Source organism: Vitreimonas sp. (assembly GCF_035627415.1).
In the GTDB taxonomy this organism is placed as follows: domain Bacteria; phylum Pseudomonadota; class Alphaproteobacteria; order Caulobacterales; family Aquidulcibacteraceae; genus Vitreimonas.
This window is the reverse complement of record NZ_DASPLU010000033.1, coordinates 1-109502: the sequence shown is the minus strand read 5'-3', so window position 1 is coordinate 109502 and position 109502 is coordinate 1. Positions and strand designations below refer to the sequence as shown.

At 67.0% G+C, this 109502-nt stretch carries 118 protein-coding genes, 1 other RNA gene and 1 pseudogene (1 of these 120 running past the window's edge); 67 read left to right on the top strand and 53 right to left on the bottom strand.

The features are described from left to right. Positions 1–1210: the 3' portion of a pyridoxal phosphate-dependent decarboxylase family protein gene (locus VEA80_RS18320; RefSeq protein ID WP_325062231.1), read on the top strand. The gene continues 242 nt to the left of window position 1, outside the view; only the last 1210 of its 1452 coding nucleotides appear in the window; its start codon lies beyond the left edge, outside the window; it ends in the stop codon at positions 1208–1210. Here the strand turns inward: VEA80_RS18320 and VEA80_RS18315 are convergent. The 4 genes from VEA80_RS18315 to VEA80_RS18300 form a co-directional block, all read right to left on the bottom strand. Continuing rightward, on the bottom strand, positions 1182–1571 hold the full coding sequence (locus VEA80_RS18315; RefSeq protein WP_325062230.1) for a GreA/GreB family elongation factor: 390 nt from the start codon (positions 1569–1571) through the stop codon (positions 1182–1184). The two genes, VEA80_RS18320 and VEA80_RS18315, sit on opposite strands and share 29 nt — an antisense overlap. 224 nt (positions 1572–1795) lie before the next feature. Next, positions 1796–2737, bottom strand: a complete 942-nt coding sequence (locus VEA80_RS18310) for a class I SAM-dependent methyltransferase (protein ID WP_325062229.1) — start codon at positions 2735–2737, stop codon at positions 1796–1798. A gap of 72 nt (positions 2738–2809) precedes the next feature. Further along, positions 2810–4414, bottom strand: a complete 1605-nt coding sequence (locus tag VEA80_RS18305) for a lysine--tRNA ligase (protein ID WP_414731522.1) — start codon at positions 4412–4414, stop codon at positions 2810–2812. A 43-nt stretch (positions 4415–4457) separates the two neighbouring features. Next, positions 4458–4724 carry a hypothetical protein gene (locus VEA80_RS18300; protein ID WP_325062227.1) on the bottom strand — a complete coding sequence of 89 codons (267 nt, stop codon included), beginning with the start codon at positions 4722–4724 and terminating at the stop codon, positions 4458–4460. A 98-nt stretch (positions 4725–4822) separates the two neighbouring features. Between VEA80_RS18300 and VEA80_RS18295 the strand changes: the two genes are divergently transcribed. Beyond that, positions 4823–5329, top strand: a complete 507-nt coding sequence (locus tag VEA80_RS18295; protein WP_325062226.1) for a SixA phosphatase family protein — start codon at positions 4823–4825, stop codon at positions 5327–5329. A gap of 184 nt (positions 5330–5513) precedes the next feature. Here VEA80_RS18295 and VEA80_RS18290 read toward each other — a convergent pair whose 3' ends face one another. After that, the gene (locus VEA80_RS18290; protein WP_325062225.1) at positions 5514–6140 is read right to left on the bottom strand and encodes a helix-turn-helix transcriptional regulator; all 627 of its coding nucleotides are present in this window, start codon (positions 6138–6140) and stop codon (positions 5514–5516) included. Between the two features lie 139 nt (positions 6141–6279). On the opposite strand from VEA80_RS18290, the gene VEA80_RS18285 reads away from it, so the two are divergent. Next, positions 6280–7344, top strand: a complete 1065-nt coding sequence (locus VEA80_RS18285) for a quinone-dependent dihydroorotate dehydrogenase (RefSeq protein WP_325062224.1) — start codon at positions 6280–6282, stop codon at positions 7342–7344. Here the strand turns inward: VEA80_RS18285 and VEA80_RS18280 are convergent. Further along, positions 7341–8009: an MlaC/ttg2D family ABC transporter substrate-binding protein gene (locus tag VEA80_RS18280; RefSeq protein ID WP_325062223.1), complete on the bottom strand. Its 669-nt coding sequence runs from the start codon at positions 8007–8009 to the stop codon at positions 7341–7343. The genes VEA80_RS18285 and VEA80_RS18280 overlap by 4 nt on opposite strands. Next, the gene (locus tag VEA80_RS18275) at positions 8006–8833 is read right to left on the bottom strand and encodes an MlaA family lipoprotein (protein WP_325062222.1); all 828 of its coding nucleotides are present in this window, start codon (positions 8831–8833) and stop codon (positions 8006–8008) included. Before VEA80_RS18275 ends, VEA80_RS18280 begins: the two co-directional genes overlap by 4 nt. A gap of 259 nt (positions 8834–9092) precedes the next feature. On the opposite strand from VEA80_RS18275, the gene VEA80_RS18270 reads away from it, so the two are divergent. The 10 genes from VEA80_RS18270 (at position 9093) to VEA80_RS18225 (ending at position 21808) form a co-directional block, all read left to right on the top strand. Continuing rightward, complete coding sequence (locus VEA80_RS18270; protein ID WP_325062221.1) at positions 9093–10070, top strand: metalloregulator ArsR/SmtB family transcription factor; 978 nt, start codon at positions 9093–9095, stop codon at positions 10068–10070. Then, positions 10067–10978, top strand: coding sequence for a methylenetetrahydrofolate reductase [NAD(P)H] (gene metF / locus VEA80_RS18265; protein ID WP_325062220.1), 912 nt, complete (start codon positions 10067–10069; stop codon positions 10976–10978). The genes VEA80_RS18270 and metF overlap by 4 nt, the downstream gene beginning before the upstream one ends. Then, a complete protein-coding gene (locus tag VEA80_RS18260; RefSeq protein WP_325062219.1) occupies positions 10975–12036 on the top strand; it encodes a homocysteine S-methyltransferase family protein in 1062 nt (353 codons plus the stop codon). Before metF ends, VEA80_RS18260 begins: the two co-directional genes overlap by 4 nt. A gap of 9 nt (positions 12037–12045) precedes the next feature. Then, complete coding sequence (locus VEA80_RS18255; RefSeq protein WP_325062218.1) at positions 12046–12438, top strand: DUF4259 domain-containing protein; 393 nt, start codon at positions 12046–12048, stop codon at positions 12436–12438. Beyond that, a complete protein-coding gene (metH, locus tag VEA80_RS18250) occupies positions 12435–15083 on the top strand; it encodes a methionine synthase (RefSeq protein ID WP_325062217.1) in 2649 nt (882 codons plus the stop codon). The genes VEA80_RS18255 and metH overlap by 4 nt, the downstream gene beginning before the upstream one ends. Positions 15084–15252: 169 nt before the next feature. Then, positions 15253–16092, top strand: a complete 840-nt coding sequence (locus VEA80_RS18245) for a class I SAM-dependent methyltransferase (RefSeq protein ID WP_325062216.1) — start codon at positions 15253–15255, stop codon at positions 16090–16092. A 310-nt stretch (positions 16093–16402) separates the two neighbouring features. After that, complete coding sequence (locus VEA80_RS18240) at positions 16403–16840, top strand: REP-associated tyrosine transposase (protein WP_325062215.1); 438 nt, start codon at positions 16403–16405, stop codon at positions 16838–16840. An 866-nt stretch (positions 16841–17706) separates the two neighbouring features. Further along, positions 17707–20535, top strand: coding sequence for a pitrilysin family protein (locus VEA80_RS18235; RefSeq protein ID WP_325062214.1), 2829 nt, complete (start codon positions 17707–17709; stop codon positions 20533–20535). Between the two features lie 64 nt (positions 20536–20599). Beyond that, complete coding sequence (locus VEA80_RS18230; protein WP_325062213.1) at positions 20600–20956, top strand: hypothetical protein; 357 nt, start codon at positions 20600–20602, stop codon at positions 20954–20956. Between the two features lie 87 nt (positions 20957–21043). After that, positions 21044–21808, top strand: coding sequence for a DUF4908 domain-containing protein (locus tag VEA80_RS18225; protein WP_325062212.1), 765 nt, complete (start codon positions 21044–21046; stop codon positions 21806–21808). A gap of 27 nt (positions 21809–21835) precedes the next feature. Here the strand turns inward: VEA80_RS18225 and gloB are convergent, their stop codons facing one another. Beyond that, positions 21836–22600, bottom strand: a complete 765-nt coding sequence (gene gloB, locus VEA80_RS18220; RefSeq protein WP_325062211.1) for a hydroxyacylglutathione hydrolase — start codon at positions 22598–22600, stop codon at positions 21836–21838. 90 nt (positions 22601–22690) lie between these two features. Here gloB and VEA80_RS18215 point away from each other — a divergent pair, with 90 nt between their 5' ends. From VEA80_RS18215 to VEA80_RS18205, 3 genes are all read left to right on the top strand, one after another. Further along, complete coding sequence (locus VEA80_RS18215) at positions 22691–23440, top strand: class I SAM-dependent methyltransferase (RefSeq protein WP_325062210.1); 750 nt, start codon at positions 22691–22693, stop codon at positions 23438–23440. Between the two features lie 31 nt (positions 23441–23471). Next, the gene (locus VEA80_RS18210) at positions 23472–23816 is read left to right on the top strand and encodes a P-II family nitrogen regulator (RefSeq protein WP_325062209.1); all 345 of its coding nucleotides are present in this window, start codon (positions 23472–23474) and stop codon (positions 23814–23816) included. Positions 23817–23918: 102 nt separating this feature from the next. Continuing rightward, complete coding sequence (locus tag VEA80_RS18205; RefSeq protein WP_325062208.1) at positions 23919–25766, top strand: DUF885 domain-containing protein; 1848 nt, start codon at positions 23919–23921, stop codon at positions 25764–25766. A gap of 40 nt (positions 25767–25806) precedes the next feature. Here VEA80_RS18205 and VEA80_RS18200 read toward each other — a convergent pair whose 3' ends face one another. Together VEA80_RS18200 and VEA80_RS18195 are read right to left on the bottom strand one after the other, a co-directional pair. Beyond that, positions 25807–26577, bottom strand: a complete 771-nt coding sequence (locus VEA80_RS18200) for a DUF1365 domain-containing protein (protein WP_325062207.1) — start codon at positions 26575–26577, stop codon at positions 25807–25809. Next, the gene (locus tag VEA80_RS18195) at positions 26574–27920 is read right to left on the bottom strand and encodes an NAD(P)/FAD-dependent oxidoreductase (RefSeq protein WP_325062206.1); all 1347 of its coding nucleotides are present in this window, start codon (positions 27918–27920) and stop codon (positions 26574–26576) included. The genes VEA80_RS18200 and VEA80_RS18195 overlap by 4 nt, the downstream gene beginning before the upstream one ends. A 182-nt stretch (positions 27921–28102) precedes the next feature. Here VEA80_RS18195 and VEA80_RS18190 point away from each other — a divergent pair, with 182 nt between their 5' ends. From VEA80_RS18190 to VEA80_RS18180, 3 genes are all read left to right on the top strand, one after another. Beyond that, the gene (locus VEA80_RS18190; RefSeq protein WP_325062205.1) at positions 28103–28660 is read left to right on the top strand and encodes a sigma-70 family RNA polymerase sigma factor; all 558 of its coding nucleotides are present in this window, start codon (positions 28103–28105) and stop codon (positions 28658–28660) included. Beyond that, on the top strand, positions 28657–29274 hold the full coding sequence (locus tag VEA80_RS18185) for a ChrR family anti-sigma-E factor (RefSeq protein ID WP_325062204.1): 618 nt from the start codon (positions 28657–28659) through the stop codon (positions 29272–29274). Before VEA80_RS18190 ends, VEA80_RS18185 begins: the two co-directional genes overlap by 4 nt. A 77-nt stretch (positions 29275–29351) precedes the next feature. After that, positions 29352–30617: a DUF1624 domain-containing protein gene (locus VEA80_RS18180; RefSeq protein WP_325062203.1), complete on the top strand. Its 1266-nt coding sequence runs from the start codon at positions 29352–29354 to the stop codon at positions 30615–30617. On the opposite strand, the gene VEA80_RS18175 is transcribed toward VEA80_RS18180, so the two are convergent. From VEA80_RS18175 to metX, 3 genes are read right to left on the bottom strand one after another with little or no spacing between them, the layout of a single operon-like run. Then, positions 30614–31711, bottom strand: coding sequence for a DUF2235 domain-containing protein (locus tag VEA80_RS18175; RefSeq protein WP_325062202.1), 1098 nt, complete (start codon positions 31709–31711; stop codon positions 30614–30616). The two genes, VEA80_RS18180 and VEA80_RS18175, sit on opposite strands and share 4 nt — an antisense overlap. Then, the gene (locus tag VEA80_RS18170) at positions 31708–32325 is read right to left on the bottom strand and encodes a methionine biosynthesis protein MetW (RefSeq protein WP_325062201.1); all 618 of its coding nucleotides are present in this window, start codon (positions 32323–32325) and stop codon (positions 31708–31710) included. The genes VEA80_RS18175 and VEA80_RS18170 overlap by 4 nt, the downstream gene beginning before the upstream one ends. Further along, positions 32325–33494 carry a homoserine O-acetyltransferase MetX gene (metX, locus tag VEA80_RS18165; protein ID WP_325062200.1) on the bottom strand — a complete coding sequence of 390 codons (1170 nt, stop codon included), beginning with the start codon at positions 33492–33494 and terminating at the stop codon, positions 32325–32327. Before metX ends, VEA80_RS18170 begins: the two co-directional genes overlap by 1 nt. A gap of 122 nt (positions 33495–33616) precedes the next feature. Here metX and VEA80_RS18160 point away from each other — a divergent pair, with 122 nt between their 5' ends. From VEA80_RS18160 to VEA80_RS18145, 4 genes are read left to right on the top strand one after another with little or no spacing between them, the layout of a single operon-like run. Next, complete coding sequence (locus VEA80_RS18160; protein ID WP_325062199.1) at positions 33617–34435, top strand: chorismate mutase; 819 nt, start codon at positions 33617–33619, stop codon at positions 34433–34435. Then, positions 34435–35352 carry a prephenate/arogenate dehydrogenase family protein gene (locus VEA80_RS18155; RefSeq protein WP_325062198.1) on the top strand — a complete coding sequence of 306 codons (918 nt, stop codon included), beginning with the start codon at positions 34435–34437 and terminating at the stop codon, positions 35350–35352. The genes VEA80_RS18160 and VEA80_RS18155 overlap by 1 nt, the downstream gene beginning before the upstream one ends. Before the next feature lie 3 nt (positions 35353–35355). Further along, entirely contained in the window at positions 35356–35784 is a 429-nt protein-coding gene (locus tag VEA80_RS18150; protein WP_325062197.1) for a PIN domain-containing protein, read from the top strand. Then, positions 35777–36025 carry a hypothetical protein gene (locus VEA80_RS18145; protein ID WP_325062196.1) on the top strand — a complete coding sequence of 83 codons (249 nt, stop codon included), beginning with the start codon at positions 35777–35779 and terminating at the stop codon, positions 36023–36025. The genes VEA80_RS18150 and VEA80_RS18145 overlap by 8 nt, the downstream gene beginning before the upstream one ends. On the opposite strand, the gene VEA80_RS18140 is transcribed toward VEA80_RS18145, so the two are convergent. Genes VEA80_RS18140 through VEA80_RS18120 form a run of 5 tightly spaced genes read right to left on the bottom strand, consistent with a single transcriptional unit; the run spans position 36022 to position 39950 of the window. Next, on the bottom strand, positions 36022–37026 hold the full coding sequence (locus VEA80_RS18140; RefSeq protein WP_325062195.1) for a DUF2125 domain-containing protein: 1005 nt from the start codon (positions 37024–37026) through the stop codon (positions 36022–36024). The genes VEA80_RS18145 and VEA80_RS18140 overlap by 4 nt on opposite strands. Continuing rightward, complete coding sequence (locus tag VEA80_RS18135; protein ID WP_325062194.1) at positions 37023–37751, bottom strand: lysophospholipid acyltransferase family protein; 729 nt, start codon at positions 37749–37751, stop codon at positions 37023–37025. Before VEA80_RS18135 ends, VEA80_RS18140 begins: the two co-directional genes overlap by 4 nt. Beyond that, the gene (locus VEA80_RS18130) at positions 37748–38362 is read right to left on the bottom strand and encodes a YdcF family protein (protein ID WP_325062193.1); all 615 of its coding nucleotides are present in this window, start codon (positions 38360–38362) and stop codon (positions 37748–37750) included. Before VEA80_RS18130 ends, VEA80_RS18135 begins: the two co-directional genes overlap by 4 nt. After that, positions 38362–39222, bottom strand: coding sequence for a hypothetical protein (locus VEA80_RS18125; RefSeq protein WP_325062192.1), 861 nt, complete (start codon positions 39220–39222; stop codon positions 38362–38364). The genes VEA80_RS18130 and VEA80_RS18125 overlap by 1 nt, the downstream gene beginning before the upstream one ends. Then, positions 39219–39950, bottom strand: coding sequence for an ATP-binding cassette domain-containing protein (locus tag VEA80_RS18120; RefSeq protein ID WP_325062191.1), 732 nt, complete (start codon positions 39948–39950; stop codon positions 39219–39221). The genes VEA80_RS18125 and VEA80_RS18120 overlap by 4 nt, the downstream gene beginning before the upstream one ends. A 68-nt stretch (positions 39951–40018) precedes the next feature. Here VEA80_RS18120 and VEA80_RS18115 point away from each other — a divergent pair, with 68 nt between their 5' ends. Next, complete coding sequence (locus tag VEA80_RS18115) at positions 40019–40900, top strand: MJ0042-type zinc finger domain-containing protein (RefSeq protein WP_325062190.1); 882 nt, start codon at positions 40019–40021, stop codon at positions 40898–40900. A gap of 7 nt (positions 40901–40907) precedes the next feature. Beyond that, complete coding sequence (locus VEA80_RS18110) at positions 40908–41411, top strand: phosphoribosyltransferase (RefSeq protein WP_325062189.1); 504 nt, start codon at positions 40908–40910, stop codon at positions 41409–41411. Between the two features lie 3 nt (positions 41412–41414). Here the strand turns inward: VEA80_RS18110 and VEA80_RS18105 are convergent, their stop codons facing one another. The 7 genes from VEA80_RS18105 to argH all read right to left on the bottom strand — a co-directional run bounded on the left by VEA80_RS18105 (position 41415) and on the right by argH (position 49202). Beyond that, a complete protein-coding gene (locus VEA80_RS18105) occupies positions 41415–42446 on the bottom strand; it encodes a sensor histidine kinase (RefSeq protein WP_325062188.1) in 1032 nt (343 codons plus the stop codon). A gap of 78 nt (positions 42447–42524) precedes the next feature. Further along, positions 42525–43046, bottom strand: coding sequence for a hypothetical protein (locus VEA80_RS18100; RefSeq protein ID WP_325062187.1), 522 nt, complete (start codon positions 43044–43046; stop codon positions 42525–42527). Positions 43047–43095: 49 nt separating this feature from the next. Then, complete coding sequence (locus VEA80_RS18095; RefSeq protein ID WP_325062186.1) at positions 43096–45687, bottom strand: DUF4175 domain-containing protein; 2592 nt, start codon at positions 45685–45687, stop codon at positions 43096–43098. Positions 45688–45771: 84 nt separating this feature from the next. Continuing rightward, positions 45772–46371, bottom strand: coding sequence for a hypothetical protein (locus VEA80_RS18090; RefSeq protein WP_325062185.1), 600 nt, complete (start codon positions 46369–46371; stop codon positions 45772–45774). Between the two features lie 10 nt (positions 46372–46381). After that, positions 46382–47641, bottom strand: coding sequence for a diaminopimelate decarboxylase (lysA, locus tag VEA80_RS18085; protein ID WP_325062184.1), 1260 nt, complete (start codon positions 47639–47641; stop codon positions 46382–46384). Next, entirely contained in the window at positions 47638–47832 is a 195-nt protein-coding gene (lptM, locus tag VEA80_RS18080; protein ID WP_325062183.1) for an LPS translocon maturation chaperone LptM, read from the bottom strand. The genes lysA and lptM overlap by 4 nt, the downstream gene beginning before the upstream one ends. Continuing rightward, positions 47829–49202, bottom strand: coding sequence for an argininosuccinate lyase (gene argH, locus VEA80_RS18075; protein ID WP_349257282.1), 1374 nt, complete (start codon positions 49200–49202; stop codon positions 47829–47831). The genes lptM and argH overlap by 4 nt, the downstream gene beginning before the upstream one ends. Positions 49203–49305: 103 nt before the next feature. Between argH and VEA80_RS18070 the strand changes: the two genes are divergently transcribed. Both VEA80_RS18070 and VEA80_RS18065 read left to right on the top strand, forming a co-directional pair. Continuing rightward, positions 49306–49866 carry a TlpA disulfide reductase family protein gene (locus tag VEA80_RS18070; protein ID WP_325062181.1) on the top strand — a complete coding sequence of 187 codons (561 nt, stop codon included), beginning with the start codon at positions 49306–49308 and terminating at the stop codon, positions 49864–49866. Next, positions 49863–50375 carry a GNAT family N-acetyltransferase gene (locus VEA80_RS18065; protein ID WP_325062180.1) on the top strand — a complete coding sequence of 171 codons (513 nt, stop codon included), beginning with the start codon at positions 49863–49865 and terminating at the stop codon, positions 50373–50375. The genes VEA80_RS18070 and VEA80_RS18065 overlap by 4 nt, the downstream gene beginning before the upstream one ends. Here the strand turns inward: VEA80_RS18065 and VEA80_RS18060 are convergent. The 3 genes from VEA80_RS18060 to VEA80_RS18050 form a co-directional block, all read right to left on the bottom strand. Beyond that, entirely contained in the window at positions 50372–51184 is an 813-nt protein-coding gene (locus VEA80_RS18060) for a hypothetical protein (RefSeq protein WP_325062179.1), read from the bottom strand. The two genes, VEA80_RS18065 and VEA80_RS18060, sit on opposite strands and share 4 nt — an antisense overlap. Positions 51185–51257: 73 nt before the next feature. Beyond that, positions 51258–51461 (bottom strand): hypothetical protein, encoded by a 204-nt coding sequence (locus tag VEA80_RS18055; protein WP_325062178.1) that lies wholly within the window; start codon positions 51459–51461, stop codon positions 51258–51260. 54 nt (positions 51462–51515) lie between these two features. After that, entirely contained in the window at positions 51516–51770 is a 255-nt protein-coding gene (locus tag VEA80_RS18050; RefSeq protein WP_325062177.1) for a hypothetical protein, read from the bottom strand. A 68-nt stretch (positions 51771–51838) separates the two neighbouring features. Here VEA80_RS18050 and VEA80_RS18045 point away from each other — a divergent pair, with 68 nt between their 5' ends. After that, complete coding sequence (locus VEA80_RS18045; RefSeq protein WP_325062176.1) at positions 51839–52510, top strand: Fe2+-dependent dioxygenase; 672 nt, start codon at positions 51839–51841, stop codon at positions 52508–52510. Between the two features lie 2 nt (positions 52511–52512). Here VEA80_RS18045 and VEA80_RS18040 read toward each other — a convergent pair whose 3' ends face one another. From VEA80_RS18040 to VEA80_RS18030, 3 genes are all read right to left on the bottom strand, one after another. Beyond that, complete coding sequence (locus tag VEA80_RS18040) at positions 52513–53085, bottom strand: YqaA family protein (protein ID WP_325062175.1); 573 nt, start codon at positions 53083–53085, stop codon at positions 52513–52515. A gap of 35 nt (positions 53086–53120) precedes the next feature. Then, positions 53121–53552 carry a hypothetical protein gene (locus VEA80_RS18035; RefSeq protein WP_325062174.1) on the bottom strand — a complete coding sequence of 144 codons (432 nt, stop codon included), beginning with the start codon at positions 53550–53552 and terminating at the stop codon, positions 53121–53123. 70 nt (positions 53553–53622) lie between these two features. Next, the gene (locus VEA80_RS18030; protein WP_325062173.1) at positions 53623–55434 is read right to left on the bottom strand and encodes an aminopeptidase P family protein; all 1812 of its coding nucleotides are present in this window, start codon (positions 55432–55434) and stop codon (positions 53623–53625) included. A gap of 117 nt (positions 55435–55551) precedes the next feature. Here VEA80_RS18030 and VEA80_RS18025 point away from each other — a divergent pair, with 117 nt between their 5' ends. Further along, a complete protein-coding gene (locus VEA80_RS18025) occupies positions 55552–56001 on the top strand; it encodes a hypothetical protein (RefSeq protein ID WP_325062172.1) in 450 nt (149 codons plus the stop codon). 97 nt (positions 56002–56098) lie between these two features. Here VEA80_RS18025 and VEA80_RS18020 read toward each other — a convergent pair whose 3' ends face one another. From VEA80_RS18020 to VEA80_RS18010, 3 genes are all read right to left on the bottom strand, one after another. Beyond that, entirely contained in the window at positions 56099–56947 is an 849-nt protein-coding gene (locus tag VEA80_RS18020) for a 50S ribosomal protein L11 methyltransferase (protein ID WP_325062171.1), read from the bottom strand. Positions 56948–56975: 28 nt separating this feature from the next. Then, a complete protein-coding gene (locus VEA80_RS18015; RefSeq protein WP_325062170.1) occupies positions 56976–57704 on the bottom strand; it encodes a hypothetical protein in 729 nt (242 codons plus the stop codon). 139 nt (positions 57705–57843) lie between these two features. Next, positions 57844–59142 carry an MFS transporter gene (locus tag VEA80_RS18010; RefSeq protein WP_325062169.1) on the bottom strand — a complete coding sequence of 433 codons (1299 nt, stop codon included), beginning with the start codon at positions 59140–59142 and terminating at the stop codon, positions 57844–57846. A gap of 223 nt (positions 59143–59365) precedes the next feature. Here VEA80_RS18010 and VEA80_RS18005 point away from each other — a divergent pair, with 223 nt between their 5' ends. Both VEA80_RS18005 and VEA80_RS20585 read left to right on the top strand, forming a co-directional pair. Further along, complete coding sequence (locus VEA80_RS18005; protein ID WP_325062168.1) at positions 59366–59584, top strand: hypothetical protein; 219 nt, start codon at positions 59366–59368, stop codon at positions 59582–59584. Continuing rightward, the gene (locus tag VEA80_RS20585; RefSeq protein ID WP_414731521.1) at positions 59581–59853 is read left to right on the top strand and encodes a type II toxin-antitoxin system RelE/ParE family toxin; all 273 of its coding nucleotides are present in this window, start codon (positions 59581–59583) and stop codon (positions 59851–59853) included. The genes VEA80_RS18005 and VEA80_RS20585 overlap by 4 nt, the downstream gene beginning before the upstream one ends. Here the strand turns inward: VEA80_RS20585 and VEA80_RS18000 are convergent. Continuing rightward, on the bottom strand, positions 59850–62234 hold the full coding sequence (locus VEA80_RS18000; RefSeq protein WP_325062167.1) for an ATP-dependent helicase: 2385 nt from the start codon (positions 62232–62234) through the stop codon (positions 59850–59852). The two genes, VEA80_RS20585 and VEA80_RS18000, sit on opposite strands and share 4 nt — an antisense overlap. Before the next feature lie 101 nt (positions 62235–62335). Here VEA80_RS18000 and VEA80_RS17995 point away from each other — a divergent pair, with 101 nt between their 5' ends. From VEA80_RS17995 to VEA80_RS17965, 7 genes are all read left to right on the top strand, one after another. Next, a complete protein-coding gene (locus tag VEA80_RS17995; RefSeq protein ID WP_325062166.1) occupies positions 62336–62638 on the top strand; it encodes a metalloregulator ArsR/SmtB family transcription factor in 303 nt (100 codons plus the stop codon). Then, positions 62635–63105, top strand: coding sequence for a hypothetical protein (locus VEA80_RS17990; RefSeq protein ID WP_325062165.1), 471 nt, complete (start codon positions 62635–62637; stop codon positions 63103–63105). Before VEA80_RS17995 ends, VEA80_RS17990 begins: the two co-directional genes overlap by 4 nt. Positions 63106–63119: 14 nt before the next feature. Continuing rightward, positions 63120–63773 carry a glutathione S-transferase family protein gene (locus VEA80_RS17985; protein ID WP_325062164.1) on the top strand — a complete coding sequence of 218 codons (654 nt, stop codon included), beginning with the start codon at positions 63120–63122 and terminating at the stop codon, positions 63771–63773. A gap of 42 nt (positions 63774–63815) precedes the next feature. Further along, on the top strand, positions 63816–64244 hold the full coding sequence (locus VEA80_RS17980) for a hypothetical protein (protein WP_325062163.1): 429 nt from the start codon (positions 63816–63818) through the stop codon (positions 64242–64244). Between the two features lie 62 nt (positions 64245–64306). Next, positions 64307–64486 carry a hypothetical protein gene (locus VEA80_RS17975; protein WP_325062162.1) on the top strand — a complete coding sequence of 60 codons (180 nt, stop codon included), beginning with the start codon at positions 64307–64309 and terminating at the stop codon, positions 64484–64486. Positions 64487–64573: 87 nt separating this feature from the next. Then, positions 64574–65503, top strand: a complete 930-nt coding sequence (locus VEA80_RS17970; RefSeq protein ID WP_325062161.1) for a TIR domain-containing protein — start codon at positions 64574–64576, stop codon at positions 65501–65503. 52 nt (positions 65504–65555) lie between these two features. Beyond that, positions 65556–66575, top strand: coding sequence for a toll/interleukin-1 receptor domain-containing protein (locus tag VEA80_RS17965; RefSeq protein WP_325062160.1), 1020 nt, complete (start codon positions 65556–65558; stop codon positions 66573–66575). 4 nt (positions 66576–66579) lie between these two features. On the opposite strand, the gene VEA80_RS17960 is transcribed toward VEA80_RS17965, so the two are convergent. From VEA80_RS17960 to fumC, 3 genes are all read right to left on the bottom strand, one after another. Next, positions 66580–66774 (bottom strand): ribbon-helix-helix domain-containing protein, encoded by a 195-nt coding sequence (locus tag VEA80_RS17960; RefSeq protein WP_325062159.1) that lies wholly within the window; start codon positions 66772–66774, stop codon positions 66580–66582. Between the two features lie 22 nt (positions 66775–66796). Beyond that, positions 66797–66988 carry a DUF4169 family protein gene (locus VEA80_RS17955; protein ID WP_325062158.1) on the bottom strand — a complete coding sequence of 64 codons (192 nt, stop codon included), beginning with the start codon at positions 66986–66988 and terminating at the stop codon, positions 66797–66799. Between the two features lie 164 nt (positions 66989–67152). Then, entirely contained in the window at positions 67153–68538 is a 1386-nt protein-coding gene (fumC, locus tag VEA80_RS17950) for a class II fumarate hydratase (protein ID WP_325062157.1), read from the bottom strand. A 51-nt stretch (positions 68539–68589) separates the two neighbouring features. On the opposite strand from fumC, the gene VEA80_RS17945 reads away from it, so the two are divergent. Together VEA80_RS17945 and VEA80_RS17940 are read left to right on the top strand one after the other, a co-directional pair. Beyond that, positions 68590–69588, top strand: coding sequence for a hypothetical protein (locus VEA80_RS17945; protein ID WP_325062156.1), 999 nt, complete (start codon positions 68590–68592; stop codon positions 69586–69588). Further along, on the top strand, positions 69585–69935 hold the full coding sequence (locus VEA80_RS17940; RefSeq protein WP_325062155.1) for a RusA family crossover junction endodeoxyribonuclease: 351 nt from the start codon (positions 69585–69587) through the stop codon (positions 69933–69935). Before VEA80_RS17945 ends, VEA80_RS17940 begins: the two co-directional genes overlap by 4 nt. A gap of 7 nt (positions 69936–69942) precedes the next feature. Here VEA80_RS17940 and VEA80_RS17935 read toward each other — a convergent pair whose 3' ends face one another. Together VEA80_RS17935 and ssrA are read right to left on the bottom strand one after the other, a co-directional pair. Beyond that, positions 69943–70434 (bottom strand): SspB family protein, encoded by a 492-nt coding sequence (locus tag VEA80_RS17935; RefSeq protein WP_325062154.1) that lies wholly within the window; start codon positions 70432–70434, stop codon positions 69943–69945. Between the two features lie 311 nt (positions 70435–70745). Then, positions 70746–71154, bottom strand: a transfer-messenger RNA (tmRNA) gene (ssrA, locus tag VEA80_RS17930). A gap of 53 nt (positions 71155–71207) precedes the next feature. On the opposite strand from ssrA, the gene VEA80_RS17925 reads away from it, so the two are divergent. From VEA80_RS17925 to VEA80_RS17910, 4 genes are all read left to right on the top strand, one after another. After that, entirely contained in the window at positions 71208–71915 is a 708-nt protein-coding gene (locus VEA80_RS17925) for an aquaporin (RefSeq protein ID WP_325062153.1), read from the top strand. Further along, positions 71870–72601: a DUF2459 domain-containing protein gene (locus VEA80_RS17920; RefSeq protein WP_325062152.1), complete on the top strand. Its 732-nt coding sequence runs from the start codon at positions 71870–71872 to the stop codon at positions 72599–72601. The genes VEA80_RS17925 and VEA80_RS17920 overlap by 46 nt, the downstream gene beginning before the upstream one ends. Before the next feature lie 113 nt (positions 72602–72714). Next, positions 72715–73557: a thymidylate synthase gene (locus VEA80_RS17915; protein WP_325062233.1), complete on the top strand. Its 843-nt coding sequence runs from the start codon at positions 72715–72717 to the stop codon at positions 73555–73557. 153 nt (positions 73558–73710) lie between these two features. Beyond that, positions 73711–74382, top strand: coding sequence for a hypothetical protein (locus VEA80_RS17910; RefSeq protein ID WP_325062151.1), 672 nt, complete (start codon positions 73711–73713; stop codon positions 74380–74382). Positions 74383–74697: 315 nt separating this feature from the next. Here the strand turns inward: VEA80_RS17910 and VEA80_RS17905 are convergent, their stop codons facing one another. Continuing rightward, positions 74698–75273: a hypothetical protein gene (locus tag VEA80_RS17905; RefSeq protein ID WP_325062150.1), complete on the bottom strand. Its 576-nt coding sequence runs from the start codon at positions 75271–75273 to the stop codon at positions 74698–74700. Positions 75274–75325: 52 nt separating this feature from the next. On the opposite strand from VEA80_RS17905, the gene VEA80_RS17900 reads away from it, so the two are divergent. From VEA80_RS17900 to VEA80_RS17880, 5 genes are all read left to right on the top strand, one after another. Beyond that, positions 75326–75835 carry a dihydrofolate reductase gene (locus tag VEA80_RS17900; RefSeq protein WP_325062149.1) on the top strand — a complete coding sequence of 170 codons (510 nt, stop codon included), beginning with the start codon at positions 75326–75328 and terminating at the stop codon, positions 75833–75835. A gap of 911 nt (positions 75836–76746) precedes the next feature. Further along, the gene (locus VEA80_RS17895) at positions 76747–77658 is read left to right on the top strand and encodes an SMP-30/gluconolactonase/LRE family protein (protein WP_325062148.1); all 912 of its coding nucleotides are present in this window, start codon (positions 76747–76749) and stop codon (positions 77656–77658) included. A gap of 132 nt (positions 77659–77790) precedes the next feature. After that, positions 77791–78423, top strand: coding sequence for a glutathione S-transferase (locus VEA80_RS17890; RefSeq protein ID WP_325062147.1), 633 nt, complete (start codon positions 77791–77793; stop codon positions 78421–78423). 95 nt (positions 78424–78518) lie between these two features. Continuing rightward, positions 78519–79931: a pyruvate kinase gene (pyk, locus tag VEA80_RS17885; RefSeq protein WP_325062146.1), complete on the top strand. Its 1413-nt coding sequence runs from the start codon at positions 78519–78521 to the stop codon at positions 79929–79931. A gap of 67 nt (positions 79932–79998) precedes the next feature. Beyond that, positions 79999–80481 (top strand): hypothetical protein, encoded by a 483-nt coding sequence (locus VEA80_RS17880; RefSeq protein WP_325062145.1) that lies wholly within the window; start codon positions 79999–80001, stop codon positions 80479–80481. 5 nt (positions 80482–80486) lie between these two features. Here VEA80_RS17880 and VEA80_RS17875 read toward each other — a convergent pair whose 3' ends face one another. Beyond that, the gene (locus tag VEA80_RS17875; RefSeq protein WP_325062144.1) at positions 80487–81563 is read right to left on the bottom strand and encodes an Mrp/NBP35 family ATP-binding protein; all 1077 of its coding nucleotides are present in this window, start codon (positions 81561–81563) and stop codon (positions 80487–80489) included. A 107-nt stretch (positions 81564–81670) separates the two neighbouring features. On the opposite strand from VEA80_RS17875, the gene hflK reads away from it, so the two are divergent. The 3 genes from hflK to VEA80_RS17860 all read left to right on the top strand — a co-directional run bounded on the left by hflK (position 81671) and on the right by VEA80_RS17860 (position 85115). Further along, positions 81671–82780, top strand: a complete 1110-nt coding sequence (gene hflK / locus VEA80_RS17870; protein ID WP_325062143.1) for an FtsH protease activity modulator HflK — start codon at positions 81671–81673, stop codon at positions 82778–82780. Next, positions 82780–83628 carry a protease modulator HflC gene (locus tag VEA80_RS17865; protein ID WP_325062142.1) on the top strand — a complete coding sequence of 283 codons (849 nt, stop codon included), beginning with the start codon at positions 82780–82782 and terminating at the stop codon, positions 83626–83628. Before hflK ends, VEA80_RS17865 begins: the two co-directional genes overlap by 1 nt. A 71-nt stretch (positions 83629–83699) precedes the next feature. Further along, positions 83700–85115 carry a trypsin-like peptidase domain-containing protein gene (locus VEA80_RS17860; protein WP_325062141.1) on the top strand — a complete coding sequence of 472 codons (1416 nt, stop codon included), beginning with the start codon at positions 83700–83702 and terminating at the stop codon, positions 85113–85115. Here the strand turns inward: VEA80_RS17860 and VEA80_RS17855 are convergent. From VEA80_RS17855 to serB, 3 genes are read right to left on the bottom strand one after another with little or no spacing between them, the layout of a single operon-like run. Next, on the bottom strand, positions 85112–85756 hold the full coding sequence (locus VEA80_RS17855) for an HAD family phosphatase (RefSeq protein ID WP_325062140.1): 645 nt from the start codon (positions 85754–85756) through the stop codon (positions 85112–85114). The genes VEA80_RS17860 and VEA80_RS17855 overlap by 4 nt on opposite strands. Then, the gene (locus VEA80_RS17850) at positions 85757–86524 is read right to left on the bottom strand and encodes a hypothetical protein (RefSeq protein ID WP_325062139.1); all 768 of its coding nucleotides are present in this window, start codon (positions 86522–86524) and stop codon (positions 85757–85759) included. After that, the gene (gene serB / locus VEA80_RS17845; protein ID WP_325062138.1) at positions 86521–87411 is read right to left on the bottom strand and encodes a phosphoserine phosphatase SerB; all 891 of its coding nucleotides are present in this window, start codon (positions 87409–87411) and stop codon (positions 86521–86523) included. Before serB ends, VEA80_RS17850 begins: the two co-directional genes overlap by 4 nt. Positions 87412–87561: 150 nt before the next feature. Between serB and miaA the strand changes: the two genes are divergently transcribed. Next, a complete protein-coding gene (gene miaA / locus VEA80_RS17840) occupies positions 87562–88473 on the top strand; it encodes a tRNA (adenosine(37)-N6)-dimethylallyltransferase MiaA (protein ID WP_325062137.1) in 912 nt (303 codons plus the stop codon). On the opposite strand, the gene VEA80_RS17835 is transcribed toward miaA, so the two are convergent. Both VEA80_RS17835 and VEA80_RS17830 read right to left on the bottom strand, forming a co-directional pair. After that, positions 88470–89375, bottom strand: coding sequence for a hypothetical protein (locus tag VEA80_RS17835; protein WP_325062136.1), 906 nt, complete (start codon positions 89373–89375; stop codon positions 88470–88472). The genes miaA and VEA80_RS17835 overlap by 4 nt on opposite strands. After that, positions 89372–90298, bottom strand: a complete 927-nt coding sequence (locus tag VEA80_RS17830; RefSeq protein WP_325062135.1) for a tetratricopeptide repeat protein — start codon at positions 90296–90298, stop codon at positions 89372–89374. The genes VEA80_RS17835 and VEA80_RS17830 overlap by 4 nt, the downstream gene beginning before the upstream one ends. Before the next feature lie 111 nt (positions 90299–90409). Here VEA80_RS17830 and VEA80_RS17825 point away from each other — a divergent pair, with 111 nt between their 5' ends. Continuing rightward, entirely contained in the window at positions 90410–90910 is a 501-nt protein-coding gene (locus tag VEA80_RS17825; protein WP_325062134.1) for a DUF6438 domain-containing protein, read from the top strand. Between the two features lie 71 nt (positions 90911–90981). After that, positions 90982–91920, top strand: coding sequence for a YybH family protein (locus tag VEA80_RS17820; RefSeq protein ID WP_325062133.1), 939 nt, complete (start codon positions 90982–90984; stop codon positions 91918–91920). Here VEA80_RS17820 and VEA80_RS17815 read toward each other — a convergent pair. Both VEA80_RS17815 and VEA80_RS17810 read right to left on the bottom strand, forming a co-directional pair. Further along, positions 91917–92453, bottom strand: coding sequence for a DUF924 family protein (locus VEA80_RS17815; RefSeq protein WP_325062132.1), 537 nt, complete (start codon positions 92451–92453; stop codon positions 91917–91919). The two genes, VEA80_RS17820 and VEA80_RS17815, sit on opposite strands and share 4 nt — an antisense overlap. Before the next feature lie 56 nt (positions 92454–92509). Further along, entirely contained in the window at positions 92510–92881 is a 372-nt protein-coding gene (locus VEA80_RS17810; protein WP_325062131.1) for a hypothetical protein, read from the bottom strand. An 87-nt stretch (positions 92882–92968) separates the two neighbouring features. Here VEA80_RS17810 and ilvC point away from each other — a divergent pair, with 87 nt between their 5' ends. Further along, positions 92969–93955, top strand: a complete 987-nt coding sequence (gene ilvC / locus VEA80_RS17805) for a ketol-acid reductoisomerase (protein ID WP_325062130.1) — start codon at positions 92969–92971, stop codon at positions 93953–93955. Here ilvC and VEA80_RS17800 read toward each other — a convergent pair. Beyond that, on the bottom strand, positions 93952–94503 hold the full coding sequence (locus VEA80_RS17800; protein WP_325062129.1) for a Uma2 family endonuclease: 552 nt from the start codon (positions 94501–94503) through the stop codon (positions 93952–93954). The two genes, ilvC and VEA80_RS17800, sit on opposite strands and share 4 nt — an antisense overlap. Before the next feature lie 53 nt (positions 94504–94556). Here VEA80_RS17800 and purT point away from each other — a divergent pair, with 53 nt between their 5' ends. The 3 genes from purT to VEA80_RS17785 all read left to right on the top strand — a co-directional run bounded on the left by purT (position 94557) and on the right by VEA80_RS17785 (position 97341). Beyond that, entirely contained in the window at positions 94557–95744 is a 1188-nt protein-coding gene (purT, locus tag VEA80_RS17795) for a formate-dependent phosphoribosylglycinamide formyltransferase (protein ID WP_325062128.1), read from the top strand. 79 nt (positions 95745–95823) lie between these two features. Further along, positions 95824–96282: a M23 family metallopeptidase gene (locus VEA80_RS17790; RefSeq protein ID WP_325062127.1), complete on the top strand. Its 459-nt coding sequence runs from the start codon at positions 95824–95826 to the stop codon at positions 96280–96282. A gap of 93 nt (positions 96283–96375) precedes the next feature. Continuing rightward, positions 96376–97341 (top strand): oxidoreductase, encoded by a 966-nt coding sequence (locus tag VEA80_RS17785; RefSeq protein ID WP_325062126.1) that lies wholly within the window; start codon positions 96376–96378, stop codon positions 97339–97341. Here VEA80_RS17785 and VEA80_RS17780 read toward each other — a convergent pair whose 3' ends face one another. Beyond that, the gene (locus tag VEA80_RS17780; protein ID WP_325062125.1) at positions 97342–98280 is read right to left on the bottom strand and encodes an isopenicillin N synthase family dioxygenase; all 939 of its coding nucleotides are present in this window, start codon (positions 98278–98280) and stop codon (positions 97342–97344) included. Between the two features lie 102 nt (positions 98281–98382). On the opposite strand from VEA80_RS17780, the gene VEA80_RS17775 reads away from it, so the two are divergent. From VEA80_RS17775 to VEA80_RS17765, 3 genes are read left to right on the top strand one after another with little or no spacing between them, the layout of a single operon-like run. After that, positions 98383–98820, top strand: a complete 438-nt coding sequence (locus tag VEA80_RS17775) for a GIY-YIG nuclease family protein (protein WP_325062124.1) — start codon at positions 98383–98385, stop codon at positions 98818–98820. A gap of 41 nt (positions 98821–98861) precedes the next feature. Further along, positions 98862–99608: a TVP38/TMEM64 family protein gene (locus VEA80_RS17770; protein WP_325062123.1), complete on the top strand. Its 747-nt coding sequence runs from the start codon at positions 98862–98864 to the stop codon at positions 99606–99608. A gap of 54 nt (positions 99609–99662) precedes the next feature. Next, the gene (locus tag VEA80_RS17765; protein ID WP_325062122.1) at positions 99663–100973 is read left to right on the top strand and encodes a sorbosone dehydrogenase family protein; all 1311 of its coding nucleotides are present in this window, start codon (positions 99663–99665) and stop codon (positions 100971–100973) included. A gap of 10 nt (positions 100974–100983) precedes the next feature. On the opposite strand, the gene VEA80_RS17760 is transcribed toward VEA80_RS17765, so the two are convergent. Beyond that, positions 100984–102531 carry a serine protease gene (locus tag VEA80_RS17760; protein ID WP_325062121.1) on the bottom strand — a complete coding sequence of 516 codons (1548 nt, stop codon included), beginning with the start codon at positions 102529–102531 and terminating at the stop codon, positions 100984–100986. Between the two features lie 371 nt (positions 102532–102902). Between VEA80_RS17760 and VEA80_RS17755 the strand changes: the two genes are divergently transcribed. The 5 genes from VEA80_RS17755 (at position 102903) to rodA (ending at position 108864) form a co-directional block, all read left to right on the top strand. Beyond that, on the top strand, positions 102903–103949 hold the full coding sequence (locus VEA80_RS17755) for a rod shape-determining protein (RefSeq protein WP_325062120.1): 1047 nt from the start codon (positions 102903–102905) through the stop codon (positions 103947–103949). 94 nt (positions 103950–104043) lie between these two features. Next, positions 104044–105234: a rod shape-determining protein MreC gene (gene mreC, locus VEA80_RS17750; RefSeq protein ID WP_325062119.1), complete on the top strand. Its 1191-nt coding sequence runs from the start codon at positions 104044–104046 to the stop codon at positions 105232–105234. After that, positions 105231–105749, top strand: a complete 519-nt coding sequence (locus tag VEA80_RS17745; RefSeq protein ID WP_325062118.1) for a hypothetical protein — start codon at positions 105231–105233, stop codon at positions 105747–105749. Before mreC ends, VEA80_RS17745 begins: the two co-directional genes overlap by 4 nt. Next, the gene (gene mrdA / locus VEA80_RS17740) at positions 105746–107725 is read left to right on the top strand and encodes a penicillin-binding protein 2 (RefSeq protein WP_325062117.1); all 1980 of its coding nucleotides are present in this window, start codon (positions 105746–105748) and stop codon (positions 107723–107725) included. The genes VEA80_RS17745 and mrdA overlap by 4 nt, the downstream gene beginning before the upstream one ends. Then, positions 107722–108864, top strand: coding sequence for a rod shape-determining protein RodA (gene rodA, locus VEA80_RS17735; RefSeq protein ID WP_325062116.1), 1143 nt, complete (start codon positions 107722–107724; stop codon positions 108862–108864). The genes mrdA and rodA overlap by 4 nt, the downstream gene beginning before the upstream one ends. Positions 108865–109039: 175 nt before the next feature. On the opposite strand, the pseudogene VEA80_RS17730 reads toward rodA, so the two are convergent. Continuing rightward, positions 109040–109502: pseudogene (locus tag VEA80_RS17730) on the bottom strand (prolyl aminopeptidase); the annotation flags it as partial.

Genomic DNA, 109502 nt, shown 5'->3' with positions numbered 1-109502 from the left:
GGGGCAGAGCCACCCGACGGGCGTCGCCGCCGATTGGCTCGTCAGCGCCTGGGGCCAGAACGTCGGCAACGCGCACGCAACGCCAACGGCCTCCGCATGCGAGGAGGTGGTGGCGCGCTGGCTGCTCGACCTGCTCGATTTGCCGCCGGAGTCTTCCGTCGGCTTCGTAAGCGGCGCGACCATGGCGAACTTCACCTGCCTCGCGGCCGCGCGCGGGGAAGCGCTGCGCCGCGTGGGCTGGGACGTGGAGGCGGATGGCCTCGTCGGTGCGCCGCCGATCCATGTCGTCGTCGGTGAGGAAGCGCACTCCACGATTTTCTCGGCCCTGCGCTATCTGGGCCTGGGCGCGAAGCGCATCGTCAGCGTGCCGGTCGACCAACAGGGACGCATGCGCGCCGGGGCGTTGGCGCAAGCGATCGCGCCGCTGAACGGGCCGATGATTGTCATCGCGCAAGCGGGACACATCAATTCGGGTGGGTTCGATCCGTTCTCGCATGTCGCCGAAGCGGCGCATGCGAAAGGCGCCTGGGTTCACGTCGACGGCGCCTTCGGCTTGTGGGCGCGCGCGTGCAAGGATCGCGCGCACCTGGGACAGGGCCTCGAGCTCTGCGACTCCTGGGGCGTGGACGGACACAAATGGCTGCAGACCCCGTACGACAGCGCCTACGCCATCGTTCGCGACGCCAGCGCGCACCGGCGCGCGATGGGCATCTCCGCAAGCTATCTGCCGGAAGGCGAGGAGCGTCATCCGGCTGACTTCACGCCGGAACTCTCCCGGCGCGCCCGCGGCTTCGCCACCTGGGCGACGATCAAGGCGTTCGGCCGCGAAGGCATCGACGACCTCGTCCAGCGCGATTGTGCGCTGGCGCGGCGGATGGCCGAACGGCTCGGCGTCGCGCCCGACGTCGAAATTTTGAACGACGTCGTGCTGAATCAGGTCGCGCTGCGCCTGGGATCGGATTTGGAGGGCGAGGCGTCGGACGCGCTGACCGTGCGCACCATCGCCCGCATCCAGCGCGAGGGCGTCTGCTTCGTCGGCGGCGCGCATTGGCGCGGCCGCCAGATCATCCGCATCTCCGTTTGCGGCATGAACACGACGGAGGCCGATGCGGATGCGAGCGCGGACGCGATCCTCGACGCCTGGCGTGCGGAGCGCGCCGCCGGCGCCGAGCGCATCGACATCAGTGGGGCGCTGCCCCGTTCACCTTGAGCACGGTGAGCCGATGCACCGCGCGCTGATCGCCGGGCCACCACATCGTCTGGCCCTCGGCGAGGCCGATCAACGCCGCGCCGACCGGAGTCAGTACGGAGATGCGTCCGTTCGCGAAATCGGCGCAGTTCGGATAGACGAGATGGTAGTCCTCGTAGCGGCGCCCATCGTATTCGAAGTCGACAGCGCCGTTCATGCCCAGCACGTTCGGCGGCACGTCGCTCACGACCTTGGCGCGCTCCATTTCTTGCAGCAGCAGCGCCGCGCCCGGCGACCGGCCAATCGCCTTGAGCGCAAGCTCGATCAGCTCTTCATGGTCGTCCTGGTTGATGAGAATGTCGGGTTTGCTCTGCGTAGACATTGGCGTAGCCTCATGGGCGCCGGGCAAAACGCCCGCACACCGACTTCCTTTCGAGTTTTCAGATTGTGAGCGTCCCCTAGCTCGGACGCGTGCGAGCTAGGGGCTAAGCGCAGCCGGCCGTGCGGTCCGCACGGAGAAAGATCGACAGAAGGGGCGCGCTCGTACGCATGCCTTTAACGTCGGGCTTGTTCGCGGAAAGTCAAGCGGTGAGCTGGGCGTGATGCTTAATCCTTATGCATCACGATCGCCGGAATCATGCCGTGCTTGCCGCACAAACGCGGCGCCATCGCTTGGCACGCATAGAGCCCGCTGAGGAAGAGCCGCCCGCGCCAATCGTTGCTGACCGACCGGCGCAGCGCGCCGTTATCGATGACGCGAAAGACATCGTACTGATAACGGAAGGGCCAATCCTGACTTTCGAACCAGGCGCGCGATTGCGGCGCATGCAGCAAATGCGGATCGTCCGTCTCGCGGGCGCGCTCCCGCGGCTGGCTTCCGCAAATGCGTTTCGCCAAGAGCTCTGTCCGCCAGCCGAGGGGCGCATTCGGCCACCAGTAGACAATGACAGCCACACCGCCGGGCCTCAGCACGCGCCAAAGTTCGAGAAAGGCCGATCGCTGATGCTCCGGAGGAATCTGATAGATCACGTGATTGCACGTAATCGCGTCCATTGAATTGTCGGCGACCGGAATATTGGTGATGTCGCCTTGCAGATAGATGCCGCGGTCGCCCAGCTTGCGTCTCGCGGCGCGGAGGGCATGAAAAGAGAGATCGACGCAGACACGTTTGTCGAATGCGTCGCCGTATTCGATCAGCTCGTTGTGGGGAAGCGCGCCGCTGCCTGCATCTAGCAGATATCGGCCGCCACGACGAAAATACGCGCCGAGCCGGCGAATGCACCTGCGCGTGAAGGCGAGGGAGACCGGTCGCGTGTCCACGAACTTGCGCGTATCGGCGTAAAGGCCGATCCCGTCCTGCTCCCAGCCGTCGCCTTCGTAGAAATCGACGATGCTGGTTTCGTCGGCGCCTGGAGCCCGGGGCAGGAGCCGAGCGATGCCGTCTTCGATCCTGTACGACCGGCCGTCCTCGGCTGTCAGTTGGTCCGGGCCGGTCTGGACAAGCGTCGCGCCGGTCTCGGGACACCTGGCGATGCGCGGAAAATCCACGGACTCCCTCCTGCCGCGAACGCGGCTGGAAGCTCCAAAGTTCCCGATCGGGTGAGGTTTTCGTAATGCCGCCTACGCAGCCTTCAACAACTCTCCGGCCAAGCCCTTGCGCAGCAGCGCGCTGGTTTCGCGCACGCCGAAGATCGCGGCGAACTGGCCGAAGCGGGGGCCGCTTTCGACGCCGAACAGCACTTCGTAGAGCGCCTTGAACCAGTCGCGCAGCGGCTCGAAACCGTGCTCCTTGCCGACGGCGTAGACCTCGTTCTGAATCGCTTCGCCGTCCGTGATGTCCGCCGGCAGCGCATCGAAGCGGCGGATCAAGTCTTCGAACGCGGCGCGCTCTTTCTCGGTGGCGGCGCGGAACACCTTGGTCGGCTTTACGAAGTCGTTGAAGTAGCGCAGCGCGTAGCCGGTGAGCTTGTCGAGGAACGGATGCGTCTCCGGCGATGCGCCCGGCGCGTACTTGCGGATGAAGGCCCAGAGCTGCTCCTTCGTCTCCGCATTGGACGCCGAAGCGAGATTCATCAGCAGCGCGAACGAGATCGGCGTCACATTCGACGGCGGGTTGCCGGAATGAATATGCCAGACCGCGTTCTCCAGCCGCTCCGCTTCGTTTTGCTTCTGATAGGCGTCGATGAACGAGATGTATTCGTCCACCGCCTTCGGGATCACGTCGAAGTAGAGCTTCTTGGCCGTCTTCGGCTTGCCGTAAATGTAATAGGCAAGGCTCTCGGGCGGCGCGTAGGTGAGCCATTCGTCGATGGTGAGGCCGTTGCCCTTCGACTTCGAGATTTTCTGCCCGTGCTCGTCGAGGAAGAGCTCGTAATTGAAGCCTTCCGGCGGGTTGCCGCCAAGCGCGCGGCAGATCTTCGAGCTCTGCTGCACGCTGTCGATCAAATCTTTGCCGGCCATTTCGTAATCGACGCCGAGTGCGGTCCAGCGCAGCGCCCAATCCGGCTTCCACTGGATCTTCACGTGGCCGCCGGTGACCGGCACTTCGGTCTTCGCGCCGTCCTCGTCCTCGAACGTGATCGTGCCGCGCTCGAAATTGCGCGCGAGCGTCGGCACTTGCAGCACGCGGCCCGTCTTCGGGCTGATCGGCAAGAACGGCGAATAGGTTGCGCGACGCTCTTCGCCCAGCGTCGGCAGCATGATCGCCATCACCTGATCGTAGCGGTCGAGCATGGTCAGCAGCGTCTGGTCGAACGCGCCCGACTTGTATTGCTCGGTCGACGACATGAACTCGTACTCGAAGCCGAAGCCGTCGAGGAATTCGCGCAGCTTGGCGTTGTTGTGGTGCGCAAAGCTCTCGCAGCAGCCGAACGGATCCGGCACTTTGGTCAGCGGCAGATGCAGGTGCTCTGCCAGCATCTCCTGGTTCGGCAGATTGCTCGGCACCTTGCGGAAGCCGTCCATGTCGTCGCTGAACGCGATCAGCCGCGTCTTGATCTGGTCGCCGGTGAGGCAGCGGAAGGCGTGGCGCACCATGGTCGTGCGCGCCACTTCCTGGAACGTGCCGATGTGCGGCAGCCCGCTCGGCCCATAGCCGGTCTCGAAGATCACCGTGTCCTTCGGCGCTTTTTTCAGCCGCTCGACCACCATGCGCGCTTGTTCGAACGGCCAAGCCTTGGCGGCGGTGCAAAGCGTTTGAAGATCTGACATCGGCGAATCCAACATGGGCGTTCTGCTTAGACCGCCCAAGCGCGCGATGCCAAATCGCCTAGGCCGCCGGCGGCGTCGGCGCGTTCCGTTTGCCGAACAGGCGGTCGCGGAGGCGGCCGAGGGCGGCGCGGCGCTTGGCGAGGAAACCCCAGCCGAACACGCCCGCGGCGACCCAGAAGAAGCCCTCGAGGCTGAGCGCGGCGGCGGTGACGATCGCCGCCCAAACCGGCAGGCTCGGCCGATTGAAGTACGCCACCGCCAACGTGCCCCAGGCGGCGGCGACGATCGCGGCCGCGACCGCCAGGATGATCCAACGCACCTTCATCGCGAACTCCTCATGTTCCCGGCGCTATGTGGCCGCCGCCCAGGCGATCGGATGCGCGGGCGTTGCGCTTTTCGGCGGGCGGGGCAGAGTCCGACTCGATGCGCATTCTGATCCTGATGCGGCACGCCAAGGCCGTCCGTCCGCACGAAGCCGACAGCGACAAGGCGCGCGGTCTCACCGGTCGCGGCCGCCGCGACAGCGCAGCCGCCGGCGCGGCGATGGAGGACGCAGGGCTGAAGCCGGCGCTCGCGCTCGTCTCCACCGCGCAGCGCACGCGCGAAACCGCCGAGCACGGCCTGCAGAACTTCGCGCTGGAGACGCGGTACGAAGAGGCGCTCTACCACGCTGCGCCGGAAGGCATCTGGGACGCCTTCAGCGCCAGCGATGCGGAGAGCGTCGTCATCGTCGGCCACAATCCCGGCATTGGCGAGTTGGTGACGATGCTGGTGCACCAGGCGCATGACGGCTCCAAGCTCGCGCGCGAGTTCAGCGGTCACTTCCCGACCGCCGCCTTCGCCGCTTTCGAAGTCAAAGGCGATCTGATGCGCGCCGCCGGCCCAAGACTGATCGCGGCGTGGAAGCCGGTGCGGGATCGCGATGATTAAGAACGTGATTGCAGAGGGTCCTCGCTAGCGTCCTAGCGATATCTGCCCTCGCACCTGATCCGCTGTCAGTCCCCTCGATGGCTCAGCTTCGAGTTTGTCTGCCCTATCGCGGATAACGTCCCGAAGCCATGCAACGAGCGAAGAGCTGCGCTCGTGCTCGGGCGTGAGGGGTTGCTGGTTCTGACTACTGGCTCGCCCACACGATCCGCGCGATCCAGTCGACCTCCGTCGTCGCCAGTTCGCGCGGCTTGTGCGCGCTGTTGAGCGAAATGAGTTCGATCGTCTGATCGTTGCGGCGGCCAAGCATCTTAGCCATCACTTCGCCGGCGCGCGTGCGCACCACGACACGATCGCCGCGCCGCACCGCCGCGCCGGGCTGGACGATGACGATGTCGCCGGCGCGGTAGGTCGGCTCCATGGAATCGCCGGCGATCTCGAGCGCATAGACCGGCGCCTCGCCGAGATCGGGGAAGCGCACGGTTTCGTCGGCCCCGACCGGAAAGCCATTCTCGTCGAAGAAGCCGTCCGCGCCGGCGCGCGCCATGCCGACGACCGGGATGGCCCGGCCGGCGCCGCCCGGCTTGCCTGCGAGCAGCGCCGCGAACTCGTCCCAGTTCGTCTCCGCCGCGGCGAGCGCGCGGGCGACACTTTCGGTCGAAGGCCAGCGCGGCTTGCCGTCCGCGGCTTGGCGCTTGGACTTGTTGAAGGTGGTCGCGTCCAGCCCGGCGGCGCGCGCCAAGCCGGAAGGGGACATACCCTTGCGCTCCGCCAGCGCGTCGATCGCCCGCCAGATTTGGCTGTGCTGCATCATGGTATGCTAACGTCGCTGGCGCGGACTTTCAACCCATATCTAGGATGAAAGTCCTCGTGCATCACAGGTTGTAGTGCGCCGGTGCGAGCCCGCGCGATCTGGCGCGACTTTTGGTTCAGAATCGGCGAAGCGCCTCTCCGTGAGCACAATCCACGATCTTGCGACGCGGGCGCTGCGCCTGATCGATCCGGAGACGGCGCATCACTTCGCCCTTCTGGGCCTTCGCGCCGGGCTCGGTCCGCGGGCGCGCGCCGACAAGTATCCGCGCCTCAGGACTACGCTCGCCGGCCTCGACTTGCCCAATCCGATCGGCATGGCCGCGGGCTTCGACAAGAATTGCGAGGCGCCGGATGCGCTGTTCGCGGCCGGTTTCGGCTTCGTCGAATGCGGCACCGTGACCCCGCGCGCCCAGGCCGGCAACCCGAAGCCGCGCATCTTTCGCCTCTCCGAAGACCGCTCCGTGATCAACCGGCTCGGCTTCAACAACAAAGGCCTCGATGGCTTCGTCGACTGCCTGTCGGCACGCGCGGGCAAGTCCGGCGTGCTCGGCGCCAATGTCGGCGCGAACAAGGACAGCGAAGACCGCGCCGCCGATTATGTGCTCGGCATGGGCCGCGTGTGGAAGTGCGCGTCCTATGTGACGGCGAACATCTCGTCACCCAACACGCCGGGTCTGCGCGGCCTGCAGGAGCGCGGCGCGCTGGAAGACCTGCTCGGCCGCTTGCGCGAAGGGCGCGCGCAGCTCGAGGCCGCACATGGGCGCCGGCCGCTGTTTTTGAAAGTCGCGCCGGATCTCGACGAGACCGCCGTGCGTGACATCGCCGAACTCGCGCTGACCTACAGCCTCGATGCGCTGATCGTCTCCAACACCACGCTGCAGCGGCCGGATCATCTCACGTCAGACAATCGCGAAGAAGCGGGCGGGCTTTCCGGCCAAGCTTTGTTCCAGATTTCCACGCACACGCTGCGTCTCTTCGCGCAGGCGCTGGGCGGACGATTGCCGCTGATCGGCGTAGGCGGCGTGGCGAGCGGGCTCAACGCGTTCGCCAAGATTAAATCCGGAGCGAGCGCCGTGCAGCTTTATTCGGCCCTCGTGTATGAAGGCCCCGGACTCGTCGCCCGCATCTTGGATGATCTCGACGGATTGCTCGCAGCCGAAGGCTTCGACTCTGTCGCCGAAGCCGTCGGGGCCGAGTTGCGTTAGCTGTTGCGCGCCAGAATGCGCTGACGCATCGAGGCCGTGAGCTGGCGAAGGTTCGCCATCAGCGCGCGGATGTCGCCGTTGTTGCGGCCGAGCACGGCGAGAAATTCGTTCTGCTGCTGCTGGGCCAACCAGATCTGGTTGCCTTCCAGGATCAGCGAAACGTCGACCACTTTCCAGCCATTACCCGAGCGCAGCATGCGCCATTGCACCGGCAACGCGCGGCCGCCGCCGCGCGGCGTGATCTCGCTCGAAACGATGACGTCGCGGCCCGCCACGCGCTCGACGGAGTCGGTCACGCGGATTGCCGAGCCGCTGTAGCTCTCGAGCCGGTCTTCGTAGACGGCGATCGAATACTCGCGGAATGTCGCGTTCCATTCGTTGCGCAGGGCCGGATCGGCGCGCAATTGCGCGCCGTAGCGGCCGAGCACGAAGTTGGCGATGCGCGGCATGTCGGCGAACTGCGTCATGAGACGGTCGAACGTCTGCCGGCGCTGCGCCGACGAGACGCTGCGGTCGCCAAGCGTGCGCAACGCAGCGCTGGCGTTTTCCTGCACGTAGCGCTCGGCGTCTGCATTGCGCGCCGCGTGTGCGGGCGAAGCAATCGCAAGGACGCCGGCCCCCAGCATTCCAGCGATGAATGCGGCGCGGGTGGGACGAGCGGTCACGATGCTTCTCCTGTCACATAATCCAACGTGAAATACGTTGGACCGATCTCTTCTTCGATCGGGAGGTACCTTACGGCGGCGCCGCCCCCCGGCGGTGTGTCCTCGGTCTCAGGGATGTCGTCGAATTCAGGCAAGTCTTGGACATCCGCGCGACCGTTTTCGATCGCGCTTTGACGAAGCAATCCGTATGACGTGCGTATCGAGGCGTACGGATCGACTGAATTCGCGCGAATGTCGTCCACGGTTTCGAGCAATTGTTCGCGCGCCGAGAGCGCGCCGAGCACGCCGGTCGTGATGCGAACCGTATCGGCGTCTTCGCCTTCGGCCCAGTTCAAAGGGTTCAGAGCGAAATCGACGATACGGCCGCTCGCGTCTCGCACGGTGCTCGGTCCGACCAGCGGAATGAACACGTAAGGTCCGGATGGAACGCCCCAAACCGCAAGCGTCTGGCCGAAATCCTCGTCGTGACGCTCAAGACCCATGCTGGTTGCCGGATCGAACACGCCGACAATTCCCACGGTCGTGTTGACGCCGAAGCGCGCGGCGGTCGTGCCGGCGCGGCCGAATTCGCCCTGCAGCACGTCGTTGGCGAAAATGATCGGGCTGCGCAGATTGCGCAGGAAATTACGCACGCCGCCGCGCACCGGGCCGGGCGTGATCGCGCGATAGCCGCGTGCGACGGGCTCGACCACAGCTTGATCGACGCTCTCGTGCACCGCGAACAGATCGCGGTTCATGCCTTCCCACGGATCGCTGACCGCCTCTTGCGCAAAAGCAAGCGACGGCGCAGCCAAACAGGCCACGAGCGCTGTAATTGAAACCATACCCCGCATCGAACGAACCTCGGTCCGCGGCAGATAATAAGGCGTTACGGTTAATCAACTTTGTGGATCGCCGTCATCGAACGCAGCCGCGTTACCGCCCTTGCTGACGCGGCGGCGAAGTTATGTAAGAGGCTGTTTTCACAGTCGTTATTCCTCACGAGGCGCCGGCGCCACACCCGAAAATTACTTTTTGTGCAGCGCCGAACGAGCCGCAGCGGCAGGGCTTCCCCACGGGCGGAATCTCGTGCCATATAAAGATATGTTTATATCTCCAATCCAGCCGGCGCCGGAGCTGCGCGACGCCGAATCCGTCGTCGTCGCGCTGCGTGCGGCGGGGGAGACGACGCGTCTGCGCGTCCTGGCTCTGCTCACCGAAGGCGAGCTCGCCGTAGGCGAGTTGGCGCAGGCGCTCGGGCAGAGCCAGCCGCGCGTCAGCCGCCATCTCAAGCTGCTCACCGAAGCTGGCCTGGTGGAGCGCGCGCCGGAAGGAGCGTGGGTGTTCTACCGGCTCGCGCCGGCCCACTCGACTGAGCGCCATTTCGCCGAAGCCATGCTCGGCATGCTCGATCCGAGCGATCAGGTGCTGCAGCGCGACGCTGAGCGCCTGAACGAGATCCGTGCGGCGCGCGACGAAGCGGCGGCGGCGTATTTCGAGCGCAACGCCGCCGATTGGGACCGCGTGCGCGCACTGCATCTGCCCGAAGCGGATATCGATAGCGCCATCCTCGCTGCCGCGGGCAAGGGGCCCTTCGAGCTGATGGTCGATGTCGGCGTCGGCCAGGGCCGGATGATCCAACTATTCGCTGATCGCGTCCGCCGCGCCGAAGGGTTCGACACCTCGCGCCAGATGCTGGCGATCGCGCGCGCTTCGCTCGACGATTTGAAAGCGAAGGCTGCGGTGCGCTTCGGCGACGCTTACGCGCCGCCGATCGACTCCGGGACGGCCGATCTCGTCACCATCCACCAGGTGTTGCACTTCCTCTCCGATCCGGCCCGCGCGATCGCCGAGGCGGCGCGGCTGCTGAAATCGGGCGGACGGCTCGTGATCGTCGATTTCGCGCCGCACAGCCTGGAATTCCTGCGCGAAGAACACGCGCATCGCCGGCTCGGTTTCGCCGATGCGGAAATCGCCGATTGGTGCAGCGCCGCCGGCGTTGCGCGCTTGAAGACGACGACACTCGCGCCGAAGAAAAGCGGCGCGCTTACAGTGAAGATATGGGCGGGAGACAAGGCATGAGCGTAGCTCACGCACACAATCTGATTGCGGAAGCGGCCGAGCGCCTGAACGCGCCGCGCGTCTCGTTCGAGTTCTTCCCGCCAAAGACGGAAGCGCTCGAAGCCGCGCTGTGGGACTCGATCCGCAAGCTCGAACCGCTGAACCCGAGCTTCGTCTCGGTCACCTACGGCGCCGGCGGCTCGACCCGCGACCGCACCCACCGCACCGTCTCGCGCATCGTCAACGAGACGTCGCTGAAGCCTGCCGCGCACCTGACCTGCGTCGCCGCCAGCCGCGCCGACATCGATCAGGTGCTGCGCGAGTACTGGAGCGCCGGCGTTCGCCACATCGTCGCGCTGCGCGGCGATCCGCCCGGCGGCATCGGCACAGCCTACGTCCCGCATCCGGACGGCTACGCCAGCGCCGTCGATCTGGTCGCGGGCGCCAAGCGGATGGGCGATTTCGAAATTTCCGTCGCCGTGCACCCAGAAAAGCACCCGGCTAGCGCGACGTGGGCGCACGATGTTGAAAACTTCAAGCGCAAGCTCGAAGCTGGGGCGACGCGCGGCGTCTCGCAATTCTTCTTCGACGCCGACGTGTTCCTGCGCTTCCGCGATCGCCTCGCGAGCGCCGGCGTGACCGCGCCGATCGTGCCCGGCATCATGCCGGTGACGAATGTGAAGGGCTTGAAGAAGATGGCGGACGGCTGCGGCGCCACCTTACCCGGCTGGCTGGTGCGTCTGTTCGATGGTCTCGATGACGATCCCGACACGCGTCGCCTTGTCGCCGCCGCGACGACGGCGCAGCTTTGCGCGCACCTCGCCTCGGAGGGTGTGCAAGACTTCCACTTCTACACGCTGAACCGCGCCGACCTGACGCTGGCGATCTGCCGCATCATCGGCGTCCGCGCCAAGGAGCAGGCGGCATGACCCGGGCAGAACGTCTCAGCAAACTGAACGCCGAACTCGCCAAACGTATCCTGATCCTCGACGGATCGATGGGCGCCTATCTGCAGGGCTTCGGCCTCACCACAAACGACTTCCACGGCACCCGCTTCGTCGAGCACCCCATGTCGCTCAAAGGCGACACCGATCTGCTGACGCTGACCCAGCCGCACATCATCACCAAGGTGCACGAGGCCTACATCGAAGCCGGCGCCGACATCATCAGCACCAACACCTTCACGGCGACCAAGATCAGCCAGGGCGAATACGCGCTGGAGGACGTCGTCTACGAGATCAATGTCGACGCCGCGCGGCTCGCACGCGAGGCTTGTGACTGCGCCGAAGCCGCCGACGGCAAGCCGCGCGCCGTCGCCGGCTCGATCGGGCCGACGACGAAGCTTTTGTCGATGTCGCCCGACGTCGGCGATCCGGGCCGCCGCGACGCCGATTTCGACTCCATGGCCGAGGGCTACGAGGAGCAGATCCTCGGCCTTATCGAAGGCGGCGCCGACATCCTGCTGATCGAAACCATCACCGATACGCTGAACGCAAAGTCGGCGCTGTGGGGCGCGTGGGAGGCGTTCGACAAGACCGGCGTCGAGCTGCCGCTCTGGATCAGCGGCACCATCACCGACCGCTCCGGCCGCACGCTGTCCGGCCAAACGGTCGAGGCGTTCTACAATTCAGTGCGCCACGCCAATCCGTGGGCGGTTGGTTTGAACTGCGCGCTAGGACCGGCAGACATGCGCGCCTTCCTCGCCGATCTCGCCCGCGTCGCCGAATGCCTGGTGGCGGCGTATCCGAACGCCGGCTTGCCGAACGCGATGGGCGCCTACGACGAGACGCCGCATTCGATGGAAGCGCACTACGCCGAATGGGCGCGCGCGGGCCTCCTCAACATCGCCGGCGGCTGCTGCGGCACCACGCCCGACCACATCACGCACATGCTGCACGCCGTCGAAGGCGTCGCCCCGCGCAAAATCCCGGCGCGCGACACGCGGCTGAAACTGGCCGGCCTCGAACCGTTCACGGCGGCGGCATAGGAGGCGGTCATGGGAGCGTGGGGAAGTGGGCCATTCGACAATGACGACGCCGGCGATCTGCTCGGCAGTCTTGTTGATGCGGGAAATTGGACCATTGCGGAGCAATCATTCGATGCGGTGCTTTCGGTCGGTGAAGGCTATTTGGAGGCGCCAGAGTCGTCGGCCGCAATCGCCGCCGCGGCGATCGTTGCGCACAAGTTCGGAAATTTGGCCGTTGACATTGACCCTGAGGACGCGCCCGCAATTGCGGCGCTCCGTGCGCCCTCCGCTGAGTTGATTGAGAAGGCGCGTAGCGCTCTGGCGCGCATCAAGAAGCAATCGGAATTGGCCGACCTCTGGGACGACGCAGGCGCTAAGGACGAGTGGCTCGCCACGCTGACACCAATCGAGAATGCACTGTGACCAATCCCTTCGCAAACTTCGTCATCGTCGGCGAGCGCACCAACGTCACCGGCAGCGCGAAATTCCGTAAGCTGATCGAGGCCGACGACTATGCCGGCGCGCTCGTCGTCGCGCGCCAGCAAGTGGAGTCCGGCGCCAACGTGCTCGACGTCAATGTCGACGCCGCCATGATCGACGGCCCCGCTGCGATGCGCCGCTTCCTTAACCTCATCGCCTCCGAGCCGGACATCGCCAAGATTCCGCTGATGATCGACTCGTCCAAATGGGAGGTGATCGAAGCTGGCCTCAAATGCGCGCAAGGCAAGTCGATCGTGAACTCGATCAGCCTGAAGGAAGGCGAAGCGCAATTCCTCGAGCACGCCCGCAAAGTCCGCCGCTACGGCGCCGCCACCGTCGTCATGGCGTTCGACGAGCAGGGCCAGGCCGACACCGCCAAGCGCAAGATCGACATCTGCGCCCGCGCGTACAAACTGCTCACCGGCGCCGGCTTCCCGCCCGAAGACATCATCTTCGATCCCAACATCTTCGCCGTCGCCACCGGCATCGAGGAGCACGCCGATTACGCCAAGGCCTTCTTCGAAGCCACCGCCTACATCCGTTCAGAACTCCCGCACGCGCACGTCTCCGGCGGCGTCTCCAACGTCTCGTTTTCGTTCCGCGGCAACGAGCCGGTGCGCGAAGCCATGCACGCGGTCTTCCTCTATCACGCCATCCGCGCCGGCATGGACATGGGCATCGTCAACGCCGGCTCGCTGACGCTCTACGACGACGTCGAGCCCGAACTGCGTGAGCGCGTGGAAGACGTGCTGCTCAACCGCCGCGCTGACGCCACCGAGCGCCTGCTCGAAATCGCCGAGCAAGCGAAGGCCGGCGGCAAGAAGAAAAGCGAAGAGCGCGACCTCTCCTGGCGTCAGAAGCCGGTGAAAGAGCGCCTCGCCCACGCGCTCGTCCACGGCATCAACGAGTTCATCGTCGAAGACACCGAAGCAGCGCGGCTCGAAGCGGAGCGCCCGCTCCATGTCATCGAAGGCCCGCTGATGGACGGCATGTCCATCGTCGGCGACCTGTTCGGCGCCGGCAAGATGTTCCTGCCGCAAGTGGTGAAGTCCGCCCGCGTCATGAAGCAGGCGGTCGCGCACCTCATTCCGTACATGGAAGAGGAAAAGCAGCGCACCGGCATGGCTGGCAAATCCAACGGCAAGATCGTGATGGCGACTGTGAAGGGCGACGTGCACGATATCGGCAAGAACATCGTCGGCGTCGTGCTGCAGTGTAACGGCTACGAAATCGACGATCTCGGCGTCATGGTCCCGTGCGACAAGATTCTCGCCCGCGCCAAGGAGATCGGCGCCGACGCCATCGGCCTCTCCGGCCTCATCACGCCCAGCCTCGACGAAATGGTGTTCGTCGCCAGCGAGATGCAGCGGACCGGCCTGACCCTCCCGCTCTTGATCGGCGGCGCCACCACCTCGCGCACCCATACGGCGGTGAAGATCGCGCCCGTCTATCAAGGCGCCACCATCTACGTCCCCGACGCCTCGAAAGCCGTGCCAGTCGTGCAGAAGTTGCTCGGCGACGATCGCGACAAGCTGATCGCGGAAACCAAGAGCGACCAGGGCGCCGCCCGCGAGAGTTATTTCTCCGGCCAGGACAAGCGCCCGCGCCTGCCGCTCGCCAAAGCCCGCCAGCGCGCGCCGAAGCTCGACTACGCGCCGGTGAAGCCCTCGTTCCTCGGCGTCAAATCGTTCGAACATTATCCGCTCGAACAGCTCGTGCCGTACATCGACTGGACCCCGTTCTTCGCCTCGTGGGAGCTGATGGGGCGCTTTCCCGCCATCCTCGAAGACGAGATCGTCGGCGAAGCGGCGCGCAGCCTCTACAATGATGCGCGCCCGATGCTCGATCAGCTCGTCGCCGAGAAATGGGTGACCGCCTCCGGCGTGGTCGGCTTCTGGCCGGCCAATCGCGACGGCGACGACGTCGTCTTGTGGACCGACGAGAGCCGCACGCAGGAGCTGACGCGTCTGCACACGTTGCGCCAGCAGATGGACAAGGGCGAAGCGAAGGGAAATTTCGCGCTCGCCGATTTCGTCGCCCCCAACGGCACGCCGGATTATGTCGGCGCCTTCGCCGTCACCGCCGGCATCGGCGAAGAGGATGTCGCCATCCGCTTCAAGCGCGCCAACGACGATTATTCCGCCATCATCGCCCAAGCGCTCTGCGATCGCCTCGCCGAAGCTTTCGCCGAAGCCATGCACGCGAAAGTCCGGCGCGAACTTTGGGGCTACGCCAAGGACGAGGGCCTGAGCTACGACGACCTGATCGCCGAGAAATATCGCGGCATCCGCCCGGCGCCCGGCTATCCCGCCCAGCCCGATCACACCGAAAAGCGCACATTGTTCGATCTCTTGGACGCCACCCAACGCACCGGCATCGATCTCACCGAAGGCTACGCCATGACGCCGCCGTCCTCGGTCAGCGGCCTCTATTTCGCGCATCCGCAGGCGGAGTATTTCGGCGTCGGCAAAATCGGCGCCGACCAAGTCGAAGACTACGCCCGCCGCAAAGGCTGGGACGTGGCGACCGCCGAGCGCTGGCTGTCGCCAATCCTGAGCTACGACCCTATGCTGAAGAAGGCGGGCTAGGGAGACATCCTCTCTCGTCATTCCGGGGCGTCGCGCAGCGACGAACCCGGAACCCAGCGGCCAATGCCGTGCCGGTTGCTCCTGGATTCCGGATTGCGCTTCGCGCATCCGGAATGACGAAGAAGAGCAGGCGTGCGAGAACTGCGCGGCCGCAAACGAGGACGCACCCATGCCCGAAACCCCCACACAAAAAGAATACTGGAGCGGCAAAGTCGGCGGCGAGTGGGCGACGCACGCGGACCGCATCGACATCATGATGCAGTCCATGACTGGCCACGCGCTCGATCTCGCCGCGTTCGAACCGGGCGAGCACGTGCTCGACATCGGCTGCGGCGCCGGCGCGACCAGCTTGGAGATCGCGCGTCGCGTCGTCCCGGGCGGCTCGGTCACTGGCGTTGATCTCTCGCCGCAATTGCTCGACGTCGCGCGCGCCCGCGCCGCCGAAGCGGCGCTGCCCGCAAGCTTCATCGAAGCGGACGCCGGCGCGGCGCATTTCGACCAAACCTTCGACGCCGCTTTCTCGCGCTTCGGCGTGATGTTCTTCGAACAGCCAACCAAAGCCTTCGCGCACATCCGCGCCGCACTGCGCCCTGACGGCCGCCTCGTTTTCCTATGCTGGCGCCCGTTCGCCGAAAATCAGTGGAGCACCACCGCTATCGAAGCGATCAAACCGATGCTCAAAGAGCTGCTCGCGCCGCCCAATCCCGACGCGCCCGGCCCATTCGCGCTCGCCGATCGCGACAAGATCGTGCGCGTGCTCGGCGAAGCCGGCTGGCGCGATCTCGAGATCACGCGCTGGGACGGCGATATTCCCGTCGGCGGCGGCGGCTCGTTGCGCGAAACGGCCGACTTCCTCATCCGCATCGGCCCCACCGCGCGCGCCATCGCCGATCAAGACCTCGACAGCGCCGAAGCGCGCATACGTTTGATGGATGCGCTCGCGCCGTTCGAAACCAAAAGCGGCGTGATGCTGGGCGTAGCGTGCTGGGTGGTGCGGGCGCGGGCTTGATCGGGGGCGGCCGAGCACGCCGAACCGGCGGCCGCCGGCCCGGACCGCCGGCGCCCCCGCCGGCATCGCCACTAGGGCAGGCTGCCACACGTGGAGATTTGCACGAGGTCCGATGCCGGCGAGGGCGCCGGCGGTCCGGGCTTGTTCTGTCGCGCTCTTGCCGAAGCCAGCAACTGCGGTCCAAGCTGCCGTAATGTCCCACACAGGCTGGCGATCACGCGGGTATCTGCCGCACTGCGATGAACGCGGCCTCATTCAGCACATCGTCTTCGGCCTATTTGACGCGCTTCCGCGCGAAGCGCCGCAAAGCATGAGCAGGCCCGATGAGCGCGCAGCGTGGGCCGACGAAGCGCTCGACGCGGGACACGGCTGCCGGCTGCTGGCGAAGATGGCCAACGCCGAGATCGTGCAGAAGTCGCTCCTGCATGACGATGGCGAACACTACGCTCTTGCCGCCTGGTGCGTGATGCCTACGCACGTCCACGTTCTAATCGAGCAGCGCTTCGAGACGCCGTTGGCGGACATCGTTCAGACCTGGAAGTCTGCTACCGCTCACGTGATCAACAAGCGCGAGAACCGAAAAGGGCGCTTGTGGCGGCGCGAATATTTCGAGCGCTTCATGCGTTCAGAGGAGCAGCTCTCAAATACAGTGACCTACATCGAGAACAATCCCGTCGCCGCACGCTTGTGCGAGAGGCCTGAAGATTGGCGCTTCTCGTCCGCTAGTTGGCGGAGGATGGAGCGGTGAACACCGCGCAACACCAACAGGCAAACGCCGAACCGGCGCCGCTCGCTCGGACCGCCGGCGCCCTCGCCGGCAACACCGGCAGAGCCAACCGCTGCGCGTAGAGATTTGCACGACCGTCCGATGCCGGCGGGGGCGCCGGCGGTCCGGTCTAGCCCTGTGACGCCGCGCTCTGCGCCCAAATAACGGGGATAGTCGCGCGCTCTATCCATGCGCTTTTCTGCGCAACACGTTGAAAATCAACGCCTCGAAGAAAATCAATCCGACCGCGCCAAAGCGGGCGTATAATGCCCTCGCACTGACACGGGAGGATTTCGAGAGCTCCGAACCTTGAAATGTCAGAGCGGCGTTCGGTGTGAAGTTTGCTCGCTGGGGATGCAAACCGCGAGGTCCAGGATGTTTGGAGCATCCTGCACACGGAACCGGTAATGCCGGGTGGACCTAAGCTCCGGCCGGGACCAGCCAATCGCTTCGCAAGAGGCGAGGACTGCACTGGACCGGATCAGCATGGCCAAAGGCCCATCGAAAGTCCTGTAACCGGCATCCGGGAAAGAACGAACGCTAACGGGGCGCGTTCGACGCGCAGCGTTGTCTGGCGACAGCCAACGCACACTAGAGACTACCTCAGCGCGTCCGACGCGCCCCGCCTCTCGATCTCGGCTATCGGGTTTCGGGTATCGGTTATCGGGAGACGGCGTTTGTGATGACACAACGCCGCCAAACACGCGCGCCTGCCGCTCCCGATCCCCGAGACCCGATAACCGAGAACCGAACAGAGCCATTCGTCCCCGAACAACGCCGTCCCCGTCGCAATTTTCTGGCGCTGTGGGGCTCGGCTGCTAGAACGTCCCGAATCCGTTGGGGGTCTCATGAAACGCTTTTTCACCATGGTCGCGGCGTCGCTGGCGCTGGTCGCGTGCGCCACCTCGTCCGCGCCGCAGAGCGAACAAACCGCCGCGCTCGAAGTCGCGCCGCTGCGCTACACGATGCGGACGCTGCCGAACGGCTTGCGCGTCTATGCGATGCCGGACGCCAATACCGCAAACGTCTCGGTGCAGGTCTGGTACGATGTCGGCTCGGTCGACGACCCCGAAGGCCGCTCGGGCTTCGCGCACCTGTTCGAACACATCATGTTCAAATCGACCCGCAACATGCCGGAGCAATTCTTCGACCGCCTGACCGAAGATGTCGGCGGCTTCAACAACGCCTCCACCTATGACGACTTCACCAACTATTACGAAGTCGTGCCCGCCAACCACCTCGAGCGCGTGCTGTGGGCCGAAGCCGACCGCATGGGTTCGCTCGTCGTCAACGAAGAGAGTTTCGAGTCCGAACGCGACGTCGTGAAGGAAGAGCTGCGCCAGCGCGTGCTCGCCTCGCCGTACGGGCGCCTGTTCTATCTCTATCTCAACCAGACCAATTACACGGTTCACCCGTACGGCCGTCCCGGCATCGGTTCGATCGAAGACCTCGACGCGGCGACGGTCGAAGACGTCCGCGCCTTCCACGCCACTTATTATCGCCCGGACAACGCCGTGCTCGTCGTCGCCGGCAATTTCGATCAGGCTGAGCTCGACCGCTGGGTCGATCAATATTTCGGCGACATCGCCCGCCCGAACCGGCCGATCCCGCGCGATTACCCGACCGAGCCGGAACGCACCGCGGCACGCGAATACACCGTCTATGCGCCGAACGTGCCGCTGCCGGCGGTGATGATTTCTTACCCGCAGCCGGCCGCGACCGATCCGGATCTGCCGGTGCTGATGGTGCTCGACGCCATCATGTCGCGCGGCAACTCCTCGCGCCTTTATCAATCGCTGGTCTATGAACAGCAGATCGCCGCGCAGGTGTTCACCAACCTCGAAGCGACGCAGGATCCGGGCGCCTACGGCGTGTTCGCGATTCTTTCGGAAGGCCAAACCGCCGAAGCCGGCGTGACCGCGCTCGCGGCGCAGATCGCGCGCTTCCGTGACGAAGCCGTGACCCAGGCCGAGCTCGATGAAGCCAAGAACGAGATCGTCACCTCGACCATTGAGAGCCGCGAAACCGCCTACGGCCGCGCGTTCGAGCTCGCCGACGCGGTGATCCGCTACGGCGACGCCGACTACGCCGATCGCCTGCTCGCCGGCGTGCAGGCGACGACCGCGGCGGACATCCAACGCGTCGCGCGCCGCATTCTCAACGATCAGCGCCGCGTCGTCGTCCGCTATCTCCCCGAGCAGGAGGGCGCGACCGGCGACACGATCGAGACGTCGCCGACCATCCAGGCGCGCCGCCTCACCATCGCGCAATCGGAGATCCCGACGCATACGCTCGCCGCCGAAGGCCAGCGCGAAGCGCCGCCTGCGCCGGGCACGCCGGTCGACGCGCGCATTCCGCCCGCGTCGCAGCGCACGCTCGCCAACGGCCTCCGCGTCATCGTCGCGCCGAACCGGGCTCTGCCGCTGGTCAGCGCCGATCTTCGCGTCGCTTCCGGCGGCAGCGCCGATCCGGCCGAGCGCGCTGGCCTCGCCAGCATGACGGCTGATTTGTTGACGCGCGGCACCGCCACGCGCAGCGCAACCGAGATCGCCAGCCAGATCGAGTCGCTCGGGGCCGAGATCAGCTCGGGCGCCGGCGTCGATTCATCGGCTGTCGCGCTGATGACGCGCTCCGACCGCGCTGAAGAAGCCTTCACCGTCTTCGCCGACGTGACGCGCAATCCCGCTTTCGCGCAGGAGGAGCTGGAGCGCGCGCAACAGGAAGCGCTCGACGGTCTGCAGGTGGCGCTAAGCCAGCCCGGCTCGATCGGCCAGATGGCGATGACGCGAGCGATCTTCGGCGAAACGCCGTATGGCGCGGTGGTCTCGCCGCGCAGCATCGGCGCTATAACGCGCGAGGAGATGGGCGGCTTCCACCGCACCTTCTGGCGGCCCGACAACGCCGTGCTCGTCATCACCGGCGATGTCTCGGCGGAGGAGGGCTTCGCGCTCGCCGAACGCCACTTCGGCGATTGGGCCCGCCCGGCCGAAGCGCTGCCGGCGCGTCCCGATGCGTCGGCGTGGGCCGAAGCGCCGCGCACCATCGTCGTCGACCTGCCGCAGACCGGCCAGGCGGCGGTGCTGATGGGCCTCCGCGGCGTCTCGCGCACGGACGCGGATTACTTCCCGCTCTTGGTCGCGAACAACGTACTCGGCGGCGGCTACTCGGCGCGGCTCAACACCGAGATCCGCATCCGCCGCAGCCTCTCGTACGGCGCAGGCTCCAGCATGCAGGCGCGCATGGCGCCGGGCCCGATCGTCGCCTCGGCGCAGACGCGCAACGATGCGGCGGTGCAGGTCTACGAACTGATGCGCGCCGAGATCGACCGCATCGGCGATGCGCCGGCGGCCGAAGCCGAACTCACGGCGCGCAAGGCGGTGCTGATCGGCTCGTTCGGCCGCAGCGTCGAAACCACGGCCGGTCTCGCCGGCCAGATCTCGACGCTGGCGCTCTACGGCCTGCCGCCCGAGCGGCTGGGCACGTACGTCGCCGACATCACCGGCGTGACGCCCGCCCAGGCCCAGGCCGCGGCGCAGCGTTACTTCGATCCGGCCCGCGCCGATCTGGTCGTCGTCGGCGATGCGCAGCACTTCTACACCGGCCTCCGCCGTGTGCGCCGCAGCGCCGAGCGCATTCCGGTGTCGGAATTGAATCTCGACGACGAAGACCTCCGCTGAGCTGCGCGGCGGCGTCACGCCAGGTTGCGTGACGCCGCCCGCGACTCAGTTAATGTGCGGAGCCTTGTTCGGGAAAAGCTTCCTCCGAATCGCCGCCGCGGCGCTCGCGCTCTGCACCCTGTCGTTCGCGGCCGGGATCGCCGGAGACCTGGCCGAACCGCCGCGTACGGGCGTTCGGGTCGTCGTCCGCATCCCGCCCGAACTGCCGGAAGACACCGTCCGCGCCGGCCCGATCGCCAGCGTCATGACGCCAACCGCCGCGGCCGCCGTCGTCGCCCGCCCGCCGCGCCAGCTCCGGCCGGCCGCGCCTGTGATCCATGCCGAAGAGGTGATCACCCCGCTGGTGAAGCCGCGCACGATTTCGGCGCGCGCGGACGAGAAGCAGGACCCCGACCGCGCCCCGAAGGCGGCCGCCCTGTAGTTAAGTGCGGCTTCGCCGCCACAGGTGCGCAGAGGGTCTGCAACACGCCAAAAAAGCGCCTAGGTCGCAGCGCTCTCCTCCTCGCCCATGAGCCAATCCACCGGACCGAGTCTGAAGGGGCGAGGCGCTGCGGCCTTCGCCGCTGCGCTCGCCCTGGCCGCGCCCGGACTGGCCTTCGCCCAGCAGCAGCCGCGCCAGTCAGCGCCCCCGGTGCAAGGGCTCTACACCCACGCTTCCAACGCCACGCGCTATTCCACCCCCGACGGCGCCGTCCGCTTCGTGCTCGACCGCACCGGCGGCCGCGCCGCCCTGGTCCGGTTCGAGGGCGACCCCGAAGTCCACGTCCTCCGCCCCGCCATGGCCGCGGGCGGAGGGGAGATCTACCGCACCGAAGACGGCGACGTGATGCTCCGCATCACTCCCCACGGCGGCATCATCGTCTACACCCGCACCCTCCGCACCGGCGCCCCCGCCTCGGAGGAGGCCCGCGTCGCCCCCCTTACCCCCGAAGCCATCGCCTTCGCCGAAATGCAGGAGCGTTTCCGCCGTCTGCAGGCGGTCGCCCGCCGCAGTGTCGGCGCGCCGGTGACGTTCACCGTGCCGGCCCGCATGTCCGCCCCCGCCGCCGGGGTCGTGGTCGACGCCGCCGAACGCGCCGCCGAAGGCTTGGCCGCCGCGCCGATGACCACGGTGCGCCGCGTGATCATCACCTTCGGGCCGCAGCCGCGCGTCGTCATGCGCGGCGATCAGCTTCTCATCCAGGTGGCCCCCCAACTCGGCTATGCCGGCCGCCCGTCGTCGAACACGATCCGCAACGTCGTAACCGGCGAGATCCAAGGGCCCCAGCAATAATCCGCCGCCGCAGAGGCGGCGTTTTCGTCAGCCCTTGAACGCATCCTTGCGCCTGCGGACCTCCGCGAACGCCTCCCAGTCCGCGGCGCCTTCGAGCCCAAGCGACGGCTTCAGCGCCGGCGCGCGCAGGAACGGGTTGGTCGCTTTCTCGATGCGCAGCGTCATCGGCACGGTGGGCTTGCCCGCCGCCCGCAGCTGATCGATCTCCGCGGCGCGCGCGGCGAGCGCTGCGTTGCCGCTGTCGACGGTCACGGCGAAACGCGCGTTCGATTGTGTGTACTCGTGCGCGCAATAGAGCGTCGCCTCATCCGGCAGCGCGGCGATCTTTTGCAGGCTCGTCCACATCTGCTGCGGCGTGCCTTCGAAAAGACGCCCGCACCCAAGCGCGAACAGCGCATCGCCGACGAAGGCGACGTCCTCACTGTCGAACACGTAAGCTATATGACCCAGCGTGTGGCCGCCGACATCGAGCACGCGCGCTTCAGCCGCGCCGAGCTTGATCACATCGTTTTCGGCAACGACGCGGTCGGGCGCCGCGCCGATGCGTTCGACTTCCGCCGGCCCCGTCACCAGCGCGCCCGTCGCCGCCTTGATCGCGGCGTTGCCGCCGGCGTGATCCGGATGCCAGTGGGTGTTCCAGACATCGGTTATGCGCCAGCCTTTGACCGCGGCTTGGCGCAGGATTTCGTCAGCGTCGGGCGTGTCGATGGTCGCGGTCGCGCCGCTCGCCGGATCGTGGACGAGGAAGCCGTAATTGTCGCTAAGGCAGGGGAATTGGTGGATCTGAAGCATCGGCATTAGGGATTGGGGATTAGGGATTGGTCTCTAATATGGCGCTTTCACCCAGCGACCCAATCCCCAATCCCGAAACCCAATCCCAAAATGCGCGTCGACGTTCTTGCCCTGCAGCGCTTCTACGCTTCGCCGCTCGGCGAAGCCGCTCGCCGCGCCGCCTCGCGCCGGCTCACTGCGTTGTGGCCCGGCGTCGAGGGCTTGGACGTGCTGGGGCTTGGCTATCCCTCGCCGTATCTCGGCCGCTTCCGCGACGCGCGCCGGACCGTGGCGATGATGCCGGCCGCGCAAGGCGCCGAGCCCTGGAGCGCCGACAATGGCCGCATCCACACCACTCTAGCGGACGAGACGCGCCTCCCGTTCATGGATGCGGTGTTCGATCGCGTTCTGCTCGTGCACGCCTTGGAGGAGTGCGACGCCACACACGCGATGTTGCGCGAAGTCTGGCGCGTCATGGCGCCGGAAGGGCGGTTGGTCGTGATCGCCGCCAATCGCTGGAGTTTGTGGGCGCAATCGGGAGCGACGCCGTTCGGCCATGGGCGGCCATACTCGCGCACGCAGCTTGCGGCGCTGCTCGCCGATTCCATGTTCGAGCCGGTTGTCTCTGCCCGTGCGCTCTACACGCCGCCGCTGAGGTGGGGTTGGCTCGTGCGCGCCGCCGACGCCTTCGAAAGCGTCGGGGAGCTGTTGTGGCCGCCGCAGGGCGGCGTGGTGCTGATGGAGGCGGTCAAGCGCCTCTACGCCAACACGGCCCGCTCCGAGGGGCGTGTCCTTTTGGCCAAAGCGCCACGCCGAACGCCGCAGGAAGCGCCTGGCAACTTGCCCAAGCGTGACGCCTGACGCTTATATTGCAGGTGCGAAGGGGGCCTCGATGAAGCTGATCACCGCCATCATCAAGCCGAGCCGGCTCGATCCTGTGCTGGAGGCGCTGAAGGACGCCGGCGTCGGCGGGCTGACCGTCTCGGAAGTGCGCGGCTTCGGCCGCCAGAAGGGAAAAACCGAGGTTTATCGCGGCGCGGAATACGAAGTGAAACTGCTGCCGAAGGTCAAGGTCGAGATCGTCGCCCCGGAAGCGATCGTGGAACGGGCGGTCGAGGCCATCGCCGCGGCGGCGAAGACCGGCAAGATTGGCGACGGCAAGATCTGGGTCGCCGATCTCGACTCGATTCAGCGCATTCGCACGGGCGAAACCGGCCAAGCGGCTGTGGACGGCTGAGGAACGACAAAAGGCCATTCGTCGCAAGGGCTCGTGCGCTGCGGCCAAGTTCCGCTAAACTGCGGCCGGAACTTCTCCCCAAAATCGCAAGGGACAGACCACATGCAACTCTCAAGGCGTGCGCTGCTCGGCGCGACCGCGGCCAGCTTCGCGCTCGCCGCGTGCGGCCGTCAGGCCCAAAGCGGCGATCTCAACGGCATCCTCGACCGGCTCTCGACCGACATTCTCCGTGAGATTCCGGAATTCGCGACCAGTCTAGCGGTCTCCGAGGAGCAGGCAGGCGGGCGCTACATCAATCGCCTGAGCGATTATTCGAAGGAAGGCTCGATCCGTCTGCGCACGATCGGCGAGCGCGCGCTCGCGGAGCTGGAGGCGCTCAACGAGGATCGCCTCGAAGGTCAAGACAGCGTCACCTACGCGGTCGTGCACACGGCGCTGAAGGACAGCGTCGATTCCGCCCGTTTTGAGCACGGCGGTGGCGCTCAGGCGCCGTACGTCGTCACGCAGCTCACCGGCGCCTACACCAGCATTCCGGACTTCCTCGCCAGCCAACATCCGGTGACCAACCGCGAGCAAGCCGACGCCTATCTCGAGCGTCTCGCAGCTTACGCCCGCGTCCTTGACCAAGAGACGACGCGCATCGGCGAAGACGCCGCCGCTGGCGTCATCCAGCCGAACTTCACCATTGCCGGCGCGAACGGCCGCGGCGGCGCCGTCGGCCAGCTGCGCGCCTTCGCCGCGACGGCGCCGGCACAAACGGTGCTCGTCACCTCGCTGCAGGGCCGTCTCAACGAGGTCGCGGACATCCCGGCGGCGGACAAGACCGCACTGACGCAACGCGCGGAGCAGATCGTGCGCGACGAAGTGTTGCCCGCCTATCAGCGCCAGGTCGATGCGCTGAACGCGGTGCTGCCGCGCGCAACATCCGACGCCGGCGTGTGGCGCTTGCCGAACGGCGCGGAAATGTACGCGACCGCGCTGCGCGCCTACACGACGACGGACATGGCGCCGCAAGAGCTGCACCAGATGGGCGTCGATCTGATCGCGCAGTTCACCAGTGAAATGGATCAGATCCTCCGCGCGCAGGGGATGACGAACGGTACGGTGAACGAGCGCATCAACGCGCTTGGCCGCCGCCCCGATCAGATTTTCCCGAGCACGACCGAGGGGCGCGCCGCATTGCTCGCGATGCTGAACCAGCAGATGGCGGCAATCACCGCGCGCATGCCGGAAGTGTGCGGCGTGCAGGCGCGCGCCGCGCTCGAGATCAAGGCTGTGCCGGAATATATCCAAGCCGGCGCGCCGGGCGGCTATTACCAGGTCGCCGCGCTCGATGGTTCGCGTCCTGGCGCGTACTACATCAACCTGCGCGACCCGGCGACCGAATGGCCAAAGTTCACGCTGCCGACGCTGACTTATCACGAAGGCACGCCGGGCCATCACTGGCAGCTTTCGATCCAGCAGGAAGCGGGCGAGATGCCGTTCATCCGCCGCGCGCTGTTGGGCTTCAGCGGCTTCAGCGAAGGCTGGGGCCTCTATGCCGAGCAGCTCGCGGACGAAATGGGCATGTACCAGAACGATCCGTTCGGCCGCATCGGCTATCTGCAATCGATGACGTTCCGCGCCTCGCGTCTCGTCGTCGACACCGGAATCCATCACATGCGCTGGACCCGCGAGCAGGCGGTCCAGTCGATGATGCAAGCCACCGGCGATCAGGAAACGAACGTCACCACGGAAGTCGAGCGCTATTGCGTCTGGCCGGGGCAAGCCTGCAGCTACATGGCTGGCCGGCAAGCGCTCAACCGCATGCGCGACGGCGCCCGCCAGACGCTCGGCGATCGCTTCGACCTGCGCGCGTTCCATGATCGCGTGCTCACCAACGGCTCGACGCCGCTCACGGTGACCGAGGGCTTGGTGAACGACTGGGTCGCTGAAGTGCAGCGCGCCTAAAGCGCATTCGCAAGTCGTAGACAAGCGGCGGCGTGAGCGATCACGCCGCCGTCTTCGTTTGCGCCTCACGGTCGGGGCGAATATGAGCGCCTTGCCCGCGGCGGCCGAGGAAGCGCACGCCCTTCGCCAGCATCAGCAGCGCTTCCCAGTGAATTCCGGCGATGACCTTGAATGTCATCAGAGGATTGCCTGCCCAGGCGCGCAGCAGGTTCGCGTCGGTGAGGTCGCGCCGTGCGCCGGCGAAGGAGGCGGTCAGCGCGATTTCGCCGCCGCGCCTCACGCGCATGGCGACAACCGCCTGCTCGCCGGGCGGGGTTACGCTGAACTCGTAGCGCAGACCGCCTTCGAGGAAAGGCGAAACGAAGAAATCCTTGTCGCAGGCCTGAACGACACAGCCGCTCTCGGCGATGCGCGCCGGCAGCACGTAGAAGTGGCGCTCGCCGAACGTGTTCGAGACTTCGTGCGCCAACGCCGCGAGGACGCCGTCGCGCCGCCAGCAGAAATAGACGCTGAGCGGGTTGAACACGTAATTGAAGAGCCGCGGCATGGTCAGCAGCACGATCCGGCCGCCGTCCCAAGCGATGCCCGCGTCGCGCAGCTTCGCTTCGATTTGCGGCTTCGGCGGCGCGTCGATGCCGGCGCCATGATCTCGATCGCGCAACGAGAACAGCGCGACGCGATTGTGCTTCAGAAGCCCCAAGCGCAGCGATCCCAGCGTGTCCAAATCGAGCGCCAGCATGAACACGCTGTAGCGCAGCCGGTGCTTGCCCGGCCGGTTGTGCGCCACATGGCCGGTGTAGATCGCGTTCACGCCGCCTCCGTCTCGGCATTAGGTCTTAGATGGATGCGGTCCGATTCAGCCGCGACATTCCACGGCCGTTTCACACCGCCGAGTTGCTCGGCCACGGCGAGCCCCGCCTGTAGGCCGTCCTCGTGGAAGCCCGCGCCGAAATGCGCGCCGCAGAACCAGGTGTTGCGTACGCCTTGCAACGACCAAAGCCGCGCCTGGGCGCGGATCGCCGCCGCATCGAACAGGGGATGATCGTATTCGGTCTCGTAAAGGATCGTCTCATCGCGCGGCATCGTGCGTGGATTGAGAGTCAGGAACAGCTGCTCGCGGCTCTCGATGCCCTGCAGCTTGTTCATCCAGTAGCTGACGATGCAACCGCCGTCGGGATTGTCGCCGACATAGTTCCAGCTTGCCCACAATGAGGCGCGCTTCGGCATCAACGCCGCATCCGTATGCAGCACTGCGCGGTTCTTGGCGTAGCGAAATGCGCCGAGCAGCGTGCGCTCCTCGGCGCTCGCGTCCTCCAGCTGCGCCAACGCTTCGTCGCCGTGCGCCGCGATCACCACATGATCGAAGCGCTGCGCTTCACCGGAGGCATCCCGCACCCAAGCGCCGCCGCCGTCGCGACACACCGAAGTCGCGCCACAGTTCAGCCTCACGCGGTCGGCGTAGGCGGCCGTGAGCTTTTCGACATAGGCTCGGCTGCCGCCCTCGACCGTCCGCCACTTCGGCCGGCCCTGCAGCTTCAGCAAGCCATGGTTCTCGAAGAAGCGCACGAACGCGCACGCCGGGTAGTGCCTGATCTCGCCCATCGTGGCCGACCAGATGGCCGCCGCCTGGGGCAACAGATGGTCGCGTTGAAACGCTTCGCCGTATCCGCGCCGTTCGAGATAATCGCCGAGCGAGATCATGTCGTCGCGCGCCGCAAGCAGCTCGAGCGGCGCGCGGCGATAGAAGCGCAGCAGGTCGTACGTCATCGACCAGAAGCGCGGGCTCACCAGATTGCGCCCGCCGCAGAGGAACGCGGCCGCGCCGACAGAAGAATACTCCGTGCGACCCCCGTTCAGCGACACGCCGAACGACATGTCCGAACTCTTCGTGCCGACGTTCAAGTGATCGAACAGCGCCACCAGGTTGGGGTAGGTGATGTCGTTGAAGACGATGAATCCGGTGTCGACCGGCGTCTCGCCCAGGCTCGTCTTCACCATGACCGTGTTCGAATGTCCGCCGAGTCGGCCGTTCTTTTCGTAAACGGTGACGTCGTGGCGCTGGCTCAGCAGCCAGGCTGCCGACATTCCCGCTATGCCGGAGCCGATCACGGCGATACTTTGCCGGCGCGTCGAGGGTGTCGAAGTGAACGCCATGATGTCCGCCCGTTCCAGCGGGGTTCTCTCCGGCTGGTTCACGACTGCGATACGCGCCGCGGCGCGCCGCGGATCAGGTGATCCAACCGCCTGGATCGGCCGTACGAAGTCCGATGTGCGTCCTCGCTCTGACGAATCCGGTGATTTCGGCGCGTGCGCGGCGTTGTGCGAGGAAGCGCGCCATGCATGACGTGGTCGCCGACAGCGACGAGATCTTGCTTGCCCGCATCGCCGCCAGCGACCGTGCGGCGTTCGCCCTGTTCTTCGAGCGCTACGCCGCGCGTGTAAAAGCGTATCTGATCCGTCTCGGCGCGCGCGGCGCCATGGCGGAGGATCTGGCGCAGGACGCCATGGTGGCCGTGTGGCGGCGCGCCGCGTCCTTCGATCCGGCCAAAGCGAAAGCCTCGACCTGGATGTTCGTCATCGCCCGCAACGCCTGGATTGATCGGCTGCGGCGGGAGCGGGTGGAGTTGGCCTATGCGAGCGGTCTCGATGTGAGCGAAGAGAGCGATGCCGAACGGCCGGACGCGGCCCTAGCGCGGGTGCAGTCGGAACAGCAGGTGCAGGCCGCGCTGCGGCTGCTGTCCGACGAACAGCGTGAAGTCGTCCAGCTCTCGTTCTTCGAGGATCGGCCGCATTCCGAAATCGCCGAGCGGCTGTCGCTGCCGCTCGGCACGGTGAAATCAAGGCTGCGGCTCGCGCTCGCCAAGTTGCGCAGCCATTGGGAGCAGGTTTCGTGAATCCGCGGCATCATCCTTCGGCCGACGTTCTGGCTGCGTATGCGGCCGGCGCGCTCGCGCCAGGCTTCGGGCTGGTGGTCGGGGCGCATCTCGAGCGCTGCGCTCAATGCCGCAAGCAAGTCGACGCCTATGAAGCGGCGTCAGGCGAAGCGCTCGCTACGCTCCCGGCCGTGGACCTCTCCAGCGATGCGTTGACGGCGGTGATGGCGCGCCTTCAGGAGCCCGCGCCGCCGCCGCCGCAACAAGACGCGCGGCCATTTATCGAACGGCTGCCGCTGAAGCCGCGCCGCTGGGTGGCGCCGGGCGTATGGGTGGCGGCGGTGGATACCCCTCACGCGCCGCAGGATCGCGTCTATCTGCTGTCGGTCGCGCCCGGCATGCCGACGGCGCGGCACGAGCACGCCGGCGCGGAGTTCTGCACGGTGCTGACAGGCGCCTATCAGGATGAGCTGGGCGTCTTCAGCGCCGGCGATTTCGCGTCTGCCGAACGCGATCTGAACCACCAGCCGCGCGTCATCGGCAGCGAGCCGTGCGTTTGCCTCTTCGCCACCGAGGGACGGCTCAAGGCGCACGGCCTGATTGGCCGGCTGGCGTTCGCCTTCGCCGACGTGTGAGCCGTCGCAAAGCGCCTCGCGCGCCGGCGTGACCTGCGGCATAGTCCGGCCGCTTCGTTCGCGGCGGAGTAACGCCCATGACAGATACACTCGCAGCGCCGGCGATGCCGGCGGCTCCAGCCCAACGTTCGAGCATCGCAGCCGGCGTCCGCATCAGCGAAATCGACATGCTGCGCGGTCTCGTCATCGTGCTGATGGCGCTCGACCATGTGCGTGACTACTTCTTCATCGGCGGCGGGCTCGCCAGCAATCCGCTCGATCCCGCCACGACGACGCCGTGGCTCTACACCACGCGATGGATCACGCATCTTTGCGCGCCGACGTTCGTCTTTCTCTCCGGCGTTTCGGCCTATCTGCAGTTCGCCAAAGGCAAGGCGACGCCGAACCTCTCGGCCTTTCTCTTCACCCGCGGGCTCTGGCTCATCTTTCTCGAAGCCACGGTGCTGAGCTTCGGCTGGTCGTTCGCCATTCCGTATCCGTTCTTCCTGCAGGTGATCTGGGCCATCGGCTGGTCGATGATCGCACTCGCCGCGCTGGTGTGGCTGCCGCGGGTGGCCGTGCTGGCGATCGGCGTCGCTATCATTGGCGGGCACAATCTGCTCGATCCGATCAACGCGCGCGAACTTGGCTCGCTCTCACTGTTGTGGACGTTCCTACACGATGGCGGCCCGATCTTCGCCGACGGGCGGCCCATCGGTCTGTTCGCCTATCCGATCCTGCCTTGGATCGGAGTCATCGCGCTGGGCTATGGCATGGGCGCGCTGTTCCTCGAGCCGTCGGCCAAGCGGGACCGCACCGTCTTTCTTATTGGCGTCGCCATGCTCGTCGTGTTCGTTCTGTTGCGCTGGACCATGATCTATGGCGACCCGACGTTCGCCACCGGCCCGGAGGCGGTCGCCCGCGACTGGCGTGAACAGGCGACGCTGGGTGCGGCGATCATGGTGTTTCTCGATGTGCAGAAATACCCGCCGTCGCTGCAGTTCACGCTGGTTACGCTGGGCGTTATCTTCACGATCTGGCCGCTGCTGTCGCGTCTGCGCGGGCCGGTTGGCGGCGTGCTCAACACGTTCGGGGCGGTTCCGTTCTTCTTCTATCTGCTGCACGTCTACCTCGTGCACGTGCTTGCGATCGCCGCGAACGCCGCCGCCGGCAAGCCGACCGACGCTTATTTCGGCTACATGCTGAACGTTTTCACGGCCCCGCAGAAGTTCGAGGCCGTTGGGTTCTCGTTGCCGTGGGTTTACTGCGCCTGGATCGTCGTGCTGGCGCTGCTTTACCCGCTCTGTCGCTATTGGCAGGGCCTCAAGGCGCGGCGGCGCGATTGGTGGCTCTCGTATCTCTAAGCCGCTTCGCGCAAGGACTCGGCGATCTCGCGCGCGAACTGGAGCATCGGCTTCGGCCGGTAGTGGCGGTCCGCCATCCAGCGCAGGCGCGCGACTTCGTGCAAGTCGCCATAGTTCGAAAGCCCGGCGCGCCAGCGCCGACCGGCAAGATCGAGCATGGAGCGGCGCCTGTCGAGAAGGGCAGCATTCAGCGGATCGATCTCGGCCATCGCCGCCGAGATGATCGAGCCCGGCTCGCGCATCAGTGCGAGACCCACCTGTTCTGCGCCTTCCAGCACCCAGAGAAGGGCGCAGTTCGAGAGCCCGCGCGAATCGTCGTTGCCTCCGACCGCGCCATGATCGCCCGGAAACCATGACTGCATCACGCGCGGGCGTGCGCCGGGCGTGTTGAAGGCGTCGACATTGCTCCACAGCGTCGGCGCGAACGCCGCGCGCTGTTCGTCGATCGCCACCGCATGCCGCGCCGAGTGCACCGCGCGCGACAGCGTCGTGTCGTGGAAAAGGTAGCCCTGGTTGAGCCCGACCGAGATCGGCAGCACGCGCGGAATGCCGAGCGAACCCACCGTGTCCCAAACGCCGACATAGCGCAGGCGGAGATCGACCGGCGGCGTATCTATGGTCGCGCCGTCATTGCCGAGCCGAGGCCACGCGATCGCATGGGCGGCGCGGAAGCGGGCGGCGAGGAAGGTATCGGCGCTGACTTCGCGGTGCCGGTAAAGCTCCAGCGCGGCGCGCGCCTTGTCGACGTGCGCGCGCCGCAGCACGCCGCACTTGCGCAGTAGGCCGGCGAGGCTCCGCACCGTATAGGCGCCGCGCGAGAAGCCGAACAGGTAGATCTCGTCGCCGGGTTCGTAGTTCAGGTTGAGGAAGAGGTAGGCGTCGAGCAGATGATCGTCGAGATCGGCGCCGGTCATGCCCTGCCAGATGCTGACGCCGTACATCGAGGCGCCGACACCCGCCGAGTAATAGACGATCTGCGGAACGCCTCTCGCATCGCGCGGCGCCACAGCGCGCGCTGTCAGTGCGACATTGGTCAGGCTCGCATTGTAGAGCCGCTGCCAAGTGCCGTCGCAGCAGATGACGATGCGCTTCATGAGCTCAGCACGAACACCGCTTGTTCTGAGAACCAGTTCGCGCGCCAAAGCGTCTTGGCGAACGGCGCGCCGGCGTGGCCGCGCGAGAGCGGCACCGCGCGCTCTACTGTGAGGCGCAAGCTCCGCGCCATCTCGGCGAAGTCGCGCACCGTGCATGGGGCGTCGTCCGCCCAGGCCGCGAGGCGGCCGCTGAACATGTGCTTCGTGCGCGCGCGCCAGTGGCCCGCATTGTTGATCGAGACGATCACGCGCTCGCCCACGCGCGCCGCCGTTTTCAGCGCCGCTTGCGGGCGCTGCAGCTTCATCAGTGCGTGCGAGAAGATCACGTAGTCGAACGCGGCGGTCGGAAATGCGTCGAGATCGCGCTCTGCGTCGCCTTGCACGACCGAGAGCCCGCGCGAAACGCAGCCGTGCACCTTGCTCGGATCGAGCTCCAGCCCGCGCGCGCGGGCCGAGCATTCGCGCGTCAGCAGCCGCATCAGGGCGCCGTTGCCGCAACCCACGTCGAGCACGCGTGCGCCGTCGCTCACGAGCTGCGCGATGACGTCATGGTCGGCGCGCGGCTCGCTGTCGAGTTCGAGCGGCGCAGGGCGGACGAGTTCGAGTTGCGTCATCAGCCTGCGCCTCCTTGCAGCGCCAGCGCCCGAGCCGCCGCCGCCGCATCGATGAAGCCGGTCAGCGCCGCCTCGAAGGCCGGCTCGTCGCCGAGAAAGGCGTCGTGTCCATGTTCGCTCTTGATCTCGACAAACGAGGCTTCCGCGCCGGCGGCGATCAGGGCGCGCGCCACTTCGCGGCTCTCCTCTATCGGATACCGCCAGTCGCTCGAGAACGCGAACACGCCATGGCGCGTCTCCGCGCCCCTGAACGCATTGGACAGCTCGCCGCCGAAGTCGCGGCCCAGGTCGAAGCCGTCCATGGCGCGTGAGAGGTAGAGATAGGAATTCGCGTCGAAGCGATCGATGTAGCCGGCGCTGTTCGTACGGGCGCCGGCGGCGTCGCTGTCGACGGAAGCGAAGCCGAAGCGCTCCTTGGTGCGGGCGTTGTCGAAGCGCGCGCGCACGTCCCGCGCCGAGAGTCCCGCGATCGCCGCCGCCGTGCGCGCCACGGCGATGCCGCGCGTCGGCCGCACGCCGTGGGTGAGATAGGCGCCGTTGCGCCACTCGGGGTCGGCCATGATCGCCTGGCGGCCAAGCTCCGCGAGGGCGATGTTTTGCGCCGACTGCTTCGCCGCCGCGGCCACGGTGGCGCAGGCGAACACGCGCTTCGGGTAGGCGCTGGCCCAATTTAGAGCCTGCATGCCGCCCATGCCGGCGCCGATGACCAAAAAGAGGTTCTGGATGCCGAGCGCTTCGATCAGCATGGCCTGGGCGCGGACCGTATCGCCGATCGTGATCGGCGGCAGGCGTAAACCATAGGGCTGCCCGTCCGGCGCGATCGTGCCGGGGCCGGTGGAGCCCATCGAGCCGCCTAGTGTGTTCGCGCAAATGACGAAGTACCTGTTGGTGTCGATCGGCCGCCCGGGACCCACGATCCGCGGCCACCAGGCCGGCCGGCCGGTCACGGGATTGGGGCTCGCTACGAACTGGTCGCCGCCCAGCGCGTGGCACACCAGCACCGCGTTGGTGCGCTCGTGGTTGAGGGCGCCGTAGGTCTCGAACGCTACCGTTAGCGGCGCGAGCGTCTCGCCGCTCTGCAACTGCAGCGGGGAGGACGCGTCGAACGAGAGGGACCGAACGCCTCCCGCCGCCTGCAGTTTCGCCGCCGCTCCGCCAGCATGAATCATGTGCGCATGCATAAACTGCTTCGCTGCTTAAGCATCCCCCGAAGCGGCGCGGCGCTGTTGATGACGCGCATCTGGCGCGGACGTTGGCGGTACCGGCGAAAGGCGTCTATGGTCGCCGGCCTATGGACGACGCCCGTTCCCCGCCCGACGATTCGAACGATCCGATTGGATCGGTTCGGCGCCAAATCGACGAGATCGATTCCAAGCTGCTTGCGCTGGTCGCCGAGCGGCTCCAGCTGGCGGACCAAGTCACCGAGCTGAAGACGCCGCAAGCCGGACTGCCGATCCGGCCGGGCCGGGAGGTCGCGTTGCTGCGCCGCCTCGTCAAGGACGCGCAAGCGCCGCTCGAGCGGGAACTGGTGGTCGAACTCTGGCGCGCGTTGATCGCCGCGTCGTTGCGCCGCCAGCGCGTGATCGACGTGGTCGTGGGCGGCGGCCGCGATCCGACGCGGCTGTTCGATATCGCCCGACGTCATTTCGGCGCCCGAACGCGGATCAAGGACGTCGGCGAACCGCAGACGGCTTTGGCCAAGGTGGTCGAGAATCCGGAGACCACCGTCGCCGTCACCTGGTGGCCGGCGGCGCCCAATGTCGGCGCCTGGTGGCCGGCGCTGAGCGAGCGGCGCTATCACGCGCTCAACATCATTGCCGGTCTGCCGCTGCTGCAGACGACGGAGGAGCCGGAGGCCGCCGTGTTCGCCGCCAGCCCGCACGAGCAAGCGGGCAACGATGTGACCATGCTGTTCGTGTTCGACCGGCATCATCGGCTGCAGCGCGCGCTGAAGGACGCCGGCCTCGCCGGCGCCGAGGTTTCGCGGGCCGAGCCGCGGGCGCTGGTGCGGATCGATGGATTCGTCGCTGCGGACGATTCGCGCCTTGCCGTGATGGCGCGCACGCTCGCCGACGATGTGCGCGTGTTGGGCTCCTACGCGCGCATCTGATGCCCATGGTGTTCGACCGCATCGCCATTATCGGCGTCGGCTTGATCGGCGCATCGATCGCGCGCGCCGCGCGGCAACATGGCGCCGCGAATACGATCGCGCTTTATGACGCTAACGCCGAGGTCCGCGAGCGCGCGCGCGCGCTTGCGTTGGGCGAAGTGTTCGATGATCCGGAGAAGGCGGTCGCGAAGGCCGAACTCGTTGTGCTCGCGACGCCGGTCGGCGCGATGGGCGCCGCCGCCGCGGCGTGTGCGCGCGGGCTGAAGATCGGCGCGATCGTCACCGACGTGGGCTCGGTGAAGCAGGCTGTGATCAGCGCCGTCGCCGCTGTGTTGCCGACATACGTCTATTTTGTCCCCGGTCACCCGTTGGCTGGCACCGAGCATTCCGGCCCGGACGCCGGTTTCGCGACGCTCTTCCACAATCGCTGGCAGATTCTGACGCCGCTGCCGGACCAGGGTCCGTCCTATCCCGCTGCGGTGGATCAGCTGGAAGAATTCTGGCGCGCGCTCGGCGCCAATGTCGAGCGCATGGATGCGGAGCGCCACGATGTGGTGCTCGCCGTCACCAGCCACCTGCCGCACCTGATCGCGTTCAATATCGTCGCGATGGCGGAAGATCTGGAGAGCGTCACCGAGAGCGAAGTGGTGAAGTATTCCGCCTCGGGTTTCCGCGACTTCACCCGCATCGCCGCATCAGATCCGACGATGTGGCGCGACGTGTTCCTGAACAACCGCGAAGCCGTGCTCGAAGTGCTGGGTCGCTTCTCGGAGGACTTGGCGGCGCTGCAGCGGGCGATCCGCTGGGGCGAAGGCGACACGCTATACGATCTGTTCGACCGCGCCCGCCGCATGCGCCGCGAGGTCATCGAAGCCGGGCAGGACACGCCTGCGCCGAACTGGGGGCGGGAGAACTAGGCCATGCGCATTCTTCTGGACACCGACGTCGTCGTACGGGCGTTCAGAAGCCCGGAAAGCGCTTCGGCGGCCCTGATCAAGGCAGCCAGGACAGGGCGCGTGACGCTGATTGCGAGTTTAGCGACCGCTTTGGAATATGAGGCCGTGCTGGGGCGCGCCGAGATCGTCGCCGGAACCGCGTTCGCACCTGAGGAGGGGGCGCGTTTCGCGCGCGCAGTCGCATCACTTTGCGAACCCGTCATTATTCACCGAACGTGGCGGCCGAGGCTTCGCGATCCGAATGATGAGCACATGTTGGAGGCGGCTCTTAACGGTCGGGCTGAAGCTATCGTGACTTTCAACCGACGCGATCTCGCTCCCGCCGCTGAGTTCGGTTTGAGGCTCGTTCTGCCACGTGATATCCTCGCCGAACTGGAGACCAATGATGGCTGAAGATGGCGCCATCCATTTGCCGCGCGAGCTCAACGAGGCTTTGACTGCCGAAGCCGAACGAGCGGGCGTGAGCGTCGACACCTTGGCGGAGGAGGCGATCCTGCGCCACTTGGAAGCGCGAAAAACACTCGCGCATTTCGCTGCGCTTAAGGCAGAGGCGGATCTGGACTTTCTTGATCGCGTGCTCTCGCGTCAGGGGGGCGAGGCGCCGTCCGAAGACGATCGTCTGCCTCGGCGCTAGTACACCGCCGGCAACGTACGCACCCCGACTCCTTCCAGCCGCAGCACGCCGCCAGCCGCATCCACATCGAGCGTGATATCGTCGCCACTGAGCGCGAACGCGGTCGCGAGTAGGCCGATCGCCCGGCGCGCATCGTCATCGACGTTCGGGCCGTTGGCTATGGCGGTGAACACCGGCGCCGGCTCCTCGATCGGCAGCGCGAGCGAGCCTTGCAGGCGGCGCTGATCGTCGAGGCCGCCCCAGCCTTGTCCCGTCGTTTGCAGCGGGCCCCAATGCAGCGCGAGCGCTTCGAAGCGCAGACGCCCGTTCGCTTCGCGCCATGGCGCGAGCGGATCGCCGGGCGAGGGCGCCATCAAGGCGGTCGCTTGCTCGACGACGATGGCGGCGCGCAGCATAGGCACGTACTGTCCGAACGCTTCGAAGCTCCGCACCGGGCGCGGCAGCGTCAACCGCTGCGCATCGAACGAGACCTGGTACTCGCCCTCGGCGCGCGCGTCCGGCCGCACCGTGACGACCAGCTTGCCGATCCCCAGCACGCCGTCTTCGTTCGGATCGTCGAGCGCCAGATTGTCCGCCTCGATGCCGGCCGCGGCCACGCGTCGGCCATTCATGCGCAGCGTCGCGATCAGCGCCTCGGCGGTGATGTTGGTCACCGCGCCGCCGGCGCGCGCGAAGACGATCGGCGCTTCCGCTTCGAGCGTCGCGTGTTGCGGATTCAAGATGTTGAGATGGAGGTCGACGCGCTCTGTCGACGCTTCCCAGCCCCCGCGCGCTGGACCATAGACGGCGTTGCGCAACTCGAACCGCAGCATCACCGGAAAGCCGCGTCGCACGATGCGCTCGACCTCTACGTTCGCGCCGCGCGCCTGCTGATCGGCGATCGCGGCGCGGATGCGCTGCTCAGCCGCGTTCGCGACGATGTTCCAGTAAGCGAGCCAGCCGATCGCGAGCACGATGAACACCGCCCAAGGGGCGGCCAGCCAAACATACTTGCGTGTCATGCCGCGACGCTGCGCCGTTTCTCTGGCGGCAACAAGGCCTCGCTCTCGGACTCGATGACGCGTTCGAGCTCGCGCATGAACTCGTCGCGCGGCAGACCTGCCGGTATCGGCGGCAGCACCTTGAACGTGACGTGGCCCGGGCTGCGCATGAGACCCTTCGGCTTCCAGATGAGACCGGTGTTGAGCGCCACCGGCGTCACCGGCACGCCGAGATCCTTGTACATCGCCGCGATGCCCGGCTTGTAGTCCGGCGCGGCGCCCAAGGGCTGGCGGGTGCCTTCCGGGAAGATCAGCACTTGCCGGCCCTTGGCGACGGCCTCGCGCGCGCCGCGCACGACGCTCTTCAGCGCTTTGGCGTGGCCGCCGCGATCGACGGCGATCTGGTTCTTCTTCAGATACGCGCCCATCACCGGCGTTGCGCCGAGCTCGGCCTTGTAGACGTAGGTCGGCTTTTTCAGAAATAGCGACGGCACGATCGTGTCGAGCATCGACTGGTGCTTCATCGCCACCAACGCGCCGCCCTCTGGCACATTCTCCAAGCCTTCGAAGCTCACGCGCGCGCCGATGATCCAGCGCAGGCCCCAGAGCGTTGCGTGCGACCACCAGCGCAGCGCCGTGTAGACGTGCCTGTCGTCCATCAGCACGAATGGCCAGAGCACGAGGCCGACAAACGCCATAGAGGCGTAGAGCCAGACGGCGAAAATGAACGAACGCAGCAGCTTCATGCGCCGTCTTTAGCAGTCTCGCCGCCGCGGCCAAGATCGATCACCGCCTCGCGGCTGCGGATCACGAGATACTTCACGTATTCCGAAGCGAGCCTGCCGGCTGCGCCGAGATCGCTGCGCCACAGCGCCGGATCGGTCCAGCGCGTGCGCACCGGATAGGGGTGAATCTCCGCCTCGGGCATCGCCAGCGACAGTTCGGCGTGCGAGCGCGGCATGTGATAATCGTCGGTGACGAGGATGATTTTCGTGTAGCGGTGCTCGCGCGCCCAGGCCGCGGTTTCGGACGCGTTGCCGAGCGTGTCTTCCGCCGAGCGGCCGATATCGATGCAGCATTCGGCGAGATCGGGATCGACTTCGAGCGCCACCCGCAACAGCTCCTCATCGGTGACGACGCGGTTGACGCCAGAGATCAACAGCCGCTCGCCCCTGCGCTCTTCGAGCAGCCGCACGCCGGTGGACAGCCGCGTGAGCGAACCGCCGGTGAGCGCGACGATCGCATCCGCCTGCGGCGGCGGCGCGGGGGGCTGACGCACGCGCTCGGCGAAATTCCAAAGCCCGGCGACGAACAGCAGGACGAGGCCGATGCCGACCCATGTCAGCACCACCCGCATCAGCCGAGCCTCGCCGCCTTCGCGTGGAAGTAAGCTGCGGCGCTGCGCGCCCCCGCGCCGGCGGCGACGGCCGCGCCCAGCGGCGCGGCGACGATAGGCGCAAGATCGATCGGCAGAATCATCGCCGGCAAAGTCTCGGCGCTCGCGCCGGGAATGACCAGCAGCATCACCGCCAGCGCGCTCAATCCCGCGAGCACGCCGCCGATCAGACCTGCATACAAGCCCATCACCGCCGCCTCGTCGGCGATCCGGCCGGCGGCCTGGCTGCGCGTCGCGCCGAGATCGCACATCACGGTCACGAGTTCACGCCGACGCGCCGCCAAGCCCCGCGCCGACAGCGAAACGATGACGCCCATGATCAGACCGAACGCGACCGCGCCCCACAGCGCGGCCGTGCGCACGTGCGCGGCGACGCCGCCGCCGGCGGTCTCCGCGGGCGCGGCGATCACTTCGGCCGTGACCCCGCTCTGAGCGAGCGCCGCTGTAATGTCTCCGGCCGCATCCACGGCCGCCGGGACTGGCGTCATTTCGATCTCGATCAGCCGAAGGGCCGGGATGTCCGCCGGGCTGACCTCCGCGCCGCCCCATTCGGTCAGCAGCTCCGCAGCACGGACGGCCGTCATCCGTGCGGCGCTGACGACGTGCGGCGCCTGCGCAAGCGCGCTCTCGGCCGCCATCAGCCCGGCCGATCCCTCCGGCGCGAGCACGCGGACGATCGCGTAGGCGTTGCGCTGGTTCTCGTACTCGACGGCGAGGCGATCGACGGCCCGCGCCGCCAATCCGGCTGCCGCCGCGGCGAAGGCGGCGAACATCAGGGTCAAGAAGAGGGCGCGTTCGACGCCGGAGAGCGCGTTTTTCATTCCTGCGCCTCAGCTTCCAGCGGCGCTGCGGCCTTGGCCACGCGGCCGCGGTCAATCCGCCATACGTCCATCGGCGCGCACTCCGCCAGGCTCTCGTCTTGGCTCGCGATCACCACGCCGGCGCCCACGCGGCGCATTTCCGCCAGCAGTTTCACCACCCGTCGGCCATCGGCCGGCGACATGCCGGCGGTCGGATCGTCGGCGAGGATCAGGTGCGGCTTCGCCGCCAGCGCCCGTGCGATCGCCGCGCGCCGCCGCTCGGCGCCGGAGAGCTTCTCCATCGCCAAGTCCGCCGCTTCGCCGATGCCGACGAAATCCACAAGTTCGCGTACGTCCTCGGCGTAGTCCCGCGGCTTCTTGCCGAGCATGCGCAGCGGCATGGCGATGTTGTCGAACGCGCTCCAATGTTCGATGAACGTTGGAGTTTCAGCGACATAGCCGATCTTGCGCTTCACCTCGGCGAGCTGGCGGCCGTTTGCGCGGGCCACGTCCACGCCCATGATTAAAGCTCGTCCAGAACGCGACGGCAGCGCTAGGCGCAGCAAATGCGTTAACGTAGTCTTACCGGCAGCGGCGGGACCGGTGACGAGCGCGACTTCTCCAGCGCGCGCCTCGAAATCTACACCCAGAAGCACGGTAGCGGCGCCATAGCCGGCGTCCACGTTCGCGAGGCGGACCAAGACTCCGCGCTCGAACAGCTCGAGATCAGTGGGGTTTAACCGGGCCATAACTAGACAAGCTAAATAGAATCAAGGCACGACCGAAAGTTACTGGGGCAGCTGAACGTTTCATTACCATGATCCTAACATGCACGTCTTGCTCAACTCGCTATTACGCTGACGACGCGGCCATCGGCCCGGCGGGCCGTACCGTGCGTTGCGCCGCCTGCGGGTTCTCATGGTTCGCCGAACCGCAGCTCGAGCTGCGGACCGCAGCCGAAGCGCCGGAAGCCGTGCGGGCCGAGGCGCCGCCGGCGCAAGAGCCGCTGACCCGTGAGCGGGTCGAGCGCCTGCGCCGCGCCGCCGAGCAGCCCGGCCCGGCGCCGTCCGCCGCCGCCAAATTCCGCGCCCAGCAGGCCGAGCGGATGCGCAAGGAACGCGCCCGCGCCGCCGCCGTGGTCTGGACCGCGACCGCCGCTTCGCTGGCCGCGTCGGCGACGGGCATGGTCGCATTCCGGCAGGATGTCGCCGAGATCTGGCCGCGTTCGGCCAGCGCCTTCGCTGCGCTCGGGCTCGACGTGAACGTCTACGGGCTCGAATTCTACGACCTCGCAGTCGAGCGCGCCTTCGATGGTCCGACGCCGATCCTGCTGGTCAGCGGCGAAGTCCGCAACATCGGCCGCGACGACAAGCTCGTGCCGCCGGTGCGCGTCTCGCTGCGCGACACCAACTCGCAAGAAATCTTCGAGCTTGTGAACGCGATCACAGATCAGCCGATCGCCGCGGGCGCTTCGCTGCCGTTCCAGATTCGTGTCGAGAACCCGCCAGCCGACGCCGTCGATCTCGAAGCGACGTTCGCCAACTTCAACGAAGCGGCGTTCGCCGGCGGTCCGGCCGTCGTCTCGCCGAGCGCGCCTGCCGAAGAGCCGCTGCTGCTCGATCAGCCGGCCGAAGAAGCGCCGCACGAGACGGTGAGCGAGATCGGCCCGATCGAAGGCCTGCGCACCACCAACGGCTGAGACGCGCTTGCGCGTCCTGCTCGACGAAACCGAGATCGCCAAGCGCGTGGAGCAGCTAGCGGACACGCTCGCGCTGGTCGACGACGGCTGGACCGTCGTCGCGCTGCTGCAGGGCGCGATCCCCTTCACCGCCGACCTCATGCGCGCGTTCGAGCGGCGCGGGCGCCATCCGATCTACGATTCACTCTGGCTCGAAAGCTATCGCGATGCGCGCGAAAGCTCCGGCAAAGTGGTGGTGCGCGCCGACATCTCCCGCCCGATCGAAGGCCGGCCCGCGCTCATTGTCGACGACGTGTTCGACAGCGGCCGCACGATCGCTTACGCGCGGGCGCACCTGTTGGCGAAAGGCGCGACGCAGACGCTCGCCTGCGCGTTCGTGCGCAAGCCGCAGGCGCTGGGTGAACCGATCGACGCGATCGGCTGGGACGCGCCCGGCGATTTCCTCGTCGGCTACGGCATGGACGACAAAGGCCGCTATCGCGGCCTGCCGTATATCGCGGCGGTGGATTAGCGCCTACGCCGCGTCTTTCAGCTCCACGATCACGCGCGTGCCGTTTTCGCTGCTCTCGGTCGAGAGCGCGCCGTGCGCCTGACGCACAAACGCGTCCACCAGGCGTTGACCTAGTCCGCCTTGCGTCGGCTTGGCGGCGCCCGCGGCTTCAAGCCCAACGCCATCGTCCTCCACACGCAGCACCCAGCCGTCGGCGCTCCGGCGCAGGCTCACGTCCACGGTTCCGGTGTCGCGGCCGACGAACGCGTGCTTGGCCGCGTTGGTGACGAGCTCGTTGATCAAGAGCCCAATCGAAACCGCACGGTCACGGTCCATGCGCCCTTCGTCGGCGGAGCAGGAGAGCGTGATGGCGCCACGGAGCGTCAGCGCCTGGGCCAACGCATCGCACAAGCCTTCGATGTACTCGCGCATCGCGACCGAGCCCACGTTGCGCGGATCGTGATAGAGGTGCTGGTGCGCGCGGCCGAAGCTGTCGACGCGCGCCAGCACTTCGCTGAGCGCCGCCTTCACGGTCTCGTCGGCCGAGCGGCGCCGCTGCATATCAATGAGCCCCGTCACCATCGCGAAATTATTCTTGATGCGGTGGTCGACCTCGCGGAGCAGCAGCGCCTGCTCTTCGAGCTGCGCCTTACGCATGCGGTTGTTGTTCTGCGTCGCCTGGCGGAAAATCTCGGCAAGACCAATCACGAGCAGGCCCGTGAAGAAGATCACCGCCATGCGCGGCGCGTCGGCGGTATTGGCGAGCCGAAAGCTCATTTGCTCGGGAATGACGAAGTACCAGGCGGCAAGCTCCGATATTACGAGCACCAGCAGGCCCGATTGCCAGCCCGCGAACAATGTCGCCGCCAGCACGGCGGGATAAATCACGGCGAAGGGCGCCGAGCCCGGCGCTGCGGCGTTGATGCCGAGCCGCAGCAGCACCTCTACGCCGAGGCAGAAGATCGCGAATGCGATCTGACTGAGCCATGCCGGCAGCGGCGCCAAGCGTTCGCGAACGTCAAATTCGCCCAAATGTGATGCGACGCGATGCGGCATTCGCTCAATGCCAACAACGGGGCGCGCATGCCGTCAAGCTGAAACCCTGCGCGCCCCAACCGGGTTAACAGCTGATCCTCAGCGTTGCAGGAACGAAAGCAGCATTGCGCCATCCGCGCCGTCGGCCAAACGCAGTTCGAGCGCACGCTCGCCGGCAATGAAGTCGGCGTCCACTTCGCCGATACGGCCGCATGTGTAGGTGAGGCGTGTCTGCGGCGCTTCCGCGAGCGTTCCGGTCCAGCGGTCCATCAAGCTCGTCGGCGTGGTGCCGGCCCAGTTCAGCGTGACCGCGCCGGTTGCTGCATCTTCGGTGACTTCGAGCGCGATCGCCCGCGTGCCTGGCCAACCGGTGGCGCCGCCGATGCGCTGTGCGCTGGCGAGATCATAGAGTCCGGGCGTGATGCGGCCGCCGCGCAGGTCCATCGCGGCGGCGGCGGGCGCTTCGGTCACGCTGATCTGTTTGGCGACGTCTGGCGTCACCGTGTTGCAGGCGATCTCTTGCGGCTCCGGCCGCGCCGGCGTTTCGGCGCTTTGCTGCGCCGGCGGCGAACAGGATGCGGCGATGGCGAGCATGGCGGCGGCGAGTGAGCGTCTCAGCATCGGCAGTCTCCGCGCATAAGATTGGAGCGGCCGCCGCTCCTCGGCAAGCTCAGCTGTCGCCGAAGCGGTCGAGCAGGCGGCGAAGATACTCGCGTTCCGCCTCGGGCCGGTTCGGATCCTGAGCGCGGCGGCGAATTTCGTCAAAAATTTCTCTCGCGCGCGCCGGATCGGATTGGCTCGGCACCGATGTGCCTTCGCCGCTATCGGCGCCGCCTGTGGTGCGGCCGAGCGGATCACGGTTGCCGGCCGAGCCTTCCTCGCCTTGCCCGCCACGGCGTTCTTGCCCGCGCGCGCGCATCTCGGCCGCCAGCTCTTCGGCGCCTTCGCGCAAGCTGTCGAGCGCGGCCGATTGCGCGTTCTCGGCGGCTTCGAAGTCGCCGCGGCGCAGCGCCTCCTCCGCGCGGCGCATCGCTTCGCCCGCCGCGTTCAAATCCTCGCTCGGAGCGCCGCCGGCTTGTTCGGCCATACGCTGCGCCTCAGCAAGGCCTTGGCGGATTTCAGCCTGGCGTTGCGCCAGCTCTGCGCCGCCCATACCGCCCTGCTGATTGCCGCCGCTGCCGCCTTGGCTCTCCTGCTGTTGCTGTTGTCCTTGTTCCTGCGCCTGTTCGGTTTGATCGCGGAGCGCGCGCTGGTCGCCCATGGCTTCGGAGAGCTGGTCTATGCTCTCCTGCATCTGTTGCTCGCCTTCGCCTTCGCCTTGCTCGCCTTCGCCGCCTTGCGATTCCTCCAGCCGCACCTCGAGGTTCTGCAGGATGTTCGCCAGCATCTCGAGCATCTGCTGCGCTTCAGCGTGGCGGCCTTGTTCGGAGAGGCGCTGCACTTCGTTCAGCATCTCCTCAATGTCGCGGCCGCTCAGCATCGTTTGATCTTCCGTGTCCTCCATGTTTTGTCGGTCGCCATTGCGCAGCGCTTCCTGAACCAGGGCCTGCATGTAGTTTTCGGTGGCGCGCCGCAGCGCGTCCATCAGCTGACGGATGCGCTCGGGCGGGGCGTTTTGCGCCAGCGCTTCGGCGAGCTGTCGTTGCGCTTCCTCCAGCGCGCGCCGCGCGTCGGCCGCGCCGCCATACTCGGCCCGCAGCGCCGTGCGCCAGAGCGTATCGGCGGCGATCTCGGTGTCATCGATGTTGCGGGCGACGTCGAGTTCGGCCCGGGCGGTGCTGAAACCCAGATAGACGGCGAGGTCGCGGAAGTAGCCGTCCTGCGGCGTCATCGTCAGCGCATCGATCAGCCGCGCGGCGCGGCGAACGCCTTCGGGCGCCCGCTGCAACGCTGGACGGCGATCGTAGTCGCGCACTTCGATCCGCTGGTTGCCGAGCAGAATGTCGCCGGCTGGAATGGTGCGGCGACGCGCGGGCCGCTCTTCGCGATAGGGGCGGCGCTCGGCGAGGATGTGGCGGCGGATCTCGATCGCCGCGCGCGCGAGCGGTTGCAGAAACACCTTCTCCGGCAGGGTGAAGCGCATCGCTTCGCTGACGCCTTCCTGGCCCTGGGCGTCGAAAGCGACGATCTGCGCTTCCACTTCCATGCCGGCGTACGGGTGCGCGGCGAGGTCGATCTCGGTTTCGCTCTCCGCTTCGCGCGGATCGCCGGCGGGCGTCTCGAGTTCGGTGTCGATCGGATCGGCGTGCGCAAGGCCCGGCGGCGGGCGCACCGGCCGCACCCGTAGCGCGAGGCGGCGGACGCCATAATCGTCGCGCGCGCGCCAGCCGATCGTCACGTGCTCGTCCGCGAGCTGTGCGAGGGGAGCGGTGAACGCCGCGCTCGGGCGCGCGTCCCGTGCAGGGGCGATGCGCCAATGGCCGCGGGTGTGAAAGCGCACGATCTTCAGTCGGCCCGCGCCCGGCAGCTGCATCTTCGCTTCCCAGGCGCCGTCTGCGGCGCGCGTGAAGCGCACGCTCTGGCGCCGGGCGCCGCCTTCGAACACGAGCTGCGGCGCGCCGGTAGGGCCGGTCAGGCGCACCGTGACTTCAACCGACGGCGGGGTGGCAACCGTATCGCCGAGACGATCGCTCAGCGAGACGGGCGCTGCGTGCGTGTATTCCGCCGGCGCCGCCCAGGCTTCGATCGCCATCTCTTGATCGCCGAAGAAAGGGCCTGGATCGGGAAGGAAAGCGCGCGCGAGCCGATCGGGCGCGTTGAGATTGCCGATCACCAGCGCAAGCACCAAAGCGGCGCCGAGCACGTAGCGCAGCCAGAAAGGATCGCTCTTGCGCAGATCGACCGAGGTGTTTGCCCGGTCGGTTCTTTCGACCCGCTCCAAGGCGCGCTCGCGCTCGCGTTTCCAGAACGCCATCGCAAGAGGATCGAAACGTGTGGGCTGGTCGCGCAGCGCATCGAACGCGCCGGTGTCGAGCCGGCAGTCCGCGGCGAGCCGGGCGCGCGCTTCCTCCTCGCTTGGCGCGCGCCAGCGGCGGGCGATGCGCCAGGCGAAATAGACGAAGCCGGCCAGCGCCGCGGTTGCGGTCAGACTTTGCATCAGAAGCGGCAGCCGCTCGTGGACGCCGAGCATGGCGATCACGGCCCAGACGCCCGCCGCCGCCACAAACGGCAGCCACGCGCCGAACGCACGTTCGACCGTGAGCCGGCGCCGGGCGCGGGCCGTCTCGCGGGCGAGCTGGTCGAGGGCGTCCTGTAGTCTCATGCCGCAGGGCGACCCTAACAGGGCGCCTCTGGCCAAACCATGACTAAGGCCAGCCGCGAACAGCCGTTCGTCGCTAACCTCTGTTTAATGCGCGGGCGCGCCGACCGGCGCGACGCCCCAGGACGGCGGCGGCGTGGGGACCGGCCGGGTGAGATCGAACTCGAGGCGGAAATGCCGGTTCGGACGCCGGAGTTCGTAAGCGAACGTCCGGCCCGGATGAACCTCGACCGCCCACACATTGGCGACCGAAGCCGGGATGTTGTTGGCCGTGAAGAGCTGGCGCGAGTGTTCGTCCGCCGGGAATTCCTGGCGCACGGCCGCGCCCGCGCTCGCAGTGTCGCCGCCGTACTGCGTCAGCACATCCTCGGAGCCGTCTTCATGGCGGTGATCGTGCTTGAGCCGGAGGCCGCCCTCGGTGCGCGTGATCACCCAGGTGCGCGAACGGTTCTCGCCGACATTGAATGGAATACGCACTTCGTCGGCGCTGCAATCGCGCACGTGCATCACCAGCCGCTCCGACGCGAAGTTCGCATCGGCCGCATCCGTCGTGACGACGCGGCCTTCATAGCTCTGGCCGCAGAGCGCCGAGAGGTTGGCGAAGAAGGCGTCTTGCGGCGACTCTGGCGGCGCCGATGCGCACGCGCAGGCGGTCAGCACGGCGGCTGCGGCGAACAAAGCTTTCATGCCAAACTCCCTACAGCCAATCCGGCGTACGCTCGAGCGCGAGCTGATCCTCGAGCGTCCAGCGGCGGCGGACGATTTCGTATTCATCGCCGCGCACCAGCACTTCCGGAACGAGCGCGCGCGCGTTGTAGGTGGACGCCATCACCGCGCCATAGGCGCCCGCCGTCATGAAGGCGACGAGATCGCCCGGCTCGAGGCTGGGAAGCGCACGATTGCGGGTGAAGGTGTCGCCGGTTTCGCAGATCGGGCCGACGACGTCGTAGCTCTGCAGCGGCGCGCTCTGCGCTTGCTTCAGCGGCTTGATGTCGTGGTAGGCGTCGTAGATCGCCGGGCGGATGAGATCGTTCATGCCGGCGTCGAGCACCAGGATCGGCCGGCTCGGCCGCTCCTGCAGCCGGATCACGCGCGACAGCAGCACGCCGGCGTTGCCGGCGATCATGCGGCCGGGTTCGAACGCGAGCGAGATGTCCATGCCCTCGAACACGCGATTGACCATGGCCGCGTACGCGGCGGGCGAGGGCGGATCGGGCTCGTGGAAGTACGGCACGCCGAGGCCGCCGCCCAGGTCGAGCCGCTCGATGCCGACGTCCTCGCTGCGCAGCTGTTCGGCCATGCGCCGCAACGCTTTGAATGCGGCTTCGAGCGGCGCGAGGTCTTTGATCTGGCTGCCGATGTGCACCGCCAGCCCCTTGGCGGCGAGACGCGGATCGGCGTGCGCGCGCTTGTAGAGCGCGAGCGCCTGATCGATCGAGACGCCGAACTTCGCATCGCCTTTGCCAGTCGAAATTTTCTCGTGTCCGCCGGCGCCGACATCCGGGTTGACGCGGATGGCGATGGCGGGTTTCGCATTCAGCGCCGCGGCGCAGCGCGAAAGCGTTTCCAGCTCGGCGATGCTCTCGACATTGATCTGATGCACGCCGGTTCTGACGGCGAAAGCGAGTTCGTCTTCCGTCTTGCCGACGCCGGAGAAGATGATGCGCTCCGGCGGCACGCCGGCACGGAGCGCGCGCTCGATCTCGCCTGCGCTCACCGTATCAGCGCCGGCGCCGTTACGCGCGAGCGTCGCCAGCACGGCGATGTTGGCGTTCGCCTTGACCGCGAACGCGACCAGCACGTCAAGTGGCGCGAAGGCCGACTTAAAGACGTGGTAATGCCGCTCCAGCGTCGCTGTGGAATAGATGTAGACTGGCGTGCCGACCGCTTCCGCGATCTCGGCCAGCCGTACGTCTTCGCAGCAGAGTTCGCCGTCGCGATAGTCGAAATGGTTCACGGGCTCGTGGCGCCGCTCTGGTATTCCTGGCAGCGCGGGTCGAGCGGCTGGTTCTCTTCGATCTGGCGCTGGCACTCGCGGCGGATCGCTTCTTCGCTGTTCCAGAGCGGATCGGGGCGCGCGAGGTCGCCTTTGATGCCGCAGGCCGAAACCAGGGTGAGGGCGCCCAGCGCGAGAATGAAGCGGCTCATTTGAACAATTCCTTCCAGCGGTCGACCTGTTCGCGCACGCGCTGCGGCGCGGTTCCGCCGTAGCTATCCCGGCTCTCGACTGATTTTTCAACCGTCAACAGTGTGCGCGCGGCGTCGGTTATGCGCGGCTCGACGGCCTGGAAGGCGGCGATCGGCAGGTGCGCCAGGTCGACGATGCCAGCCTCCTCGGCGCGGCGGACGATTTTGCCGGTGATCTCGTGCGCTTCGCGGAACGGGACCTTGAGTTCGCGCACCAGCCAGTCGGCGAGGTCGGTGGCGGTGGAATAGCCCCTCGCCGCCGCCGCGCGCATCGCCTCGCGCTCGAAGCGGATGGTCTCGATCATGCCGACCATGGCCGTGAGCGAAAGTGCGAAAGCGTCGAACGCGCTGAAGGTCAGCGCCTTGTCCTCCTGCAGGTCCTTGGCGTAGGCGAGCGGCAGTTTCTGCACGATCGCGTTCAACGCCGCGAAGTCGGCGCCGATGCGGGCGGCCTTGGCGCGGATCAGTTCGGCCGCGTCCGGATTGCGCTTTTGCGGCATGATCGAGGAGCCGGTCGACCATTGGTCGCTCAGCCGCGCGAAGCCGAACTGCGGGCTCGTCCACAGTACGATCTCTTCGGCCAAACGCGAAAGGTGCGCGGCCGAGATCGAGAGATTTGCCAGGGCGGCGAGCGCGAAATCGCGCGAACCGACGGCGTCTAGCGAATTGTGCGCCGGTTCATGGAAGCCGAGCGCGGCGGCGGTGCGCTCGCGGTCGATCGGGTAGGACGTGCCGGCGAGCGCCGCCGCGCCCAGCGGGCATTCCCACTGCGCTTCGAGCGCGCCGCCGATCAGGCGCACCCGGTCGCGCTCGAACATCGAGACATAGGCGAGCAGGTGGTGGCCGAGCGTGATCGGCTGCGCCGTCTGCAGGTGGGTGAAACCAGGCATGATCCAGTCGGCGTGCGCTTCGGCTTGCGCCACCAGCGCCTTCTGCAGCGTGCGCAGGCCATCGCCCGCTTCGCGCGCCGCGCGCATGGTCCAGAGCTTGAAGTCGGTGGCGACCTGGTCATTGCGCGAGCGGCCGGTGTGGAGCCGTTTGCCGGCTTCGCCGATGCGCTCGGTCAGCCGCGCTTCGATGTTCAGATGAATGTCCTCGAGTTCGGCCGAAAACGCGAAGCGCCCGTCGAGGATCTCCGCGGCGATCTGATCCAGGCCGGCCTGTATCGCGGCATTGTCCTCTTGCGTAATGATCCCTTGCGCGGCCAGCATGTCGGCGTGAGCTTTCGAGCCTTCGATGTCTTCGCGCCAGAGGCGCTTGTCGACGTCGATCGAGGCGTTGATCGCCTGCATGGCGTCGGCGGGCTGGGCGGCGAAGCGGCCGCCCCACATCTTCTGGCCCCGAGCGGCGGCGTTGGACGAAGGATCGGACTTGGACACGAAAACGGGTACCTCTGAGTCGCAAAAGCCGTGGGCTTTGTGGGCGGCGCTGGCGATGTTGGCGTTTGGGGCGGCGGCCGTTCTTTACGTGGTTTTCGCCGCCGCTTCAAAGCCGGAGCAGAGCCAAGGTCTGATGCGATTCGCACGCGGCGAAATGCAGCGGCTGATCATTTTGCCGGATCCGCCGCCGCTCTCGTCGCGGACGCTGCGCGACGGCGCAGGGGCGGAAACCAACCTGACCGCGTTCCAGGGCGAAGTTCTGGTGGTGAACCTCTGGGCGACGTGGTGCGCGCCGTGCGTGGAGGAAATGCCGACCTTGGCGGCGCTGCAGCAGCGCTTCGAAGGCCGGCTGCGCGTGATCCCCGTCAGCGTCGACAGCGCAGGCGACTTGCAGAAGGCGCAAGCGCAATTGGCGGAGTTGAGCGGCGGTCGGCTGCCGTTTCTGATCGACATCACCCGCGGCGTTCTGTTCGACGCGCAGGCGCCGGGCATGCCGGTCACGATCATCTACGATGCAGATGGCAACGAACTGGCGCGGCTCGCCGGCGGCGCCGACTGGTCGAGCGAGGAAACGGCGGCCTTGTTGGAAGCTGTGTTGGCGGGAGAGGCGGCATGACGCCGATGATCGAAACGGAACGGGTGAGGCTGCGCGGACACAACCTCAACGACTTCGATTGCTCCGCCGCCATGTGGGCGGATGAGAACGTCACCCGCTTCATCGGCGGCAAGCCCTCTTCGCGCGAGGACAGCTGGCGCAGGTTCCAGACTTATGTCGGCCACTGGGCGCTGATGGGTCACGGTTTCTGGCTGATCGAAGAAAAGGCGAGCGGGCGCTTTCTCGGCGAAGGCGGCTTCGGCACGTTCAAGCGCGAAATCGAGCCGCCGTTCGAGGCGCCGGAACAGGGCTGGGTGTTGGCGCCGCACGCGCATGGCAAAGGCTACGCCCACGAAGCGATGCGCGCGGCGATCGCATGGGGCGAACAGCATTTCAAGCGTAGCGATTTCGTCTGCCTGATCGCCCCGGAGAACGCGGCGTCGCTGAAGCTGGCCGAAAAGCTCGGCTACCGCGAATTCGGGCGCGCGCCGTATCGCGGTGAGCCGTCCGTTCAGTTGCGCCGCACTTAGAGGAAAGGCGAGAGCGCGAGCCGCACGCGCGAGCTTTGCGCCAGCACCTGGCGATAGGACGTCGCGGTTTCCGGCGCGGTCGGTTGCGGCCAGAGCGCAACAAAACGATCGATCTCACGGCGCGCCTCGTTGTAGGCGCCCGCATTCTGCCGCCGCATTTCGCTTTCGCCGGCGCGCAACGCGGCTTGTGCGGCGAGGGCCGCGCCCATCGAGTGCTGGTACTCGATCGGATCGACGAAGTCGGCTTGCACGACATGCTGGTAAAGGCCGCTGGCGATGTCGACCATGCGCGCCGCGGTGACGGCGGGCTCGCCGTCGAGCGCACTGGCGGCGCGGTCGATTTCCGCTTCGGCGGCGTTCAGCCGCTGCACGCGGTCAGTCGCGGAGAGATCGGCGGCGGCGCGAACGATGTCGGCGTTGAGCGAGCCGAAGCGGTCGGCGGCGGGATCGTAGACTTCGAGCAGGCCCTGCTGGACCAGAACCGCGGCTTCGTCTGGGCTGTTCGCGGCGATGGCTTCGGCGGCCATCACGAAGCCTTTCAAGTGGTTGAGCCGCAGCACGGTAAGCTGGTCGCCGGTGAGGCCGGCATAAGCGCTGGCCACGCCCGCTTCGCCGTGCTCGCCGCCGGCTTCGCCGATGGCCGCTTCGCCGGCTTCGCCGGCGGGGGCCGTCGCAGCGCCGTCGCCTTCCCCAGCTTCACCGGCTTGTCCCGGTTCGCCGCCTTCGCCGCCTTCGCCGCACGCCGCCAGCGCCGTCAGCGCCACCGCCGCGCCGGCTGTCCGCCAAGCCTTGAACTTCCAAGCGATCATGCGCCCCTCCGACAAATCGAAGCGCCCCCTCTAGCACATGCGAACCGCTCGCAAGAAGCGCAAATTGCCGCGATCAGCCCGGACCGCTGTCGCCGCCTTCGCCGGACTCGCCGTTTTCACCCGACTCCCCGCCTTCGCCCCGTTCGCCGTCTTCTCCGGATTGAGCTGGCCTGTCGTCGTCAGTGGCCGTCCCGGCCGGTTGGCCGCAGGCCGCTAAGCCGGCGACCGCGGCGGCGAGACCGATGCTGCGCCAGGGCCTCAGCGTCCAATTGATCATGCGGCGTTCTCCTCGTTGGTCTCACATCAAAGCGCGGCCGACGAGAAGGTTGCTTCAGCCGCGCTCTCCGCGCTCACCGCGTTCGCCGTGCTCCCCATGCTCGCCGCGCTCGCCCCGTTCGCCGCGCTCGCCTCGTTCTCCACGCTCGCCGCGTTCGCCGCGCTCACCACGTTCGCCCCATTCGCCGCGTTCGCCGTAATAGCCGTAGCCGCCATGATAATAGCCGTCGGAGTGGGCGCAGGCGCCGAGACCGACGACCGCAACCGCGGCGCCGATCGTGCGCCAACGCTTGAGCTTCACTGAGACCATTGCTTTTCTCCTGACGTCGCCGGCGGCATCGTCATATTTCAAAGCCCTCGTCCTGACTAAGGTTGCACATGAGTCTGATCCTTCAAGAGGTCCTGGCGCCTGAAGATTTGAACCGGGTGCGCGCGGAACTTGCAGCCTTGACGTGGAACCCTGGCAAACGCACCGCCGGCGCGGCGGCGCGCGGTGTGAAAGAGAACCTGCAGGCGGACGGTTCAGACCCGCGCACGCAAGCTTTGGAGCAGTTCGTCGTCGATGCGCTGCGCCGTCATCCGCTGTTCGAGATCGCGGCGCGGCCGGCGAAGATCTCGCGGCTGCTGTTCTCCAAATACGAGCCGGGCATGACCTATGGCGCGCATACCGATGACGCGCTGATGGGCCCGCGCGAAGAGAAGCTGCGCACCGATCTCGCCTTCACGATCTTCCTTGCCGATCGCGCGAGCTATGAGGGCGGGGCTCTGGTGCTCACAAGCGCGCTCGGCGATCAGGAGATCGCGCTCGATGCGGGCGACGCGATTCTATACCCTGCGGGGTCGATCCACTATGTCGCGCCGGTGACGCGCGGCGCACGGCTGGCGGCGGTGGGTTGGATACAAAGCTTTGTTGCCGACGCCGCCCAGCGCGAGACGCTGTTCGATCTCAGCGTTGTGCGGGGGCGGCTGAGCGAAGCAGGCGTGGCGCGCGAGGAGCTGTTGCGGCTGGACAAGTCGATCTCCAACCTGCTGCGGATGTGGGCGCGCTAGAGCTAGAGCCAGATCATCGCCGCGGCGATCACAGCGAAGATGATCGCGGACCAGATGAAGATTTCGAGCTGGTGTTCGTCGATCCAGCGTTCCGCCCGGCGTCCGATCAGCAACACGAGCCCGGCGAGCGCGAAATAGCGCACGCCGCGAGAAACCACGACCGCAACGAGGAATAACGGAAAAGCGAACTGCGCCGCGCCCGCCGCGGCCATCGCCACCTGGAACGGGATCGGCGTGAGGTCAACCAGCAGCAGCGCAAGGAAGCCGCGTTGGCGTATGTTTTCCAGCGCGCTGGCGTAAGCCTCGTGCGCGCCGATTGCGGCGACCAGCGGCTCCACCGTCGCCGGCGCGAGGAGAGCGCCGAGCCAATAGAGCAGGGCCGCGGCGAGGAGATTGCCGGCGACCAGCAGCGCCGCGATCGACCAGACGCCCCGGCGGCGCCCGGCCATTACCGGGATCAGCAGCGGCTCCATCGGCACGAGCACGAACGAAGCTTCGAGAAAGCCGATCAACGCCGATGTCGGATAGACCCAAGGCCCGCGCGTCCACGCGCGCAAACGGTCGCGCAATCCCATGCGACAAGAAACGTCTGGGAACCGAGTTCGGTCCTTTAGCGCAGCACGCCCCGACGCGAGAGCCACCACGCGTAGGCCAGCAACAGAGCCGCAATCACGATGATGACGATGGTGAGCACCGAACTCGCGCCGACTTCGGCGGGCGGCGGATCGAACAACGTGAGCGCGTTCGATCCGACCGCGCCGAGCAGTGAAGCCGCGTAGGCCCAAACGGCGAGTTTGTTGCGCATGAGCAGAAGTGCGGAGCCGATGAAACCGCCCCAGGTGCCGATCGCCCACCCGACCCAATTCCACGCGGGCAGTGCGTAGATATAATCGCGCATCGCCGGCGAGAATTGCGATATCCACGGCTCGAAGCGCATGCAGGTGGCTGTGAAATCGAACGCGCCGAAGCCGTTCCATAAAAGCGCCAGCACGCCCACGAGCCACAGGTGCCAAGGCGTTTTCGTTGCAGTCGCAGCGGTCATTTTGAGTCCTCCCCAGGATTAGGGAGCTTAGGCTCTCGTTGCTGCGCTTGCTAGCCGCCGGGCTTGGCGCTCACAGCGGCTTCGTCGCCGCTTCCAGCCACGCCTTCGCTTCGCCGTCGAGCTGCGGGCCGATCTTCTCCCAAACCTTGGCGTGATACGCGTTCACCCAGTCCAGCTCGTCCTTGCTCAGCATCTTCTTGACGATCAGCTCGCGCGCGATCGGCGCCAGTGTCAGCGTTTCGAAACCCAGCATCGGGCGCTCGCCGCCTTCGATGTCGGAAGCGGGCGTCACGACTTGCAGGTTTTCAATGCGGATGCCGTAGGCGCCGGTCTTGTAATAGCCGGGCTCGTTCGAAACGATCATGCCGGGCTCTAGCGGCTGCGTGTTGACGAACTTGGCGATCCGATGCGGACCTTCGTGCACGCCGAGATAGACGCCGACGCCGTGCCCGGTGCCGTGATCGTAGTCCAAGCCGGCTTCCCACAAGCTCATCCGCGCCAGCGCGTCGAGCTGATGGCCGGTCGTGCCTTTCGGGAAGCGCACGCGCGAAAGCGCGATGTGGCCCTTGAGCACGCGCGTGAAGCGGTCCTTCATTTCCGGCGTGGCGCGGCCGATGGCGACGGTGCGGGTGATGTCGGTGGTGCCGTCGAGATACTGGCCGCCCGAGTCGATCAGGAACAGCGACCCGCGCGCCAGCCTGCGGTTGGTTTTCTTGGTGACGCGATAGTGGACGATCGCCCCGTTCGGGCCAGCGCCGGAGATGGAGTCGAACGAGAGATCCTGCAGCGCGCCGGTGTCTTGGCGGAAGCCTTCCAGCTTCTGGCAGGCCTCGATCTCCTGCACTTTGCCGCTCTGCCCGTCCGTCGCGAGCCAGTGCAGATAGCGCGACACCGCCGCGCCGTCGCGGATGTGCGCCTTGCGCGAGCCCTCGATTTCCGCGGCATTCTTGCAGGCCCGCGGCAGAACCACCGGGTCTTGGCCGCGCACGATCTCGGCGCCGGAATCCTTCAGTTGCTCGAAGTACCAGGCGCTCGCCGTCGCCGGATCGAGCTTTACGCGTTTGCCGCCGAGCGAAGCCAAAGTCGGCTGCAGCTCCGCGCTCGGCTTCACCGCGACTTCGTTGCCGAGCCATTGCTTCAGTTCGGGCGAAACCTTCTCGTCGGCCAGGAAGAGATCGGCCGTGCCATCCGCGTGCAGCAGCGCTTCGCCGAGCGGCAGTGGCGTCCGCGCGACATCGCCGCCGCGGACGTTGAACAGCCAGGCGATCGAGGCTGGCGATGTGATGACCACCGCATCCGCGCCGTCGGCGCCCAGCCCTTCGCCAAGGCGATGGCGCTTCGACGCCGCGCTTTCGCCGGTGAACGTCTCCGGCTGCGGCACCACTTTCGCCGCCGGGATCGGCGGCCGGTCGTCCCAAATCTGATCGATCGGATTGCGCTCGACTGGCACGAGCGTCGCGCCTGCGGCCTCCGCCGCGCTGCGCAGACGCTCCAAGTTGTCGGGGCTGTGCAGCTTCGGGTCGTAACCGATCCTGGCGCCCTTGGCCGCGCGCTCACGCAAATACGCCGGCACGCCGCCGTCGATCAGATCGCGATACTGGAACAGCTCGCCGTCCACTTGCGCGCGCACCTGCAGCGTGTAGCGGCCGTCGACGAACACCGCGGCTTCGTCCGCCAGCACGACGGCGGCGCCGGCCGAACCGGTGAAGCCCGTCGCCCACGCCAGCCGGTCGTATGCCGGCGGCACGTATTCGTTCTGCCATTCATCCTCGTGCGGCACGATGAAGCCGTCGAGGCCCGCTGCTTGCAGCGCTTTCCTCAGGCGCGGCAGATGTTTACGGCCGAGGGCGGGACCGCCCGGATCGTCATAGGTCTGGAACACGTGCTTAGCGTCCTTTAGGGCCCGGTTCAGGGCGGGTTCAGTGGTTTGAGTTTAAGGGTTCGGACGAGGAGGTTTAAGAGGCGTTCGCCTCTGAACAGCGCCCCGCCCGGAGAAAACATGAGGTCTTGGGTCAAAATGGCGCTCGCGGCCGCGGCCGCGCTTACGCTCGCGGCGCAACCCGCCGCGGCGCAGGTGCCGGACCCATACGCCCGCGAACTGGCGCAGCGACTGTCCCGGGCTGAAACGGTGCTTGTGGAGAACGGCTACGCCCGCGCCGCCGGGCCGTTCGCCGCCGGCCTCGGCGAACGCGAAGGCCGCCGTTTCAGCCTGATGATGCGGGCCGGGCAGGACTATCGCGTCGTCGGCGTCTGCGAGAGCCGCTGCCGCGACTTCAACCTGCGCCTGTTCGACGCCAGCGGGCGGCTGATCGGCCAGGACGTGCTCGAAGACAACGTGCCCGTCGTCCACGTGCGCCCACGCACCACCGGCCGCCATACAGTCGAAGTCGAGATGGTCCGCTGCGTCAGCGAACCCTGCTGGTTTGCGTTCAACGTCTACAGCCGCTGAGCGGCTGTAGACGCAGAAATCAGAAGCCAGAAATCAGAAATCAGAAGTCACACGGGCGCATCTGATTTCTGATTTCTGATTTCTGAATTCTGGTTTCTCACTCCGCCTTCCTCCACACCAACGTCATCCACGCCTCCTTCGGAATCTGCCGCTCCAGCAGCAGTCCGCGCGAGGCGTAGGCTTCGCGCACCAGCGGCGCTTGTGAGCGCAGCAGGCCGGAGAGGATCAGCGCGCCGCCGGGCGCGACAGCGGGCGCGAGCCTCGGCGCGAGCTTGATCAGCGGCCGCATCAGGATGTTGGCGAACACCAAGTCGAACTGCTTGCCGGCGATATGGCGCGCGCCGTCGCCGGCGATCACCTGCATGCGCTGGGCGACCTTGTTCTGGCGCGCATTGATCTCGGCGATCGCCGCCGCGCGCGGATCGATCTCGATCGCCAGCGCCTCGGCCCCGTGCTTCGCCGCCGCGATCGCCAGCACGCCCGAGCCCGCGCCGACGTCGAGCACGCGCTTGACCTTGCGCTGGCGCAGGACGCCTTCGAGCGCCATCAGGCAGCCCCAGGTCGTGCCGTGATGGCCGGTGCCGAACGCTTCGCTGGCCTCGATCCAAACCTTGGTGCGGCCGTTGTTCTCACCCATCAGCGCGTGCGCGCCGGCGACGACGAAGCGGCCCGCACGCACCGCCGGCAAGCCTTCGAGCGACATCGCCACCCAATCTGCGGCCTTCACCTTCTTCTGCTTCAGATGCAGTTCCGGCGCAGCCGCGCCGACGATCGCTTCGGCGCTGGCGGCGTCTTGCTTCGTCGGCACGTAGATTTCGATCCGGAACTTGCCCGGCGTCTCCTCGAACCAGCTCACCGCGTCCGCGGGCGAGGGATCGTGGCGATCGAGTTCATCGGCGGCGGCGCGGACTTGGGTCAGCGTGCCGAGAGCGGTGAGGACGAGCATGGCGGCTTGGCATAGAGGGCCAGCGCGGCTAACGCCAGTCGGCGCTGTATTTCTCGATGTCGGCCTCGAGCGCCGGACGGTTCATGTCGGCGCGCGGGGTGAACAGCGCCATGCGGCCGCAGCGGCGGCGCAGTTCGAGGTGGCGTTCGACGGCGCGGTAGTGTTCGCGTTCGGTGTAGTCGTCGATCAGAATCTGCGTTTGCGCCGCGTCCAGGTTCTTCGCCGCGGCCAGCGCGCAGGCGACGCGGAAGCGCCCGTCAACCAGCACCAGGTAGGGCCCCGGCTTGTCCTTCATCGCCGCCCAGGGCGCGTCAATGTAGCGCCGCCAACGCTGCACGCGAGCCGGCGTGGCGCGATGCAGCACCGGTGTGCCCCAGGCTTCGGTGGGGCCCACGTCACCGTGGATGAAGCTCTGCCGCTCGGGATCGTCATGGCCGTTGTCTTTGATCTTCTTCCGCACCGCGCGCATGAAATACGGATCGGAATCCACAGACACGAAACGCACGCCGTGCATGGCCGCGAGTACGGTCGAGCCGCCCATGCCGAACTCGAGATAAGTGCCGACCGAGGTCAGCAGCTCCAGAAAGAACGGAACCGCCTGCGCTTCGAACTCGGGCTGGCCTGAGACGCTGAATCCGGTGACGCGCTGGACGTAGAGGAACTGCGCGTACTCCACGATCCGGTCCAGCTTGTTGCTGAACCAGTGCCGGATGCCCTCCAAACCGGCCTCCATGAATGTCACTGACGTAAGCGCCATAGTCGTTCTGCGCTACGCTTCCGCGCAAACGACGTCCAGACCACAATCGTTTCAGCCGAAGTTCCGCGGCGATTAAGGTTAAGGCGCAGCGGCGCTCTCGAAGGTTCCGTAACTGAGTTCGCGCAGGAGCAGAAGCAACTCAGCGCCGCTCTTTTCCTTTCCGCGGCAGCGCCAGCATGCACGCCGCGCCCAATGCCGAGGCGATAGCGGCCGCGATCATGCTTGCCGCAAACCCCGGCGTCAGCGGCGCCAGTCCGGCTGCGAGCGCCACGCCGATCAGCTGCGCGGCGCGCGCCGCCGCGTTGTTGACGCCGGAGGCGAGGCCCTCGTCCTCGTCGCCGACGGCAGAGAGAACCGACGCCGTCAGCGGCGCCACCAGCACGGCAAAGCCCAAGCCGAGCAGCGTCATCGGCGCGATCACGGCGAGCCACAGATTCATTTCACGCAATGCTGCAAACAGCAGGTAAGCGCCCGCCGCCGCCAGCGGGCCGATGATGAGCAGCGGCCGCGCGCCGATCTTGTCAGCCAAGCCGCCGAACATTTGCGAGAGCGCGCCGAGCGCGATCGTCATCGGCAGCATCGCCATGCCCGCTTCCGTCGCGGTGAGGCCGCGCCGGTCGACGAGTTCGAACGGCAGCGCGAAGAACATGATCGCCATGGCGCCATAGATGAGCAGGGTGGCGATGTTGAGCGCCGTGAACGGGCGATTGGCCCAAAGCCGCGGCGGCGTCAGCGGCGCGCGCGCACGCGTCTCCCAGACGCCGTAGGCAATGAGGCCGACGACCGCCGCGCCGAAGGCGAGCCAAACGGTTTGGCCGATCTCGACGCCCGCGCCCTCGGCCGGCGCGATGCTGCTCAATGCGAACGCGAATGCGCCGAGCGCGCCGGCGATCAGCGCCGCGCCCAGCCAATCGAAGCCGCGCTCGGTCTTCGGCACACGTTGCGCGAAGAACAAGAGGAGGATCACCGTCGCCGCGGCGATCGGCGGATTGATCCAGAAGATCGCTTGCCAGCCGAACGTCTCGGTAAGCCAGCCGCCGAGGATCGGCCCGCCCGCCGTGGTGACGGCCGAGGCCGCCGCCCAGACGCCGACCGCCGCCCCGCGCTCCTCGCGCGGATAGGTGGCGCCGATCAACGCCAGGCTGGAAGGGGCGACGATGGCGGCGGCGACGCCCTGCAGCACGCGCGCGCCGGTGAGCCACGTCACGCCCGGCGCGAGCGCGCACCCGATCGAGAAGAGCCCGAACGCCGCCGCGCCGATCGTCAGCATGCGCGCCTTGCCGTATACGTCCGCCAGCGCGCCGCCGATCAAAGTGAGCGAGGCCAGCGCCAGCATGTAGCCGTTGATCACCCACTGCACCGTCGCATAGTCGGCGACGAGTTCGGACCGCAGCCGCGGCAACGCGACGGTGAGCGCCGAGCCGTCGATGAACGCCATGGAGGAAGCGAGAACGCAGGCGGCGAGAATCCAACGCTTCCGCGCGGAGGAGAGCTCGCGCCCTTGCGCGCGCGGACAAGGCTCGGCGCGGATCGTCCCACGCTCGCAGGCGGCGTAACTCTGCGTCACAGGCGGTGATGTAGCGCGCGCGGGCGCGGGGACGACTTTCGGAGTCGCGCGCGGTTGCTGGCGGCGGAGGAAGGAAACGTGTATATTGGCCGCTATGACCAAACTCGATCTGGTACTCGCGCGCCTAAAGGAGCTCCCGCCGGACCGGCAGGACATGATCGCTGTCGAGATCGAGTTTATGCTCGATCACCCGGAGCCGCTGCTGACGGATGAACAACGGGCGGAGCTGCGCCGCCGCGCCGAAGAAGAACAAGGGGACCCGATCCCCCACGAGGATATCGTGGCGGAATTTCTGCCTGCTCAGTCGAAGTGAATGTCGTTTGGTCGCCGCGCGCACGCGACGACCTACGGGACATCCGTAAGTATCTGCAGCAACATAGTCCACGAGCTGCACGGCGCATAATGGCGCGCATCATTGGCCGAGTGGCGGATCAGCGGGATATGCCGTATGCGGCGCCGTTTGAGCGCGGCGGTCCGGAGCGATGCCTGGTGGTTTCGAAGACGCCATATCTCGTACTTTACAGTGTGAGCGGAGACACTCTCACTGTGAATGCGGTCTTCCACTCCATGCGCAATTGTTAAGCCGCGCTCGCGGGGCGGACGAAGCTGTCGATCACGCGCTTCTCACCGGCCTTGTCGAAATCCACCGTGAGCTTGTTGCCTTCGACTTGGCGGATGCGGCCGTAGCCGAACTTCTCGTGGAAGATGCGGTCGCCGCGTGAATAGTGACTGTCGGCGTCGCCGCTGCGCGCGACAAGGCGCGCTCCGCCGTCGATCGTCGGCGGTTTTGACGTGAACGCGCCGCGTTCCTGCGCGCGCCGCCAGCCTGGCGATTGATAGCCGGAGGAGAACGGGGCGACGGCCATCTCGCGCACGCCCGGCGCCTGCATGCCGTAGCCGGTCTCGCTGACGGCGTCGACGCTCTTGGCGGGAAGTTCGTCGATGAAGCGGGAGGGCAGCACGGTCTGCCAGCGGCCGTAGATCTGGCGATTGGCGGCGAACGAAATGCGCGCACTCTCCCGCGCCCGCGTGATGCCGACATAAGCGAGCCGGCGCTCTTCTTCCAAACCCTTCTCGCCATTCTCGTCGATCGAACGCTGTGAGGGAAACACTTGCTCCTCCCAGCCGGGCAGGAAGACGAGTGGAAATTCCAGGCCCTTCGCCGCGTGCAGTGTCGAAAGCTGCACGTTCTCGCCTTCGCTCTCCGCTTCGATGTCGAGCACCAGCGCGACATGTTCGAGATAGGCTTCGAGCGTGTCGTACTGGCTCATCGACTGGACCAGTTCCTTCAAGTTCTCTAGGCGCGTTTGCGCTTGCGGCGACTTGTCGTTGCGCAGCATTTCCGTGTAGCCGCTCTCGTCGAGCACGATCTCGGCCAACTCGACATGGCTCATCGTGCGCGCCTGCTCGCGCCAGCGGTCGAGATCGTTCAGGAACGCGCGCAGCGCCGTGCGCGCCTTGAGTGGGAGATCGTCGGTGCGGATCAGGTCGCGCGCCGCGCCGACCAAGGTGCGAAAGCGCGTCGCCCCGCCCGGCGCTGCCGGCTGCTCGGTGACCACTTCGCCAGTGTTCGCATCGAACAGCGGCCCCGCATCGGTGACGAACCGCACCGGCGGCTTGCCGGCATAGGCGTGCAGCTTCTGCACCGTGCTTTCGCCGACGCCGCGCTTGGGCTGATTGACGATGCGTTCGAAGGCGAGATCGTCGTCTTCCGAGCGGATCAGGCGCAGGTAGGCGTGCACGTCGCGGATTTCCGCCCGCTCGAAGAAGCGCGGGCCGCCGATCACCTTGTAGGGGATGCGCAGCATCAGGAAACGTTCTTCGAACGCCCGCATCTGCCAGGCCGCCCGCACCAGCACCGCGCATTCGCCATAGGAGCGGTTCGACTGCACCCAGTGCTCGATATCGTCGGCGATCAGCCGCGCCTCAGCCTCGCCGTCCCAGACGCCCCGCACCTTGACCCGGTTTCCTTCCTCGTCGTCGGTGAACAGCGTCTTGCCGAGCCGGCCGCGATTGTGCGCGATCAGATGCGACGCCGCGGCGAGGATGTGCCCCGTCGAGCGATAATTGCGCTCCAGCCGCACCACCACGGCGCCGGGAAAGTCCTTCTCGAAGCGCAGAATGTTGTCCACTTCGGCGCCGCGCCAGCCATAGATCGACTGATCGTCGTCACCCACTACGCACAAATTCTTCTGCGCCTGCGCCAGCAAGCGCAGCCACAGATACTGCGCGACGTTGGTGTCTTGGTATTCGTCCACCATCAGGTGGCTGATCTTGCGATGATACGTCTCCAGCACGTCCGGATGGCGCTGGAAGACGTCGATCATGTGCATCAGCAGATCGCCGAAGTCGCACGCGTTCAAAATCTTCAGCCGCGCCTGGTAGATCGCGTAGAGCTTCACGCCTGCGCCATCGGCGAACGAGAACGCTTCGCCTTTCGGCACGCGCTCCGGCGTCAGCGCTCGGTTCTTCCAGCTGTCGAGCAGGCCCGCGAGCTGGCGCGCCGGCCAGCGTTTTTCGTCGATGCCTTCGGCTTCTATGATCTGTTTCAGCAAACGGATCTGATCGTCCGTATCGAGGATCGAGAAATTGTTCTTGAGGCCCACCAGTTCGGCGTGCGTGCGCAGCATGCGCGCGCTGATCGAGTGAAACGTGCCGAGCCACGGCAGCCCGCCGCCGCCCGGGCCGAGCAGTTTCTCGACCCGCTCGCGCATCTCGCGCGCGGCTTTGTTCGTGAACGTCACCGCCAGCACGCCCCACGGCTTGGCGCGTCCGCTGGCCAACAGATGCGCCAGACGCGTCGTCAGCACGCGCGTCTTGCCGGTCCCGGCGCCGGCCAGCACCAGCACCGGCCCGTCGAGCGCTTCCACTGCCGCGCGCTGCTCAGGGTTCAGCGCCGCGAGAAACGGCGGCGCAGCCATCGCGCGCTGCGAGATCGGCAGGTCAGGCAGGTCTTGGGACATCGAATCTAATCTAGCGCGTCAGCTCTAGCACGAAACAGGAACAGAATCATCGCGCTCGCCGCAGCTGTTGACTCGCTGTAAGTGTAGGATTACGGTTAGCCATGGCTTACGGAAATGCCCTCGCCGTGCTCGCCGATCCGACCCGCCGGGCGGTGTTCGAGCAATTGCGCGCCGGCCCCCGCACGGTCGGGGAGATCGCCGCGCAACTGCCGGTCAGCCGCCCGGCCGTGTCGCAGCACTTGAAGGCGTTGAAGCAGGCCGACCTCGTCCGCGACGAACCGCGCGGCGCGGCGCGCCTCTATCGCATCCACGCCGAGGGCCTGCGCGAACTGCGCGATTGGCTCGACGGCTTCTGGGACGAGGCGCTCGCCAATTTCAAAGACTATGCGGAGAAAGATCAATGACCGTCGTTGAAGTCTCGCCGATCGTGAAGAGCATCGACGTGCGCCGTTCCGCGCGCGAGGCGTTCCGCGTCTTCACCGAGGAGATCAGCGCCTGGTGGCCGATGCACACGCACAATCGCGGCGTCGCGGCCAAAGGCGAGATCGCCGTGCGCGTGACGGTCGAGCCGCGCGTCGGCGGGCGCATCTACGAGACGCTGCAGGACGGGCGCGATCTCGAGTGGGGCGTGGTAAAGGCGTTCGAGCCGGGCGCGTTGTTCGCCATGGAATGGAGCCTCGGCCGGCCGCAATCGACCGATGTCTCCGTCCGCTTCGAGCCGCTCGACGCCGACAGCTGCCGCGTCACGCTTACGCACGAGAACTGGGAGCGCATGGGCGAAGAAGCCGACAAACTCCGCAACGCCTACAACAATGGTTGGGTCGCCGTGTTCGAGAACGGCTTCGGCGCTTATGCCGGTCTGAAGCAATAGAGGGAGACGATGAAATGAAACTGCACGTGTTTCCGCACAGCCCGCGCGCGTTCAAGGTGCTCGCCGTCGCGCATCATCTCGGGCTCGACTACGAGTTTTGTTTCTGCGATCTGACCAAAGGCGCCACGCGCGCGCCCGAGTTTGCCGCGCTCAATCCAAACCAGAAAATGCCCGTGCTCGAAGAAGGCGCGTTCAAGCTCTGGGAATCCAATGCGATCATCCAGTATCTGGCCGAGAAGAATCCCGAAGCCGGCTTGATCCCGGCCGACGCGAAGGCGCGCGCCGACATGGCGCAATGGATGTTCTGGGAATCCACCACCTGGGATCGGGCCTGCGCCATTCTCGCCTTCGAGCGCGGTGTGAAGCGCGTTCTCGGTCTCGGCGAACCCGACGCCGCCGAAGTGGAGCGCGGCCTCAGCGCTTTCCACGCCGCCGCTTCGATCCTCGACGCGCATCTCAAGGGCCGCCGCTTCGTCTCCGGCGATCGGCTCACGCTGGCGGATTTCGCCGTCGCCGCCGATCTTATCCTCGAGCCGTTCGTGCAATTGCCGCTCGAACCTTACGCCGAAATCCGGCGCTGGGGCGCGGCGATGGCGCAGCTGCCCGGCTGGCAGGCGGCGCTCGCTCTGCAGAACGGCCGCTTGGCGTCTGCCGAAGCGGCCGCCTGACGTTCCTTCGGAACCGGCGCGACGGCAGCAGGTTGTGCGTCCATGCGGATGAAACTTGCCGCCTGCGCGCTGGCGCTGGCCGTGTTCGGGTGCAGCCAGCCGGTCGAGCCGCCGCCTGATCCCGAGGCCGCGGCTGAGGTCGGCCAAGCCGAGCCGCTGCCGCGCGCGCTGCCGCCGCCGACGGAACAGCAGCCCCGCTATGTCGGCCAATGGGCGACGAGCGCAGAGGGTTGTGCCGAGCCGGCATGGCGTTTCGAAGAGCGCGGCGTGACCACGCGCGGCGAAGTCGCCTGCACCTTCGACACTGTGACTTTGACGCCGACGGGCTACGACATCGCCGCCACATGCACCGCCGAAGCGCCGCCGGCGCCGTATCAGATTCAGCTCTCGTTCGCTGAATCTGCACGGGCAATGATGATCGCGGGCGGGCCGTGGTCGGCGCCGACAAGTCTGGTTTACTGCGGCGCCTAGGACACGCCTTAGCAGGAACTTCCGCGCTTCTTTGCGGTTATCTCCGCGGATGGAGCTGAACAATGGCGGATGAGCACGAATCTCGCGCCGGCGCATTTTCCGGCGTTGTAGCCGGCATTATGGTGATCGCGCTGACCGCGATGGTGTTCACCGCGTTCGGGCCTGAGCAGCCGGCGCGCACGTTCGCCGCCGCCGAGGCCGAGACACAAGCGCCTTCAGCGCCGGCAGACTCCAGCCGCTGATCCTTGCCAAAGCGACACGTAAAACCGCTCCGCGTGCGGCCTGCGCGGCGTTAGCCTACGCCCGCGAATCGGAAGAGCGGGGCGATCATGGCCGACGTATTCATTTCCTACGCACGCGAAGACCGCGAGCACGCGCAGCGCATCGCGCACGGGCTCGCCTCCATCGGTCTCGACCCGTTTTGGGACAACGAAATTCCGCCCGGCCAGACCTGGGCCGATTACATTGAAGGCAAGCTCTCCGGCTGCAAAGCGGCGATTGTGCTCTGGAGCGCGCATTCGACGCGCTCGCAGTCCGTGCGCGAAGAGGCGCGCATCGCGCGCGACAAGTCGCGGCTAATCCCGGTTCTGATCGAGAACGTGCAGCTGCCGTTCGGGTTCGGCGAAGTGCAGTGCGCGGACCTCACGCAATGGCGCGGAGACTACGCTGATCCGGCGTGGACGAAATTCGCGCAAGCTGTTTACGCCGCCGCCCGCGGCGAAACGGCGCCGCGCACGAGCGCATGGACGCCGCCGCAGCCGGCGCTGCAAACCGCCGCCTTCGCCGGCGCGACCGCTTCGGCGCACGTCGCCGTCGCCGCCGAGCCTTCGCCGATCCACTACGTGCAGAAGTGCCTGCGCCTCTACGCCAACGGCAAGGGACGCGCTGGCCGCGCCGAATATTGGTGGTGGGCGCTGTTCGCGGTGCTGGCGCTGATCGTCGCCGGCGCCATCGACCTGCAGTTCGGCGTCGACTTCACCGGCGCGCCGATCAATCCCTATTTCACCGGCGCGGTTTGGCTCGGCTTGCTGGCGCCGGGGATCAGCGTCACGGCGCGGCGGCTGCACGATATTGGCCATAGCGGCTGGCTTGCCGCCGCCGTCGTCGGCCTGACGCTCCTCGGCATGGCGCTGTCGGGCGATCCGAGCCCGATCGGGCCGTTGATCTCCTTGGCCGCGGTCGGCGCGGCGATCGTGGTGGGCGTCATTTCCTCGGCGCCGGGGATGAACCAGTACGGTCCGCACCCAAAAGGACTATGACGCGCGATTGAACCGGCCTGCGCTCCTGCTAGGACTAGTGCAGGAGGGGACCATGGCCGACGTTTTCCTGTCGTACGCCCGCGAGGACGCCGCCCGCGCGCGGCAAGTGGCGGAGGGACTGGAGCGCGCCGGCCTCGATGTCTTCTGGGACAACGAAATACCGCCCGGCACCACCTGGGCCGATTACATCGAACTGAAGCTCAGCCAGTGCAAAGCGCTGATCGTGCTGTGGAGCGCGCAGTCGACGAAATCGCAGTCGGTGCGCGAAGAAGCGCGGCTCGGCCGCGACAAGGGCGTGCTGATCCCGGTGCTGCTCGACGGCACCCAGCCGCCGTTCGGGTTCGGCGAAGTGCAGGCGGCGGATCTCACCGCCTGGCACGGCGACCAGAACGATGTGAACTGGCGTCGCGTCGTCGACGCCGTCTCGCGCGTTGCGACCGGCCAGCCCGTGCCGAGGCCGTTCACGATGCAGCCGCCCCAGGCGCCGCCGCCGGTCGCCCACGCCCCGATGCCCGCCGCGCAGACGAAGAGCGGGCCGCCGGCCTGGGTCTGGATCGTCGGGGTAGTCGCCGGCGTGTTCGTGCTCGGCGCCGGCGCGTTCATGATGCAGCCCGCCCCGTTGCCGCCGCAGCAGATCGCCGAAACGATGCCGATCCAGCCGGTGGCGGCGACGCCGTCTCAGGCGCCGGCGGTCACCGACTATCAGCAGCAAATCCTCGGCCGGTTGGCGCAGGTGGAGCAGGCGTTCGTGGCCCAGGGCTATCAACAGCTGGCGCCGCCGGTCAGCGGACAGCTGCCGCAGGGCCAGTACGCAAACGTCCCGGCGACGCTGCAAGTGGGGATGGAGTACCGCATTATCGGCGTCTGCGACAATGATTGCGGCGATTTCGACCTGATCCTCTACGACGAGAACAACAACGCCGTTTCTCAGGACAATCTGCAGGACGCGACGCCCGTCGTCGCCGTGGCGCCGCAATGGTCGGGGCCGTTCACCGTGCAGGCGGTGATGCACAACTGCACCGTCTCGCCATGCTACTACGCGCTCGTGCTGTACGGACGCCCGATGCAATAGCCGCTCAGACGCGGTTCTCCAGCACGAAGACGCGCACAGCCGAAGCCAGCGACGCCTCTGGCGTGTTCTTCGCGCGCCGTTCGTCGATCGATGCGATCAGCATCGGCAGACTTGTCGAACGCGACCGCGCGATCTTCTCGAGGCCCGACCAGAATTCTTGTTCCAGGGCCAGCGACGTCCTGTGGCCGGCGATGCGCATCGAGCGCTTCTGCAGGCCGCCGCTAGATGTCGGTGTCATTGTCATGTCTCTTGTGCCCGTCGAGTTTGCGGTCGGCAGCCTCCCGCTCCGCCTTGGCCAGTTGCTTCTCTGTCTTGGTTCGTCCGAACGCCATGCGGTTGTTCGCGGCTGTGATCTCCTCTGCCGCGCGCGCTTTCGCTTTGCGAACGCGCTTCAGGTTTACGATCTCGTTCATCAACGCTCACATAAGCCCGCGTTACCGCGTGGCCAAGCGTTATCGCTGGGGCAGACAGATTCGTTCCAGATTTTCGAAGACTTCTCAGTGATCACGCGCATCACGCGCACGTGAGGCCATTTAACTCATGTTAGGGGCGAACTCCTCGGGAAGTTCCCCTTACATCACCCCGGCCCGATCATCTTCTCCGGACGCACGATGGCGTCGAAATCTTCCGCCGGAATGCCGTCCTTGATTGCTTCCTCGCGCAGCGTGGTTCCGTTCTTGTGCGCGGTCTTGGCGATCTTGGCGGCGCGGTCGTAGCCGTATTTCGGCGCCAGCGCCGTCACCAGCATGAGCGAGCGTTCGACGCCCGCCTGGATGTTGTCGAGCCTAGGTTCGATGCCGACGACGCAATTGTCGGTGAAGCTCACCGCCGCGTCCGCGAGCAGGCGCACGCTCTGCAGGAAATTGTACGCCATCACCGGATTGAACACGTTCAGCTCGAAATGGCCGCTGGCGCCAGCGAACGTCAGCGCCGCGTGATTGCCGAAAATGTGCGCGCACACCTGCGTCAGCGCCTCGCTCTGCGTCGGGTTCACCTTGCCCGGCATGATCGAGGAGCCCGGCTCGTTCTCCGGCAGCGCCAGTTCGCCAAGCCCCGCGCGCGGGCCCGAGCCGAGGAAGCGGATGTCGTTGGCGATCTTGAACAGCGAAGCCGCCGCCGTGTTGATCGCGCCATGGCTCATCACCATCGCGTCGTGCGCCGCGAGCGCTTCGAACTTGTTCGGCGCGCTGGTGAACTTCATCTGCGTGATTGCGGCGATCTTCTCCGCCACTTTTTCGGCGAAACCCACCGGCGCGTTGAGCCCGGTGCCCACCGCCGTGCCGCCCTGCGCCAGCTGCATCAGCATCGGCATCGTCGATTGGATCCGGGCTATGCCGTTCTCGACCTGCTGCGCGTAGCCGGAGAATTCCTGGCCCAAGGTCACCGGCGTCGCATCCTGGGTGTGGGTGCGGCCGATCTTTATGATGTCCTTCCAGGCCTGCGCCTTGTCGTTCAGCGCATTGCGCAGCTTTTGCAGAGCCGGGATCAGCCGATGCTCGATCTCTTCGGCGCAGGCGATGTGCATCGCCGTCGGGAACGTGTCGTTCGACGACTGGCTCATATTGACGTGGTCGTTGGGATGGACCGGCTTCTTCGAGCCCATCTCGCCGCCCAGCATCTCGATCGCCCGGTTCGAGATCACCTCGTTGGCGTTCATGTTCGACTGCGTACCTGAGCCCGTCTGCCAGACTGCGAGCGGGAAGTGGGCGTTGAGCTTGCCCTCGATCACTTCCTGCGCCGCCTTGACGACCGTCTCGCCGATCTCCGGCTTCAGCACGCCAAGCTCCATGTTGGCTTCCGCCGCCGCGCGTTTGACGATCCCGAGCGCCCGCACGATCGGCGCCGGCATCTTCTCTTCGCCGATGCGGAAGTTCTGCAGCGACCGCTGCGCCTGGGCGCCCCAGTACTTGTCCGCTTCGACCTGGATCGGTCCGAACGTGTCGGTTTCGGTACGCGTTTTCATGGAGAATGCCTTGGAGGAAATGACGCCTTGTCTCCTGCACGGGATATGAGGATGAAATCGGCCGATCAAGCGCAAGGACGGGGCGGAGGCAGCGGCGTGCAGGCGCAGGACATGCGGACGGTGAGCGCGCTCCGCGCGCCGGAGCCGGCGCGCGAGGCGGTGGAGCGCCTATCGGACCGCGCGCTGAGGGCCGCCGCGGCCAATCCGGACCACAGCGAAGCGGCGCGCCGGGCGATCGCCGAGGCGATGCGCGCGCGGCGGATATCGTCCGGCCCGTGGCGCGTCAGCGTCGCGGGCCATATTGGCGCGGCCGATCTGGAGAAGGGAACGCGGCTCTTCTTCGATTGGCGCCGGCGCGCGCGTTTGGCGTTCCGCGCATTGGCCCAGCTCAGCGCCTTCGCGCTGTTCGCCGCGCTCGCGGCCGCCTCGCTCGGCCGCGTCACGGACGAGCGGACGCTCTGGGCGATCGGCGCCGTCCTGGCCGCCGCGTCGGCGGCCTGGCTGACGCTTTCAGCACTGCGGCGCAAACCGGCGCGGCTGCTGCTCGTCGGCGCCGGCGCCGAGCGCGCCAGCGCGGCGATGGCGCGGCGCGAGCTCGGCGTCTTCGGTCATGTCGCCCGCATGGATGCGCCCGAAGGCCCGACCATCGCGAACGCCGCCGATTATCGCGCGCTGGCGCGGCGTCTGCGCCGGCGCGTGCGCCTCAATCTGGCGACCGCCGTGTCACCCGAGGAAGCGCTGCCGGTGCGCGCCGCGCCGCACTGGCGCCTGCTGACGCTGCAGCTGCTCGCCAATTCCTGCGACGCCGTCATTGTCGATCTCACCGAAGGCGCCGCCGTGCTGGAGGACGTGCGCGAAGCCGCGCAGGACGGCCGCTGTGTCTTCGTCACCTTGTGGGGCCGCATCGACGCCGCCGAAGCGACGCTTGCCGCCGCTGGTCTCGATGCGCCGTGCTTCTTCTACGCGCCCGACGGCGAGATGCAGCGCCGCGGCCAGTTCCACGCCGCTCTGATCGCCGCCATGCGCGCGACGCATCGCGTGCGGGCGTGAACGCCTGGACCGGCCGCGGCAAGGTGCGCGCCCGCGAGATCGCGGGCGGCGCCGAGTTCGCCATCGACGGCATCACCACGCAGGCGCGCTACTACAAGCCGCTCGTCTACGAGTTCTTCCGCAAGGAGTTTCAGATCCGCCCGCGCTGGGGCGAGTTCGAGGTCGAACTCACGATGGAATATGTCGGCGAGGTCCCTTCGCTCGATCTCGACAATCTCGCCAAGGCGCTGCTCGACGCGCTGAAAGGCCACGTCTTCTTCGACGACAGCCAGATCGCACGGCTGCTGTGCGAACGCAAAAGCGGCGAACGCGACCGCATCACCGTGCGCGCAGTGCGCAGGGACTGAGCCGCGCTTACTTCTTCCGGAATGCGTCGAGGCTGACGACGGCGCTGTCGCTCTGCGCCGGCGGCGGCGCTTCCGCTTGCACTTCGCGCGGCGCCGGCGCGATCGCATCATCGCCGGAGGCCATGCGCGCTTCGTCCAGCGGCTGATGTTCGAACTGCAGTCCGAACTTCACGCTCGGATCGAAGAAGCGCGTGATCGCTTTCAGCGGGATCGTGATCGGCTGCGGCTGGCCGGAGAATTTCAGGATGACGCGGAAGCGATCGGCGTAGACTTCGAGATCCCAGAACTGGTGCTCGAGCACGATCGTCATTTCATCGGGATAACGCGCGCGCAAATGATCCGGGATCACGACACCGGGCGCATGCGTGCGGAAGGTGATGTAGAAATGGTGCTTGCCAGGAAGGCCGCGCGGGCTTGCGGCTTCCTGCAACGCTGCGCGCACGACGCTGCGCAGCGCGTCCTGCATCAAGCTTTCATACCCGATCAAATCGTCGGCCACGGCCGCCCCTCCTTGGCTCCGGGGTCACCCTTACTGCCTCGTTCCGGGCAGTCAATTGTTCATCCACAGAGCGCGAAATCGCGAGTGTTTCCAACGTCGAGAGGCGAAACGTCTGCGCCGCGCAACAGTTCGCACATGCGTGTGAAACGTGACAGCGAAGCAAGCTCCGCTTCGCGCAGAGCGCGAACGCGCCTGTGAGCAACTCGCCAAATGTTTGCGCGGCAACGGAAATTCGCACGCGTCTGTGCGCAGCGCCGGCGCGCGCGCGCACGCCAAGGGCGAGCAGGTGCTGTGGATAAGTGATGAAAAGGAGTCCCCGGCTTCTGTTGCCGGGCGCCGGGGGGCCCCGCCTAGCGATGCTACTCGGTAGGACTTAGGTCGAGATCACTCGCACTGCTTACGCAGCGAGGGCGAACTCTTCAGCGTTGTTGTCATTCGCAACTATGCTGTTTGGCCTGTAACGGGACCAACCCGAGCAAAAGCAACGGCCTTCAACGTCCGTCGATCCTATTTCGGCCCCAGCAACAGAAGTCAGAAACAACTCAGAAAATCAGATCAGAACGGCTTTTGACTTCTGATTTCTGGCTTCTGACCCCTCTTGGTGGAGCCGCCGGGCATCGCACCCGGGTCCGATCCGCCTATCTCCGCGCGTTTATCGCCATAGTCCGGGCAAGCCCGAACGCGACCAATATAGGGAGCGTCGCGGCCGCACACAAATGCCGTGCGGCTCCAAGACTCAGCTTACCAACAAGCCGCGGGAAGAGGCGGCGCTTATGATCAAGAAGCTGGCGGCTGAGTTCATCGGCACGATGACGTTGGTGCTGTTCGGGTGCGGCGCGGCGGTGCTGGCCGGGTTCGGCGTCGTCGGCCAGGAGGGGATCGCCTGGGCCTTCGGGCTTGCAGTCGTCGCCATGGCCTACGGCCTCGGCGGCGTCTCCGGCGCCCACATCAACCCGGCGGTCAGCCTCGGCGTCTGGGCCGCCGGACGCATGCGCACCGTGGAGATGACCGGCTACTGGATCGCCCAGTGCCTCGGCGCCGTCGTCGGCGCCGGCATCTTGCTGATGATCGCCTCCGGCTCGCCCGATTTCGTGCTCAGCGAAAACGGCCTCGGCCAGAACGGCTACGGCGTGCGCCTGCCCTCCGGCCAAGGCTCGCCGGCGGATTATTCGCTCATCGCCTGCGCCATCTTCGAGATCGTCGCCGGCTTCATCTTCGTCACCGTGGTGCTCGGCGCGACCCAGAAGGGCTCCGAATTCGGCGGTCTCGCCATCGGCCTCACGCTTGCGGCCATTCACATCGTCGGGATTCAGGTTACTGGTGTGTCGGTCAATCCGGCCCGCTCCTTGGGGCCTGCGGTGTGGGTGTTGGGCGACGCGTTGAGCCAGCTCTGGCTCTTTATCGCGGCGCCCATGGCGGGGGCTTTGCTGGCGGGATGGGCGTTCCGGGCGAAACTGTTGACGAGCGACGACGCGCCCTGAGCCGGCGTCCGATCGCCGCGAGCGTGCTGCTCGCCGGCGTTGCGCTGTTCGTCTGGCTCTACATGCCGCTGCCCGCGCCAAACGTCGCGCCCGCGACGCCCGAAAATTGCGTCGAGCTTCGCCTCTATTCGAACGGCTATCACAGCGACATCGGCGCGCCGGCGGCGATCTTTCCCGCAGATCATCCGCTGCGCCGGCTCTATCCCGAGGCCGAAAGCTTCCTGATCGGCTGGGGCGACGAAGCGTTCTACCGCTCCGACGGCGCGGATCTGCTGATGGGCCTCGACGCGCTGATCCCGCCGAGCCCCAGCGTGCTCCACGTCGCCTACAACGCCGGCCCCAGCTCCGCCTATCTCGGCCCCAACGCCGACGCCGCCATCGGCGTCAGCCGCGAAGGCGCCCAGCGCTTCGTCGCCTACGTCGACCGCGCGCTCGTGCTCGACGAAACCGGCGCGCCGATCCGCACCAGCGATGGCAAAGTCGTCGGCCGCTCGTCTTTCCTGCGCACGCGCGGCTCGTTCCATCTGTTCAACGTCTGCAACCAATGGATGGCCCGCGCCCTCCGCGCGGCGGGTGTCAACGTCAACGCCCGCGCCGCCTGGCTCGCCGGCCCGCTGATCCAACAGGTGCGGGAGACGGGGCGGGCCGGGTGCGCCGTTATCCCGCCTTCGACAGGCTCGGGCTGACGCCGGAGGAGGCCTCGATCACTCTCAATCGCGTCACCCCTGAGCGTGTCGAAGGGCGACGCGAGGCGCCGGCCGTGGTGAGCTTTGCCGAGTCGGCCCATATTGAACTTGAAATGAACGCCCAACCCGCCCCCGCGCCAGAAGGCGCCCCCAGCCAAGCCGACATCGCCTATCTCGGCCTGCTGGACGACATCCTCCAAAACGGCGTCGACCGCGGCGATCGCACCGGCACCGGCACGCGCGGCGTCTTCGGCCGCCAGCTCCGCTTCGATCTCTCTCAAGGCTTCCCGCTGCTCACCACCAAGAAGCTGCACCTGAAAAGCATCATCCTCGAACTGCTCTGGTTCCTGCGCGGCGATAGCAACGTGCGCTGGCTGCAGGAGCAGGGCGTCACGATCTGGGACGAATGGGCCAATGAGGAGGGCGAGCTCGGCCCCGTCTACGGCAAGCAATGGCGTTCGTGGGAAAGCAAAGACGGCCGCGTCATCGATCAGATCGCCAACGTGGTTCAGTCGATCAAGACCAATCCGAACTCACGCCGCCACATCGTCAGCGCCTGGAATCCGGCCGAAGTGGACCAGATGGCGCTGCCGCCGTGCCACTGCCTGTTCCAGTTCTTCGTCGCCGACGACAAACTGAGCTGCCAACTCTACCAGCGCAGCGCCGACGTCTTCCTCGGCGTCCCGTTCAACATCGCGTCTTATGCATTGCTGACGCAAATGATGGCGCAAGTGACGGGCCTCCAGCCCGGCGACTTCGTCCACACCTTCGGCGACGCGCATTTGTACCACAACCACTTCGACCAAGCGCGCCTACAACTCACCCGCACGCCCTACGCCCCGCCGCAAATGCTGATCAACCCCGAACGCAAAGACATCTTCGCGTTCGAGTACGGCGACTTCACGCTGCAGAACTACGTCGCGCACCCGACGATCAGGGCGCCGATCGCGGTTTAGCAAACCCTCTCCCCCGAGAGGGGGAGAGGGCAGGGTGAGGGGGCGGCGCAATCGCCTGAAGACTAGCGCGCGACAATTGCAAACACCGGCGCTCCACCCTCACCCCAACCCTCTCCCTCCCATAGGAGGGAGAGGGAGCGTAAGAGCATCGCCATGATCCCCCGCGAACTCCTCGCCACAGCGCAAATCCCCGGCGGCGAGGAGCTGCGTCTCTTCCGCCGCGGCGGCGATTTCATCATCGCTCTCGGCGGCAACGAACTCATGTCGAGCCGCCTCAGCGGCTCGGAAGAAGCGCTCGCGACCATGACCTGCGATCGCCTGCACAACACCGACGCGCCGCATCTCCTCCTCGGCGGCTACGGCATGGGCTTCACGCTCCGCGCCGCGCTCGCGCGCCTTGGCCCCAAAGCGCGCATCACAATCGCCGAACTCGTGCCCGAAATCATCGACTGGGCGCGCGGTCCGATGGCGGCGCTCACCGCCGGCTGCCTCGACGATCCGCGCGTCGATCTCGTCATGCGGGACGTCGCCAGAGCCATCGCCGGCGCCAACCGCCGCTACGACGCGATCTTGCTCGATGTCGACAACGGTCCCGACGGGCTCACCCGTGCCGACAACGATCAGATCTATTCCATGCACGGGCTGACGGCGGCGAAAGCGGCGCTGAAGCCGGGCGGCGTGCTGGCGATCTGGTCCGCCGGGCCGGACGAAAAGTTCGCGCGCCGCTTAAAGCACGCCGGTTTCGATGTCGAGGAAACCATGGTCCGCGCCGGCCGCGGCGGCAAAGGCGCGCGCCACATCATCTGGTTCGCGAGAGCGCCGTAGAACGGCAGAACGGCGCCTAGGCGCGCCATGTTTGGAGCGCGTCGCCTTCGAATTTTGCACGCAAAGGCGCACCGCGGCTGGACGGCGTCCATCCGGCTCCAAGCGCCAACCGAATTCCGCGCGCGACGATCGAGGGTGTGATTTCCGTCGGCGGAGAGTTTAGAGGGTCGAAATTGATGACGAGTTTCTGGCCGGCCCCACTGGCCTGCTGGATCGTGACGTTCCAGACGTCGAGATTATCAGCGAAGGTCCAACGGTAGTGTTCACCGTCGACGGTGATCGAGCGTGAGGATGATCGTCTAAGCGCCACGCGAGCTAAATCTCGGCCACGTCCGGCGTCACCATCCGCGCGATCTTCCCCACATCCGCGCGCGCGGCGTCCAGCGCCAACGGCGTGAACTTCACCGTGACGCCGACCATTTGCGCCTCCACTTCGCACTTCATCACCAGCACGTCCCCGGCGTTCGCCGTGAACGCCAGGCCTTCGCCGTCCTCCGGTCTCTTGTTCGTGCCCGTGTAACCCGCGATCCGGTGCGCGCCCGGCGCGAGCAGAATGCGCGTGAAGCGCGGGCTCTTCAGCTGCGCGACTTCGCGCCCGTCGATCAGCACGTTCACGCCCACGGCGCGGCCGACGAACTGATTGCGGAACAGGTAGAGCGCCGCTTTACCAACGTCGGGCGTGAACGCCAGCGCCTGCGTCCGTTGCTCCGGCGTCGCCTCCGCGACTTTGCGGTTGGTCCGCAAATTCCGAAACATGATCACGCCGACCACGACGAGGCCGATCAGCCCCACGAGCAGCATGAGCTCGCCGCCCAGCAGCCCACGCAGAACGAAATAGCCCATCACCCCAGCGAGAGCTGCAAGTCCATAGACGATAAAATTGCGCGGCATGGCCCCTATGCTTACGGATGACGCGCCGCGGCGCCAAGACTAGAAAGATCGCGTGAGTCCCAAACTGACCTTCGTCGTCGCCGTCGCCAGGAACGGCGTCATCGGCCGCGGCGGCGATCTGCCGTGGCGGCTCTCGTCCGACATGAAGCGCTTCAAGGCCGCCACCATGGGCAAGCCGGTTCTGATGGGGCGCAAGACCTGGGAGTCGCTGCACGTGAAGCCGCTGCCCGGCCGGCAAAACCTCGTGCTGACGCGCGCCGCGGACTACGTCGCCGAAGGCGCGTGGGTCTACACCGATCTTGCCGCCATGCTCGCCGCCGGGCGCGCGATGGCGGAGGCTTCCGGCGCCGATGAAGTCTGCGTCATCGGCGGCGCCCAGCTGTTCGAAGCGACGCTCGCCCAAGCCGACCGCATGGTGCTGACCGAAGTCGACCTCGAACCCGAAGGCGACGCATTCCTCTCGTTCGACCGCACACACTGGCGCGAAGTCGCCGCCGAACACGTCCCGCGCGGCCCCAAAGACGACGCCGATTTCACCGTCCGCGTGCTGGAGCGAAATTAGGCCACCCATTCCCGGATTGGCGCGCAGCGCCAAGTCCGGGACCCATAAACACGATGCGGGTGAGGACGCCGTCCGGCGCGAATGGGTGAGTCTACCCGCCGCTCTCCGTCATCCTGGGGCGCGCGTGAGCGCGAGCCCAGGATCCAGGGGCGACCACTGCGGCGTTGGCCCCTGGATCCTGGGTTCTCAGCTTCGCTGAGCCCCAGGATGACGGGGATAGATGCGCGCTCTATCCCCCATGTTTCCGAGCAAAATTCTCGCAACTTCAACGCCCGCGCAAAAATCAATCCGACAGCGCCAGACCTGACGTATAATGCCCTTGCTCTCACACGAGAGGATTTCGAAGAGCTCCGAAGCTTTGAAATGTGAGCGCATCGACCGGCGCGGCAGACGTCGCTTCGATGGAAGGGAGAAGAGCGTGAAAGCGAACGACTCTCGTCCATCGTTGAGGAAGTGCGCGGGCTTGGGACGCTTCAAGGAGGTCCCGATCCTGGCGGCGAAGCGAACGGCGTCTGCATTGCCTGCGGGGCATGAAACCGCAGGGTCCAGCGGCTTTCGGAAGCTGCTGACGCGTTGAACCGGCTCGTGGTCATAAGGAGCTAAGACCTCTGCGTGCGAAACCATGCAGATGAGTCAAAAACTCCTGGCTCGCCAATCCGGGACAAACGGCCGATCCGGGGCGCGTTCGACGCGCAGCGTTGCGTAGAGATATGCAACGCACACTAGGCACTACCCCAGCGCGTCCGACGCGCCCCGCCTCTCGCTTTGCGAGCGAATGGCGAATAGTGAGTAGCGAATGGGGAGCGGGTTGCGCCGCTCGCGAACCATGCGCCATTCCCGTTCCCAATTCGCTACTCGCTATTCGCTTCTAGCCACTCGCCATTCGCTTACTCTCCGCTTACCGTCGCCCCATGAGCAACATCGAAATCATCGCCGAAAATCTCGAATTTCCCGAAGGCCCGATCGCGATGCCGGACGGCAGCGTCATTCTGGTCGAGATCAAGCGCCAAACGCTGACGCGGGTCTGGAACGGCAAGCGCGAAACCATCGCTGAGATCGGCGGCGGTCCGAACGGCGCCGCGATCGGTCCGGACGGCGCGGTTTACGTTTGCAACAATGGCGGCTTCGCCTGGCACGACGCCGGCGGCCTCACCATTCCGGGCCACGCCGCGAAGGATTACGAAACCGGCCGCATCGAACGCGTCGATCTCGCCACCGGCAAGGTCGAGCGCATCTATGAAGCGGTCGGCGAACACAAGCTGCGCGGCCCGAACGATCTCGTCTTCGATAAAAGCGGCGGCTTCTGGTTCACCGACCTCGGCAAAGGCTATCTGCGCAGCCGCGATCGCGGCGGGCTCTATTACGCCAAGCCCGACGGGTCGCTGATCAAGGAAGCGGCGTACGGCCATGTCGGCCTGAACGGCGTCGGCCTCGCGCCGGACGAGAACGTCGTCTATTGCGCCGAAACCGAAACCGGCAAGCTCTGGGCCTTCGACATCACCGGCGAAGGCGAAGTCGCGCCCGGCGCGCTCGGCGGCGTCGGCCGCGTCGTCGCGGTGCAGCCCTATCACTGCTATTTTGACAGCCTGGCCGTGCAGGCGAACGGCGATGTCTGCGTCGCCACGATCCTCAATGGCGGCGTCACCACCATCACGCCGGCCGGCGCCTCGACGCACACGCCGCTGCCCGATCCGCTCGTCACCAACATCGCCTTCGGCGGCGCCGACATGCGCGACGCCTACGTGACGCTGTCAGGAACCGGCAAGCTGGCGAAAATGCGTTGGCCGGAGCCGGGGCTGAAACTGAATTTTGGAGCGTATTGATCTTCCCCCGCGCGCGGGGGAAGTGTCGGCGCGCGTAGCGGGCCGACGAAGGGGGAAGTTGTGGCGACGTCCCCCTCCGTCGCCTTCGGCGACACCTCCCCCGCTTTGCGGAGGAGGATAGGAGCACCGAGCATGAGCATCATCGTCCACCATCTCGAAGAATCCCGCTCGCAGCGCATCCTCTGGCTGCTCGAAGAACTCGGTCTCGGCTACGAAGTCCGCCGCTACGCCCGCAATCCGCAGACGCGCCTCGCGCCGCCGGAGCTGAAGCAGATTCATCCGCTCGGCAAGTCACCCGTGATCGAAGCGAACGGCAAAGTCTTCGCCGAGTCCGCCGCCATCGTCGAATATCTAGCCGAGACCCAAGCGTCCGGCGCGCTTTCCGTCCCAGCCGGCGGTCCGGCGCGTTTCGATTATCTCTACTGGCTCCACTTCGCCGAAGGCTCGGCCATGTTGCCGCTGCTGCTGAAACTCTATGTCGGCCTGCTCGGCGAATACGGCGCGCCTTTGATGCAGATGCGCGTCGAGCCGGAGATCGACAACCATTTCAGCTTCATCAACGCCCACCTCGAAGGCCGCGACTATTTCGCCGCCGATCGTTTCACCGCGGCCGACATTCAGATGAGCTTCGTCCTCGACGCCGGAAACAATCGCGGCGGTCTCGACCGCTATCCCAACATGGTTCGCGTCAGGAAACAGCAACAAACCCGCCCCGCCTATCAACGCGCGCTGGAGAAGGGCGGACCCTATAAGATGGGGCAATAGGCAATGGGCAGGTAGGCAGTAGGGGCGCAGTTGCCCCTGTCGCACCGAGTCCCTATTGCCTACCTGCCCACTGTCTACTGCCTTGCGGAGCAACAATGCGCACTCGCGATTGTAAGATCGTCGCCACGATGGGGCCGGCCAGCGATCCGCCGGAACGGCTCGCCATGCTGATCGAAGCCGGCGTCGATTGCTTCCGGCTCAATTTCAGCCACGGTGCGCGCGAGGATCACGCCCGCCGCATGCAGGCGATCCGCGCGGCGGAACAGAAGGCCGGCGCGCCGGTCGCCGTGTTCGCCGACCTGCAAGGGCCGAAGATCCGCGTCGGCTCGTTCGAGCGCGGCGAGACCAAGCTCCGCTACAACGACATCGTCACGCTGGAAGCGTCGGAAGAACTAGGCTCAGGCCACCTGATCCGCCTGCCGCACGCCGAACTCGTCAACGCGCTCGAGGTCGGCGATATCCTGAAGCTCGACGACGGCAAGATGCAGCTCACCGTGATCGAGCGCGGGCGCAATCAGGTGAAGGCGCGTGTCGATTTCGGCGGCGTGTTGAAGAACCAGAAGGGGGTCAACGTTCCGACCCGCCGCATCCCGATCTCAGCGCTGACGCCGAAGGACCGCGAGGACCTGGTCTACGCGCTCGATCTCGGCGTCGACTATGTCGCGCTCTCGTTCGTGCAGCACCCGGAGGACGTCCGCGAAGCCCGCGCGCTGATCGGCGAGCGCGCCGGCATCATCTCCAAGATCGAAAAACCCAGCGCGCTCGAGAAGATCGATGAAATCGTCGACCTCTCCGACGCGGTGATGGTCGCCCGCGGCGATCTCGGCGTCGAGCTGCCGCCCGAGCAGGTGCCGATCGCTCAGCGCCAGATCATCCGCGCCGCCCGCGCCGCCGGCCGCCCGGTGATCGTCGCCACCCACATGCTCGAAAGCATGGTCGAAGCCGCCACGCCGACGCGCGCCGAAGCCTCCGACGTCGCCACCGCCGTTTATCAAGGCGCCGACGCCGTTATGCTCTCCGCCGAAAGCGCCGTCGGGCGCCATCCGCAATCGGCCGTCGCCATCATGGACCGCATCATCCGCGCCGTCGAAGCCGACGACGCCTACTGGTCCTCGCTGCCGCGCGACATGACCCCGCCCCAGGCCACCACCGCCGACGCCATCGCGCTCTCCGCCCGCCACATCGCCGACGTCATCGGCTGTTCCGCCGTCGTCGCCTTCACCGCGACCGGTTCGACTGCGCTCCGCGTCGCGCGCGAGCGGCCGCGCTGCGGCGTCGTCGGTCTGACGCCGGTCACCGCGACGGCGCGGCGCCTCGCTTTGGTTTGGGGCGTCAGAAGCCGCGTGACGGAAGACGTCACCAGCGTCGAAGACATGGTCGACAAAGCCGACGCCGCCGTGCGCGCGCTTGGCGTCGCGGGTCCAGACGATCGCGTCGCCATCATCGCCGGCATCCCGTTTGGCCGCGCCGGCAAGACCAACACCATCCGCGTGCTGAGGCTGGAGTAGGGCGCAAATCGGAACATCAGCGCGCGAACTACCGTTGTGAGTAATCCACAACGCAAGGAGTCCGCCCATGCCCCGCGGAGACAAGTCGAGCTACACCAGCAAGCAGAAGCGCCAAGCTGAGCACATCGAGGAGGGCTACGAAGAGCGCGGCGTGTCCGACGACGAAGCCGAGCGTCGCGCTTGGGCGACCGTGAACGCGATGAGCGGCGGCGGCAAGAAAAGCGGCTCGGGTCGCGGCAAGAAAACCAACAAGGCGCCGGCGAAGAAGGGCGGCCGCAAGGGCGGCGCCGCCTCAGCGAAGCGCTCGAAGGCGGCGAAGTCGAAGTCCGCGAAAAAGGCGGCGGCGACGCGCAAGCGCAAGTCCGCTGGCGGCGCGCGCAAAAGCACGGCGCGCAAGGCCGCGCGCAAGAGCGCCGGCCGCAAAACTGCCGGCGCGCGCAAGACAGCCGCCCGCAAGAGCACGGCGCGGAAATCCGCCCGCAAGCGCGGCGCTCGCAAGAGCACGGCTCGCAAGAGTTCGGCCCGCAAAAGCGCGCGCAAGGCGCGGTGAGGCTGCTATTTCACCTGAATGCGCGGCGCGGCTTTGTTGAGCCGCGCCACATTCGCCAGCGCCGCCTGGGCCATATCGAGGATGCGGCGCGAAACGGGATGATCGGGTTGGGCCGCGACCAGTGGAACACCAGCATCGCAGCTCTCGCGCAAGGCGACGTCGATCGGAATTTCGCCGAGGAACGGCGCGCCGGCCGCTTCCGCCGTGCGCCGTGCGCCGCCTTCGCCGAAAATGTGCGTGCGCTTGCCGTCCGCGGTTTCGAAATAGGCCATGTTCTCGATCACGCCGAGGATCGGCGCGCGCGTCTTCTCGAACATGGCGAGCCCGCGCCGTACGTCCGCGAGCGCCATCTCCTGCGGCGTCGAGACGATGATCGCGCCCGCCAGCGGCACGCGCTGCACCAGCGTCACCTGCACATCGCCCGTGCCCGGCGGCATGTCGAGCACGAGCACGTCGAGTTCGCCCCAGGCGACTTCGTCGATCATCTGCCTGACCGCGCTCGTCGCCATCGCGCCGCGCCAGATCATCGGCGAAGCCGGATCGACGAGATAGCCGATCGACATGGTCTTGAGCCCATGCGCATCGAGCGGATCGAGGACCTTCTCACGGCTCATCTGCGGGCGCCGCTCGCCCGTGCCGAGCAGAGTCGGCGCGGACGGACCGTAGACGTCGAGATCGAGCAGACCGGTCCCGTGCCCCAGCGCAGCGAACGAGCAGGCGAGATTGACCGCGACCGTCGACTTGCCGACGCCCCCCTTGGCGCTCGCCACGGCGATCACGTGCTTGACCCGGCCAATGCCGCCGGCGCTCTGCGGTTTCGGCCCATGCGCCGTCAGCACCGCGGTAACGCCTCTGACGCCTTCGATCTTGCGCACTTCGGCGTCGGCCCGGTCGCGCACTGCGACATAATGTTCGGCCACTTCAGGCGGCGCTTCGAGTGTGAACGAGACCTTTCCGTCCCAGCGCACCTCGAGCCCGGAAATGCGGCCGGACGTGAACAAACCCTTGCCGGTGGAAGGGTCGCGGATCGCATCGAGACGCTGTTCGACGCTCTCTCGTAGCAGCGCCAACCGGTTGTTCATGCTTGATCCTTCACAACATGGGTCACATATCGGCGCGCACGGGAGCGCTGCAAGCTCCACGCATGCGGCCAGAACAGGCGCGCAGGTAGGGCGGGAAAGAACTTCTGATGCCTTGGAACGACCAGTCGGGCGGCGGCCAGCAGGGCGGCGGCCAAGGACCCTGGGGCGGTGGCCCCCGCCGGCCATGGGGCCAACCGCCAAAATCGCCCCAACGCCCCCAAGGCGGCGACCTCGAAGATTGGCTTCGCCAGATGCGCGAGCGCTTCAACATGCGCGGCGGCAATGGCGGCGGCGAGCGCCCATCTGGCGGACGTGGGCTTTCCTGGCGCTTGATTGTCGGCATCGTGATCGTGGGCTGGCTGCTGAGCGGCGTCTATCAGGTGGACGAAGGCGAGCAGGCGGTGATCACCCGTCTCGGCGACTACAACCGCACCTCCGGTCCCGGCATCCACTGGCATCTGCCCGCGCCGATCGAAGCGCAGCGCACCATCAACGTCACTGGCCAGCGCACAGAGACGATTGGCTTTGAAGAAGGAAACAATCGCGAGATCCGCGACATTCCGGACGAGAGCCTGATGATCACCGGCGATCGCAACATCGTCCAGATCCAGTTCCGCATCTATTACAATATCAAGGACGCCGTCGCGTACGCATTCAACGTGCGCGAACCGGACCTCGCCGTACGGCAAGTGGCCGAGAGCGCCATGCGCGAAGTGATCGGCCGCCGTCTGCTCGAGCCGATCATCACCACCGAGCGCGGCGCCGTCGAACAGGGCGTCGAAGAACTAATGCAGGCGACGCTCGACGAGTACGAGTCCGGCGTGCAGGTGCTTCAGGTTGAATTGTTGCCGGCCGCCGCGCCGCCGGCGGTGATCGAGGCGTTCAACGACGTCGTCATTGCGGGCCAGGAAGCTTCGACCCGCGTCAACGAGGCCGAGCGCGACACGGCCCGGATCGTCAACGAGGCGCAGGCCTATCGTGAGCGCGTTGTGCGCGAAGCGACTGGTGAGGCGGGGCGCTTCATCGCCGTTCACGCCGAATATCGCCGTGCGCCGCAGGTGACCCGCGATCGTCTGTACCTCGAAACAATGGAGCGAGTGTACCAGCGCGGCAATCTCGTCATCCTCGATCAGCGCGGCGGCGCGGTGCCGTATCTTCCGCTAGACGGGATGGTGCGCCGGCCGGCCACGACCGCTCAGCCGCAAGGAGACCGCTGATGCCGCGCAGTCTGCCCGTCATAGCGATCGTTGCGTTCGCGCTGCTGATCCTCGTGCTGAACTCGATGTTCATCGTCCGCCAGGATCGGCAAGCGATCGTGCTGCGGTTCGGTGAGTACACCCGCGTCATCAATGCGCCAAACCGCGAGGAGCCGGGCCTCTATTTCAAGCTGCCGTTCGTCGAGAACGTGGTGATCTACGATCGCCGCAATCTGGGCACCGAAATTGAAGGCGAAGCGTTCGTCGCGTCCGACCAGGAGCGTTTGATTGTCGACGCCATTGTCCGTTGGCAGATCCTCGACGCTCGCCGCTTCTATCAGAGCGCCATCTCCGAGGAGGGCGGCGCAAGCCGGCTCAACACCTTCACCGAGGCGGCGATGCGTCGTGCTTTGGGCGGCGCCACCTCGAACGACATCATTTCGGGCCGCCGGGCGCAGCTGATGCAGGCGATCGAGGCCGACCTCAACAACTCGGCCGCGCCGGAGCTCGGCGTGCGCGTCATCGACGTGCGAATCCGCCAGGCCGATCTGCCGAACGAAACGCGCGAGGGCGTCTATGCGCGCATGCGCTCCGAACGCCAGCAGGTGGCCGGCCGTATCCGTGCCGAGGGCGCGCGCGACGCGGAGATCATCCGCGCCACCGCGAACCAGGAAGCGCAGCGGCTGATGGGCGAGGGCGACGCCGAGCGTTCGCGCATCTACGCGAGCGCCTATGGCCGCGACCCCGAGTTCGCCGCCTTCTACCGCTCGATGCGCGCCTACGAGCAGGCGATCGAGGCCGGCACGCCGATCGTGGTGCCGCCTGACAGCGATTTCTTCCGCTACATGCAGCGCCGCCGGGGCGGGTAAGGGGCGCGGGTCCGCGCTTTTTGCCTGACGGCGGCGATTGCGCCTTGCGCACGCTCGGCTAGTCTCGCGCCATGTTCCGCCTGCGTCCGATCGTTTCGGCTTTGGTCTTGTTCGCCGCCGCGCCTGCTTTCGCGCAGACGCAGCTGCCGCGCGAAGGCTACGCCGATCTGGTCGAGCGCTTGTCGCCCGCGGTCGTGAACATCGCCACCAGCCAGCGTGTGGAGGGCGTGGAGGACTTGCCGCGGTTCCCGCCGGGCTCGCCCATGGAGCGGTTCAACGAAGGCTTGGACGAAGGCGGCGCGCAGATCACGTCTCTCGGCTCGGGCTTCATCATCTCCGCCGACGGCGTCGTCGTCACGAACAACCATGTCATCGAAGCGGCCGACGCGATCGAGGTGATCTTGCAGAACGGCCAACGCTTCGAAGCGACCGTCGTCGGCCGGGATCCGGCGACGGATATCGCCGTGCTGCGCATGCACGCGCGCGCGCCGCTGCCTTACGTCGACATGGGCGACAGCGACACCGCGCGCGTCGGCGACGTGGTGCTGGCGATCGGCAATCCGTTCGGTCTTGGCGGCTCCCTCAGCGTAGGCGTGGTCAGCGCCCGCAACCGCAACATCGACGCCGGGCGTTATGACGATTTCATCCAGACTGACGCCGCCATCAATCGCGGCAATTCAGGCGGGCCGTTGTTCAACACGGACGGCGAGGTGATCGGCGTCAACACTGCGATCCTGACGCCGACCGGCGCGAGCGTAGGCGTCGGCTTTGCGACGCCGACCTCGATCGTACGCCCCGTCGTCGATCAGCTCGTGCGCTACGGCGAGACGCGCCGGGGTTGGCTCGGCGTCCGGCTCGCCAACCTCAACCGCGCGATGGCCGAGCGGGCGGGCTATGACGGCGCCGCCGGCGCGGTGATTACGCGCATCACGCCTGGCGGCCCGGCGGCGGCGGCGGGATTGAGGCCAGGCGATATCGTGCTCCGGTTCGCCGGACGCGATGTGACCGACAGCCGCTCGCTCACGCGCATGGTCGGCGAAGCCGCCGTGGGATCGCAGGCGCAGATCGAGATTCTCCGTGACGGACGGCGCCTGACCATCGTCGCGTCGATCGAGCGGCTGCAGGAGAGCGACGGCGCGCGAATTGCCCGCGACGATGGTTCGCTGGCGCCGCGGCGCGACGGGGGCCCGCGCGGCGGGCGCATTTTCGGCGTGGCGTTGAGCGAACTGGACGCGAGTCTGCGTGAGGAGTTCCAGATCGAACCTGACGTGCGTGGCCTTGTCGTGCTGGCGGTGGATGTGGGCGGCGAAAATGAAGGCGTGGTGCGCCCCGGCGACGTGATCGAGGCGATCGGGGCCGAAGACGTGGATTCGCTCGCAGCGGCGCGCGCGATCGCGGGCAGGGCGGCCACCGGCGAGCATCCGGTGGTCGTGCGCATCAACCGCGAGGGCGGCGTAACCTATCGCCGGCTCGCGGCGCGGACTTAGCGCAACAGCGCCAACACGTCGTGCAGCGAGCCGACAACGCGCGCCTTGCTGCGCATTTCCTCGTCCGGCGCGAGCAGGTCAGGGACCATCACCGTCATGCAGCCGGCCGCGTGTGCGGAGCGGACGCCTGCGTGTGAGTCTTCGAGCGCAAGCACGCTAAAGGGCGGCGCGCCGAGCAGGCGCGATGCGTTGAGATAGGGTTCGGGATGCGGCTTGCCGTCGACGCAATCTTGACGCGTGATAATGGCCTGGAAGCGTTCGGTAAGGCCATGCGCGGTGAAGTGGCGTTCGACCCAGGGCCGGCGCGACGAGGTGGCGAGGCCGTAAGGAAGCGCGAGTTCGTCCAGCGCGTTCATGAGTTCGACCGCACCGGGTTTCAGCGGCGCGACGCGTTCGCCGACATGCGCGCGGGTTGCGGCGATGAAGTCCTCGAGCGGGAAGTCGTCGCCGTAATAGAGCTTGAGCTGCGCGTCGTTGGCCTCGCGGTGCATGCCGACGAGCGCCAAGAATTGCGCCTCGGTCATGACGAACCCCAGCTTCGCGCAGGCGGCGAAGTGGGCGTCTTTCACGAGCGCTTCGGAATCGATCAGCGTGCCGTCGAGATCGAACACGACGGCCCGAGGCTTGCGCGGCAGGCTCAATCAGGGCTCCAGGTAGTCGGCGCACGCTGGCAGCGGCGCGTCCCACACATAAGCGCCGCTCGCCTCGCTCGCCACCCGGCGGTAACTGCACGTTTCGTCGCGGACCCGTTGCAGGTCTGTGTCTTGCAGCGGCGTTTCTTGCGTGGAGTCGCTGGAGCGGCTGCGCCGGCCCGGATAGCTCGTCGCCTCCGTGGTGAGCACGAGGCGCGGCGCGCCACTGGCGACGGCGGTGTCGAGCGTGAGGGCGCCGGCGAACTTGTATTCGTCGTGGCACGCCTCGCGCCGGGCGCGCATGTCGTCTTCGTCGAAGCAGGCGCGAATTGTGATTTCGCCCGAGAGCGGCGCGGTGAGGATCGGCGCGACGGCCGCGCCGGAGATGCCATAAAGTGTTACGTGCGTGGCTTGGCCGCCGCCGCCGGAATACATTTGCGACGCCGTGTTGGTGACGCCGACGATAATACGTTCGTCATTGCGGCCTTGACGGATAATCGCCGGCCAAATCCCTTGTTCGCGATCCGCGTCCGCCGTGATGGCGATGCGCGCGCGTTCCTGGCCGCCATTGGTGACGACGCCGTCGCGCGCGACGCACCAGACGCCGTCGCCAGTGCAGAAGCGTCCCGAGCCGTCCTCGATCAACGCTTCCATGCGATTGCCTGCGCCGTCCGCTATGGGCAGCATGGTCGCTGTTTGTGTCGGCGCTTCGTTCTGCGCAGCAGGCGGATTGCAGGCGGCGGCGAGCGCCGCGAGCGCGAAGACCAGCTTCTTCATGATACGAATTCCCCCCTGCGATAGCCTTGGAAGAACAAAGCGGCTTCCAGGCTCATGTGATCTATCTTGGCGTCCGCTTCCGCGGCCACCAGCGGCTTGGCGTGATAAGCGATGCCGAAGCCGGCCGCCTTGATCATGTCGAGGTCATTGGCCCCGTCGCCGATGGCCAACGCATCCTGTTCCGAAACGCCGAGCGCCCGCGCTTCGCTGCGCAGCGCGTCGAGCTTGGCGGCGCGGCCTAGAATGGGTTCTTGCACGAGGCCCGTGAGCGCCGTCGCATCCTCGAGCAGCGTGTTGGCGCGGCTGGCGTGAAAGCCCGCTGCCTCCGCCACGCGTTCGGTGAAGAAGGTGAAGCCGCCGGATACGAGCACGCAGCGCGCGCCGTTAGCGGCCATCGTCTTCACCAGAGTGGCGGCGCCGGGATTGAGTCGGACGCGCTCATCGTAGGTCTTCTGCAGCGCCTCGGTTGCGAGGCCCTTCAGCTTGGCGACGCGCTCGCGCAAGGCCGGTTCGAATTCCAGGTCGCCGCGCATGGCCCGTTCGGTAATGGCCGCGATCTCCGCCTTGATGCCGGCGAAGTCCGCCAGCTCGTCGAGGCATTCTACGTTGATGATTGTCGAATCCATGTCGGCGACGAGCAGTTTTTTCTTACGTCCCGCGACCGGCGTGAGCGCCCAGTCCACCGGCAGTTCGGCCACGGCGGCGGCCGCCTCTTGGCGCAGCTCGCCGTCGACGCTGTCGTAGATCCACTGCGCGCTTTCCCAGCCCGAGAGCACGTCGGGCGGCGGCAGCTTGCGCGACAGCGCCACGCGCCCGAGCATCAGCAGCGCTTCGCGGTAGGCGGGCTTGTCGTCGGGTGAGGCGACGAAGACGAGGGCGTGTTTCATCGGGTTTGGGGCTTGGGGATTGGATACTGGGGATTCGGAGCTGAAGCTGGCATTCTGCGCCAAACAATCCCTTCTTCACAGATCGCTGTGCTGTAGCAAGGTTGCATCTGATAGCGTCGCGCCCCAATCCCCAACCCCGAGTCCCCAAAAATGCGCGCGCTCCTGATCATGGGTCCTACCGCCAGCGGCAAGTCGGCGCTGGCGCTCGCCCTGGCGGAGCGTATCGGCGGCGAAATCGTAAATGCGGACTCGATGCAGGTGTACCGCGACTTTCGAGTGTTGACGGCGCGGCCAACGGCCGAGGAAGAGGACCAGGCGCCGCACCATCTTTACGGTCACGTCGATGCCGCTGAGCCTTACTCGACCGGGCGCTGGCTGAGCGACGCGCTGGCGGCGATCGCGGCGATCCGCGCGCGTGGGGCGGCGCCGATCCTGGTCGGCGGCACCGGACTTTACTTCAAAGCGCTGACGCAAGGGTTGGCGGACATCCCTGCGCCCGATCCGGAGGTGCGTGCGGCGTTGCGCGCCCGCGCCGAAACGGAAGGCGCGCCCGCCCTGCATGCGGAATTGACGGCGCGCGACGCGCAAACGGCGGCGCGGCTCGAGCCCAACGATGCGCCGCGCATCCTGCGCGCGCTCGAAGTGCTGGAGACGACCGGCGAAAGCATCAGCACGCTACAGGCCAACACCAAGCCGGCCTTGCCGCGCGAGGAATGGGCGGGCCTCGCGCTCACGCCGGAGCGCGCCTCCCTCTACCAAGCCATCGATGCGCGTTTCGAGAAGATGCTGGAAGAGGGCGCGCTTGAGGAGGTGCGCGCGTTTGCGGCGCGCGGGCTCGATCCTGCGCTGCCGGCCATGAAGGCGCACGGCGCGCCGGCTTTGATGGCGCATGTGCGCGGCGAGCTGACGCTCGGGGAAGCCGCCAAGATCGGCCAGCGCGATACGCGACGCTACGCCAAGCGCCAGTTTACCTGGATCGCCGGGCAGATGCTGGACTGGCCACGCATCGCGGCGCCAGACGTGAACGAGCGCGTTGCGGCGGCGCTGGCTCTGCTCTCCTAGCGGCCCAGCGCCGCGCGGAGCGTCGCTTCGTTGAAGTAAGTGCGGTGTTCGCGCCGCGCGATCCGCGCCACGGCGGCGTCAAACCGGGCCCGCCAGCCAGGCGCGGCGACCGCCAACGCCTCCGGGCCGCCATTGCGCATCGCTGTGAGTTCGCGAGAGAGCGCAGCGATCCTCTGCCGTTCGCGCTGAAACGCCTGCGGCGGAAGCCGCTCGGCGATGCGCCCGAGGCCATCCTGTGCGGCCGCCAGGATAAGGCTCGATGTGGGCCAATCCTCCACGCTCTGAGCGGCGGCGAAGCCCCGCCGCACATCGTCGGCGGCAGTGGCGAGCGTGACGGGTGCTGCGGTCGAACTGCAGGCGGTTTGATCCAGAGTGCGCAGATACGCGAGCACCAGCGGCAGCGACGCCGTGGGCGCTTCGCCCTGAAACTCGTCAACGATCACGCCGCGCACGAAGATTTCGAGCGACGGCTCGCGCGCATGGCCGAACGCAGTGCGCTGGGCGACGCCGGCCAGGTCGGGAATCGCCACCGGATTCATGACGCCGTCGCCGCGCACGCGGCTCGACCACTCGGACGTCACGTCGGCGGCGCCGGCGCGGTCCGTCAGCTCGGGCAATAGAAACTGTGCGTTGACGCGGCCATTGCTGTGACAGGCGTTGCACGACAACCCCGCGCGCGCGGCCGGTCCGCCTAGGAGCACCGGGCTGCGAAAGAGGGCCCGCCCGGCGAGCGCCGCGTCGGACATGGTCTCGGGCGCGGCGCACTCGGAAGGCGCATGCGTCAGCGCATGCGCGAGATCGGCGCTTTCAGTCCAGCTCTGGTCCCGCAGCAGCAACGGCGGCTCGGCCGCCGCGCTCACCAGTAGCAACAGCGGCGCCAGCAAAAGGCGCGGCGCCCTCACTCCGCCCGTTCGATCCAGCGCGCCAGCTCTTCGCGCTGGGCGCAGCCATAGGTGCAGAGGTCGTCGAGCCGCGCCAATTGCGTGCGCGCGCGGTCGAGCTCGCCCATCTGGATGTAGAGTTCGCCCAGATACTCGGTTGCGCCGAGATGCGCCGGATCGAGCCGCAGCGCTTCGCGGTAATAGCCGAGCGCCTCATCCAGACGTCCGAGCTTGCGGCTGGCGAAGCCCATATAGTTCAGCACGTCGGCGCTGGGGCCGATCGCCGCCTGCGTGCGCGCCAGCGCGTCGAGCGCTTCCGGGAAGCGCTCGGCGTTGATGAGACCGACCGCCTCGGCGTAGGCGGCCCGGCCTTCCTCGACATTCGGAAAAATCCAGCCCGTCACGGCGGGATCGGCCTGCGGCGCATCGGCGGGCGCGGCGAGCGCGCGCGTCAGCTGATCGTGCGCGGCTTGCAGCTGCGCGCGGCGCGCATCGCCGCAGGCGCCGTCGCAGGCTGAGATCATTTGCGCCAGCGCCGTTTGCTGCGCCACAGCTTCATCGCGATTGCCTTGGGCGATGTGAATGAGGCCGAGCTGCAGCCGCGTCGCCGCCGGCGCGTCGTCGGCCCGCGCCGCGCGTTCGAAGGATTCGCGCGCATCATCGGTTTCGCCGGCGCCGTTATAGGCGACGCCGAGCGCGTAATTGATTGCGCCGCTATCGGGCAAAGCGCGCCGCGCGCTACGGAACTGGCGGATGGCTTCGCGATAGTTCTGCGCATTGAGTGCGGCCACGCCGGCTTGGTAGGCCGCTTGCGGATCTTCGCGTGGGCTCACCGACGGCGCGGGTCCCGCGCCGCCGCCTCCGCCTGGCGCCGCGAGCGCTGCGCCCGCGAACCCGAGCGCGACGACGGCTGCCGCCGTCGTCAGTCTGACTGACATGGTCATGGCTGGCCTCCCTTTGCCTCATTCTAGCCCGAAGCTTGGGTGCTGTAATGCGCACAATCGTGTGACATGCCGGCCGCCGTTGGGGCGGGCGGCGCGCCTGGAGTGACGAACATGAACATGGCCCAAGCCACCCGTGCTGTGTTCGCGGCGATCGTGCTGGTCGCCTGCGCTCCGGTGGAGGCGCCGGCTGAGGAGCGGCCCATGGAAATTACGCTGCAGCGCACCGTCTGTTTCGGCTTCTGTCCGGAGTACACGGTCAGCATTAGTGACGACGGCCAAGTGCGCTACGAAGGGCGGAGATTCGTCAACGTCGTCGGCGAGCGGACGTCGACGATCCCGGTCGCGGATGTCGAGCGGCTGCTGCAGCGCTTCGACGAGGTCGGCTTCGACCAGTTGCGCGACGAGTATCGCGGCCAGATGACCGATCTTCCGACCACCACGATTACGCTGACCCGCAACGGCCGCACCAAACGGCTTGTGGATTACGGCGGCACGAGCGTCGGCATGCCGCGCGCGGTGCGCGATCTGCAGGCGGAGATCGACCGCGTCGCCGGCACCGCGCAATGGGTGTTGCGCGATGGACAGCCTGTGCGCGAGCCGCCGCAGCACTGACGCTGACGGGTTCCGGTCGGGAGCGGAGCGGTCTAGGGTCCGGTCGCTTGAACGACTGGCGAGGGGTTGGAATGAGGAATTTGGTCCGCGCAGCCGCGCTTTGCGGGGCGGTGATCGCGCTGGCTGCGACGGCCGCGGCGCAGAACCTCTCGCTGCGCGCGCCGCAATGGGCGCAGGCGCTGCTTTCGGCTGACGTAATCCCCACGACGGGCGGACGCGCGCTGATCATGGCCGAAGGCGTGCCGGTGGCGGTGCGGGTGACGATCGCGCCGAGCCGCGGCGGCGTCGCACGGGTGATCCGTTACGATCTCGTTGGCGAGGAAGCGAAACTCTACGTCCGCCGCTTCACCGGCCATCCTTCCACCGGCTGGTGGCTCTGGGGCGGCGACGCGCCGCGCGTGACAACGCTGAGCGCCGCGCAACGCAACGAGATCGTGGCGCTGGTGCGCGCGGCGGCGGGTATTGGCGGACAAGTCGGCGGCGCGACCGAAGTCTGCCCCGCCGGCGAGCAGGCCTATGTCGAACTCGCTTTCGAAGGGCGCGCCACCTCGCTGGCGCGTCCGTGCGTCGCCAACTCCGACGCGGGCGGGCGCCTGGTGCTGCGCTTGAGCGAACTCGCCGGCTCGCGGACCGAAGAGGAACTCGCGGCCGCGGCGGTGGCGGAGCTGATGCAGGCGGATCGCGACTTCGCCGCCATGGCGCAGAATGAGGGCGTGCCGGCGGCGTTCCAGCATTTCGCAGCGGAAGACGCGATGATCGTCACCGGCGAAGAGATCGCCAGCGGCCGCGCCGGCATCGCCCACACCTATACCGCCTGGCCTGAAGGCGCCCGGCTCGAATGGGCGCCGGAAACGGGCCGCGTCTCGGCGCGCGGCGATATGGGTTGGACCTGGGGCAATTCGGTGATGATCCTGCCGGACGGAACGCGCCGCGAAGGCCGCTACGTCTCGGTGTGGACACGCGATTATCAGGGCAATTGGCGCTACGCCTTCGACGCGCCTATCCGCTAACCCGCAAATCCGCCCTCCGCCAAGAACTGCAGCTCTTCCGGCGTCGACTTGCGGCCGAGGATGACGTTGCGGTGCGGGAAGCGGCCGAAGCGGGCGATGATGTCGCGGTGGAGCACGGCATACTTCGTGAACTCCGGATCGCGCATCGCTTCGGTGAGCACGACGCCGCGCTCCTGCAGCGCGAGGTCCTCGGCGTGTTCGAGCGGCAGATAGAAGAATACGCGCAGATCGGTGTCGGTCGCGGCGTCGAAGCGCCGGTCGATGGCGCGCAGCGCAATGGCTTGCGCCATCGTGTCGGTGGCGTAGGCGTGCGGCGAGTTGCGGTAGATGTTGCGCGGAAACTGATCGAGCAGGATGAGCAACGCGAGCGCGCCTTCGGCGTCCATCTCCCAATGCGCGAGTTCGCGGCGCGCGGCGGCGTGATGCTCGGCCTCGAAGCCGCGGCAGCGCCCATCAAAGGTCTCGTCCTTCACGAACCAGAACTTCGGACCGGCGTCGCGCCAGAACCGGACGATCTCACCTGCGCTCGCCATCGCGGCCTCCTCTTGCGAAGCTAAGCGCTCGGCCGCGCTTCGCAAGAGGACGCAAATCAGACCGCCAAGCGTGCTTTGCGGACGAACATGATCATGAACGCGGCCGTCGCCGCAAAAACGCCGAGCGCTGCGACGATCGCGACGATCGGGTTCTGCGTCAGCATCGCGTACGCGATCCCGGAGGGCATCGCCACCGATGAGAGGACCGCCAGCGCACATTGTGGGCCAGCGAGGCGCGAGGCGCCGAGCGCGGGATAAGCGCGGTGCATCAGCCCGTAGGCGGCGAGCGTCACCCAGCCCAGCAGGTTCAAGTGCGCGTGGACCGGCGCGAATGTGAAGTCGTGTGCGACGCCCATCCAGATGCCGAGCGACTCGCCGACAAGCAGGCACAGCAAGGCCGTAGTGATGAAGATGAGGTCGTAGCGCATGTCGTCTCCAAATGTGGCGCGAGGCCGGGGCATCGGTTAGAGACGGAACTTGCCAGCGGGGCCGTAACCCGCGTCACGAGGAATTCGATGCAGGTTTTCTACGAGCGCGACGCCGATCCGGCGCTGATCAAGGCCAAGCGCGTCGCGGTGATCGGCTATGGCGCGCAGGGTCACGCGCACGCGCTGAACTTGCGCGACGCCGGCGTCGATGTCGCCGTGGCGCTGCATGCTGCGGCGCGGCGGATGGCGCAGGCGCGCGCGGACGGTTTCGCTCCGATCACGGTCGCGGACGCCGCGCGCACTTGCGACGTGTTGGCGATGTGCGCGCCGGACGAGGCGATGCCGGATCTCTACGCGGCGGAGATCGCGCCGCATTTGCGCGCCGGGCAGACGCTGATGTTCGTGCACGGCTTCGCCTACCATTACGGCTTCATCGCGCCGCCCGCGGAGGTGAACGTCGCCATGGTCGCGCCGAAAGGCCCGGGCAAGGCGCTGCGCGACGCGTACGTCAAAGGCGGCGGGCTGCCGTGCATCGTCGCGGTGGCCCAAGACAATGGCGGCGCAGAGGCGCTGGCGTACTCGTACGCCGCGGCGATCGGCTGCGGCCGCGCCGGCATGATCGCCTCGACGTTCAAAATCGAAACCGAGGGCGATCTCTATGGCGAGCAAGTCGTGCTTTGCGGAGGCCTCACGCACCTCATCCGCACCGCGTGGGAAGTGCAAGTGGAAGCCGGGACGCCGCCGGAGCTCGCCTATTTCGATTGCCTGCACGAGGTTAAGCTGCTCTCGGATTTGATCCACGAACGCGGCATCGCCGGCATGCACCTCGCCATTTCCAACACCGCCGAGTGGGGCGAATACGTCACCGGCCCGCGTATCATCGATGAACGCGTGAAGGAGGCGATGCGCGCGGCGATGGCGGACGTCCAATCCGGCAAGTTCGCGCGCGAATGGATGGCGGAGCACCGCAGCGGCGGGCTGAATTTGGCGAAGAAGCGCGAAGAGGCGGCGGCGCATCCGATTGAGGAAGCGGGGCGGACTGTGCGGGCGCTACTTCGTCGCCAAAGCCACTAAAGCAACGAGAATGCGACCTCAGACGCGCAAAGCGGCGACACGACACCGCCCGCCGCGACGTCCTGCACGTCGGACCAGCCGCTGGCGCTCGGACCACGATGCACCCGGATCACCTTGTGCTCTGCATCTATGGCCCAATATTCCGGCACGCCATGTTCGGCGTAGCGCTGCGCCTTCTCGGTGGTGTCGTACTCCCACGAGGAATGGGCCACCTCGATAGCAAGCGCCACCTTGCTCGGAGCTAGCTCTTCGATCGGCAAGTCCGCGGGAAAGATCACGTAGTCCGGCTCGAGAAACGAACTTTCATCCAGATAAAGCGTGGTCTCCGCCAGTACGTCAAATCGCTTCGGCCATGTCGCCAGCCAGCGGTTGATCAGGACGCGAATGCCCTCATGCAGCGGACCCTTTGGCGACACCGGCCTGATCTCCCCGTCCAGCAGTTCGAACTTTGCCTCATGATTGATAATGCCGCGCTCGATCAGGCCCCAAATCTGGGCCACCGAGTAGCGGGCCTTTGGCCATTGGGACGCGAGGATCGGCGCATTCATGGAAGACAATCTAGCATGACAAACCCAGCAGGGGGAGGGTAGGAGGGCGCCTCATGACCATGACCCGCATCGGCACGCCGCTTTCCCCCAACGCGCTCCGCGTCATGCTGCTCGGCGCCGGCGAACTCGGCAAGGAAGTCGTCATCGAGCTGCAGCGGCTCGGCGTCGAGACCATCGCCGTCGATCGTTACGCCGACGCGCCGGCGCAGCAAGTCGCGCATCGCGCGCACGTGATCGACATGACGGACGCCCAAGCGCTGCGCGCTCTGGTCAAGCGCGAGCGGCCGCACATCATCGTGCCCGAGATCGAGGCGATCGCCACCGACGAACTGGTGCGGATCGAGGCGGACGGCCTCGCGCGCGTGATCCCCACCGCCAACGCCGCCCATGTCACCATGAATCGCGAGCGCATCCGCGTGCTCGCCGCCGAACAGCTGAAGCTCCCGTGCTCGCCTTATGCGTTCGCGTCTTCGCTGGAGGAGATGCAGGCCGCGATCGATCGGATCGGCTTTCCCTGCTTCGTGAAGCCGGTGATGTCCTCCTCCGGCAAGGGCCAGAGCCGGCTGAAGTCGCAAGCCGATGTCGCGAAGGCCTGGGACTACGCGATGAGCGGCGGGCGCGTGCAGCAGCCGCGCGTGATCGTCGAAGGGCAGGTCGCGTTCGATTTCGAGATCACTTTGCTCACCGTGCGCGCTGCGAGCGGCACGCATTTTTGCGAACCGATCGGCCACGAGCAAGTCGATGGCGACTACGTCGAAAGCTGGCAGCCGCAAGCCATGAGCGCGCGCGCTCTCGATCGAGCGCGCAAGATCGCCGGCGAAGTCACCGCCGCGCTCGGCGGCCATGGCGTGTTCGGCGTCGAGCTGTTCGTCCAAGGCGACGAGGTCTGGTTCTCCGAAGTCAGTCCGCGGCCGCACGACACCGGCCTCGTCACGCTCGCCAGCCAGCATCAAAGCGAGTTCGCGCTGCACGCGCGCGCCATCCTCGGCCTGCCGGTCGACGCCAGTCTCCGCGCGCCGGGCGCAAGCGCGGTCATCTATGGCGGCATGGACGCCAAGGGCGTCGCCTTCGAAGGCGTCGCCGAAGCGCTCGCCGCGCCCGAGAGCGATCTGCGCCTGTTCGGCAAGCCGGAGAGCTTCAAAAAGAGGCGCATGGGCGTGGCGCTCGCCCGCGGGGCGAACACGGACGAAGCCCGTGCGCGCGCGAAACGAGCCGCGGCGGCGGTGAAGCCTGTCGCCTGATCGACCCGTACCGATTTGTAAGCGGCGGCTGCCGCCGTATCGGGTTACGCCTTCTGTAAGCGGATCAGGAGCGGGTTCGATGCAGAGAACGATTTTGGCCGCGGCGATCATGTTCGCCGTGAGTGCGGGCGCAGCCGACGCGGAGCAATTCTCCGCCCCGGTGGTCGCGCAGCAGGCGCATATCAGCAGCGCCTTCGGCCCACGCGAGGCGGGATCGTTTCATAGCGGCGTCGATATCGCCGCCGCAGCTGGATCGGAGGTGCGCTCACCGGCCGGCGGGGAAGTGATCGCCGTGCACGCGCCGGGCGCGCTCGCCGGCTATCGCGGCCAGGTGGTCGAGATCGATCACAGCGCCGAAGGGCGCACGCGCTTCTCCAACTTGGAGGCCGTGACGCTCGCGGCCGGCGCGCGCATCGAAGCGGGCGACGTGATCGGCCGCATCGCCGCCAACGATGCGCCGCACGTGCACGTCGAACTCTGGCGCGGCGGACGCCTGTTCGATCCGGCGCAGGCGATCATGTTGATCGCCGCACGCTGAGCGCTGCCCTCGGCCACTTGTCGACCTAATGGACGTCCCTGGCGCACAGGATGTGCGCGACGCTAGCGTTCGCGCTCAGGCAGGAGGGCGGCCATGCGCACACCACAAGCGCCGATCAATTCAGGCTACGGCCTGCGCACCGAGGCGCGCGAGGCGCTGGGCGGGCGCGATCTCGCCGGCAAGGTCGCGATCGTCACCGGCGGCTATTCCGGGATCGGGCTCGAGACGACCAAGGCGCTCGCCGGCGCCGGCGCGATCGTCATCGCGCCTGCGCGCAGCGCCGAGAAGGCGCAGAAGGCGTTGGTGAACATCGCAAATGTCGAGCAGGCGGCGCTCGATCTCGCCGATTGCGCCAGCATCGACGCCTTCGCCGGCGGCTTTCTCTCGCGCACCAAGAAGCTCGACATCCTGATCAACAACGCCGCGATCATGGCCTCGCCCTTGATGCGCGATGCGCGCGGCTACGAGGCGCAATTCGCCACCAACCATCTCGGCCACTTCCAGCTCACGGCGCGGCTCTGGCCGGCGCTGAAGGCGGCCGGCGGCGCCCGCGTCGTCTCGCTCTCCTCGATCGGCCACCGCATCGCGCCGCCCGATCTCGACGACCCGAACTTCGAGCGCACCGAGTACAACAAGTGGCTCGCCTATGGCCGCGCCAAATCGGCGAACGCGCTGTTCGCGATCGGCCTCGACGCGCGCGGCGCGGCGCATGGCGTGCGCGCCTTCGCCGTCCATCCGGGCGGCATCATGACCGATCTACAGCGTTACATGCCGCGCGAAGAGCAGCAGGCGATGGGCTGGATCGACGAGCATGGCAACGTCAACGAACGCTTCAAGACGCCGAGCCAAGGCGCCGCCACGAGCGTCTGGTGCGCGGCGAACGCCCAACTCGACGGCAAGGGCGGCGTCTATTGCGAAGATTGCGACATCGCCGTCGCCGTCCCGCCCGACGACAAGGGCTTCAGCGGCGTCCGGCCCTGGGCGATCGACGCGGAGCTGGCGGACCGGCTTTGGGCGTTGAGTGAAAGGATGACCGGCGTGCGGTTCGCCGCCGCGTGATCAAGCCAACCTGATCTCGCGCAAGCGTTCGAACAAGAAATCCTGTGCCGTGATCGGCTGCCGATAGCGGTTCGGATTGTCCGGCGTGACGCAGCCGGGCAGCGTTTCGATCAGATAGTCCGGCGCGAAGTGCAGAAAGAACGGGATCGAAAAGCGCGGCAGGTGCGCGCGCTCGGGCGCCGGGTTGACGACGCGGTGCGAGGTCGACGGCAGCTGGTGGTTGGTCAGCCGCTGCAGCATGTCGCCGACATTGACGACGAGCGCGCCTTCGGGCGGATTCACATCGAGCCACTTGCCTTCGCGCGTCAGCAGCTGCAGGCCGGCTTCCTCGGCGCCGAGCAGCAGCGTGATGACGTTGATGTCCTCGTGCGCTTCGGCGCGCACGCCCTCGGGGTTCGGCGGCGTCGGTGGGTAGTGCAGCAGGCGCAGCACCGAATTGCCGTCGCGCGTCGCGCTGACGAAGAAGTCCGGCTTCAGCTGCAAGAACAGCGCTATCGATTGCAGCAGCTCGCCGCCCAGCGCATCGAGCGCTGCATAGAGCGCGTAGACGTCCTCACGAAACGACGCGATTTCGCTCGGCCACACATTGTGCGGCATGAAAGCGCGATAACGATGCCCCTCCGGCAGTTCGCGGCCGACGTGCCAGAATTCCTTGAGATCGACTTTGGCCGCGCCTTTCGCCGCCTCGACCCCGAACGGCACGTAGCCGCGTTGGCCCGCGCCGCCGGCGACGTGATAGCGGCGCTTCACCTCGTCCGGCAGCGCGAAGAAAGTCTTGGTCGAATCGAGCGCGCGCGCGATCGTTGCGCTGTCGAGACCATGGTCGCGGACGATGGCGAAGCCGAAGCGCGTGTAGCTCTCGCCCATGGCGCGCGCGAAACCGTGCGGATCGGCGCGGCGTTCGCGCATCGAGAGGGCGGGCAAAGCGTCGAGGACCATCAGGCGGCGATTTACGCCGCGCCTCGAACCCGACGCAATGTCTTAACGGCGCATTTACGATTCGCCGCCGAGCCTGCGCGCCAAGTTGAAGGAGCTTTGCTCATGTTCTTTTTCGGGGCGCATTCCTGGCGCGGCGAAAGTGGCCGGCGTTATCGGTTCAAGTGTGTCCTGACCAAGGGCGGTCTGCCGCCGGGCGGCCAGGGCGGCATCTACATCTTCGTGCGCCGGCGCTGGGCGTTTTTTCTGGAAGTGCTCTATGTCGGCAAAGCGCACGATTTGCGCTCGCGGCTCCTGGGGCACGAGAAGTGGGGCCGCGCCTACTGGTATTACGGCGCCACCGAGCGCTACGTGCTCGGCCCGATCCGCGACGAGGCCGACAGGCGGCGGATCGAGACCGACCTGATCCATAGCCTCAAGCCGCGCATGAACGACGTCGAGATTCCGCAGGCGAAAGCGGCGGCGTCGAAGCGGAAGGCCGCGGCCAGCCATGCTTTCGACATGAGCGCGCTGCTCGGACGGCGGACGCAGCGGGCGGCGTGACCGCTTGACCCCCGCGGCGGGGCGGGCGAGAGCCAAGGCCGATGAACGAAACCGCCGAGCCTCAGCAGCCCAGACCCGGCCTGTTCGCGAAGCTCGCGGACTTCGCCAACAACATGGATGCGCGCGCCTGGCGCGCTGTGGCGATCTCGGTCGCCATGGTGGTCGTGGTCGGCGCGATGCTGGTGGTCGGGCGCCTGTTCTATGGCGCCGAGATCGAGGCGTTCATCGATTCCACGCTGGGTGAGGCGCGGCGCGGCCACTGGGGGCTTCTGGCCACCATCCTCGTCTTCACGGTGACCGCCTATGTCGGCGCGCCGCAAATCGTTCTGATCGGCGCGTGCGTCGTCGCGTTCGGGCCGGAAGCGGGGTTCTGGTACGCCTGGATCGCCACCATCGTCTCCGGCGCGGCCACCTATTTCACCGGCCGGCTCTCGAGCGCCGAGACGCAGAAGCGCTTCGGCGGCGCGACCGGCGGCCGCTTCACGCGCTTCATGGGCAAAAACGCCTTTCTCGCCAGCCTGATCGTGCGCTTCGTGCCGACGGCGCCGTTCATCGTCGTCAACATGGCGTTCGGCGCGGCGCGGGTGAATTTCTGGCCGTTTCTCGCCGGCCTCTCGCTCGGCGTCTTGCCGAAGACCGCGATCATCGCGTTTGCCGGCGACGGCATCATGGACGCTTTGGAGGGCGACCTCGGCGCCGCGGCGCTGATGGGCGTGCTTGCGATCGCGCTTTGGATCGTCGTCGCCGTGATCGTGCGCAAATGGGTGCGGCGCCAATCCGGCGGCTAGAAAATCGGCGCGTGTGGCGGACGGGGCCGCGCAGCTGCGCTATACTGAATCGTCATGAAGAAGCTTGTGATCACTGTTGCGCTGGCGCTTGCCGCGTGTGCGGAGAGTTCGCCGCCGCCGGACCTCGGTTATGGCGCCAATCCGCAGCTGCCGCCGCCGAAGGAAGACGGCGCCATTCCAACGCTGAATCCGGCCACCGCAGTCGGTTGGCCGGATGACGCCGCGCCCGTGGCGCCGGCTGGCTTCGTGGTCACGCGCTACGCCGAAAATCTGACTCACCCGCGCTGGCTCTACGTGCTGCCGAACGGCGATGTGCTGGTTGCGGAGAGCTCGACCACGCCGTCCGAAGGCGGCGGCATCGTGGGTTGGATTCGTAATCTGGTGCAGCGGCGGGCCGGCGCGATCGCCGAGAACGCCAATCGCATAACGCTGCTGCGCGACAGTGACCGGGACGGCGACGTCGATGAACGGCACGTCTTCGCCGAAGGACTGAATCAGCCGTTCGGCATGGTTCTCGTCGGCGACAAAATCTACGTCGGCAACACCGACGCAGTGGTGCGCTTCACCTACAGGACCGGCGCTATCCGCGTGACCGGCGCGGGCGAGACCGTGCTCCAGCTTCCCTACAACGAAGGCTCGAACGGCCACTGGACGCGCAATCTGATCGCCAACGCCGATGGCTCGAAGATTTACGTCGCCGTCGGTTCGGTTTCCAACGCCGGCGATGACGGCATGGAGGTCGAGCAGGGCCGCGCGGCGATCTGGGAGTTCAATCCCGATGGCTCCGATGCGCGGATCTATGCGTCCGGCTTGCGCAATCCTGTCGGCATGGGCTGGGCGCCTGGCGCGAACACGCTGTGGGTCGCGGTGAACGAGCGCGACATGCTCGGCGACAATCTCGTGCCCGATTACATGACCAGCGTCCGCGAGGGCGGTTTCTATGGCTGGCCCTACTACTATTTCGGCGACCATCGCGATGAGCGGATCGACATCCCGGCGAACGTGCGATTGCCGTCGCCGATAGCGCCGGATTATGCGCTTGGTTCGCACACCGCCTCGCTGGGGCTCACGTTCTACACCGCGTCGGCATTCCCCGCGCAGTATCGCGGCGGCGCGTTTATCGGTCAGCACGGCTCCTGGAACCGCAATGAACCGAGCGGCTACAAGGTGATCTTTGTGCCGTTCTCGAACGGCGTTCCGAACGGTCCCCCGCAGGACTTTCTCACCGGCTTCCTCGACGGCCGCGGCGGCGCGCGCGGGCGCCCGGTCGGCGTCGCGACCGATCAGACCGGCGCATTGCTGGTGGCGGACGACGCCGGCGACATCGTCTGGCGCGTCGCGCCCGCTGCGGCGGCGACGCAGTAGAGCGGGGCGGCTAGCGTTTCTCGCAGCGCCAGACGAGGCGTTGCGACGGGTTGCCTTGCGCAAAGCGCATCAGCGTTTCGTTGCGGCGCGCGACGGCTTCGCTGGCCCCGTCACCTACGCAGCCGCGGCCGGCGCTGGAGGTGGCGACCGCTTCGTTGGCGTCGGCGAAGGCGCTGTCGTCGAGCGGATAGCGTTCGCGGCGGAATTCGCCGCTGGCCGGATCGATCGTCAGCACATCGAGCGCGCGCGCTTCGCCGAGCACGATGGCGCGGCGGAAGCGGGCGCCGCCGTCGATCGGCGCATAGAGGGTGCGTTCGTTGACGCAGAGCGCGCCGGACGCGTTGAAGCTCATGTCCGCCACGCCTTGCGCGCCGCTCGAGGCCTCCCGGTCCAGCGTGCAGGTGATCGCGCCGCTGAAGTCAGAGGCGTCCGCGGTCTGCTCGGTCTGTTCGCTCTGGGCGCGCATCAAGGCGATGCCGGCGGCGACGATCAGGATCGCGGCGATCGCCGCCCCGCCGACGATCGTCATCACCCCCATGCGTTTGCGCGGCGCTTCGAACGGCTCCGGCTCACGCTGCTGCACGTGGGGCTGATGCGGCACGGCGACGTGCCCGTTGCCGTTTTCGCGCTTGCGCGACAGCACGATGGCGCCGAGCACGCAGACCGCCACGAACAGCGCCAGCGTGCCGCCGATCAGGATGACGACGGCGATGCGCGTCAGCCGGTCCGCGGTTTGGAGTTTCGCCTCCAGCTCCTGGTTCTGCGCCTGCAGCGCATCGATCGTCTGCGTGCGTTCGGCCTGGATGCGTTCGGCGAAGGAAAGGCAGCGCTCGTCGCTCAGCGTCGGCGTGACGCCGGCTTCGTCGAGGAATTGCAGCAGCTGGGCGGCGCGGGTGGAGACGCCGCGGGTCTCGCGCGTGTCGGCGCCGGAAACGTGCCAGGAGTTCACGCCGATGACGCGGCCGCACTCGTCCAGCAGCGGCCCGCCGGAAGAGCCCGAGGAAATAACCGCCTGGTGGTTGATGGTGGGGATCGGGTCCCCCGTCGGCGCCTGATCGCGCAGGGAGGCGATCTGACCCGAGGTTCGCGAGGGCGGCGCAGGGCGCAGCAGGTCCGCGCCGGACGCACCCTGATAGTCCACATCCGGATAGCCGAGCGCGACGACCCCGTCGCCAGTATGCGGCTCTACTGTGGAAATCGTCAGCGGCGTCAGGTCCGGTTCGCCGCGGAACTCGAGCAGCGCGAGTTCCGTCAGCGGCGAGTAGCGGATGATGTTGGCGGGCAACAGCCCGTCGCCCTGCGGCGGCACGATGGCCACACCGTACTCCGCCCCCTGGCGGGCCGGGGCCACCACGTGCGCGTTGGTTACGACGAGGTTCGGCGCGACGACGAAGCCGGAACCGGAGCCGTAGAGCATCCGGCCTTCGCTGGTCTGCAGGATCACGACGACCCGCACGATGCCGCGCTCAGCCTCGTCGACGCTCGTCTGCGCCGCGGCCGAGGTTACGAAGGCGAGCGTAAAGACGGCCGCCAGGAACCTTAACGCTTTGATGACCAAGCTTTTCCCCAACCGGACCTTGGGTTGCCCCACCGGAATAATCGGGCGCCCTCGCTGCTGCCGCAAGCGCGCGCGCCAGTCTCGCCGCAGGTGTGTCTTTGCGGACAAATGCGGCGTTGCTGCGGCCGGACGCGGCCCGCCCCTTGCATCGGCCGTAACATCGCGGCAAGTGCAATCCGTCGGCGACGGGGGCGGTCGGCGGCGGAACAGCGCGAGGCGGTGGGCCTCCAGCGCATTACGCCCCATCGCCCTCATTTCGGCCCAGAGAGCGTGTTCTTGGCCGGCTCCGTCTCAGGATTGTTAAGCTTGCCGCGTTAAGCCCAGGGCAAGGGCTGATTCGGCCGCTCTTATTCGGCGAGGGTTTTCAACGCATGCTCGGCAACATGTTCGGTCTCGTGGCGCCAGACTTGGCGATCGATCTCGGGACCGCGAACACGCTGATCCACGTGAAGGGGCGCGGCATCGTTCTCGATGAGCCGTCGGTGGTCGCCTATGTCAACGAAGGCGGCCGCAAGGTGGTGTACGCCGTGGGCGCCGAAGCCAAGACCATGCTCGGCAAGACCCACCGCAACATGGAAGTCATCCGCCCGCTGCGCGACGGCGTCATCGCCGACTTCGACGTGGCCGAGGAGATGATCAAGCAATTCATCCGCAAGGTGCTGCCGCGCCCGGCGCTGATCTCGCCGCAGATCGTCATCTGCGTGCCGACGGGCGCGACACCGGTCGAACGCCGCACGATCCTGGAGAGCGCGCAAGCCTCGGGCGCGCGCCGCGTCAAGCTGATCGAAGAACCGGTAGCGGCCGCGCTCGGCGCGGGCCTCCAGATCGACGATCCGTCGGGCTGCATGGTGGTTGATATCGGCGGCGGCACAACCGAAATCGCAGTGCTTTCGCTGGGCGGCCTCGTCTGGTCGCGCTCTCTCCGCGAAGCCGGCGACAAGATGGACGAGGCGATCATCCAATACCTGCGCCGTCAGGAAAACCTGATGATCGGCGATAGCACCGCCGAGCGCATCAAGAAGGAAATCGGCACCGCCAAGGCGCCGGACGTCGGCCAGGGCATGAGCCTGCCGATCAAGGGTCGGGACAATCTCTCGGGCGTGCCGAAGGAAATCGTCGTCACCGAAGCCATGGTCGCCGATGCGCTGGCCGAGCCGGTGACGCGCATCGTCGACGCCGTCCGCCAGGCCTTCGAGCAGATGCCGCCGGAACTTGCGGCGGACATTTACGACCACGGCCTGATGATGACGGGCGGCGGCGCGCTGCTGCGCAACCTCGATACGGTGCTGCAGGAACGCATCTCGATCCGCGTCTCGGTCGCCGACGACCCGCTGCGCTGCGTGGTCAAGGGCTGCGGCATCGCTCTCGATACGATCAACTCGTCCGAGGCGCGCCGTTTGCTGACGGAAGAGGTCTGAAGCTGCGGGGCGCACGTGCGGAATCACGGCTGACGCGGTAGTCACGTGTTCGCGCGCGCCCGTTGGGGCGCGCCGGTTGGAAGAGGCGGCGTAGGTGGCCAGACGCAGGAGCGTTGTGCGGCGTGCGGGCGCGGGACGGCAGGTGCCGGCCGGCGTGCTCTTGGGCATCGTCCTCGTGATCGGCGCCGTCGTGTTGATCGTCTCGCGCTTCGGCACGGCGCCGGGTACGGACGCGGTGATGCAGACGGGCGACGACACCGCCGCCGCCGCCGGGCGCGTCGCGACAGGTCCGGTGCGGACCGGCGAGAACTTCTTCCAGCGCATCGGCGGCATGTGGGGCGCGACCGAGCGGGTCGAGCAGCTCGAGCGCGAGAACCATGAACTCGAGCAATGGCGCGAGCTGGCGCAGCGCCTGGCCGAGCGCAATGCGCGCTACGAGGCGCTGCTGCGCATGCCGGCGGACGCGTTCGGCGAAGGCGCCGACATCGAAAACTCGATCGCCGCTCAGCTGGTGCTCGATAGCGGCGGCCCGTTCACGCGGACGCTCGTCGCCAATGCGGGCGCCGATCATGGCGTGCGCACCGGCTACATCGCCGTCAATGAGAATGGTCTGATCGGCCGCGTCGTCTCGGTCGGCCGCCGCTCGTCGCGCGTCCTGATGCTGGACGACTACAATTCGCGCATCCCGGTGATGGGCGAGGCCTCGCGCGTGCGCGCGGTGCTGGCCGGGCAGGCGACGCGCCCGCCCGAGCTCATCACCCATCCCTATCAGCTGCAGGCGCCGCGGATGGATTTCATCGTCGGCGCGCAGAGCCTTCGTGAAGGCGAGCGCGTCATCACCTCCGGCGACGGCGGCCTGTTTCCACGCGGCATCCCGGTCGGGGTGGCGCGCCGCCAGAACGACGGCTCGTGGCGCGTTGCGCTGGCGGCCGCGCAGCAGCCGATCGATTTCGTGCGGCTCATTCCGTTCGTGGGCGTGATCGCGCCGGAGTCGGAGCCGGTGGAAACCGAGGGTCCGCCGCTCGCCGCAGGATCTGCGGTCGCGGTCGTCGGCCGTCAGACGATGGCGCCGCCGCCGACCGCGCCGAGCATGGCGCCGCCGCCCGCGGTAGAGCGTCCGCGACCGCAACAGCAGCCGCAGGCCCAGCCCGCCAACGCCGCGCCGCCGCCGACGCAACAGCAGCCGCCGCAACGGCGTCAGCCGCAACCGCAGCCGCAAGTGCAACCGCAGCAGCAGGAAGAGCCCGCTGAAGCCGATGAGCCGGCGCGGGAGCGCGAAGAGTGAGCGTGTTCGGCCTGCGTGCGCCGAGCCGGCGCGCGTTGCGCGCGTGGGGCCTAGTGCTGGCGATCGCCAGCGTCATCCTGCCGGCGCTGCCGCTCGGACCGCTGTTCGCACAACCGCCGCTGCCGCTCGCAGTGCTGTGGGCGGCCTATGGCTGGGCCGCGGAAGATGAGAGCGGCTGGCGCGCGCCGCTGACGCTCGCGCTGCTTGGCCTGGTGCACGATCAGCTCGCCGGCGGCCCGTACGGCTTGTTCGTGCTGATCTACCTCTCCGCCTATCTGATCGGCCGCGTCGCGGCGGTGGCGATGTCGGCGCCGAACCTCGTTTCGCTGTGGGGCGGCTTCATCGTCACGGCGCTGCTGACGATCCTGATCGTCGCCGGCGTCGAACGTGTGCTCGCGCCGATCGCGGTCACCCCGTACGCCGAAGCCGCGCTGATCACGGCGATCCTGTTTCCGCTGGTGCGGCCGCTCTATATGAGCGGCTCCGCCGGCCTTCGTCAGGGAGCGCGCAGATGAAGGGCAAGCGCGTAGGATCGACGCTGCCGAAGCGCGACGCGAACGTCATCTTCAATCGGCGTGCGGCGCTGCTCTCGTTCGCGGGCGCAGGAGTCCTGGGCGCGATCCTGTTCCGGATGGGCCAGCTGCAAGCCACCAACGCGTTCACTGAAGAATATTCCAACGCCGCCGACGAGAACCGCTTCGATACGCGCATCGTGCCCCCGCCGCGCGGCGTGATTTACGATCGCTTCGGCACGATCCTGGCGCAGACGAGCAAGGATTATCAGGTCGCGGTGCTGCGGGCCGAGGTCGAGGACCTCGAGGGCATCGTCGGCCGCGTCGCGCAAATTCTCGGCCATGACGCCGAATGGGCGCGGCGCGCAGCCATCAAGGTGCGCGGCGGGCAGCGTTACGAGCCCGTGCCGATCAAGGAAGGGCTGACCTGGGAAGAGTTCAACGCCATCAACGTGCGCTTACCTGAGCTACGCGGCGTGGTCGCACAACCCGTCGATGTGCGCGCCTATCCGTACGACGTCGTCTACGGCCACCCGATCGGCTACGTGCAGAAGCCGACGCAGCGCGACATCGATCGGGCGCTCGAGAACCCGGAAGAAGGCGAAGCGCGCGCCGTCTATCTGCGCAACCCGCACGTTCGCGTCGGCAAGGCCGGCTTGGAAGCGTCGATGGAGGGCGTCCTGCACGGCGAAGCGGGCTGGCGCAAAGTCATCGTCAATGCGCGCGGCGTGGAGCAGGGCGAGGACGAGAGCGAGCGCCGCGAGCCAAAGCGCGGTTCGGGCCTGGTGCTGACGCTCGACCACGAACTGCAGCGCACCGCGATGCAGAATTTCGGCGAGCAGTCGGGCTCGGCCGTCGTCATGGACATTCACACCGGCGATCTCTTGGTGATGGCGTCGGCGCCGGGCTTCGATCCGAACCTCTTCGTCAACGGCATCGGCCAAGCCGACTTCGACGCCTACAATCTCAACGAACGCAAGCCCCTCTACCACAAGTCCGTCACCGGCGTTTACCCGCCGGGCTCGACGTTCAAGATGATCGTCGGCATCGCCGCTAAGCAGGCGGGGCTCGAAGACAATTGGCGCACCTCGTGCGGCGGCGGCTTCTATTACGGCGGGCGCACGTGGCACTGCTGGAGCCGCCACGGCAGCGTCGATCTGCACGGCGCCATCAAGCACTCGTGCGACGTGTATTTCTATCAAGCCGCCTTGCGCGCCGGTCCCGAGCGCATCGCCGCGGTCGCGCGCCAGTTCGGCCTCGGTCAGCACTTCGATATCAACGTGCCCAACATTCGCGACGGACTCATCCCCGATCCGACCTGGTGGCGCGCCAACCGCAACGAAGGCTGGACCGGCGGCCTCACCGTCAATTACGGCATCGGCCAGGGCGCGATGGGCGTGACGCCGCTGCAGCTTGCAGTCATGGCCGCGCGGCTCGGCAACAACGGCTACGCCGTCAATCCGCGGCTCGTCCGTGAGGCGCCGGGCGTCGGCGAGCCGCCCCGGCCGCCGCACATGAGCGGCATCGAATCCGAACACCTCGCGCGCGTGCGCGATGGCATGTACGGCGTCTGCAACGAACCTGGCGGCACCGCCAACAGCGCCGGGCGGCTTGAACTCGTGCGCCACCCCGAGACGGGCGCGGCGACGCCGGCGACGCCGGAGACGCGCGGCTGGCAACCGGTGCAGATCGCCGGCAAGACCGGCACCGCGCAGGTGCGCGCGCTCGGCGGCAACCGCGGGCGCCACTACTCCACTATCGAATGGAAGTACCGCGATCACGCGCTCTTCTGCTGCTTCGGCCCCTGGCATGAGCCGCGCTACGCTTGCGCCGTCATCGTCGAGCACGGCGGCGCCGGCTCGTCGGTTGCAGGCCCGATCGCGCGCGAGATCATGAAGGCGACGCTCGTGCGCGATCCTTCGCAGCGCGCGCCGGCCCAGCTGGCGCAGCTCGAACAGAACATGGGGCGCAGCGCATGACCATCGCCGCCACGCACGGCCCGAACACGTTGTTCGACCGGTTCGCCAAGCTGAACTGGGGCATCATCACGATCCTGATCGCGCTCGCCTTCGTCGGCGTGCTGATGCACTTCTCGGTGTCCTCGGGCGCCTGGACTGACATGCCGCTCACCCACGGCATCCGCTTCGCGGCGATGATGAGCGTCGTCATCATCGCGGCGATGTTCCTCGACGCGCGCTTCTGGCTTGCGATCGCCTATCCGCTCTACGGCTTGGCGCTGCTGCTGTTGGTCGGCGTCGAACTCGTCGGCGAGACGCGCATGGGCGCCCAACGCTGGCTCGATCTGGGGCCGGTGTCGCTGCAGCCGTCGGAGATCATGAAGGTCGGCATCGTGCTGGCGCTGGCGCGCTATTATCACCAGCTCGACGCCCGCCGCACCGGCACCGTGCTCTGGATCGTGCCGCCGTTCCTGATGATCGTCGCGCCCGTCGCGCTCGTCATGCACCAGCCCGACCTCGGCACCGCGCTGATGATCCTGTTCGCCGGCGTCTGCATCATGTTCCTGGGCGGGCTGCTTTGGCGCATCATCGCCGCGGGCGCGATCGTTGCCGTGGGCGGCGCCATCTTCGCCTATACGAGCGTGCTGCACGATTATCAGCGCGACCGTGTCAACGTCTTCCTCGGCATCACCGACGATCCGCTCGGCGCGGGTTATCACGTGCTGCAATCGAAGATCGCCATCGGCTCGGCCGGTCTGTTCGGCCGCGGCTACTTGCAGGGCACGCAGAGCCAGCTCGACTTCCTGCCGGAAAAGCACACCGACTTCATCTTCACGATGATCGTCGAAGAGTTTGGCTTGCTCGGCGGTGTGCTCGTGCTGGGCCTGTTCGGCGCGCTCATGGGCCTCACCATGCAGGTCGCGCTGCGCGCGCGTTCCATGTTCGGCAAGCTCGCCGCCGGCGGCGTTGCGGCGACGCTCGCGTGCTACGTCTTCATCAACACGGCGATGGTGATCGGCCTTGTGCCGGTCGTCGGCATCCCGCTGCCGATGATCTCCTTCGGCGGCACCGCCATGTTCACGCTGCTCGCCTGCTACGCCATCGTGCTCAGCATAGACCTCCACCGCGACCAGCACGGGGCTAGAGGGTGGCTGTGGTGAGGCGGCGCTCGCGTTGAAGCGTCAGATCATTTCGTCATTCCGGGGCAATGCGAAGCATTGAACCCGGAACCTAGGGGCAAACGACGTGCGGGTGGCCCCTGGGTTCCGGATCGCGCTTCGCGCGTCCGGAATGACGAGTGTGAAGGCTCTCAGGTCAGTTTGCGCCGGAGGGAAGTCACCAAGTGGCTCTCTCCGCCATCCAATCGGTCGCGCGCACCAGAGAGTCGATAATTCCCGGCTCCAAGCTCGAGTGCCCCGCATCGTGCACGATCTCGAGCTCCGCTTCCGGCCAGGCTTGCTTCAGATCCCAGGCGCTCTTCATCGGCGTGCACATGTCGTAGCGGCCTTGGGCGATGCGGCAGGGGATGTCACGTAGCCGCGGCGCCTGTTCGAGCAGCCAGCCATCGCGCTCGAAGAAGCCGCCATTGACGAAGTAATGGCTCTCGATGCGAGCGAACGCTTCGACGAAGCGGTCCTCATTGAACCGCGCCGGCAAGGCGCTGGGGCCGGCGATCGAGATGGTTTCGCCTTCCCAGCGCGCCCACGCCCGCGCCGCGCGCAGACGCGTCTCCCACTCAGGCGATGTCAGGCGACGGTGAAACGCACCGACAAGATCGCCGCGCTCGTCTTCCGGGATC

Bases quoted from the DNA above. Each gene is read 5' to 3' on its own strand.
- VEA80_RS18315 (WP_325062230.1), bottom strand. From the start codon at position 1,571: ATGTCTACGCAGAGCAAACCCGACATTCTCATCAACCAGGACGACCAT.
- VEA80_RS18305 (WP_414731522.1), bottom strand. From the start codon at position 4,414: ATGTTGGATTCGCCGATGTCAGATCTTCAAACGCTTTGCACCGCCGCC.
- VEA80_RS18300 (WP_325062227.1), bottom strand. From the start codon at position 4,724: ATGAAGGTGCGTTGGATCATCCTGGCGGTCGCGGCCGCGATCGTCGCC.
- VEA80_RS18295 (WP_325062226.1), top strand. From the start codon at position 4,823: ATGCGCATTCTGATCCTGATGCGGCACGCCAAGGCCGTCCGTCCGCAC.
- VEA80_RS18290 (WP_325062225.1), bottom strand. From the start codon at position 6,140: ATGATGCAGCACAGCCAAATCTGGCGGGCGATCGACGCGCTGGCGGAG.
- VEA80_RS18275 (WP_325062222.1), bottom strand. From the start codon at position 8,833: ATGGTTTCAATTACAGCGCTCGTGGCCTGTTTGGCTGCGCCGTCGCTT.
- VEA80_RS18270 (WP_325062221.1), top strand. From the start codon at position 9,093: ATGTTTATATCTCCAATCCAGCCGGCGCCGGAGCTGCGCGACGCCGAA.
- metF (WP_325062220.1), top strand. From the start codon at position 10,067: ATGAGCGTAGCTCACGCACACAATCTGATTGCGGAAGCGGCCGAGCGC.
- VEA80_RS18260 (WP_325062219.1), top strand. From the start codon at position 10,975: ATGACCCGGGCAGAACGTCTCAGCAAACTGAACGCCGAACTCGCCAAA.
- VEA80_RS18255 (WP_325062218.1), top strand. From the start codon at position 12,046: ATGGGAGCGTGGGGAAGTGGGCCATTCGACAATGACGACGCCGGCGAT.
- VEA80_RS18245 (WP_325062216.1), top strand. From the start codon at position 15,253: ATGCCCGAAACCCCCACACAAAAAGAATACTGGAGCGGCAAAGTCGGC.
- VEA80_RS18240 (WP_325062215.1), top strand. From the start codon at position 16,403: ATGAGCAGGCCCGATGAGCGCGCAGCGTGGGCCGACGAAGCGCTCGAC.
- VEA80_RS18235 (WP_325062214.1), top strand. From the start codon at position 17,707: ATGAAACGCTTTTTCACCATGGTCGCGGCGTCGCTGGCGCTGGTCGCG.
- VEA80_RS18225 (WP_325062212.1), top strand. From the start codon at position 21,044: ATGAGCCAATCCACCGGACCGAGTCTGAAGGGGCGAGGCGCTGCGGCC.
- gloB (WP_325062211.1), bottom strand. From the start codon at position 22,600: ATGCTTCAGATCCACCAATTCCCCTGCCTTAGCGACAATTACGGCTTC.
- VEA80_RS18215 (WP_325062210.1), top strand. From the start codon at position 22,691: ATGCGCGTCGACGTTCTTGCCCTGCAGCGCTTCTACGCTTCGCCGCTC.
- VEA80_RS18210 (WP_325062209.1), top strand. From the start codon at position 23,472: ATGAAGCTGATCACCGCCATCATCAAGCCGAGCCGGCTCGATCCTGTG.
- VEA80_RS18205 (WP_325062208.1), top strand. From the start codon at position 23,919: ATGCAACTCTCAAGGCGTGCGCTGCTCGGCGCGACCGCGGCCAGCTTC.
- VEA80_RS18195 (WP_325062206.1), bottom strand. From the start codon at position 27,920: ATGGCGTTCACTTCGACACCCTCGACGCGCCGGCAAAGTATCGCCGTG.
- VEA80_RS18190 (WP_325062205.1), top strand. From the start codon at position 28,103: ATGCATGACGTGGTCGCCGACAGCGACGAGATCTTGCTTGCCCGCATC.
- VEA80_RS18180 (WP_325062203.1), top strand. From the start codon at position 29,352: ATGACAGATACACTCGCAGCGCCGGCGATGCCGGCGGCTCCAGCCCAA.
- VEA80_RS18175 (WP_325062202.1), bottom strand. From the start codon at position 31,711: ATGAAGCGCATCGTCATCTGCTGCGACGGCACTTGGCAGCGGCTCTAC.
- VEA80_RS18170 (WP_325062201.1), bottom strand. From the start codon at position 32,325: ATGACGCAACTCGAACTCGTCCGCCCTGCGCCGCTCGAACTCGACAGC.
- metX (WP_325062200.1), bottom strand. From the start codon at position 33,494: ATGATTCATGCTGGCGGAGCGGCGGCGAAACTGCAGGCGGCGGGAGGC.
- VEA80_RS18160 (WP_325062199.1), top strand. From the start codon at position 33,617: ATGGACGACGCCCGTTCCCCGCCCGACGATTCGAACGATCCGATTGGA.
- VEA80_RS18155 (WP_325062198.1), top strand. From the start codon at position 34,435: ATGCCCATGGTGTTCGACCGCATCGCCATTATCGGCGTCGGCTTGATC.
- VEA80_RS18150 (WP_325062197.1), top strand. From the start codon at position 35,356: ATGCGCATTCTTCTGGACACCGACGTCGTCGTACGGGCGTTCAGAAGC.
- VEA80_RS18145 (WP_325062196.1), top strand. From the start codon at position 35,777: ATGGCTGAAGATGGCGCCATCCATTTGCCGCGCGAGCTCAACGAGGCT.
- VEA80_RS18140 (WP_325062195.1), bottom strand. From the start codon at position 37,026: ATGACACGCAAGTATGTTTGGCTGGCCGCCCCTTGGGCGGTGTTCATC.
- VEA80_RS18135 (WP_325062194.1), bottom strand. From the start codon at position 37,751: ATGAAGCTGCTGCGTTCGTTCATTTTCGCCGTCTGGCTCTACGCCTCT.
- VEA80_RS18130 (WP_325062193.1), bottom strand. From the start codon at position 38,362: ATGCGGGTGGTGCTGACATGGGTCGGCATCGGCCTCGTCCTGCTGTTC.
- VEA80_RS18125 (WP_325062192.1), bottom strand. From the start codon at position 39,222: ATGAAAAACGCGCTCTCCGGCGTCGAACGCGCCCTCTTCTTGACCCTG.
- VEA80_RS18120 (WP_325062191.1), bottom strand. From the start codon at position 39,950: ATGGCCCGGTTAAACCCCACTGATCTCGAGCTGTTCGAGCGCGGAGTC.
- VEA80_RS18115 (WP_325062190.1), top strand. From the start codon at position 40,019: ATGATCCTAACATGCACGTCTTGCTCAACTCGCTATTACGCTGACGAC.
- VEA80_RS18105 (WP_325062188.1), bottom strand. From the start codon at position 42,446: ATGCCGCATCGCGTCGCATCACATTTGGGCGAATTTGACGTTCGCGAA.
- VEA80_RS18100 (WP_325062187.1), bottom strand. From the start codon at position 43,046: ATGCTGAGACGCTCACTCGCCGCCGCCATGCTCGCCATCGCCGCATCC.
- VEA80_RS18095 (WP_325062186.1), bottom strand. From the start codon at position 45,687: ATGAGACTACAGGACGCCCTCGACCAGCTCGCCCGCGAGACGGCCCGC.
- VEA80_RS18090 (WP_325062185.1), bottom strand. From the start codon at position 46,371: ATGAAAGCTTTGTTCGCCGCAGCCGCCGTGCTGACCGCCTGCGCGTGC.
- lptM (WP_325062183.1), bottom strand. From the start codon at position 47,832: ATGAGCCGCTTCATTCTCGCGCTGGGCGCCCTCACCCTGGTTTCGGCC.
- argH (WP_349257282.1), bottom strand. From the start codon at position 49,202: ATGTGGGGCGGCCGCTTCGCCGCCCAGCCCGCCGACGCCATGCAGGCG.
- VEA80_RS18070 (WP_325062181.1), top strand. From the start codon at position 49,306: ATGTTGGCGTTTGGGGCGGCGGCCGTTCTTTACGTGGTTTTCGCCGCC.
- VEA80_RS18065 (WP_325062180.1), top strand. From the start codon at position 49,863: ATGACGCCGATGATCGAAACGGAACGGGTGAGGCTGCGCGGACACAAC.
- VEA80_RS18060 (WP_325062179.1), bottom strand. From the start codon at position 51,184: ATGATCGCTTGGAAGTTCAAGGCTTGGCGGACAGCCGGCGCGGCGGTG.
- VEA80_RS18055 (WP_325062178.1), bottom strand. From the start codon at position 51,461: ATGATCAATTGGACGCTGAGGCCCTGGCGCAGCATCGGTCTCGCCGCC.
- VEA80_RS18050 (WP_325062177.1), bottom strand. From the start codon at position 51,770: ATGGTCTCAGTGAAGCTCAAGCGTTGGCGCACGATCGGCGCCGCGGTT.
- VEA80_RS18045 (WP_325062176.1), top strand. From the start codon at position 51,839: ATGAGTCTGATCCTTCAAGAGGTCCTGGCGCCTGAAGATTTGAACCGG.
- VEA80_RS18040 (WP_325062175.1), bottom strand. From the start codon at position 53,085: ATGGGATTGCGCGACCGTTTGCGCGCGTGGACGCGCGGGCCTTGGGTC.
- VEA80_RS18035 (WP_325062174.1), bottom strand. From the start codon at position 53,552: ATGACCGCTGCGACTGCAACGAAAACGCCTTGGCACCTGTGGCTCGTG.
- VEA80_RS18025 (WP_325062172.1), top strand. From the start codon at position 55,552: ATGAGGTCTTGGGTCAAAATGGCGCTCGCGGCCGCGGCCGCGCTTACG.
- VEA80_RS18020 (WP_325062171.1), bottom strand. From the start codon at position 56,947: ATGCTCGTCCTCACCGCTCTCGGCACGCTGACCCAAGTCCGCGCCGCC.
- VEA80_RS18015 (WP_325062170.1), bottom strand. From the start codon at position 57,704: ATGGCGCTTACGTCAGTGACATTCATGGAGGCCGGTTTGGAGGGCATC.
- VEA80_RS18010 (WP_325062169.1), bottom strand. From the start codon at position 59,142: ATGGCGTTCATCGACGGCTCGGCGCTCACCGTCGCGTTGCCGCGGCTG.
- VEA80_RS18005 (WP_325062168.1), top strand. From the start codon at position 59,366: ATGACCAAACTCGATCTGGTACTCGCGCGCCTAAAGGAGCTCCCGCCG.
- VEA80_RS18000 (WP_325062167.1), bottom strand. From the start codon at position 62,234: ATGTCCCAAGACCTGCCTGACCTGCCGATCTCGCAGCGCGCGATGGCT.
- VEA80_RS17995 (WP_325062166.1), top strand. From the start codon at position 62,336: ATGGCTTACGGAAATGCCCTCGCCGTGCTCGCCGATCCGACCCGCCGG.
- VEA80_RS17990 (WP_325062165.1), top strand. From the start codon at position 62,635: ATGACCGTCGTTGAAGTCTCGCCGATCGTGAAGAGCATCGACGTGCGC.
- VEA80_RS17985 (WP_325062164.1), top strand. From the start codon at position 63,120: ATGAAACTGCACGTGTTTCCGCACAGCCCGCGCGCGTTCAAGGTGCTC.
- VEA80_RS17980 (WP_325062163.1), top strand. From the start codon at position 63,816: ATGCGGATGAAACTTGCCGCCTGCGCGCTGGCGCTGGCCGTGTTCGGG.
- VEA80_RS17975 (WP_325062162.1), top strand. From the start codon at position 64,307: ATGGCGGATGAGCACGAATCTCGCGCCGGCGCATTTTCCGGCGTTGTA.
- VEA80_RS17970 (WP_325062161.1), top strand. From the start codon at position 64,574: ATGGCCGACGTATTCATTTCCTACGCACGCGAAGACCGCGAGCACGCG.
- VEA80_RS17965 (WP_325062160.1), top strand. From the start codon at position 65,556: ATGGCCGACGTTTTCCTGTCGTACGCCCGCGAGGACGCCGCCCGCGCG.
- VEA80_RS17960 (WP_325062159.1), bottom strand. From the start codon at position 66,774: ATGCGCATCGCCGGCCACAGGACGTCGCTGGCCCTGGAACAAGAATTC.
- VEA80_RS17955 (WP_325062158.1), bottom strand. From the start codon at position 66,988: ATGAACGAGATCGTAAACCTGAAGCGCGTTCGCAAAGCGAAAGCGCGC.
- fumC (WP_325062157.1), bottom strand. From the start codon at position 68,538: ATGAAAACGCGTACCGAAACCGACACGTTCGGACCGATCCAGGTCGAA.
- VEA80_RS17945 (WP_325062156.1), top strand. From the start codon at position 68,590: ATGAAATCGGCCGATCAAGCGCAAGGACGGGGCGGAGGCAGCGGCGTG.
- VEA80_RS17925 (WP_325062153.1), top strand. From the start codon at position 71,208: ATGATCAAGAAGCTGGCGGCTGAGTTCATCGGCACGATGACGTTGGTG.
- VEA80_RS17920 (WP_325062152.1), top strand. From the start codon at position 71,870: ATGGGCGTTCCGGGCGAAACTGTTGACGAGCGACGACGCGCCCTGAGC.
- VEA80_RS17915 (WP_325062233.1), top strand. From the start codon at position 72,715: ATGAACGCCCAACCCGCCCCCGCGCCAGAAGGCGCCCCCAGCCAAGCC.
- VEA80_RS17910 (WP_325062151.1), top strand. From the start codon at position 73,711: ATGATCCCCCGCGAACTCCTCGCCACAGCGCAAATCCCCGGCGGCGAG.
- VEA80_RS17905 (WP_325062150.1), bottom strand. From the start codon at position 75,273: ATGCCGCGCAATTTTATCGTCTATGGACTTGCAGCTCTCGCTGGGGTG.
- VEA80_RS17895 (WP_325062148.1), top strand. From the start codon at position 76,747: ATGAGCAACATCGAAATCATCGCCGAAAATCTCGAATTTCCCGAAGGC.
- VEA80_RS17890 (WP_325062147.1), top strand. From the start codon at position 77,791: ATGAGCATCATCGTCCACCATCTCGAAGAATCCCGCTCGCAGCGCATC.
- pyk (WP_325062146.1), top strand. From the start codon at position 78,519: ATGCGCACTCGCGATTGTAAGATCGTCGCCACGATGGGGCCGGCCAGC.
- VEA80_RS17880 (WP_325062145.1), top strand. From the start codon at position 79,999: ATGCCCCGCGGAGACAAGTCGAGCTACACCAGCAAGCAGAAGCGCCAA.
- VEA80_RS17875 (WP_325062144.1), bottom strand. From the start codon at position 81,563: ATGAACAACCGGTTGGCGCTGCTACGAGAGAGCGTCGAACAGCGTCTC.
- hflK (WP_325062143.1), top strand. From the start codon at position 81,671: ATGCCTTGGAACGACCAGTCGGGCGGCGGCCAGCAGGGCGGCGGCCAA.
- VEA80_RS17865 (WP_325062142.1), top strand. From the start codon at position 82,780: ATGCCGCGCAGTCTGCCCGTCATAGCGATCGTTGCGTTCGCGCTGCTG.
- VEA80_RS17860 (WP_325062141.1), top strand. From the start codon at position 83,700: ATGTTCCGCCTGCGTCCGATCGTTTCGGCTTTGGTCTTGTTCGCCGCC.
- VEA80_RS17850 (WP_325062139.1), bottom strand. From the start codon at position 86,524: ATGAAGAAGCTGGTCTTCGCGCTCGCGGCGCTCGCCGCCGCCTGCAAT.
- serB (WP_325062138.1), bottom strand. From the start codon at position 87,411: ATGAAACACGCCCTCGTCTTCGTCGCCTCACCCGACGACAAGCCCGCC.
- miaA (WP_325062137.1), top strand. From the start codon at position 87,562: ATGCGCGCGCTCCTGATCATGGGTCCTACCGCCAGCGGCAAGTCGGCG.
- VEA80_RS17830 (WP_325062135.1), bottom strand. From the start codon at position 90,298: ATGACCATGTCAGTCAGACTGACGACGGCGGCAGCCGTCGTCGCGCTC.
- VEA80_RS17825 (WP_325062134.1), top strand. From the start codon at position 90,410: ATGAACATGGCCCAAGCCACCCGTGCTGTGTTCGCGGCGATCGTGCTG.
- VEA80_RS17820 (WP_325062133.1), top strand. From the start codon at position 90,982: ATGAGGAATTTGGTCCGCGCAGCCGCGCTTTGCGGGGCGGTGATCGCG.
- VEA80_RS17815 (WP_325062132.1), bottom strand. From the start codon at position 92,453: ATGGCGAGCGCAGGTGAGATCGTCCGGTTCTGGCGCGACGCCGGTCCG.
- VEA80_RS17810 (WP_325062131.1), bottom strand. From the start codon at position 92,881: ATGCGCTACGACCTCATCTTCATCACTACGGCCTTGCTGTGCCTGCTT.
- ilvC (WP_325062130.1), top strand. From the start codon at position 92,969: ATGCAGGTTTTCTACGAGCGCGACGCCGATCCGGCGCTGATCAAGGCC.
- VEA80_RS17800 (WP_325062129.1), bottom strand. From the start codon at position 94,503: ATGAATGCGCCGATCCTCGCGTCCCAATGGCCAAAGGCCCGCTACTCG.
- purT (WP_325062128.1), top strand. From the start codon at position 94,557: ATGACCATGACCCGCATCGGCACGCCGCTTTCCCCCAACGCGCTCCGC.
- VEA80_RS17790 (WP_325062127.1), top strand. From the start codon at position 95,824: ATGCAGAGAACGATTTTGGCCGCGGCGATCATGTTCGCCGTGAGTGCG.
- VEA80_RS17785 (WP_325062126.1), top strand. From the start codon at position 96,376: ATGCGCACACCACAAGCGCCGATCAATTCAGGCTACGGCCTGCGCACC.
- VEA80_RS17780 (WP_325062125.1), bottom strand. From the start codon at position 98,280: ATGGTCCTCGACGCTTTGCCCGCCCTCTCGATGCGCGAACGCCGCGCC.
- VEA80_RS17775 (WP_325062124.1), top strand. From the start codon at position 98,383: ATGTTCTTTTTCGGGGCGCATTCCTGGCGCGGCGAAAGTGGCCGGCGT.
- VEA80_RS17770 (WP_325062123.1), top strand. From the start codon at position 98,862: ATGAACGAAACCGCCGAGCCTCAGCAGCCCAGACCCGGCCTGTTCGCG.
- VEA80_RS17765 (WP_325062122.1), top strand. From the start codon at position 99,663: ATGAAGAAGCTTGTGATCACTGTTGCGCTGGCGCTTGCCGCGTGTGCG.
- VEA80_RS17755 (WP_325062120.1), top strand. From the start codon at position 102,903: ATGCTCGGCAACATGTTCGGTCTCGTGGCGCCAGACTTGGCGATCGAT.
- mrdA (WP_325062117.1), top strand. From the start codon at position 105,746: ATGAAGGGCAAGCGCGTAGGATCGACGCTGCCGAAGCGCGACGCGAAC.
- rodA (WP_325062116.1), top strand. From the start codon at position 107,722: ATGACCATCGCCGCCACGCACGGCCCGAACACGTTGTTCGACCGGTTC.